The following is a 115,343-nucleotide window of genomic DNA, read 5'->3' as shown; positions in this document are numbered from 1 at the left end:
CTTCTTCACCCATGCCCACAATGCCACCAGAGCATACTTTCATGCCGGCATCACGTACATTGCCAATGGTGTCTAGGCGGTCTTGATATGTGCGAGTTGAAATAATTTGCTCGTAATACTCAGGCGATGTATCAAGGTTATGGTTATAGTAATCAAGCCCAGCGTCGCGCAGTGCGTGTGCTTTATCGTTATCTAGCATGCCAAGTGTCATGCAAGTTTCAAGACCTAGCTCTTTTACTTCTTTTACCATTTGTGAAATGTAAGGCATGTCACGATCTTTAGGATCTGACCATGCAGCGCCCATGCAAAAACGGGTTGCGCCTTTTTCTTTCGCAGCACGAGCTTGCTCAACGACCTTTTCAACCTCTAATAAACGTTCACGCTCTAAGTCTGTTTTATAGTGGCCAGACTGCGGGCAGTATTTACAATCTTCTGGGCAAGCACCGGTTTTGATAGATAGTAACGTAGAAATTTGCACTTCGTTGGGATTAAAATTTTCACGGTGAACAGAGGCGGCTTTGAATAGTAAATCGTTGAACGGCATTTCAAATAATGCTTTTACTTCTTTGTGTGTCCAATCGTGACGAACGGCTGCAAACTCCATAACTCTCTCTTTTTATTTTTTAATGACGGTGGATATTGGTTTAGTCTAAGACTTGGCGTAACATTGTCAACGAAACGCAGCAGATTAAAGTTTACTAATGATTAAAAAACACACAATCGACCTCGATTTTGATCGTCAACACATTTGGCACCCATACACATCAATGACACAGCCGCTTGAGGTCTACCCTGTTACGCATACACAAGGTAATAAAATTTACTTAGCGACGGGTGAATGTTTGATTGATGGCATGGCCTCGTGGTGGAGTGCTATTCATGGTTATGGCCACCTTGCATTAAAAGCTGCTATGCATCAACAAATAGACACTATGAGCCATATTATGTTTGGTGGCATTACCCACCAGCCTGCAATCGAGTTGTGCAAAAAACTCGTGGCTATCACCCCTGAAAGCTTACAAAAAGTATTTTTAGCAGACAGCGGTTCGGTCTCTGTTGAAGTGGCAATAAAAATGGCACTGCAATATTGGTTAAGCCAAGGTATCACCACGAAACAAAAATTAATGACGCCATTAAAGGGCTATCATGGTGATACATTTGCAGCCATGAGTGTTTGCGACCCCGTTAATTCAATGCATTCCTTGTACAGTGGTTTTTTACCTGAACATGTATTCGTTCCTGCCCCTGTCAGTCAGTTTGGCGAGCGGTTTGATACCAACGAAGCCGAACAACTTGAACACTATTTTAAACTACACCATAAACAAGTGGCCGCATTTATCATTGAGCCAATTGTTCAAAATGCCGGAGGTATGAACTTTTACCACCCTGACTACTTAAAGACCGTTAGACGGTTATGTGATGAGTACAATGTTTTACTTATTTGCGACGAAATAGCCACAGGTTTTGGTAGAACAGGTAAAATGTTTGCCGTTGAACACAGTGACATTGAGCCCGATATCATGTGCATCGGTAAGGCACTCACCGGCGGTACAATGACGTTATCAGCCACACTAACCACAGACAAAATTGCTATTGGTATCAGTGAAGGTGAAGCTGGTGTGCTAATGCATGGCCCTACATTTATGGGTAACCCTCTAGCCTGCGCTGTGGCATGTGCAAGTATTGATGTGTTATTTCAGCAAAACTGGTCGGTGCAAATTGCACAACTTAATCAATCATTGGCATCATTAAATAAATGTGCGGATCTTGAACAGGTAAAAGATGTAAGAATACTGGGTGGTATTGGTGTGGTTGAGCTGGCTTGTGAGGTTGACGTTGCGAAAATTCAAGCGTATTTCATCAGCCAAAATGTTTGGATACGCCCTTTTGGCAAATTAATCTATTTAATGCCACCGTACATAAGCACAGCTGAGGATATCAAAATACTCTGTGATGCCATATACAAGGCAATTGCTAATAACCAGTACTAAAAAGCGCTGCTTACATGTTTGATTTTACCATTCAAACATGTAAGCCATTTTACTGATCATCTTTAACGGCACTTTGTGACTATTACGTTTGGCATATAAGTGTTGCATTGATTTATCTTTGACTTCACCAACAATCACTTCTTTTACTTGGTAGCCAAGTGCTATCGCTGCTTGACTATAAGCAATAAATTCCCACTTTTTAATATTGGTGTTATCAACGATTACCAAAGGGATTGATTGTGATAAAGCATTGATGAAGCGAGCTAGATTTAAGTTATGAAACTGCGATAGCTTAAATTTATCAAACTTATATTCACCTTGCTCGTCATAAAAGTAGTCATCCGTTGAGCAAATCAAGTATTGGCTTTGATCACCTGTGACGAGTTCGTCAGCAAGCGTTTGTGCGTAGTATGACTTACCTGAGCCTGGCAGGCCGCGTAAAATAAAGACTTGTTTCATGGAACCTGTAATTGTTAGTTAATTAGTTAAAAATACAAAGTTAAACCTATAATGCCATAAAAGCGGGATTTATCGCACACTTAAGGCAGATTTATTTAAATCGGTGTTTATTATTCACGCGCTTTATTAATAAAAGCCGTAATTGTATAAAAAAAACTATAAAGAAATTGCAAAGAGTTGCATGCACATGTTTTTTTATTTTCCGTTCAAAGGTAAGATACGGGGTTCAAGTGCAACAATGCACACATTTATTAATGTAGGCAACTTATATCATTGGAGTGAAGATGAGCCACTTAGCGATTTCAGAGCTATTAAAAGGCAAGGTTGCGGTAGACAGCCAAGTAACAGTAAAAGGCTGGATCCGTACTCGCCGCGATTCAAAAGCAGGAATTTCATTTTTAGCCGTTCATGACGGTTCATGTTTTGACGCAATTCAAGCGGTAGTGCCTAATTCACTGACCAATTATGAAGAAGTAACGCGTTTAACAGCTAGCTGCTCTGTATCAGTAACAGGTGTTTTGGTTAAATCTGAAGGCAAAGGCCAGTCATTCGAAATCCAAGCGAATAAGGTTGAAGTATTAGGCTGGGTAGAAAATCCAGACTCGTATCCTATGGCAGCTAAGCGCCACAGTATTGAATACTTACGCGAACATGCGCACCTTCGCCCTCGTACAAACATTATTGGTGCAGTAACACGTGTTCGTAACTGCTTAGCGCAAGCGATTCATCGTTTTTATCACGAGCAGGGTTATTATTGGATCAGCACACCGATCATCACTGCAAGTGACTGTGAAGGTGCCGGTGAGATGTTCCGTGTATCTACGCTAGATATGCAAAACTTGCCACGCACAGATAAAGGCGACGTTGATTACAGTGAAGACTTCTTTGGTAAAGAAGCGTTTCTTACTGTATCTGGCCAGTTAAATGGTGAAACATACGCCTCTGCTATGTCAAAAATTTACACCTTTGGCCCGACTTTCCGTGCAGAGAACTCAAATACCTCTCGCCACCTTGCTGAATTTTGGATGGTTGAACCTGAGGTTGCGTTTGCAGATCTTGAAGACATCGCAAAATTGGCTGAGAACATGTTGAAGTATGTATTCAAAGCCGTACTTGAAGAGCGCCGTGATGACATGGAATTTTTTGCACAGCGTGTAGAGAAAACAGCTATCTCGCGGTTAGAAGAATTTGTAGAAAAAGACTTTGCTCAAGTTGATTACACTGACGCTGTTGAAATACTAAAATCATGTGGCAAAAAGTTTGAATACGCAGTTGAATGGGGTGTAGATTTACAATCTGAGCATGAGCGATATCTTGCAGAAGAACACTTTAAAGCACCAGTAGTAATTAAAAACTACCCACGTGATATTAAAGCGTTTTACATGCGCCAAAATGAAGACGGCAAAACCGTTGCTGCAATGGACGTAGTTGCACCAGGTATTGGTGAAATCATTGGTGGTTCACAACGTGAAGAGCGCCTTGACGTTCTTGATGCGCGTTTAGAAGAAATGGGCTTAAACAAAGAAGACTACAGCTGGTACCGCGACCTACGTAAATATGGTTCAGTACCACACTCTGGTTTTGGCTTAGGTTTTGAACGCCTAGTTGCTTACGTAACAGGCATGGGTAATGTACGTGACGTTATTGCCTTCCCACGTACAAAAGGCAGCGCTACATACTAAATATATACCAATTAATTAGTATATTTAGTAATAAAAACCAACCCTAGGGTTGGTTTTTTTGTTCCTGTTTATTGTTCTAAAGAGTTTGAACTATACTTATTAAAAATCTTCTACAAAACGATTTCTATGTTTAAACAACTGATATTATTTATAGTTTTATTGTGTGCACCAGTCATTAACGCCCAAGAAAAACCCACTTTAGAGACATTACTAGTCGCAGGCTCTACGTCTGTCACTCAAATGCTCGGACTTGTCAAAGAGGATTTTAATCAACAAAGCAAAACAGTTATGCAGCTGCGTGGCATGGGGAGTGATAAAGGCATCACTGCTATTGCACAAAACCTTGTAGATATTGGCGCATCATCACGCTACATGACAAAACTCGAACAAGAGAAATGGCCTCACCTTAAACAATTTGTACTTGCCCAAGATGCTTTAGTATTTTTTGCTAATACCGATAATGAAATATCCAACCTTTCTATTGACCAACTAACAGCGATCTATTCTGGTCAAATTAATCAGTGGTCACAGCTGGCAAGCTTTGAGGAAAAAAAATCTAGAAAAGACAACCAAATTGATTTATTTAGCAAAGGAGTTCAACACGGCACATTTGACGTATTTTTAGAGTTCTTATCACTCGATTACATGAAATCACCGCAGTCTGATTCAATAAAACTTAAAAAAGAAGGCAACAGAGGGCTATATTCTAAAAATGATGTACTTCTATACAATGAATTTAATCAAGCACTCGGTATTGTACAACGTATTCCAACTGCTATTGCCTATGACTCTTTTGGCGCTGTTTCACAATTTTCAGAGTTAAAAAGAATAAATAAAATTAGGGTGTTATCTATTGATGGTGTCCAGCCTAGTTTTGAAACGATTAAAAGTGGGGAGTACAGCTTTGTAAGGCCGCTGGTAATTATTATTAACACCCAGTCGGATAAATCAATGAAGAAGGGAAAACAACTATTGCGATTTCTCGAGGCCGAAACCGTTAAAAAGAAACTGTCTGAGTTACATTATGTCATGGTTAATTGATGGCATTAAAAAAAGCTGCGAACCTAAGGAACAACAGCTTTTAACAACCAGAATCGTTTATAATTTACAGTGCTGCTTCAAGCTCTGGTAGTACATCAAATAAATCTGCAACTAAACCATAGTCAGCAACTTGGAAAATTGGTGCATCAGGGTCTTTGTTAATTGCAACGATCACTTTAGAGTCTTTCATACCGGCTAAGTGCTGTATTGCACCGCTAATACCCACAGCAATATATAAGTTAGGCGCAACAATTTTACCCGTCTGCCCTACTTGCATATCATTAGGTACAAACCCGGCATCTACCGCCGCACGTGAAGCGCCAATTGCTGCACCAAGCTTGTCAGCAATACCATTTAGCAGAGCAAAATTTTCACCATTTTGCATTCCACGACCACCAGATATAACCACCTCAGCGGCGGTTAACTCAGGGCGTTCAGATTCTGTTTGCTCAACACTGACAAAACTGCTTAATGCATTTTCTAGGCTTGAGCTAATGGTGGTTATAGGTGCTGCCGTTTGCTCATTTTGTAAATCAAAGCTACTAGCGCGCACTGTAATCACTTTTTTGGTGTCTAATGATTTAACTGTCGCAATCGCGTTACCCGCATAGATTGGACGCTTAAAAGTTTCGGCATCCACTACATCAATGATTTCAGAAACTTGTGCAACATCTAATAATGCTGCCACACGCGGCATAAAGTTCTTACCTGTGGTCGTTGCACTTGCGACTATATGGGAATAATCAGATGCCAACGACAACACTAAATCGGCCGTGTTTTCTGCTAGTTGGTGGGCGTATGCTGCATCATCTGCAACTAACACATTGCTAACCCCGTCAATGAGAGCAACATCATTTGCCATACCGCTAATATCGGCACCTTGAACAAGTACATCAACAGCAAAACCTAATTTAACCGCAGCATTAATAGTTTTAGATGTTTCTGGCTTAAGTTGGCCATTATCATGATCTGCTATTACTAATGTTTTCATTTAAATCACCTTTGCTTCTGTTTTTAGTTTTTCAACTAATTGGGCAACATCTTCAACAACAATACCACCAGTACGCTTTGCTGGCTCATTGACAGATACCAACTGTATACGGGGTGCTAAATCAACGCCTAAGCTGTCTGCTGCAATAACTTCCAATGGCTTACGTTTTGCTTTCATAATATTTGGCAACGAAGCATAACGCGGTTCATTCAAACGTAAATCCGTCGTTACAATAGCAGGTAGTTTTAATTCTACTGTTTGTAAACCACCATCCACTTCACGCGTCACTTTTACGGTACCGCTGTCCACATCAACTTTAGATGCAAACGTACCTTGCCCACGGTTTGTTAGCGCAGCTAGCATTTGACCTGTTTGGTTATTATCTGAATCGATTGACTGTTTACCTAAAATAACAAGTTCAGGTGATTCTTGCTCTACGATTTTAGCCAGCAATTTAGCAACATGAAGCGATTCTAGTTTTTCTTCTGTTTCGATATGAATGGCTTTATCAGCACCAAGTGCAAGTGCTGTACGAAGCTGCTCTTGCGAAGCCTTTGCACCAATCGTCACCGCAACAACTTCGGTTGCAGTGCCCGCTTCTTTTAAACGAATAGCTTCTTCAATCGCTATTTCACAAAATGGATTCATCGCCATTTTTACATTGGTAAGATCAACGTCACTGTTATCAGATTTAACGCGTGCTTTTACGTTGTAATCGATGACTCTTTTTATTGGAACGAGAACTTTCATAGGAACTCCCTGATTATTTAAACCTACAAGCTAACGTGTACGTCAACCTATTTATTTTATGAATTCAGACTACTTCCTGTTGACGTAAACGTCAACCTAAAATAACCTTAAACTATTCACAGCCTGTAACGTTTCATTTGCAAGTATGAAATCCCCTTTGTAAAAGGTGCAGGTCCGTCACACACAAGAGGTTATTATGGTCGAACGCGAAACCATGGAATTTGATGTAGTCATTGTTGGCGCTGGCCCTGCTGGGCTATCAACAGCGATTAGACTAGCGCAGCAAGCACAACAAAAAGAACAAGAATGCATGATCTGTGTTGTTGAGAAAGGCTCTGAGGTGGGCGCTCATATTTTATCTGGCGCTGTATTTGAAACTACCGCATTAGACGAATTGCTCCCTAATTGGCAAGAATTAGGTGCCCCCGTGACTACTAAAGTCACCAATGATGAAATTTATTGGTTCAACAATGAAACAAAAGCAACATCCATCCCTCATTTTGCGACGCCTAAAACGTTTCATAACGAAGGAAACTACATTGTTTCTATGGGTAACGTATGTCGTTGGTTGGCAGAACAAGCTGAAAACCTTGGGGTTGAAATATTTCCAGGCTTCAGTGCTCACTCTGTGATAATAGAAGACGATTCGGTAAAGGGCATTATTACCGGTGACATGGGCCTTGATAAAGAAGGCAACGAAAAAGATGGCTACATGCCAGGTATGGAACTTCGTGCAAAGTACACTGTATTTGCAGAAGGCTGCCGTGGGCATTTAGGTAAACAACTTATAAATCAATTTGCATTAGATAAAGACGCATCACCTCAGCACTATGGTTTGGGTTTTAAAGAGATTTGGCAAATCGACCCAAGTAAACATAAAGAAGGCACGGTTGTACATGGCACAGGTTGGCCATTATCAGGTGACACAAATGGCGGTGCATTTATGTATCACGCTGACAATAGTCAAGTTGTGGTTGGTTTAATTGTTGATTTAAATTACACAAACCCGCACTTAAGTCCGTTTGATGAATTTCAACGCATGAAGCACCACCCTACTTTTAAAGATGTGCTTGATGGTGGTGAACGTATTGCTTATGGCGCACGTGCCATTGCAAAAGGTGGTTTGCATTCTTTACCAAAAATGCATTTCCCGGGCGGTTTACTCGTCGGTTGTGATGCGGGCACGCTTAATTTTGCCAAAATTAAAGGGAATCATACGGCGATGAAGTCAGGCATGATAGCTGCGGATGTTATTTTAGACGCCATTACAAATGGTCAAGCTAATACAGACCTTACGCAATATACCAATGCATTTAAACAAAGCTGGGCTTATAAAGAATTGCATCAATCACGTAATTTTGGTCCTGTTATGCACAAGTTAGGTAAATTCATTGGTGGTGCATACAATACAATTGACCAAAATGTTTTTGCAGGTGCGTTACCATTTACATTCAAAGATAATACGCCAGATCACGAAACCTTAGTTGATAAAAATGCTGCAGATAAAATTAATTACCCAAAACCTGATAGTAAACTGAGTTTTGACAAACTATCGTCAGTGTTTTTATCGAATACTAATCATGAAGAGTCACAGCCTTGTCACTTACAGCTAAAAAATAGTGCAATTCCAATTGATGTGAATCTTGTTAAATTTGATGAACCTGCACAACGTTACTGCCCAGCAGGCGTATATGAAGTTCAGCAGGTAGAAGGCAAAGATGAATTTGTCATAAATTCACAAAATTGTGTTCATTGTAAAACGTGCGACATTAAAGATCCGAGTCAGAACATAACATGGGTGACACCTGAAGGTGCTGGTGGACCAAACTATCCAAATATGTAACAACCTTAATAAATCCTAAATTGCAGGGGGCTTCGGCCCCTTTTTTGCGCTATGCTGAATAATACCGTCAGTAAAATTAAGAGTTTATTTATGCCTTCAGATAATGTGGTGTTTCGTTTTTTAGCAGAGCCGACCGATGTTAACTTTGGCGGCAAAGTCCATGGTGGAATTGTTATGAAGTGGATTGATCAAGCAGGCTATGCATGTGCAGCAGGCTGGAGTGGTCATTATTGCGTTACTGTTTCTGTTGCAGGTGTTAAGTTTAGGCGGCCAATTTTGGTTGGCCAAATAGTTGAAGTAAAAGCTCAAATAGCGCATACGGGAAAAACCAGTATGCAAATTTTTATACAAGTGCGCTGCGGTGATCCTAAAACACAAAACTTAGTTGAAACTAATCACTGTATCATCAGCTTCATTGCGATGGATGAAACGGGTTACCCCGTTCAAGTCCCAACTTACACAGCGGTCACTAATGATGAAAAGCAGCTAGAAAACTATGCAATTAAGATGAAACAAATTGCAATAGAAACGGAGACCTTGTTACATAAAACAACCCCGTAATCATTTATGCGCTCTGTAAAAGTTACATTTAAATTGCAAAATTGTCCTTTGTGAAACTGAATAGGTGACTGAAAACAAAGCAAAACGTGACTTTTTAATATATTAAATAGCCAAATAGAACATTAATTACTCGATAAAACTTTGGCACAATGACTGCACCTATATAAATGGAAAATAACAAAGAGTTATTTATTTTTTATTTTGTAAAGGAGCTATTAAATGATTAAATCACTTTCAATTTCTGCTGTCGCACTAGCGCTATTTGGTTTTAATAATACTGCCCAGGCAGAAGTAACTGATATGGATATGCCGAGCATATATACAGGTATCGGCTATGGACAATATTCTTTTGAGTTTGAAGACTCAGAAAACGATACAGATTTCGATGACGACTCACAAATGCTTAAAGGTTACGTGGGTGCTCAATTCAATAAATACGTTAGTGTCGAACTCGCTTACCAAAACTTTGATGAAGTAAGTGACATCGATAGCTATGCTGAAGTTGATGGTGTGTCTCTTGCTGCACGTCTTTCAGCCCCATTAACAGAACGCTTTTCTGTCTACGCTAAAGGTGGCTGGCTTGAATGGGATGCAGAAGTAACTACAGATATCCCTGCGGTTGGCAGAGTGTCAGCAGACCAAGATGGTGGTGACGTGTTTTATGGTGCAGGTATTGAGTATGCGTTTACTCAAAATGTTCAAATGCGTTTAGAATACGAACGTTATAAGTTAGAAGACGATATTGACCCAGATATGGACGTTGCATCGGTATCTGTGCAATACATGTTTTAATTAGACCGAATGGTTTAATTTAAAAAGGCAGCCTCGGCTGCCTTTTTCTGTTTTTAACGGTTAGAATAGCGCAAAATAAATAACAAGATTGGTTTTATGAGCGACTATCAGTTAACGGCCGTAGGTCATATTGAATCTCCCTATAAACAAAAGTTTGCAATTCCTCGCCAACCTAGATTGGTACCACAAGCTAAAGCTAAACTTGTATTCTGTGCTGATTTCAATCGTGAAGAGTTTGTTCGAGGGCTTGATGAGTTTAGCCATATTTGGCTTTTATTTCGTTTTCATGAAACAGCAGACAAAGGGTACTCAGCGATGGTTAGGCCACCTCGTTTAGGTGGCAATGATCGCAAAGGTGTATTTGCAACCCGAGCCACTTTTAGACCTAACGCCATTGGCATGAGTGCCGTTAAGCTCGAAGGTATTGAATACCGCAATGGCCAATTAAGCCTATTACTATCGGGGATTGATTTACTCGATGGAACGCCTATCTTAGATATTAAACCGTACTTACCCTACTCCGATGCAATGCATGATGCCAGTGCAGGCTTTGCTGATGTGCGGCCACACACCCAAATGAGTGTTGAATTTAGCGAAACCGCTGAGCAATTTATTACGGCTCAAAACCAGTACCCTGAGCTAAAAGACTTTATTGTTAATGTGCTAAAGCAAGACCCTCGCCCTGCTTATAAAAAGCAAAAAGATGGCGAACAAAGTTATGGTATGACTTTATATAACTTTAATATTCGTTGGCAAGTCAATGGTGAACATAACTATGTTAGCCACATAGAAAAACTGTAGAAAACTAAACTTAGCGCTTTAGTGTAAATGCTAGCGCTGTTAAACTTAACGCTGAATAATTTTATAACTATCGGAAAAAACATGCGTACCAGTCAATATATACTCGCAACACTTAAAGAAACGCCAGCAGATGCTGAAATCATCTCACATCAATTAATGTTAAGAGCAGGCATGATCCGCCGCGTTGCGTCGGGTTTATATACTTGGCTACCCTCTGGTTTACGTGTGTTACGCAAAGTTGAAGCAATTGTTCGTGAAGAAATGGATAAAGCAGGCGCGATTGAAATGCTAATGCCTGTTATTCAACCTGCCGATTTATGGCAAGAGTCTGGCCGTTGGGACCAGTTTGGTGATGAGCTTGTACGCTTTAATGATCGCCACAACCGCCCTTTTGCTCTTGGTCCTACCCATGAAGAAGTGATCACCGACTTTGTTCGTAAAGAAATTAACTCATACAAGCAATTACCGTTAACACTGTATCAAGTACAAACAAAAGTACGTGATGAACGCCGTCCACGTTTTGGTGTTATGCGAGCACGTGAGTTCACTATGAAAGATGCGTATTCATTCCATTTAAGTGATGATTGCTTAAACAATACCTACGAAATAATGCACAAAGCCTATTGCAATATTTTTGAACGTTTAAACTTAGATTATCGACCTGTTTTAGCTGACACAGGCTCAATCGGTGGTAGCTTATCTCATGAATTCCACGTGCTTGCTGAGTCAGGTGAAGATGCTATCGCATTTAGCGATGCCAGTGATTACGCAGCGAATATTGAAAAAGCAGAAGCCCTTGCCCCTAACGAAGAGCGTCCTGCTCCAAGTAAGGAATTAAAGGCATTTCCAACACCTGATGCTAAAACAATCAGTGAACTTAAAAAGCATTACGGTGTTAAACCTCATCGTGGTGTTAAAACACTTATTGTATATGGCACTGCAGATGAAAACGGTGAACGAGGTTTAGTTGCCTTAGTAATTCGTGGTGATCATGAGCTAAACGAATTAAAAGCACAGAACCACCCGCTTGTACATTCGCCACTCGAAATGGCTCCTGAATCTGAAATTGTTGCTGCAATTGGCGCAAAGCCTGGCTCTATTGGCCCTGTTGGTTTATCTATGCCAATAATTGTAGACCGTACAGCCAATATAATGGCTGATTTTGTCGCTGGTGCGAACAAAGACGATGAACATTATAGTGGTATCAATTGGGAGCGTGATGTAGCGCAATACCAGGTTTCAGACTTACGCAACATTGTTGAAGGCGATCCAAGCCCATGTGGTCAAGGCACATTACAGATCAAACGAGGTGTTGAAGTTGGTCATATTTTTCAGCTTGGTACTAAATACTCTGAAGCAATGAAAGCAGGCGTACTGAGTGAGTCAGGTAAAAACCAAGTAATGACAATGGGTTGTTATGGTATTGGTGTTTCAAGGATTGTTGCTGCTGCCATCGAACAAAATAACGATCAATATGGTATTAAATGGCCAAAGCCAATTGCACCATTCGATTTAGCTATTGTACCAATGAATATGCACAAGTCTCATCGTATTCCTGATATTGCAAATAATCTTTACGACGGCTTAAAAGCAGCGGGCCTTGATGTGTTATTTGATGACCGTAAAGAACGCCCTGGTGTTATGTTTAACGATATGGAATTATTGGGTGTACCTTATACCCTTGTTATCGGTGAGCGCAACTTAGATGAGAACAAGGTGGAACTGAAAAATCGCCACACCGGTGAAAAACTAATGCTTGATTTGGACACTGCAGTAGAAACTATAAAAGCAGCAGTATCTAGCTAGTAGCTCGTACTAACGAGCAAATAAAAAGCCGCACTATGCGGCTTTTTTCGTGGTCAAGCTTAACTACAAACTTTATCTCTACCTGTATTTTTCGCCTCGTAAAGCTTTTCATCGGCTTGTTTTAAAATAGCGTTCAACTGTATCCCTTTTATGTATTGTGAAACACCTGCACTACTGGTTAAAGAGATTGTTTCCTCAGTGTAGGAGGTTGCTCTGATCAAATCACATAATCCAGTTATAAATGCTTTTGCTTTTGTAATATCATAACCCGGCATTACCACTAGAAACTCTTCTCCACCGAAACGTGCAAACTTACAGTCAGTGTCACTAAGATATTCATTAAGCGTTTGGGTAAAGCCAATTAATGCCTGATCGCCTATGTCATGACCATATTTATCATTTACATGCTTGAAGTGGTCAATATCTAGAATAGCGACGGCAAACAGTTTCTCCCTCTCAAGTAATTTCTTCAAGACAAAGTCAAGAATATACCTGCGGTTTGGTGCACCAGTCAGTACGTCGGTATTGGCCCGGTACTGGCTTTTGCGAAACGCTTTATGTTGGTTAAAGGTAAAAATCGAAATAGAAACAAATGCCAAAAAACCGATAATTAAATACGCAGTTTGCAATTGCGCGTCTTTCTCTAATCGCTCGAGCTCAATTTGCTGATTTTTGAGTTTCTCTTCTGCAAGTTGTAGTTTTATTTCTTGTTGGGTGGATTCAAATTTTGAACGTGCTTCCTGTTCAAGTTTTTGTTGCGTGCTGAGTTTTGCCTCTTCGACTAAATCAATAAAAAGCCAAAGTGACTCATTAGCCGCTACAAAATCTTTTTGTATCTCTTGGCTTTTGGCCTTCAATAACAGTGTATTTCTCTTATATCTGTTATTCAATGGACGCTGGTATTGATTCAATAGTTCTTCAGAGCGAGCCAAATATTCGAGTGCTTGTGCTGGCTGATTTAGTGCTATAAATGATTTAGCAAAATTATTATATAAAGCAACAACATGAGCAGGGTTAATTGCTAAATCGGGCAGATAGCTTTTAGCTAAATATAATAGTTTAAGCGCTGTTGAATAATCTTGCTGTTTAATTGCGACAGATGCTTTTCCAGCTGGGCCCCAAAACAAATAACGAGGCACTTTAACAGTAACTGATAAATCTATCATTTGTTCATAGCATGCATTAGCTAAGTCAAGTTGCTGTGCTCTTTCGTAGGTTGAACATAGAACTGATATAATGGGTAACCCATTTACAACATCACCATTATTTACAACATTATCTTTGGCAAGCTCAGCAAATTTAATTGCTTGGTCAAAAATCGACATCGATGTGTAATACGCTGCAAAGCCTGTATAAACATAATTCATGGTTGAATTAGGTATTTGCGAAGTCTTAGAAGCCAAATATGCAGCTTCTAGCAACTCAATAGATAATTTATAATCTTCTTGCCAAAGCAGTAAAATAGCTTTAGTGGTTCTGGCCCTGATTTGCATTTTTAAATCATTAGATCTAACAAATAAAGCAATAGCTTGATCTATTTGTTTTAACGCTTGGGGAAGTTTGCCTTCTCCTAACGATAAATTACTGCGATATAACATCCAATAACCACGCAACCATGTATCAGTCTCTGGCAGCTGAGGAAAAACTGAGTCAAACGTTAATTTAGCAAGTGTTACGTCACCATGAAATGAATATAAGCGTGCCAATAATACTTTATAGAATAAATTTTTACTTGTTGGGGATTTATCAACTGACTGTTCTGAGGACAAGATAGTAATATACTGTATTGGTTCTACGAGTGCTTGTTGTTCAACACGGATTAATTCTTCATAGAGATCTGTTGATCCATAGGTATACATAGGGTTAAACCAACATACACATATTACTAAGAATTTGATTAACCGCATTATAATGAACTTTAACTAATTATGACCGAAGCTATTATAACGACAGTAAAATATTTTACTAATGAATACCTAAATTATTTATGAAAACAAAAAAGGCTCACTTTAAAAGTGAGCCTTTTTAAGAATAAACAAGCTATTACCAGCCAGTTTTTTCTTTAAGTGCTTTACCGATATCAGCAAGTGAACGTACAGTTTGTACGCCAGCAGCTTCTAATGCAGCAAATTTCTCATCAGCAGTACCTTTACCACCGGCGATAATTGCGCCAGCGTGACCCATACGCTTACCTTCTGGTGCAGTAACACCAGCAATGTAAGAAACAACAGGTTTAGTTACGTTTGCTTTGATGTACTCTGCAGCTTCTTCTTCTGCAGTACCACCGATTTCACCAATCATTACGATTGCTTCAGTTTGTGGATCTTTTTCGAACATTTCTAAAACGTCGATAAAGTTAGTACCAGGAATTGGGTCGCCACCAATACCTACACATGTAGACTGACCAAAACCAGCATCGGTAGTTTGCTTAACCGCTTCGTACGTTAAAGTACCAGAGCGAGAAACAATACCTACTTTACCAGGCTTGTGGATATGACCAGGCATGATACCAATCTTAGTCTCACCCGGAGTGATAACACCTGGGCAGTTAGGACCGATCATACGCGTACCAGTTGCGTCAAGTTTAACTTTAACGTCAACCATATCAAGCGTTGGGATACCTTCAGTGATACAAACAATTAGCTCGATGCCTGCATCGATAGCTTCTAAGATTGCATCTTTACAGAAAGGTGCTGGTACATAGATAACTGAAGCAGTTGCGCCAGTTTCTTGTACTGCATCACGTACTGTATTGAATACTGGAAGACCTAGGTGCGTTTGACCGCCTTTACCTGGGCTAACACCACCAACCATTTGTGTACCATACTCAAGCGCTTGCTCTGAGTGGAAAGTACCTTGGCCACCAGTGAAACCTTGACAGATAACTTTTGTATCTTTATTGATTAATACAGACATTATTTGCCCTCCGCAGCAGCTACAACTTTTTCAGCAGCATCTGTTAGTGATTCAGCAGCGATGATATCAAGACCTGAGTTCTTAAGAACGTCACGACCAAGTTCAGCGTTAGTACCTTCTAAGCGTACAACTACAGGAACGTTTACGCCTACTTCTTTAACTGCGCCAATGATACCTTCGGCAATCATGTCACAACGTACGATACCGCCAAAGATGTTAACTAAAACAGCTTTAACATTGTCGTCAGAAAGAATGATTTTGAATGCTTCAGAAACACGCTCTTTAGTCGCGCCGCCACCAACATCTAGGAAGTTAGCTGGCTTGCCGCCGTGTAGGTTTACGATGTCCATAGTACCCATCGCAAGGCCTGCACCGTTAACCATACAACCTACATTACCATCTAGGGCTACGTAGTTAAGCTCAAAGCTTGCTGCGTGTGCTTCACGTGCATCTTCTTGAGATGGATCGTGGAAATCACGCATTTTAGGCTGACGATAAAGTGCATTACCATCAATACCGATTTTGCCGTCAAGACAGTGAAGGTTACCTTCATCTGTAACTACTAACGGGTTGATTTCTAGAAGTGCGAAATCGAAATCGTTGAACATGTTGCCAAGACCCATGAAGATCTTAACGAACTGCTTCATTTGCGTTGGGTTAAGACCCAATTTGAAGCCTAGTTCACGTGCTTGGTAAGCTTGAGGACCCACTAATGGATCGATCTCAGCTTTGTGGATAAGCTCTGGTGTTTCTTCTGCAACAGTTTCAATTTCAACACCGCCTTCTGTAGACGCCATGAAAACAACTTTGCGAGAAGCACGGTCAACTACTGCACCTAAGTACAATTCGTTGGCGATATCTGTGCAGCTTTCTACTAAAATTTTAGCAACAGGCTGACCATTCTCGTCTGTTTGGTAAGTAACTAAGTTTTTACCTAACCAGTTTGCAGCAAATTCTTTTACTTCGTCGATAGTTTTAACTAGCTTTACACCGCCAGCTTTACCACGTCCACCTGCGTGAACCTGAGTTTTAACAACCCACATATCGCCGCCAATTTTTTCGGCAGCTGCTGCAGCTTCTTCAGGTGTATCGCAAGCGAAACCTTGAGAAACTGGTAAACCATATTCGGCAAAAAGTTGTTTTGCCTGATACTCATGCAAATTCATGATGCTTTATCCAATTTTTTATACTAAAAGAGCTGAATATTTATGCAAATAAACAGCTATCCCAAATTGCGCACTTAGTATAGATCCCAAGGCTTAACATGAAAACCCCAGTTAGACCAAAGGCGCAAAAAAAAAGCTGTGAATGTTCATTCACAGCTTATATTTCATACAACTAGATTAAACATCTAGCAATAAGCGAGTTGGATCTTCAAGTAACTCTTTAATAGTCACTAGGAAGCCAACAGATTCTTTACCATCGATTTGGCGGTGATCATAAGAAAGCGCCAAATACATCATTGGTAGAATTTCAACTTTGCCATTTACAGCCATTGGACGATCTTGGATTTTGTGCATACCCAAAATAGACGACTGCGGTAAGTTGATAATAGGTGTAGATAGTAATGAACCAAACACACCACCGTTAGTAATTGTGAAGTTACCGCCAGTCATATCATCAAGCGAAAGCTTGCCGTCACGACCTTTAAGTGCAAGTTCACGAATACCTTTTTCGATTTCAGCAACAGACAGCTTATCGCAATCTTTAAGTACTGGCGTTACTAAGCCACGTGGCGTAGAAACAGCAATGCTGATATCAAAGTAATTATGGTAGACGATATCATCGCCATCAATTGATGCGTTTACTTCTGGGAAGCGCTTAAGTGCTTCAGTTACCGCTTTAACGTAAAAAGACATGAAACCTAGACGAATACCGTGGCGCTTTTCAAACACTTCTTGGTACTGTTTACGAAGGTCCATAATTGGCTTCATGTTTACTTCGTTAAACGTCGTTAACATAGCCGTTGAATTTTTCGCTTCAAGAAGGCGGTTAGCAATCGTTTTACGTAAGCGTGTCATTGGTACACGTTTTTGTGAACGGTCACCCATTGGCGCTGCTGGTACAGACGCTTCTGCTTTTTTAGCCGCTGGTGCAGGTGCTTTTAAGAAGGTATCAACATCTTCTTTAGTTACACGACCGTTTTTGCCAGTGCCTTTAATTTTAGAGGCGTCTAGGCCTTTTTCAGCGATTAAACGACGAACAGATGGCGTTAATACATCTGAACTGTCGCTAGAGTCTGCAGCAGGTGCTGCTTCTTCTTTTGCTGCAGGTGCAGCTGGTGCGCCGCCGGCTTTAACTTTACCAATAACTTGTTCACCAAGTACTGTATCGCCTTCAGCGTGGATGATATCACCCATAACACCGTCTTCTTGAGCAACAACTTCAAGAACAACTTTGTCAGTTTCAATGTCAACTAAGTTTTGGTCGCGAGAAACCGCGTCACCTGGTTGAACGTGCCAAGTAGCTACTGTTGCGTCTGCAACTGATTCTGGAAGTACAGGTACTTTAATGTCCACTTCTTTACCTTCTGATGCTGGAGCTGATTGCGCCGCAGGCGCGTCTTCTGATTTTGCTGGCGCTGAGTCTTCTTTAGACTCTTCTGTTGGCGCAGCACTGTCAGCGTCGCCAATTAAACCGATTACTTGATCACCAAGAACCGTTGCACCTTCTTCTTGTGAAATTTCAGTGATAACACCATCATTTTGTGCAACCACTTCTAACACTACTTTATCTGTTTCAATATCTACTAAGTTTTGGTCACGGCTTACTTTGTCGCCAACACTTACGTGCCATGTAGCAACGGAAGCATCAGCAACCGACTCAGGAAGAACAGGAACTTTAATTTCTGTGCTCATTGCTTATCCTTTATTTTCTATTGTAAGCGCATCTGCAACGAGCGCTTGTTGTTCTTTAGTATGCACTGACATATAACCACATGCCGGTGAAGCTGATGCCTTACGGCCTGCGTATTTGAGCTTCGCACCTTGAGGTATTGCTTCAACAAAGTGGTGCTGTGAACAATACCATGCGCCTTGGTTTTGTGGCTCTTCTTGACACCAAACAAAATCTTTAACATGTTGATAGCGAGACATAATTGCCTCCATTTCATCATGCGGGAACGGATATAACTGCTCAACACGTACAATAGCTACATTATCTAATTCAAGCTTACGGCGCTCTTGCAGTAGCTCGAAGTATACTTTACCGCTACAAAATACTACGCGTTCAACTTTATCAGCATTAATATCATCGATTTCATCAATCATATTATGGAAAACACCTTCCGATAGCTCTTCTAATGAAGATGTCGCTAATGGGTGGCGCAATAAAGACTTAGGCGTCATTACAATCAATGGACGGCGAAGTGGCCTAACTGATTGACGACGAAGCATTGCATATACTTGCGCTGGTGTAGAAGGCACACACACTTGCATGTTATGGTCAGCACACAATTGTAAAAAACGCTCAAGACGTGCTGAGCTGTGCTCTGGGCCTTGGCCTTCATAACCATGTGGAAGCAAAATTGTTAGGCCACATAAACGGCCCCATTTTTGCTCACCAGAACTTAAGAATTGGTCAAATACTACTTGAGCACCATTCGCAAAATCACCAAACTGTGCTTCCCAAAGTACTAATGACGTAGGCTCTGCTGTTGCATAACCATATTCAAATGCAAGTACTGCTTCTTCTGATAAAACAGAGTCGAATACTTCAAACGTACCTTGCTCTTCACTGATGTGCTGAAGAGGTAAATAAGTGGAACCATCTGCTTGATTATGGACAACCGCATGGCGGTGGAAGAAAGTACCACGGCCAGAATCTTGGCCTGTTAAGCGAATATCAGTGCCTTCATTTGCAATTGTTGCGTAAGCTAAAGTTTCAGCCATACCCCAGTCAAGTGGCTTTTCACCCGCGGCCATCAGCTTACGGTCGTCATAAATCTTTTTAACACGTGACTGCGCTTTATGATCGTCTGGGTAGTTAGCAACAATGTTACCTAACTCTTTTAACTTTTCTACTGAGACAGATGCATCGTATTCGACATTCCAATCATGACCAACATATTTGGCCCAATCAGATGAATGTGATGTTTCTGGCTGAACTTCTTCAACAACACAGTTTCCGTCGTCTAAACCGTTTCTGTATGTGTCAGCTAACGCTTTTACATCAGATTCAGTTAGTGTGCCTTCATCAACTAGTTGATTGGCGTATATTAAACGTGGAACTGGGTGCTTTTTAATTTTTTGGTACATAATTGGCTGAGTTGCATTAGGCTCATCAGCTTCATTGTGACCGTGGCGACGGTAGCAGACTAAGTCGATTACTACATCACGTTTAAATTTATTTCTGAAATCAAGCGCGATTTGCGTAACAAACGCAACTGCTTCAGGGTCATCAGAATTAACGTGGAAAATCGGAGACTGTACCATTTTTGCAATGTCTGTACAGTAATCTGTTGAGCGAACATCGTCTTGTTTGCTTGTTGTAAAACCAACTTGGTTGTTTACAACAATACGGATACTACCACCACAACTAAATGCATTAGTCTGTGACAGGTTAAATGTTTCTTGAACTACGCCCTGTCCTGCAATAGCAGAATCACCATGTATAGTGATCGGAAGTGCTTTTGAACCCGTAGAATCATTTAAACGGTCTAAACGAGCACGTACAGATCCCATTACAACTGGGTTTACAATTTCAAGGTGAGATGGGTTGAATGCAAGTGCCATATGCACTTTGCCACCACTGGTCGCAAAGTCTGACGAATAACCCATGTGATATTTAACATCACCTGAACTGTTTGTGTCTTTATGTTTACCGGCAAATTCATCAAATAATTCAGATGGATTTTTACCAAGCACATTCACTAAGACATTTAAGCGCCCGCGGTGGGCCATGCCTATTACAGCTTCTTTTTGACCACTTTCGCCAGCACGGTGTATTAGCTCTTTAAGCATTGGTACAAGCGCATCACCACCTTCTAGTGAGAAACGTTTAGCACCTGGAAATTTAGCACCTAAGTACTTTTCAAGACCGTCTGCTGCTGTTAGCCCCTTGAGGATGCGTAACTTTTCATCTTTACTGAAATTTGGACGTGATTGCACTGACTCTAAACGTTGTTGTAACCAACGCTTTTCTTCAGTCGATGTGATGTGCATATACTCGGCACCCACAGAGCCACAATACGTAGTCTTAAGAGCCTTATATAATTCACCTAAAGGCATGGTATCGCGGCCAACGGCAAACGATCCCACGTTAAATTCACGGTCAAAATCAGCTTCAGATAAGTCGTGGTATTCTAATTCTAAATCGCGAACGCGCTCGCGTTTCCATATATCTAATGGATCTAGATTAGCATTTTGATGACCACGGAAACGGAAAGCATTTATAAGCTGGAGAACTTTAACCTGTTTAAGGTCACCGCTTCCACCCTCTGCTACCACTACTTCTCTATGCTTGTTTTTAGCAAGCGCCGCAAACTGTGAACGAACTTCTGAATGTTTTACATCAACATCCACACCATCTACTTTTGGTAATTGTTCGAACACTTCTCGCCATTCTTCTGGCACAGAAGTCGCATCGTCTAAATACGCTTCATAAAGCTCTTCAACATAAGCAACGTTACCGCCGTTTAAATGTGAAGATTCTAGCCATGCCTTCATCACACCTTCGTGCATTTATAAGCCCTTTTCTTTAGCGCAGAAATTAATTGTTATATAACAAGGTGGCTAACATTGAGTAGCCACCTTACTTTTTACAACACAATTAAACCGAGCGGTTTAATAACATTGATTTGATTTGTCCAATTGCTTTAGTCGGATTAAGACCCTTAGGACAAACGCTAACACAGTTCATGATACTGTGACAACGGAACACGCTGAACGCATCGTCTAAGTCAGCTAAACGTTCTTCTGTTGCAGTGTCTCGGCTATCAGCCAAGAAACGGTAAGCATGAAGAAGACCAGCAGGACCTATGAACTTGTCTGGATTCCACCAGAACGAAGGACACGATGTTGAACAACATGCACACAAAATACATTCGTAAAGACCATCTAACTTATCACGTTCTTCGATTGACTGAAGACGTTCACCCGCCGCAGGCGTGTCATTAATTAGGTAAGGTTTTACTTTCTCGTATTGAGTGTAGAACTGACTCATGTCAATAACAAGGTCACGTACCACTGGTAAGCCCGGTAATGGACGTACAACAATTTTACCTTTGCCATTTTTTTGTAGCGTAGATAGAGGTGTTATACATGCCAAACCATTTTTACCATTCATGTTGACACCGTCAGAACCACACACACCTTCACGGCATGAACGACGGAAAGATAATGTTGGATCTTGCTCTTTTAACAGTAAAAGTGCATCCAAAACCATCATGTCGTGGCCTTCTTCCGTTTGCAAAGTATACTCTTGCATACGTGGGGCATTATCAACATCTGGATTGTAACGATATACAGAAAATTGTACTTGTGCCATCGTCTCGCTCCTAGTATGTACGTGCTTTAGGTGGAAATGCTTCACGCATCTTAGGCGCATAGTTTACATCACGCTTGCTCATTTCATCCGTAGTTGGATTGAAAATTGAGTGACATAACCAGTTCGTATCATCACGATCTGGGAAGTCAAAGCGAGAGTGTGCACCACGGCTTTCAGTACGGAAGTTTGCAGCTACTGCTGTTGAGTATGCTGTTTCCATTAAGTTGTCTAGCTCTAGACATTCGATACGTGCAGTATTGAAATCTGATGACTTGTCATCAAGACGTGCATGCTGTAAACGTTCACGAATTTCTTTAAGCTCTTGTAGACCTGATGCCATTGAATCACCTTCACGGAAAACCGAGAAATTCAATTGCATACATTGCTGTAGGTCTTTCTTAATTTGTACTGGGTCTTCACCTTGACCAACTGTTGAGTTTTCCCAACGATTAAAGCGTGCAAGTGACGCCTCTAGGTCTGAATCAGAAGCATTCTTAGATACTTCAACATCATTTAGGTAAGTACCAAGGAAGTTACCTGCAGCACGACCAAATACAACTAAATCAAGTAGTGAGTTACCACCTAAGCGGTTTGCACCGTGTACAGATACACACGCAATTTCACCCACTGCAAATAAACCTTCAACTACTTTCTCGTTACCATTGGCATCGATTTGCAGTGCTTGTCCATTTACATTAGTTGGCACGCCACCCATCATGTAGTGACATGTTGGAATTACTGGAATTGGCTCTTTAGCTGGATCAACATGTGCAAATGTTTTAGCTAAGTCACAAACGCCTGGAAGACGTAGATTAAGCGTTTCTTCACCTAAATGGTCAAGTTTTAGCTTGATGTGTGGACCCCAAGGACCATCACAACCACGACCTTCACGAATCTCTGTCATCATTGAACGGGCAACAACATCACGTGACGCTAAATCTTTTGCGTTAGGTGCATAACGTTCCATGAAACGTTCGCCATCTTTATTTAAAAGATAACCACCTTCACCACGACAACCTTCAGTTACAAGTGTACCTGCACCAGCAATACCCGTTGGGTGGAACTGCCACATTTCCATGTCTTGCATAGAAATACCAGCACGAGTAGCCATACCAACACCGTCACCAGTGTTGATGTGTGCATTAGTTGTTGATGCGAAGATACGACCTGCACCACCAGTAGCTAATACAACCGCTTTAGACTTGAAGTAAACAACTTCGCCCGTCTCGATATCGATTGCAGTACAACCAACAACATTACCATCATCATTTTTTACTAAATCTAGCGCATACCACTCAGAGAATACGTTAGTTTTGTTTTTAACATTTTGCTGGTAAAGAAGGTGTAACAATGCATGACCTGTACGGTCAGCAGCAGCTGCTGTACGTGCAGCTTGTTCACCACCAAAGTTTTTCGATTGACCACCGAAAGGACGTTGGTAAACACGGCCATTTTCAAAACGAGAAAATGGTAAACCCATATTTTCAAGTTCAGTAATAGCTTCTGGGCCTGTATTACACATGTATTCGATAGCATCTTGGTCGCCGATAAAATCGGAACCCTTGACAGTATCGTACATGTGCCATTCCCAGTTATCTTCATGTGAGTTACCCAGCGCAACCGTAATACCACCCTGTGCTGACACAGTGTGAGAACGCGTTGGGAAAACTTTAGAGATTAGTGCACAGGTTTTACCTGATTCAGTGATTGCAAGAGCAGCACGCATACCCGCACCACCTGCGCCAATCACTACGGCATCAAATTCACGAACAGAATATTTCACTTAAACACCCCATAAAACGATTAGACCAATAGCTACGTATGCCGCTGCCATAAGGTTTAATACAAACCCTAAAACTGCGCGCAACTTTGCGCATTTAACATAGTCTGTTAGTACTTGCCAAAGGCCAATACGGGTGTGAACCATAATGCAAACAAGGGTAATTAGAGTAAACCCTTTCATTGCTAGGTTTGAAAACAGGCCTTGCCATGCTTCGAAAGTGACTTCAGGCGTCGCTAAGAAATAGCCAATAATAAAAATCGCGTAAGCGGTAATCACTAGTGCCGTGGTACGTAATGATACAAAATCTTGTACACCATCACGTTTAAGAGTTGCTTGATTTAAAACCATATCCACACCCCTGCTAATACAGAAGCCACAACGCCAAGTGCCATCGCAATTTTAGCGCTGAAGTTACCTGATTCAAGTTCTTCCCAATGTCCCATATCCATAATGATATGACGGATACCACCGATAAGGTGATACGCCAATACAGAAATGGTGCCCCAAGCTATAAATTTGGCAATGAATCCGCTAAACAGACCCTTGACGAATTCAAAACCTTCGGCAGAAGAGAGAGACTCAGACCAAGCCCAAATGACAAACGTTAAAGCAAAAAATAATGCAACACCGGTGACGCGGTGAAATATTGATGCTTTAGCCGTTGCCGGCATAGATATAGTTGTTAGATCTAGATTTACAGGTCTTTGCTTTTTCACAGTTACTTGCCCATCTTGCCCACATAGGGGCTCATCTACTTGTTTTTCTAAAACCCACCAAAAAAGAAATTTTTTTGATGGAACTATCTAAGTAAACTTATTGGTTACGAATAAAGTTCACATTAATGCAAAAATTAGATGTAAAAATAATATTTACCTACAGACAATACGGTATAAAACCTTCGATAGTATATATAGCCAAAGGTCTTTTTACAATTCTTGTTTAGTTAGAGACGTTTGCGAATTAGCCAATGGTATAATATTTAATCCTGACAGAATATTTATTATACATTTATGCATAATATTTATAAAAATTGACTTTAACCCCCTCTTTCACGTTAAAATGGAAAGGATGTGCTTAAACAGATTCAGAACATAACAATCAGAGTTGTTATCTTAATAGGAGATAAATAGATGGCGGATAAGAAAGCCACAGTCCATATTGATGGTCTAGATCCAATCGAACTTCCGATTTACCAGGGTACTGCAGGACAAGATGTAATTGACGTACGTACACTTGGCTCTCATGGTCATTTTACTTATGACCCGGGTTTCATGTCGACTGGTTCTTGCGAGTCTTCAATCACATATATTGATGGCGGCAAAGGCATCCTACTTCACCGTGGCTACCCAATCGAACAATTAGCTGAAGGTTCAGATTATGTTGAACTTTGTTACTTATTGTTGAATGGTGAATTACCAACTAAAGAGCAGTACACTGAGTTTGCAGAGCAAGTCACTCGTAGTACCATGCTTGATGAAAAAATCGCTAACTTCTTCCAAGGTTTCCGTTTTGATGCACACCCTATGGCAATGCTATGTGGTGTGGTTGGTGCTTTATCTTCTTTTTACCATGAAGACCTTGATATCACTGATGCAAACCAGCGTAAAACAAGTGCAATCAAGTTAGTAGCAAAGCTACCTACTATTGCAGCTATGGCTTACAAAACAAACATTGGTCAACCATTCGTTTACCCACGTAACGACTTAAGCTACGCAGAAAATTTCTTACACATGATGTTCTCTGTACCTGCCGAAGAGTATAAAGTTAACCCAGTAACAGCTAAAGCAATGGATAAAATCTTTATGCTTCACGCTGACCACGAACAAAATGCTTCAACATCGACTGTTCGACTTGCTGGTTCTTCTGGTGCTAACCCGTATGCTTGTATCGCAGCAGGTATTGCATCTTTATGGGGCCCTGCTCACGGCGGTGCTAACGAAGCATGCTTAAACATGTTAGAAGAAATTGGTTCAGTTGACCGCATCGACGAATACGTAGCTAAAGCAAAAGATAAAGCGGACCCGTTCCGTCTAATGGGCTTTGGTCACCGTGTTTATAAAAACTTCGATCCACGTGCAACAGTAATGCGTCAAACATGTCACGAAGTATTAGAAGAGCTAAACATTCAAGATCCATTGCTTGATATTGCAATGAAGCTTGAGCAAATTGCACTTGAAGACCCATACTTTGTTGAGAAGAAACTTTACCCTAACGTAGATTTCTACTCAGGTATCATCTTAAAAGCAATTGGTATTCCTACAAGCATGTTCACTGTGATCTTCGCAATGGCACGTACTGTAGGTTGGATCACACACTGGGATGAGATGCTTTCTCAACCTGGTCATAAGATCAGCCGTCCACGTCAGCTTTATACTGGTCACACACATCGTGATTACGTATCTACAGACAAGCGTTAATTTTTATTAATGCCAAAAAGGCCGCTTTTGCGGCCTTTTTTGTGTTTAATAGTTGAGAATTATATTAAAGCTATTACAATCCCTGCTACTTTTTATTGTTTGGTTTTTCTATGTTTGCTGTTGAAAAAATTCGTGCTGATTTTCCCATTTTAACGCAGCAGATAAACAATCAACCATTAGTTTATTTAGACTCTGCTGCAACGTCACAAAAGCCCCAGTCAGTTATTGCTGCGACAGAGCTTTTTTACACACAGCAGAATGCAAATGTTCATAGAGGTCGTCATTCACTCAGTGAACAAGCAACAACAGCCTACGAAAAAGCGCGTGATAAAGTTGCCCAATATTTTAATGTGCAAAGCCGTGAAATTGTTTGGACTAAAGGTGCTACTGAGGCATTAAACCTAATTGCTTGTGGATTAACTGAACAACTTGATAAAAATTCAAGTATCGTTATTACCCCACTTGAACATCATGCAAACATCGTCCCTTGGCAACAATTAGCACTTAAAACTGGTGCTAAATTACATATATTACCGCTTGAAGCAGATGCAACATTCAATATGTCAGCCTGTATTGAATTTTTAAAACAAGTAAAACCAACCGTGCTTGCGCTCACTCATGCATCAAATGCATTGGGAAATATAACAAACCTAAGCCCATTGCTTAGTACTGTAAAAGGTTTTAACACAATCACTGTCGTTGATGGTGCTCAAGGCGCGATGCACCTACAGCCTGATTTAAATATACTCGATTGTGACTTTTATGTGTTCTCTGCACACAAAATGCTTGGCCCAACTGGCGTTGGTGGTCTGTATGGTAAGTATGAGCGTTTAAACGCCTTACAGCCTTATCAAACGGGTGGAGAAATGATTGAAACGGTAAGCCTTTTCAACAGCACGTTTCGCGATGCACCTGCAAAGTTTGAAGCAGGCACACCAAATATAGCAGGTGTAATCGGGTTTTCTGCCGCATTAGATTATCTTTTTTCACTTGATAAGAATGCAGCCTACGACTACGAACAAGGGCTATTTAATTATGCGGTTAATAAATTAAATGAAATCGATGGCATCACAATTTACAGTAATTTAGAACATAATATTGGGACCATTTGTTTTAATTACAAAGACGAACATCCATTCGATATTGCGACATTACTTGATGGATTTGGTGTTGCCGTTCGTAGCGGCCACCATTGTACCCAACCTTTAATGACACATCTGGGTATCAACGGCAGTGTACGAGCAAGTTTTTGTTTTTATAATACTCACCAAGATATAGATATTTTCATTAATGCTCTGCACGAATGCATCGCCTTATTAGATTAAAAGTAGATAAGCAATGAATAAAACGTTTAAAGAACTCGCTGACACACTAAATAATTCTCCCGCATGGCAACAAAAATACCGCGAAATCATGCTCCTTGGTAAGCAATTACCGACAATGCCTGACGTTTTAAAAACACCAGTTGCACTTGTACCAGGTTGTGAGAGTAAAGTTTGGTTGTATTTAGAGTTTGACCTGCAAGAAAACTGTTTAGTCATTATTGGGGATTCGGACACACGTATTGTTAAAGGCCTGCTTGCCCTAATTTTATCTTTGTATAATGGTTTAACACCGAGTCAAGTATTAGCTATAAATGCATTTGAGGAATTTGAAAAGCTGGGTTTAATAAGCCACTTAAGCCCTTCTCGAAGTAATGGTATCAAAGCCATTGTCGAACGTATTCAAGCAATGGCTGAACAAAAGTCGCTTTAAGCCTTAGCTAACCGTTGTTTTCTATCTAAATATTTACGAACCGCTTTGGCTGCTACAAAAAAGCCAAAGCTGCCAGTGATCATAGTCACTGAGCCAAAACCATTATTACAATCCATATTCATAGAACCATCTGCGTTTTGTTTTGCATGACACACGCTTCCATCTGAACCCGGGTATACGAGTTGCTCAGTTGAATAAACACAATCGATATTAAATTTACGCTTAGGATTGCTACTAAAGTTGTACTGTTTTCGTAAAATATAGCGAACTTTCGCAAGTAGTGGATCTTGTGTTGATTTTGCGACATCACCAAATGTTATTTGGCTCGGATCAGTTTGACCGCCTGCACCACCCGTTGTAATAATAGGCAGCTTATTGCGCTTACAATGAGCAATAAGTGCTGCTTTTTCTTTTACTGCATCGATACAATCAATGACATAATCAAAACCTTGAATATGCTCACGTATGTTATCTAAAGTAATAAAATCATCGATGACATCAATTTCACACTCTGGATTAATTAGCTGGCACCGCGCTTTCATGGCATCAACTTTAGCCTCACCAACAGTGCCTGTTAGTGCATGAATTTGGCGGTTCACGTTGGTCGCGCATATATCATCAAGGTCAATAAGCGTGAGTTTACCAACACCTGTTCGGGCTAACGCTTCTGCAGTCCAACTACCTACGCCACCGATACCAATAACACAAAAATGTGCACTTTGAAGCCAAGCAAAATGCTCATGACCATATAAGCGCTTTATACCACCAAAACGAATATCTGTTACTGAGTCTGTCATTTACCAATCCAAGTTCCATGGCTGTTGCCATGTGTAAAAGTTATCATGTTTAATTAATTGCTCATAAAGTGCATCGCTATTTGGTTTGCAAATAAACTCAAACCGCTCATTTTGCCAGGTAAAGCACAGGGCATAAGCATGTAAATAGGTACGTTGGCAATCAGTGCCACCATACAGTGCATCACCTAAAATCGGGGCAGCTATGCTTTTTAATGCTACACGCAATTGGTGCGTTTTACCCGAGTACGGTTTTAATATATATCCGCGTAAATTGGCAGCTACACTGAATGAATAAAACCGTGTAATAGCTGGGTTAGTTTGAGTCTTTAAAAGCTTAAAGCTACTTCGACGAGACTTAGTCATGTCTCCTTTTACCCAGCCTTGTTTTTTCTTTGGCTTAGCGTCTGACAAAGCCAAATAAAACTTATCAACCTCATGCGCAGTAAAAAGCCGTGTAAACTGGGCTGCAGATTGGCTGCTTCGCGCTAATATAATTAATCCTGAGGTGACTTTATCTAGCCGATGAACAGAAAATAATTTTTCATTCAATTGTTGCTCAGCTAAAACCACAAAACCAGGGCCCTCTTCACTATGGAAGTTTAGCCCTGCTGGTTTTTCGATGACATAAAAGTCTTTGTGTTCAGCAATAACTGTTAAAGGTAACGGCTTATTCACTCAACGAATTACTTTTTAAATAATGCACTACACGCGCTAAATCTTCAGGGGTATCAACACCTGCATGAGGTGTAACTTGAGCTTGCTCAATCTTTATCTGGTGGCCATGATAAAGCACACGTAACTGCTCTAAAGACTCTAATTGTTCCAGCGGTGAAGGACTAAGTTCAATGTATTGTTTAATAAACCCTGCACGATAAGCATAAATACCCACATGACGTTGGTAGTTTGCTTTATCAACAAACGCGTTATTAGCTGAATTCATCATGTTGGCGCGATCAAATGGAATGCTCGCACGAGAAAAGTAAAGCGCATTTTTATGAACGTCGCTCACGACTTTTACTGCATTTGGATTAAATACTTCCTCAATCTCTTCAATGGCAACACTCAGAGTGGCCATTGGTGCAACTGAATTAGCCAACAGTTCAGCTACTTGACTCACATTTTCGCTAGCAAGTAATGGCTCATCACCTTGCACATTAACAACGATGGTGTCATCACTGAGATTAAGTAAGTCCATTACTTCTGCTAAGCGCTCAGTACCGGACTGATGGTCTTCACGTGTCATTAGTACATCACTTGTAAACGTATTGACCGCCTCGAAGACTTTTTGATGATCGGTTGCAATAACAACCTTACTTGCACCAGAAGCAAGTGCTTTCTCATACACGTGTTGAATCATCGGCTTACCACAAATATCGGCAAGGGGTTTACCTGGCAATCGTGTTGATGCGTAACGCGCAGGAATGACGACTACGAATTCCACTTGTCTACCTCTTCTTGGCTTAACTCTCTCGCTTCGTTTTCAAGTAATACTGGAATGTCATCAACAATCGGGTAAGCTAATTTTGCTGCCGTGCTGATTAGTTCGTTATTATCTTTGTCTAGGCGTAATTTACCCTTACATACTGGGCAAGCGATAATTTCAAGTAGTTTTGTATCAAAGGCCATCGAGGATCCCTTTTTCTTTGAGTAAAAGATTGAGTTTATTGATTACCGCAGTTGATGGTTTAGCATCAACAGGTAAAAAGTACCAATTTGGTTTAGCAAAAGCACGGCATTTTACCGCATCTTTCTCTGTCATAATGACAATGTCATCGTTATATTTTTCAAAATCAGCGGGTGAATAAGCATAATGATCACGATAGTGAGCCGTAGAAAGCAGCTTAACACCACAAGCTTGTAGTGTATTTTCAAACCGTACAGGATTACCAATTGCACTTACTGCATGCGCACTATGTAATTGATCTTTAGTTTTTTCACCAGTAGCCACATTTAATAAAGTAGATGCCTGTAATTGATAACTAAATTTATCAGCACCTCCATTTTCTATGACTAAATCAACTGATTTTAAACGTTTTGTAGTTTCACGTAGTGGCCCCGCTGGCATCAAAAAGCCATTACCAAAGCGCCGCTCGCTGTCGACAATACAACACTCTATGTCACGAGCCATTTTATAATGCTGCATGCCGTCGTCTGAAATAATGATGTCTACATCGTAGTGTGCAATTAATCGCTTTATATTGGCTTTTCTATCAGGGCCTACAACAACAGGACACCCTAATCGGCGCTGAATAAGTACAGGTTCATCCCCTGCTTGCGTTGGTGTGGTTGCACTATCAACAATCAAAGGGTACACATCAGAAGAGCCACCGTAACCGCGGCTAATAACTGCCACGTTTAAATCGTGTTGCTGTAAATATTGCGCAAGCCAAATAACAAACGGTGTTTTACCATTGCCGCCGACACTAATATTACCCACTACAATGACCGGCACTTTGCCTTTAAATTGCTCAAACAGCCCTAATTTGTAACCTACACTACGTAACGTTGAAATAAGCCAAAAAAGCCCGCTCAATGGCAAAAGTAATAAGGTTAAAAAGCTAAAGCTTTTATACCAGCTTTGTTCTATTTTGTTCACCCTTGCTCACCAAACTGCATTTTACATAAAGCAGCATAAGTACCGTTGTTTTCAAGTAGCGCCTTATGGTCTCCACTTTCAATAACTTGGCCATTATCAATCACGTAGATTCGGTCGCTTTTTTCGATTGTTGATAGCCGATGCGCAATAACAATCGATGTTTTTTCTTTCATTAATTGATCGAGTGCTTGCTGGATCAACTTTTCAGATTCAGTATCAAGTGCTGATGTAGCTTCATCTAATATCAAAATAGGGGCGTCTTTCAATATAGCTCGAGCAATAGCAATACGTTGGCGTTGGCCACCTGAGAGCATCACCCCGTTTTCACCCACCATTGTATTTAGACCTGCAGGTAAATCTTTTACAAATTCCCATACATGGGCTTGTTTAGCGACGGCTAACAGCTCATCATCACTCAATGTACGTGTAATGCCATAGCTGATATTATTTGCAATGGTGTCGTTAAATAGCACCACTTGTTGCGACACTAACGCAAACTGTTTTCGTAAATCAGCAAGTTTATAGTCGCTCAGTGCAATGCCGTCTAATAAGATTTCACTAGGTGCTTGTAAGTCATAATAACGAGGTAATAAATTTGAAATAGTGGACTTACCAGAGCCAGAACGGCCCACTAAAGCAATACTTTCTCCGGCTTTAATGGTCAGTGATAAATCACGTAATACAGGCTCTTCTTTTGTTGGGTAATTAAAGGTTACATTTTTAACTTCGATTAACCCTTTTACTTTATCAACGCTTATTGTGCCGGTATCTTTTTCTACTTCTTCATCTAGTACTAAAAAAATACTTTGTGCAGCAGAAATACCGCGTTGTAAATCGCTATTGACGTTAGCAAGTTGCTTTAACGGACGTAACAACATCATCATCGATGAAATAAGTACAACAAAATCACCAGAGCTAATTGTGTCGATCATTGATGGCATCGATACTACAAATAAAATAACTGCCATAGCACTGGCCGCCAATATTTGAATCACTGAAACACTCAGCGCTTTTGTCGCATCCATTTTAATACGTTGCTGACGGTTGTGATTATTAATAGTCGCGAATTGATCAATTTCTTGCTTTTGCCCGCCAAAACCATGAATGACTTTGTGTCCACTGAGCATTTGCTCTGAGCTACGCGTCACTTGACCCATCGCTGACTGAATGTTTTTGGAGATATGACGAAAACGCTTTGACACAATGCTGACAATAACAGCTACTAATGGAATGATGATTAAAAATATTAAAGACAATTTCCAGCTGGTGTAGAACATAACCGTAAGTAAAAACACCACAAAAGCGCCTTCACGTACCACGATGAGCATAGCCTTGGTAATCGCTTGTTGTACTTGCTCAGTATCAAAGGTAATTTTAGATATTAAATCACCTGAGGAGTTTTTATCATGAAAAGAGACTGGTAAATGCAGGATATGCTCGAATAATTGCTGACGTAAAGACCGCACCACTTGCGAGCCGACGTAACTCAAACAATACGATGACATATAATTAAAAAAACCACGACCAAACACAAGTGCAACTACAACAAAGGGTGCGTATTTTAGAACGTCACTATTACGTTCATTAAGGCCCTGATCGATAAAAGGTTTCATCAATTGAATAAACAATGCATCCATGGCTGAATAACCGATCATGCCAATAACAGCTAAAATTGCTATGCTTTTATAATTACCAACGTAAGATAACAAACGCTTGTAAATTTGCGATGTTGTTTGATCCATAACACTCTCTAATTCTAAGTCTTCGGGTATTGTAGCCTCCAGCAACATAAAACTAAACTCAATCTTTTAGAAACCAATCACTTTGTGCCCTCGCAGAGCTTATTTCATAGCCACTTTTGTAAAATTTGACGATGATTTGACCATGCTCGGCTGTTGTGTATTGCTGTGCATTAATAGTGTCATAGCGTTTTAGTACTTCTTCATGTGGCAAATTCCACTGGCCTTTAAAAGCTGTCGAGTGAATAACAACTTCTGGAGAAACCGCTTTAATAAACATATTACTTGATGATGTTTTACTGCCATGGTGCGGACTTACAAGCACAGTGCTCTTTAATAGAGTTTTTTCTGTTATCAATTCTTGCTCACGAAGTTGTGTAATATCTCCCGGTAAGAGTACACTGTTGATGCCATCAGATATGTGAACAATGCACGAGTTATCGTTATCAGAATAATGTTTTCCTACTTTATGACTCATTGTGATGTGTAAATTGTTAAAATTTAATGTTTGTGTAAAACATGAGGAGTCAACACCTTCTGGCTGTGTAGTTTTAAATGTCCGCTCGTAACCAAGTTTTAACCATTCATCCAAGCCACCAGAGTGGTCTTTGTCATCATGACTAATTACTGTATGTATTACTTCAATTTGATTGATTTCTAGGTAAGGTTTTAAGGTAGAGTAAATTCGTGTGAAACGATTAAAGTATATCGGGCCTAGATCATATACAAAGCCTTCATTGTCTTTCGTTACCAAGATCATAGTGCCATGGCCTACATCAAAAACATTTACTTGCCAAATTGCCTTTGGCGTCAGGTAATAATCAATAATAATAATACTAAGTGGCAATAAACTAATAACTTTTCCATAGGGCAACATATAAAATACGATTGCACTTAAATAGGTTGCGAGAATGACTGGTAAAGCAATTGACGGAGCGTTAATCCAACGTACTTCGACTGGAATTAAAAGCAGGCCTTCGAAACAAAACCGGATTAAACTATCTAATAAAGATAATATTAAGGTCATATCAATAGCCGGACTGAGCAGACTAATAAATAGTAAAGTCGGCATAACAATAAAGCTTATGAGCGGGACAGCAATTAGGTTTACTAAAAGGCCAATCAAACTAACCCCATGAAAGAAAAATAGGGTTAATGGAAGTAAACCTACAAAAAGTGCACATTGCAGCACTACTAAGCCTTTAAAGAATGTAAAAAATGTGAATTTGCCAAATGGCCTTCGATCAACTAAAACAAAAATCACACCCACAGCAACAAATGACAGATACAGCCCTGGGTTTAGTAAACTGAATGGGTCAATAGCTAAAATTAGGACGAGTGCAAACAATAAGGCGCGCCACCTAAGTGCCTGCTTAGATGAATAATAGACTATCAAAATACAGGCTAACATGATTAACGCCCGACTTGCAGAAACTAAAAAGTCACTTAGATAGACATAACAAAACGCTAAGCAAAAACCTGCAGCACTGTAGTAAATTGATAAATTGACAGTCTGTTTGATAGTGCGAATAAAAAACCAAAGGGCATACTTAAAAGCAAAATAACCAATGCTAAACACAAGCCCTATGTGTAAGCCAGAAATAGCTAATAAGTGACTAATTCCAAAAGCTTGAAGTGTTTGTTTATGATCATAGGACATTAAGCTTTTATCACCCGTCATAAGGGCATAATATAGCCAGCTCATATGAGTACCATCATAAATATTTTGAATATTTCGCCGATATTTATTAATTAAATTTGGTGCTACAGCATTTGATATTTGTATTGCTGTACTTACTTGTTTTGCTTTAAACAAGATACGATGACTAAATGCAGCACGCTCTTTATCAAACCCAGCAACATTTTTTTGACTGCGGTATTTGGTTAACTTTAGCCAAGTTGTGACGGTACTACCTACCTTTATTGGATACTCAGTTTTTAAAGTAACTAATACTTTAGGAGATTTAATTCGTGTAAGGTTTTTAGGATAAGTGATAGCTGCTTTTAAATACGTACTATCCCGTTGAGAAATGATCTCTTGCACGACAAACGTCACAAGTTCTGGTTGATTTACACTCAATTTTTGTGAAGAGATAGAATAAAAACATAAAAAATGTAACCAAACAGCTAAAATCCCGCAAATAAAACCTAACATTACGGGTAAAAACGGCTTAAAATAGGCACTTGCTATCACAATTAATAATGTGAAAAGAGTAAATACAAGGGTCTGATAATAAAATACGGTTATAACACAACCAATAACAAACCCAATGCTTAACCACACTGATGTAAATGGTTGCTTTAAATGGCTAAAAAAACGATCCAACGGTTTTTACCCGATCACAATACGATTAAACAGCATAAATTTTTACAAATTTTTGGCCGTTTACTCCATGATGCAAATTTATGGCATCTAAATCGCCGTTCAGCACGGGGGGCTTTTTCTGTTGGTTTGTTCTTTGCCTTCATCCCTGTTCCATTCCAAATGGTTTTGGCCGCCGCATTAGCCATTCCGTTACGAGTTAATTTACCTATCTCTGTCGCTGTAGTTTGGATAACAAATCCTTTAACTATGCCACCTATTTTTTATTGCTCATATATTGTAGGCACTATTGCACTTGGCCAATCAGAGCAGCACTTTGCTTTTGAGCCAAGTTGGCAATGGTTCATCGAAAGCCTAACTACAATTGGCCCCGCGTTTTTACTAGGTTCTTTGATATGTGCAACAGCTGCTTCACTGATAGGCTACTTTGGGATCGACTTACTTTGGCGCCGTTCAGTCCGAAAGGCGTGGCTTAACCGTCACACAAAAGACTAGGTTACATAACTATAGTCAAACAAGTCATTTGTACCAAATATAGAACGCGATCAAAAAAGCCAGCTAATTTAGCTGGCTTTTTAGTGCACTCTTTAATGTAAAGGGTATTAACGTACTTTAGCGTCTATCTCGACTAAATCAGTTAAATGACACACTTCACCACTATGAGTTTTAATTCCATGCTCACCAAAATAGTCGCGTTGGGCTTGGACTAAATGACCATTACTTGGTGTTGTGAGCGTTGCAAAATAGGTCTGTGTTGAACTTAACACTGGAAATGCTAAGCCTGTCATCATTGCTTGACCTGTGATCTTACGTAATGAAATAGCTTCTTTTCCTAGCGTGTCAATAAACTCAACACCTTGAGCAATATTATCTAAGTAATCGGCACGAATAATACAGCCAGCACGCCATGTTTGTAGCGTTTTAGACAAATCAACTTTCCACTGATGCGCTCGTGATGCCCCTTTGATTAATGCAAGACCTTGACGATAAGCAAGTAAACTAGCAAGTAAAAATGCTTCTTTAAGCTCTTCTAAATCAAGTTCAACTTCAGTGGTAGATTTTGCCGCATAAGTCATTTCCTTTGCAGCGTGAGTATCGCATGTATTTGTTAAATGGCGAGCTTGTACAGCCGCAACTAACGATGGAACTGCAATACCAAGCTCTAAAGCATTTTGTGCTGTCCAAAGACCAGTGCCTTTGGCGCCTACTTTGTTGTCAATTAAATCAACTAATGACTCATCACTATCCGTTTCTAAAGATAAGATATGGCTAGAAATAGATAATAAGTAGCTGTTTAAGTCACCTTCTGACCACTGTTCAAAAATAGCGGCTACTTCTTTTGGTGAACGCTTTGTTCCTAAACGAAGTAACTGATACATCTCGGCAATAAGTTGCATCAAGGCATATTCAATACCATTATGAACCATTTTTACAAAGTGACCGCTTGCTGATTGACCCACTCGGGCGAAACATGAATCACCTTTGTAGCTTGCTGCAACCTTTTCAAACCACGGCTCGACACGCTCCCAACCGCCCTCTGAACCACTCGCCATCATTGCTGGCCCGTGACGTGCACCTTCAGCACCGCCAGAAATACCCATGGTGGCAAACTCAAACTTGTTTTGATACTTTAATTTGCGAGTAATACCATCTTTGTAATTACTGTTACCACAATCAACAATAATATCGTCACATTCAACGCCAGCTTCTACTAGTTCAGTACACACTTTATCAACCAGTTCACCAGCAGGGACTAACAGTAAAATTGAACGAGGTGCTGTTAACCTTTTAACCATGTCATTTAAATCAGACACAATATGCAGACGATCCGCCATGCCTTGGGATTTAGCACAACTTAATAATTCTTCGCCCGCATCGGGGTTTTTATCATAAGCTACGAGTGTCAGCCCTTTTTCTATCAGGTTTAGAGCCAGATTTTTACCCATAACGCCTAACCCTACTAATGCAACTTGCATTTAGTGTCCTCCTCGGTAACAACTATTGGTTAGTAAATGAAAATAATACCGCGCGCATTATACCCAAGCCACTTAAAATTGCGAGCTTGAGTTGAAGCAACTGCCTTTATGCACGTTCGTTTATTATATCAAACAACGAGCACCACAGGGATTATTTAACATCAATTAGGACATTGACTGAGGCTGACACCGGTGTCATAATGTCGTAATATTAATTTTGTATAAATATTGGCAGCAATAAAATAACACTTTGTTTATATAATGTGTTCTCACTGCCTTAAAGTCTATATTTGTGTATAAACATAAATATGTAAAAACGAATATAACCGTCAACCTGCTTACTCAGTAAGCCCACAGGAGAATTTGATGCTTAGACGCACAAAAATAGTCGCTACCCTTGGACCTGCAACCGATCGTGATAACAACCTAGAAAAAATCATCCGTGCTGGTGCAAACGTAGTGCGTTTGAACTTCTCACATGGCGTAGCACAAGACCATAAAGACCGCGCACAAGCTGTTCGTGATATCGCAAATAACTTAGGCAAGCACGTTGCTATCTTGGCTGATTTGCAAGGACCTAAAATTCGTGTTTCTACATTTAAAGAAGGCAAAGTAACTTTAGAAGTTGGCGCTAATTTTATACTTGATGCACAAATGGAAAAAGGCGAAGGCGACATTAATGCGGTAGGTATTGATTATAAAGAATTACCACAAGATGTTTCTCCTGGTGACCTACTTTTATTAAATGATGGCTTAATTCAATTAACAGTACAAAGTGTTGAGGGTCATCTTGTTCATACTACCGTTACAGTAGGTGGTGTTCTATCGAATAATAAAGGGATTAACCGTTTAGGTGGTGGTTTAACAGCCCCAGCATTCACAGAAAAAGATAAAGAAGATTTAATCACAGCTGCTGAAATCGATGTTGATTATATTGCTGTATCATTCCCGCGTAGTGGCGATGACATGCGCTATGTGCGCTCACTTGCAGAAGCTGCAGGTTCTAAGGCGCAATTACTCGCTAAAATTGAACGTGCTGAAGCCGTTGAAACTGTTGAGGCAATTGATGACATCGTGCTTGCATCAGATTCAGTTATGGTTGCCCGTGGTGATTTAGGTGTTGAAATAGGTGATGCAGCTTTAATGGGAAAACAAAAACTCATTATAAGCCGTGCCCGCTCTCTTAATCGTACTGTTGTTACCGCTACACAAATGATGGAATCGATGATCGATAACCCTATGCCAACGCGAGCAGAAGTTATGGATGTTGCAAATGCTGTTCTAGATGGTACAGATGCTGTGATGTTGTCAGCAGAAACTGCTGCGGGTGATTACCCTGAAGAAACCGTTGCTACAATGGCGCGTGTTTGTCTTGGGGCAGAATCACAAAAAGAAACCCATGTTTCTAAGCACCGCTTAGATAGCCGCTTTTCTTCAAACGCTGAATCAATTGCCTTGTCTGCAATGTATGCAGCGAATCACTTAGATTCAATCAAAGCCATCGTAACGCTTACTGAATCAGGCAGTACTGCTAAGCTAATGTCACGTATTAGCTCAGGCTTACCTATTTTCTCTCTTTCACGTCATGCAAGTACTCTAGGTCAAACAGCGCTTTATCGCGGTGTTTACCCTGTTTTCTTTGACTCAACACAATGTGAAAAAGACAATATGGTTAAAGATGCACTTGGTACGCTTGTTGCTGCCGGTTCACTCAGTTCAGGCGATACTGTAATCATTACTCACGGTGATGCAATGGAAACTATCGGCGCAACCAACACAATGAAAATTGTAACTGTTGCCTAATAATATTGCTAAACTTAAAACGCGAGCATAATGGTTCGCGTTTTTAATTGGTAGCTTGTTATATGCCCTACATTTGACTTAACTCGCCAGTGCAGCTTTGACTTTATCTCGATAGCTACGGCTTACCTTTAGTTCTTGACCATTGTCTAGAACAAGTAAATATTCACCACTGACTTGTGTTACAAGCTTACTTATTTGTTTTGTATTCACAATCGCACTTCTGTGTACCCTGACAAATAATTTAGGGTCTAATTCTTGCTCGAGCTCTTTCATTGTTTTACGTAAAATATGAGTTTGGCCATCTTGGCAATGCAAACACATATAATCACCAGCGGCATCAACCCACTGAATTGTCGCAACAGGCACTCTGATAATTTCACCCTGCTCTTTTACCGCTAGAGATTCTGGGTAACGTTTATCTGATAATGTATCGCCAGTGGCTAACTTCTTTAAAATCTCTTCACAATTATTTCCTGTAATACCTGCTACAAAACTAGCTAATTTCTTTTTATGGGCGTTGTCTTGTTGAGTTTTTAAATAAGTATGCACTTTTTCTACCGCCTGTTTTAGTCTGTTGTCATCGACTGGTTTAAGAATATAATCTAAAGCATGTATTTCAAACGCTTTGACCGCGAACTGATCAAACGCCGTTACGAATACAATAGCGGGTAATGCTCTAACACTTTCACTTAGTGCACGTGCCACCTCAAAACCGTTCATTCCTGGCATTTGAATATCTAAAAAAACTAAATCTATCTGCTCTGCATGACAAGCATCTATAGCCTCTTGACCTGAATTACACAGTTTTATAACCTCAATCTCATCGAACTCTTCCAACCTTACTGCTAAGCCTCTACGTGCTAAAGGTTCGTCATCGACAATTAGGGTTTTAATCTTGCTCATTTTTTCATAGCCTTCTCAAATGGAACGCGCAAATTAACTTTTAATCCACTTGGCGTATTATGTGACAATACAAACGAATAGTTGTTCTCATACAAAGTTTTTAAACGATCTTTAGTATTCGCAATACCTACACCTTGTGCATTGACTAGTTGACCATTGAGTAACTCAGTACCCGGGCCATTATCACCTACTTCCAATAATAGTTCATTAGCAAATACTTGTGCTTTTATGTCAATCTGGCCACCTTCTGCTAGATGAGCAATTGCGTATTTAATCGCATTTTCAATGATGGGTTGTAAGATTAAACTCGGTACCAGTGCATTTTTTGCTTCATCACTAACCTCAACATTTACTTTCAAACGTTCATCAAATCGCACTCGTTCAATTTCTAGGTATAACATCAACGCGTGTAGTTCTTGCTCTAATGGCACTTTTTTTATTGGATCAGTATTAAGCGTATACCTTAGAAAGTCACTTAGTTTTGACACCATCAAATTAGCATCTTTGTTTTCTTTAACTAAAACTAAGGTCGAAATTGCATTAAGCGTATTAAATAAAAAGTGAGGGTTGAGCTGGTAGCGCAGCATTTTAAGCTGTGCTTCATGAGCCATTGTGGTGGCTTTTAGTGCTTTTTGGCGTTCGCTTTGAAGTAGCTGGTAATACTTAATACCAAAATACAGGCCGCTCCAACATAAAATTATATATACCGAATCAAGCCCTTGCTGAAAGTAATAAAACCATTCATTAGGTCTATAACCATGGCGGTATATTTCCCACAAGTTAAACTTTTGCACCACAGCCCATAATGTTCCGGTAACATACGAAGCACTAAAAACCACTAACATAAGAATCCAAGGAGATGCATTCCATGCTTTTCGATACATATAACGAAGTGGCACCGTCATTAAACATCCGGCATAAGCGTTAAGCACAATGACAAATACGTAAATATCACGCATTTCAAAGACTTTTGAGCCAATGTAATTTACGAGAGCGTAACCTATCCAACCTGCAACTTGTAGGACCCAGAAGAAGCGTTGGCGGTCATCGACTAGAGATTGCCAATTCAAAATATATTTTTACCTCATTTATTTGTAATTATTATATCGGCTTAGTAGAAGTTAAATCACTACTTCCTATCTTGCTTTTTAAGAGGCTTACCGCAAAATTTTATTTTTTCCACAAAAAAAGGAGCCTAAGGCTCCTTTTCAATACTTATATGTAAAAGCTTAAGCTGCCGCTAGGCCTTCTTTTGCTTTTTCAACAAGCGCTGCGAATGCAACTTGGTCATAAACAGCGATATCTGCAAGGATCTTACGATCGATTTCTACAGATGTCTTTTTAAGACCATTGATAAAACGGCTGTAAGACAGACCATTTTGACGTGATGCAGCATTGATACGTGCAATCCATAATTGACGGAATGTACGTTTCTTAGCACGACGGTCACGGTAAGCGTATTGACCCGCTTTAGTAACAGCCTGGAAAGCTACGCGGTAAACACGTGAACGTGCTCCGTAGTAACCTTTTGCTTGTTTTAAAACTTTTTTGTGACGTGCACGTGCGACAACGCCGCGTTTAACTCTTGCCATTTCTAAAAACCCCTATTAAGCGAATGGTAACATACGTGAAACTAGACCATGGTCATTCTTATGAACCATCATCTTAGGACGTAGGTGTAACTTACGCTTAGAAGTTTTCTTAGTCAGAATGTGACGAAGATGCGCTTGTTTACGCTTGAAACCGCCAGAAGCAGTTTTCTTGAAACGCTTAGCTGCGCCTCTGTGACTTTTTAGCTTATAAGCCATTGCAATAACTCCAAATGTATTGCTTTAAAATTAGTAAGCAGGCGTGAGATATATTGCTATAGCTCCACTTTTAGGCCTAACTTACTGCCATATTCCGGTGAAAACTCAACATAAATGCTGCAGTTTTACTTTAAAACCGGTTAACTCAGGTGAATATTCGCATATTACTTGCAGACCTGAGCTAAATTCGGTGCGTATTCTAGCTCGTTTATTACTTTTTAGCAATAGGAGACATCATCATAACCATCTGACGTCCCTCAACACGATTTGGGAAAGACTCAACTTGTGCAAGTTCTTCTAAATCAGCTTTAATACGGTTTAGTAGTTCAATACCAATTTCTTGGTGCGCCATTTCACGGCCACGGAAACGAATAGTGATTTTAGCTTTATCACCCGCTTCTAAGAACTTACGTAAGTTACGAAGCTTAACCTGATAATCACCTTCATCCGTACCTGGACGGAATTTGATTTCTTTTATCTGGATTTGCTTTTGCTTCTTCTTCTGCTCTTTTAGTTCTTTGCTTTTTTCAAAGATGAACTTACCGTAGTCCATGACCTTACACACAGGCGGCTCAGCATTTGGGCTGATCTCTACTAGATCAACACCTGCTTCATCAGCCATAGCTTGCGCATCTCTTAATGTTTGAATGCCAGCTTGCTCGCCTTCAATGTCGATTAAACGAACTTCTTTAGCTGTAATTTCATCGTTGATACGATTTTTTTGAGCTGTTTGTTGCCCTTTCTTGCCGCCTCTAATGGTACGTTCCTCCAAGAATATCAAATAATAAGTGTGCAGTTAGCAGTTGTGTTAATGCCCTGCACACCAGATTTTTATTGTCGATTTTTAATTTCTTCGCTAATTTTAGCGACGAAGTCATCAACACTAAATTTGCCCAAGTCTTCACCTGTGCGAGTACGTACTGCCACTTCCTGTTGCTCAACTTCTTTGTCGCCAACAACAAGTAAGTAAGGAATACGTTTTAATGTATGTTCTCGGATTTTAAAGCCAATCTTCTCATTTCTCAAGTCAGCAGCGGCTCTAATTCCAAGTTTATTTAATTTTTGTACAATTTCGTGCACATAATCCGCTTGTTTATCGGTGATATTCATAATCACCACTTGCTTAGGCGCAAGCCACGTCGGGAATAAACCTGCATACTCTTCGGTCAAAATACCGATAAAACGTTCTATTGAACCAAGTATAGCACGGTGAATCATTACTGGTGTACGACGCTCGTTGTTTTCAGCAACATACGTAGCACCTAAACGACCCGGTAAAGCAAAATCTAGTTGCACTGTACCACACTGCCACGCTCTGTCTAAGCAATCGTACAAAGTAAATTCAATTTTAGGACCGTAGAAGGCACCTTCACCCGGTAAATAATCAAATTCGATGTTATTTGCTTTAAGTGCGTCGGCCAATGCTTGCTCGGCTTTATCCCAAACATCGTCTTCGCCGATACGCTTTTCAGGGCGTGTAGAAAGCTTTACAACTATTTTTTCAAAACCGAACGTCTCGTATGTGTCGTAAACCATTTTAATACATGATGATACTTCATCCATCACTTGGTCTTCTGTACAGAAAACGTGAGCATCATCTTGGGTAAACCCACGAACACGCATTAGTCCGTGTAAAGCACCTGAAGGTTCATTACGGTGACAACAGCCAAACTCTGCCATACGAAGTGGTAAGTCGCGGTAAGATTTTAAACCTTGATTAAAAATCTGCACGTGACCTGGGCAATTCATTGGCTTGATTGCATACTCACGCTTTTCAGACTCAGTGGTAAACATTGCATCTGAATATTTATCCCAGTGACCCGATTTTTCCCATAACGAACGGTCCATCATCATTGGACCTTTTACTTCTTCGTATTGGTACTCACGTAGTTTTTCACGAACAAACTCTTCAAGTTCACGGTAAATGCTCCAACCATCGTTGTGCCAAAATACCATGCCTGGCGCTTCTTCTTGCCAGTGCCATAAATCAAGCGCTTTACCAATACGGCGATGGTCGCGTTTTTCAGCTTCCTCTAAGCGTTTTAAGTACGCTTTAAGTTGCTTTTTATCGCCCCAAGCGGTGCCATAAATACGCTGCAGCATTTTGTTTTCTGAATCACCACGCCAATAAGCACCCGCTACTTTCATAATTTTGAAGTGTTGGCAGAACTTCATATTTGGTACGTGAGGACCACGGCACATATCAACGTATTCTTCATGATGATACAGACCTGGACGGTCATCTTTAGCGATGTTCTCGTCTAAGATTTCAATCTTGTATGATTCGCCACGCGCTTCAAATGCATCGCGCGCTTCTTGCCAGCTGACGGTTTTTTTCACTACGTCGTAGTTTGTTTTTGCAAGTTGTAACATACGCTTTTCAATGGCATCTAAGTCTTCTTGACTCAGTGAATGTTCCATATCGATATCGTAATAAAATCCGTTATCAATAGTTGGACCTATAGCCATTTTTGCTTCAGGGAACAACTGTTTAACAGCATGACCGATTAAGTGAGCACATGAGTGACGAATGATCTCTAACCCATCATCATCTTTCGCGGTGATAATTTCTAAGCGTGAATCTTCAGAAATTAAATCGCATGCATCAACACGGTCTCCATTAACACGACCAGCGATGGTCGCTTTTGCAAGACCAGGGCCGATATCGTTGGCTACATCAAGAGTACTAACTGGGTTTTCAAAACTACGCTGACTGCCGTCAGGGAGGGTAATAACTGGCATTATAAATCCTTTGTACAGTGGTGACGCCTACAATGCATCACATGTATTTAATAAATTAAAAAAATAACTCCACAACGCTTTTACGAATAAGCATTGTTATGGTTAACCATTTACGGTTAATGCACCTGTTGAGTCTTGCTAAGTGCGGCTATATTGTCGCGCCTGAAACAGTGAAATACAAGTATTTACAACCACAAATTGACAAATAAGCGCTTCATTTCATACTTAAGCTAATTTCAGCTGTGAGAAACAATTATGTCCGTGAGTAAATCATTCAGATTCGCCAGCCTAAACTTACTTAATTACGCAGCTCCACCTTTTTCATTTTATCAATTACATGAGCGTTATAACGCGACACAATGGCAGAAAAAACAAACATTCATTGAAGACTTTTTAATCCAAAGCCGTGCTGACGTTGTTGCCTTTCAAGAAGTGTTTAGCATCAAATCATTGCAAACTCTCTGTAAGGAACAAGGCTATGACTACTTTGAAACTGTGACAACACCAAAAAGTGACAATCTTTACCCACAAGTATTATTTAACCCAGTCGTTGCTATTGCCTCAAAAATACCGATTCATGATGCGCAAGCACTTAGTCCATGCCCAGAATTATTAGAGTACCTAAATAACCAAAATGAGTTTAAGTTTAATCGCACACCTATAAAATGTCGTTTGGAACTGGATGGTTTGGGGGCAGTATATTTTTACGTAGTCCATTTTAAATCTCAACGTGTACACTCAATGTCGCACATGCTTAATATTCATAACCAAGAAGATCCATTACTAGTATTACTACAACAGACCGTTGGCATGATGCAATCTCAAATTTCACGCTCGTTGGAAGCATCCATTGTTTATTACGATGCTTTAAAAACACAACGTGAAAACAATTGTGCAACAGTCGTGATGGGTGACTTTAATGATAATCTCCAAAGCCCAGCACTGGCATTTATGACGCAAGGGTTTCACCCTACCCGCTGTGAACCGTGTAAAGAATTTTCACAGCCTGTTGTGGGATTAAGTGATGCTTTTTCACTTAGCACACAATATCAAAAAGGAATAAGCAAACCTGCTAGTCACTACTATAAAGGGCGTGCGAATGTATTAGATTACATTTTAGTGTCAGGTCACTTTAATGCTGACTGTGAACTTGGCAAAATTAAATCTCTAGACTACCTAAACTTTAATGCTCACTTAAATGCTGAACAACATGATGAAGACATCTGTAGCAGCGATCATGGTGGAATTGGAATCGAAATCGGTTTTTAAAATCCACTGCTTTTAATATTATTAATTGATATACTGTCAATAAATTAGCAAGTAAGAGAGTTAGCAATGAGAACGTGCGGTGTTGAAATTACAGGTAGTGATGTATTACTGTGTATTTTAAGCAAAGATAATGATGTATTTGATATACGTGATGTACGCCAAACTCGGTTCACACTGGGTAATGGTAACGACACTGAAGTAATGCGTAAATTTCAATTTGATTTTGCAAAATTAATGCAAGATTACCAAATTGATTCCGTTGCTATCCGTGAGCGCCAACCAAAAGGAAAATTCGCTGGTAGTGCTAAAGGGTTTAAAATGGAAACAGCCATCCAGCTAATTGAAAATTTAGATGTTCAAGTACTAAGCCCTACACTAATTAAAGAGCAATTAAAGCGTAACCCTGTTCCTATCGATTTTGAAGAAACGGGTCTAAAAAAGTATCAAGAAACCGCTTTTATTAACGCATATGTATACATAATGCGAAAAACCTACCGCCACGACGAGGCGTAATTAACGATAGCAACTGCTATTTTATTAATTAGTTAAAAACGCGAGAGCAACTCACTTTAAGTGTTACATGTTCCTCGCGTTTTTTATTTTCCGCTAAATTAAATTAAGACATTGGTCTTACCTTACTTTCTTTTGTCGACAATTTGTGCTTTTCTAACATTGTATACTCTCACAACAATGACACGGAGCACATATATGCAAGCTACTCACTACGCTAGTCAAACAGATAAAATACATGGCAATAAAATTCCTCTTGAGAAAAGCTATTTTAAAGGCGCTACATCTTGCTCTTTAATCAACCAGACAATTGGTAGTTATTTTGACGCTATTGTCGACAATAACCCGGATCACCCCGCTATTGTCGTTAGTCATCAAAATATTCGCCTCACGTATAAACAATATCAGCAACAAATTAATCAATTGGCTATGGGATTACTTGCGTTAGGTGTAAAACCTGGGGATAGAGTTGGGATTTGGTCGCCGAATAACCTTGAGTGGTCTTTAACTCAATTTGCAACCGCAAAAATTGGTGCCATTATGGTATGTATAAATCCTGCATTTAGACCTAGCGAATTACAATATGCACTTAATACAGTCGAGTGCTCAACACTTATTACTGCGTCCAACTTTAAAGCAAGCAATTACCTTGCAATGCTTAACGAATTAATCCCAGAACTTGCAACCACAGAGTCTGGAAACATTTGCAGTGAGAAGCTACCCCATTTAAAAAACATAATACGCATTGGTAACGAGTCAAGCCCTGGCATGTTCAGCTTTAGCGATGTAATAGCGATGCCTACAGAGAAACACCAAAGCAAACTCGCTGAGATAGCCGCAACCTTAAATGCAGACCAAGATATCAATATACAATTTACCTCTGGCACTACAGGCAACCCTAAAGGCGCAACACTTACTCATAAAAACATTCTTAACAATGGTTTTTTAATGGCTCAAGCAATGAAGCTAACCAAAGACGACAAACTTTGTATCCCAGTCCCCTTATATCATTGCTTTGGGATGGTGCTAGGTAATTTAGTATGTATTAGTCAAGGCGCGACGGCCGTTTTTCCGAGTGACTCGTTTGACCCCAAAATAACTCTGGATATAGTTGAAAAAGAGCGTTGTACCGCCCTACATGGTGTGCCGACCATGTTTATCGCAGAGCTTGAACATAAAGATTTTGCTAAATATGACCTATCTAGTTTACGTACTGGCGTTATGGCTGGCTCTACATGTCCTGAACAAGTCATGCGTAAAGTGCACACATTAATGCATATGAAAGAAGTAGTGATTGGTTACGGTCAAACAGAGTGCAGCCCAATTAATAATGTAACAGAAACGGACTCCCCGATAGAAAAACAAGTCAGTACTGTTGGCCGTGCCTTAGCGCATACTGAAGTTAAAATTATTGATGAAGTCGGTAATCTACAAAAAATCGGCCTTCCCGGTGAAGTGTGCAGCCGAGGTGCAGGCATAATGCGCTGCTATTGGAATGATCCTGAAAAAACAGCTGCCACTATTGATAATGACGGTTGGCTTCATTCGGGTGACTTAGGTGTTATGGATAATGAGGGATTTGTATCCATTGTTGGCCGTATTAAAGACATGATCATCCGTGGCGGTGAAAATATTTCTCCACGAGAAATCGAAGAAGTGTTGTATACCTACCCTGGTGTTCAAGATGCTGCCATCTTTGGCATAACAGATGAAAAGTATGGAGAAGAAGTGTGTGCTTGGATACAGCCAAGTGAAGGTGCTGTACTTAATGAAGATGCAATTAGGTTGTTTTTAAAAGACCAACTTGCCTACTTCAAAATCCCCAAACATATTCGTTTTGTTGATGAGTATCCAATGACGGTCACTGGGAAGCTACAAAAATTTAAAATGCGCGAGCAAATGCAAGATGAAATTAAAGAAACGGCATTTGCCTAGTTAGCGCAAAGCCTCAAATCTCCCGAAGGTTAGATTTGAGGCTACAACCTTGCTATCGAGTGGCACTAAAAGCAAATCACATTGTCCCAGCTTATTATCTACACCTTTTGTAGTGATTTTGGCTAACACCATTGGTAAAAGTTTTTGCTTCAATACAACGAAAGTCTAATGAACTGGCTAAAGCGCCAAATAAAGAGAGCCCACCACCTAATAAAATGGGGATAGTGGTAATGACCATTTCATCAATTAGATCTTCATTTAGAAAACTTTGGATTGTTAACCCCCCATCGATATAAAGGTTTTTATACCCTTGTTTATTTATCGCTTGTTCAATACTTTTGATGTCGTCATTAACTAAAAAAACTTTGCCGCTCAGTTTTTTCGGTAGCGCCTTAAGCGTACGACTTAAAACAAATACAGGTTTATCGTATGGCCAATCTATATCCATTGCGGCTATAAGTTCCATGGTATTTTTCCCCATCACTAATGCATCTATACTATCAACATGAGCTTGGTAACCCATATCCATACTTTCAGGTGCTGGGTCGACTTCTAACCAATCTAGTTCGTTATTTTTTCCCGCAATGTAACCATCAAGACTTGTCGCTATAAACACTTTATTAGTCATATTTTTCCCTGAAACTGACTTTGCTGCATAAAGATAAAACTACCTAAAATTAACGATGATGTTTAATATAAATAACAACAGGCAGCTCAATAAGTTTAATTTAATTCCTAAAATGTACTTATTCAGACTCCCTTTTGCCGTACGCGATCTCACTCTGCGAATATAACTTTGACGGTCACCCAATACTAACAACAATCCCCCTAATGTAAGCGCGTAAAAAATCCCCCCATATACTAAAGGGGCACCCTTGAATACCTTGGCCATAGGAGTAATTAACGTATAGTCGTATATTAAAATGATAAACAAAACTTGAATAAACAACACCATTATCAATAAGGTGCTCGCTTTAAAACTTGTAGCTTGGTTCTTTTTATCTACCTTTTTCATCCATTGAGCACAAGAAAAATGCACTGCACAAATAAAAGCACGCATCACAATCCTTTATAATTAATTTCAAGTGTTAGGGGATAGCCCACCTCCCTTAAAACCTAAAAAGTTACAGGCGCAACTGGTTATCTCACAAAATAAATACAGCAGTTATAGTAAACTAAATCCCAAACATGATTTGCTTCTTGTTGTAACAGTTTAAAACAACTAGGTAATACTCTTGCGTTGTATTTCTGCAAACTTGGTTTACACGTGTTATACAACGCCTTGAGCAATCATTGCCGCTGCCACACGTTTAAACCCCGCGATATTAGCACCTGTGGCTAAATCATTTTCACAGCCATATTCATTGGCAGTATCACTGACTGTGGTAAATATATGCGTCATTACGTTTTGCAGCTTTTCATCAACGTCGGACTTAGGCCAGCTTTGCATACTCGCGTTTTGTGCCATTTCGAATTGACTTACCGCCACCCCACCTGCATTCGCAGCCTTGCCTGGGCCAAAATACGTGTTGCTTTGTTTAAAGTGGCTGATTGCATCGGCAGAGCAAGGCATGTTGGCGCCTTCACAAACTAACATACAGCCATTATTGGTTAAAGCTTGGGCATCAGCGTGGGATAATTCATTTTGAGTTGCACATGGTACTGCAATATCGCACTCGTAGCGCCATACAGCGTGTCCATCTGCTGGGTAATCATCAACCGAAGTAAATGACGCTCCTGAAAATGCATCAAGATAACTATAAAGCGACTTACCTTGAGCCTTAAGAGATTCAATATAACCAACATCTAGACCCTCGGAAGCATAAATACAGCCTTTAGAATCACTGCAACTAAGTACTTTAGCGCCCATGGTATCGAGCTTTTTCATTAAATGAATTGCCACATTGCCAGCCCCCGACACCAGCACGCATTTGTCTTTAACAGTGTCATTTTTAGCTTGGAGCATGTTTTCAATAAAATAAGCGATACCCATGCCTGTTGACTCATTACGTAACTCAGAGCCGTTCATTGTTAAGCTTTTGCCAGTAATAACTCCTTCAAAGCGATTAGTTAATCGTTTATATTGGCCAAAAAGATAGCCTATTTCTTTTGCACCAACCCCAATATCACCCGCAGGTACATCTGTAGTTGGGCCTAAATGACGACTCATTTCAGTCATAAACGATTGGCAAAAGCGCATAATCTCACTATCACTTTTTCCTTTAGGATCAAAATCAGCGCCCCCTTTGGCCCCACCTAACGGCAAACCTGTTAAAGCATTTTTAAGTGTTTGTTCAAACCCTAAAAACTTAACTACGCTGGCGTTTACAGTGGGGTGAAATCTCAAACCTCCTTTAAAAGGCCCCAAGGCTGAGTTAAATTCAATACGATACCCACGATTAACATGAACTTGACCATTATCATCCTGCCAAGGTACCCGAAACATGATTTGCCTCTGCGGTTCGAGTAAATTTTCCATCACAGCGTGCTGCTGATATGCCTTATCTTCATTGAAAACCGATGTTAAAGATACAAGCACTTCTTCTACTGCTTGAATGAACTCATCCTCGCCTGAGTTTTTATCTTTTAATTTAGTTAATATCCGATCCAGATACTGCATCGTAAATCCTAATTTAATAAATACTTATATAATTTATAGTGCAAAAAACAATAATCGATCACCTATACAGTGGGTCTTTGGTTTTTCATACCACTGTAAAGTATTACTCAATCGCAGTTTTCATATCGTAAAAAATGGGACACACAAAAAGAAATAAAAGGAAAGAAATAAAAGGGACAGGCACATATTTTCTTTTGTCTGGTGCATTTATATCTTTATAAATGACAAAATCAACGAAACCATCTTCATCGAAGGAGACAATCCAGCGCTCTGAAAATGTTTCAACTTCAACATCAACGCACCCGATATGTTCACGATAATCTATGCGAAGTGGAAATTTTTCTTTTCTCATTTGAGCTAAGAACTCGAAAAGTTTCATCGAAATCCTAAAGGCTATCGCTTTGCTAAGCGGCAATAAAATAGCTGGCTAAAATAAGCGAGGGACGAGCAAAAGCCAGCTGTTTTTTGTCCGTTTAAGCAACTTGTTAGAGCACCATTACGCTGCATTTTCAGCAGCAGCTTCTTCTTCAATATTATCTTTTGCTACGCTCTCATAGTATTTCTTCGTTAATTCAGATTGTAAAAAATCGTCGTTTAATAGTTTAAGAAATAAGTTTTGAGACTTTTTAGTTTTTAAATCGAATTGCGAGCCATCGGTACTATATTTAAACTTACCTTTTAATGCTGGATGAGTATTTGTAAAGGATAGTATTTCACGATTAGGTATTACTGATAAAACAGGTGATTGGCTAGCCGATTTAACTAACTTTCTTGAAAAGGTTATATCATCAAGACGAGATTCAAACACACCACAATCCATTACTAAATCAGATGATTTAATATTCTCTACACCCTGTGTAGCAATGTTTTTAATGGCATCATGGAAACCGAAAAACCTCTCTAATGCTTTAATATCGAGAATATAATATTTACCATTCAATTTAATAAACTGAAACTTAGGATCAATTTTAAGAATATCTTGATCTAGTTTCTGAAACCTATTTGAGCCTCGCATTTTAGTAAGGCTAAAGCCACTATCTTTTTGTAATAAAGTTATTGGGTAGTGATGTTTATAAATGGCAAGTTGAACGTCTTGGTTACCAATTAGAATAAGCACACCTTCAAGTTGCTTTAATGAGTCATCACTAAATGAGAAAGGATCAAATTTTTCACTTTCAATTATTTTTTTTAAGTTCGAAAGTTCATCTGGGATATCATCTAAATCATATTCGTATAAAGCATTTTTTCGATCATCTGCACTTGATATTGGAATAAGTGACAGATCATCATTAAGGAGAATATTACTACTCAATGACTCCGTAAACATTTCTGCCAATTTTGTCTGATCTGCTTCATTAATATCAACAGATTTAACACACATGCCTTCATCGCCATCTAAAAGAAAGAAAAATTCAGCAGAACATCCTTTCGCTGTTATAACCGATGAAATTTCTTCCTTTAAGTTTTCAATAGTCATTCGACTTTCCTCGCAAAATATACTTTGTCATCTAAATCTAGGGTTTTTAATTGATCAAGTTCACTCAACCTGTCTTTTGTTATTACAACAATATTTTCTTTTATACCGGTTCTTGTTTTAATCGTAACTTTGTATAACCTAAACCCTAAAACAGCAAGAGTCGGGTTGGCATAAAACTTATCAGTTTTTACATAAATAATACCGATGACAATTAACAAAAACGCTAAAGCTATCAAATATCTTGTACTTGTCAGGTTAAAGCAGATTAAAGGGATTATATAAGTGGTTAGAAATGTAAGGTGCTCGTAATTCAGATCTTCTATATCTGTAATTTCAACAGGTAATTTCTTACTACCTGAAACCCTGTAATCAAAGCGGTAATAAAAAATAACCCCAAATAAAACCAACAGCAAAGAAATAGCAGGAACTATGTTCTTTTTAATAACGCCCCAAAACCCTACGAATTGGCAATTATCACCAAAGCACATAGGAATATCGACTGTGATCACAATGATTAAGAAAAAAAGAAACCAAAGTGACATTATGTATAATTCGAATTTGTCCCAAATCTCACCAAACTTCATATCTTCATCCATGCTTGATTACTGGTGCTCTAACAGCGTTTTACCAAGAATACCGATAAACACTCGCGAGTGTTTATCCTATTCTACGTAGATACACTTTAAAATTTATAATAATATTATTAACTTACTAACTTATGAGGAAGATGGCAATAAAAACTAGCCACTACAATAGCGAGAACTTACTTAATCGAGAATCAACATTTTTATTATACGAGAACAACCAAATTAAACATGATTAAAGTCAATTACTTAACTTTAATAAAAAAATAAAGCGAGAATTCACATCGGGTATTTACCGAGAATTTTAGCTGCAATATCTTTGCAATGATTTATAACTGTATAAATAAGGCGCTGATTCATTTCTGTTGGTTTGCTATACTAAGTAAATCAAATCATGTAAGGAGCGTCTATGAATAATACTCAGTTTGCCAATCTTCAAACTACATTAGAAGAGCTAACTTTTGTTCAGTTGAAACGTCTCCGACAACACATCGAAGATATGATTTCTTCGAACCATGTTGGTAAAGCCATTGCTGTGCATGAGGAAGGCGTAGCTGAGTGTGCTCACTGTGGTAGTCACGGGTTCACAAAGTACGGAACAACTGCACGAGGTCAACAGCGATACAAATGCAAAGCCTGCACTCGGACGTTTAACTCACTTACAGGTACGCCATTATCTGGCATGAAAAAACAAGATAAATGGCATCAATATTCAGAAGGCATGTGGTTTACAGCCAAGATCAGAGAAGCAGCAAGTGAACTAGGTATTAATGTCAAAACGGCTTGGCGTTGGCGACATCAGTTATTATCTAAACCAAGACAAAGAAAGCCTTCAGAGCTTCATGGGATCATTGAAGCCGATGAAACCTTTATCAACGAGTCATTTAAAGGCAAACGCCAGTTAGATAGACCAGCACGTAAACGTGGGGTTAAGAGCCATGACATACCTAAAGTACCCGTTATGCTTGCATTAGATCGCAATGGTGCTGTCACTCACTGCGTTTTACAAAGAAACACTAGAGAAGAGCTAGAGAAATCACTAGCACCTGTATTAACGCCTGAGAGTGTATTATGTACAGATGGTAATTTGTCGTATCAAACAATCGTCAAGAATCTACCTTTTGAACTCGATCATAAACGCCTTATAGCTATTGATAATCAAAGAGTTATAGATGGCATCTACCACATACAAACACTAAACAATTGGATGATGCGCTGGAAGCAATGGCTTAGTCAGTTTAATGGTGTTGGAACTGCCTACCTTGATAATTACATTGCTTGGTTTAGGCAAATGGATCAGTCACAAGAAGACGATAGTTGGGTCGTTCTGGCGCTATAAATATTTGGAATTTTAATGAAGATACTTAAGATAATTACCACTGTTTTTATTACGTTTTTTATAGCTTCATTTGGATACTTTAAAAAAGATGCCATTACTTGCGAACTGATAGAAATATCGCACTTCAATGAAGTGTCACCAGATTTTTATGTTGACCAAAGTATCGACAGCCCGAAGCAAGTTGAGCTATCACACTCTGTACAAGCCGCTATTAAAAGGGTTTCGGATATCTATGGCACTCCAACTTCTAACCCTAGAATCATTGCAACAGCCGAAACTAAATATGCAAAGTTCGGATTTAACCCTACAGGTATGCAAAATTCTGGTTTATTTAGAGAATGTATATTTTTAGGTCCCAAAGGACTAAACACTGACGTAATTGCTCATGAACTTGTTCATGCAGAAGTTAGACACAGAACAAACCTGTTTGTTGAACTAACTCAATTACCAGCTTGGTTCATTGAAGGGACAGGGATAAAAGCAGATTACCGCAAGCCCTTTTTATTAGAAAACATTGATGTAACAAGTGATGACGTAGCTGAGATCAAATCGGTTTTTTACCTCAGTGACTTTCCAAACACCAATGTTAAATATTATCAAGCATCTCTAGTCGCTGTAGAGCCAATGAACCCAAAGAATATGTATAGAGGCTTAGAAAGATTGAACAATGGTGAACAATTTGAAGACGTTTTTAATGAACTCTTTTAATTATTGATTAATCTTACAATTTTATTCTATCAACACAAAAATGGATCACAGCCATAAATAAACAGCTATAATTCATTATCGCTGCCCCTCTTCTATTATGCTTAAAACAGCATAGCGTTAGCGCAAGAGAGCCTTGCGCTACGCATAGTTAATTATTTTATGTCCTGCTCAAATGCTCCTACATCACCAGGAAAAACAACAGGTGATTCAATGCCGCTTTTGTTGACAGCTGCTACACCAAAATAATAGTTATCAATAACTACATTTTTAAGCGTTGCTTCGCTTACATCACCAACATAACGGCTAAATTGCCATTGTGGTTCACTGGTGTAACGCCAATAAATACGATACCCAGCGGTAGCTTTATCCATGTTTTTTTGCCATTTCAATGTTGTACTTGGTTTGACTGCACCTGAGATTTCTACCCTCTTTGGTGGAGCAGGTGCCCATGCCATTGATGCAAGACTCACAGCATTAAGCGATGTCAGCTTAGCTGCATAATCAAAATCGACACCATCGATGGTATCACCATAAACAATACCATTTTCTGTACGTAAATCTTGGTGTTGGTGGTTATAATTTTCATTGGTTTCCATAACTCGAACCGCAGCATAACCCATATCATTAAAGGGACGATGATGGCCGCCGCGGCCAAAACGGTCCAGCCGATAAACTAACATGGTGTCTAAATTTGGAATATAACGGTCTGCGACGGTGTCAATATACCGAGCAAGGTTACGGCTAGCGGAGTCAACTTCACCACCTGTAAAACGACGTTTGTGAGCCTGCTCTTTGGTTTCAAGCACGCGCGTACCTTCAGAGAATATACGTGCAGTTGTATTATCGGTAACACCGTTAATACCTGTGATGTTGCCTATCATGTCGTTGTTTAATACGCCATGAATTTGCCAACCTTGCTGTTGGGCATGTTTTGCTAATATTTTGCCCCCAAATAACCCCTGCTCTTCACCTGATAGCGCCGCATAAACGATTGAGCCATTAAATTTATAATTAGATAACACCCTAGCAGACTCTATAACGCCAGCAACACCCGATGCATTATCATTAGCGCCTGGTGAATCACTAGTAAAATCCATCACATCACTAACTCGCGAATCAATATCGCCTGACATCATCACCATACGGTTTGGCTCATCAGTTCCTCGTTGAATAGCAATAATATTTACAACTTCAACTGGGTTTGGGATCCGCTTTTCACCAGAAATAGTATCTTTCACTTCGAGTATCTCAAGGCAACCACCACATTGCTTTGAAATAGCTTCGAACTCAGCTTTTATCCAGCGCCTCGCTGCACCAATTCCTCGGGTATTGGATTGTGTCTCAGACAATGTATGTCGTGTACCAAAGTCGACAAGTGTTTGGATGTCATTTTTGATTCTAGCTGCAGAAACAGCGTGTGCAATATCATGTAATTTTTGCTGTTCTTGATACGAAGGTTCTGCGGCCAAAGTAGGCATTGCCAAAAACAAGCCACTTATCAAAAGTGCTGAATGTATACGCGTCATTTTATTATTACCTGTAGTAAACATAGTTGATGCTCTTTTTTATTAGGTATCAACACAGTACGATAGCTAATATAATGTTAAAACTATTTTGAGATAAACCTCCAAATTATTCGCTAAAACGCAATGTTTTATGGCTTTTAAAGCGTAGACATAAAAAAACCAGCCTTAGCTGGTTTCTTTAATAATGCTAGCTCATAGCCATCATCATTTTAGCTGGCTCTTCAAGGTAAGATTTCCACAAGTTATTAAAGCGAGCAATAGTGCCACCATCTATGACTCGGTGATCACCAGACCAACTTACTTGCATAATCGCTTTACTAACCACGTTTCCTTTTGAGTCAAAACGCGGCAAGTGCTGCAATTTGCCCAGCGCAACGATTGCAACCTCAGGCTTATTAATAATAGGCGTGGCGATAGTACCGCCAATAGCACCTATATTGGAGATACTGATAGTACCCCCTTTTAAGTCATCTGGACTAACTCGACCTTCTCTTGCCGCCTCGGTTAAACGCGTTACCGCATTAGCCACATCAACAATGCTTTTAGATTGGCACTGTTTAATATTAGGCACTAAAAGACCAATCTTAGAATCAACCGCCATACCAATATTGTGATCTTCAAAATACGTAAGCTCAGTGCACTCATCATTTACCTTAGTATTGAGTACTGGAAACTCTTTCAGTGCAAGTGATAGTGCTTTAATGAAAAACGGCATCATTGTAAGCTTTACACCTTGCTGCTTATATTGCTCTTTTAAAGAACTACGTAGTGCAATTAACTCCGTCAAATCTATTTCGTCGCAAAAAGTAAAATGAGGGATAGTGCTCACAGAAGCAACCATTTGCTTAGCCATCGCAGCTTTAATGCCTTTTATTGACTCAACACGGGTTCCACCTGATGACGGTGTATTAACACTTTGCTCGGTTGTGTCTGACTTAAGTGGCGATGTATCAATGGTATTGGGTACTTGGCCATTAACAAATTGTTCAATATCTTCTTTATATATTCGTCCATTCTTGCCACTTCCTGGCACACATGTCAGGTCAACATCCATCTCACGTGCTTTACGACGAACCGCAGGAGATGCAACCGCTTTTGCGTTAACAACTTTAGCGCTGTTATTTTTTTCAACCGTCGCTTTTGGTTCAACCGCGTTGGTCTGCGCTTTTACAACGGCTTTGTTCACATCAACATTGACTTGCTGCGTTCCCGCGATGCTCATTTGAAACAAAGGGCTGTGAACCTGCGCAACTTCGCCTTTTGCGTAATAAAGTTTATGAACGGTGCCGGTGTGCTTCGCTGGTATTTGCACCAAGGCTTTATCTGTCATCACATCACAAACAGCTTGATCTTCTTCAATCTGTTCGCCTTCTGCAACTAACCATTCAACGATTTCACACTCAACAATACCTTCACCAATATCGGGTAAAATAAAATCTTCGAGTTGTTCAGAAGAGCTATTGCTTTGAGTGCTCGCGCTTGGTTTTTCAATCTCTGGTGTTTTAGTCTCTTCACCTGCAACGTCCATTGCAAATAACGGCGCATGAACAGCAGCAATATCACCTTTTTGATAATATAATTTTGAAATCACACCATCATGCACAGCTGGTATTTGTACCAATGCTTTATCTGTCATTACATCGCAAATAGGTTGATCTTCAGCAACAGTATCACCTTCAGATACGAGCCACTCAACGACTTCACACTCAACAATGCCTTCACCAATATCCGGTAAAATAAAATCTTTAGCCATGATAACTCCTAAAATTCGACCGATTGCTTAATGGCAGCAAGTACTTTTAATGCATCTGGCACGTATTCTTTCTCAAGAGCCAGTGGGTAAGGTGTATCAAGTCCACATACACGTAAAATTGGAGACTCTAAATGTAAAAAGCATTCTTGCTGAATCGTTGCAGCAATCTCACTACCAAAACCGTTTGTGATAGGTGCCTCATGGCTTATTACTAAACGCCCAGTTTTCGTCACCGACTTAGCAATGGTTTCAACATCCCAAGGTAATATGCTACGTAAATCAATTACTTCACAGCTAATACCTTGCTCAGCCGCTTGTTTTGCTGCATCCTCAATAATTTCCATTTGTGCGCCCCAAGCAAGTAATGTTACGTCACTTCCTTGCTCAACAACTTCAGCTTTACCAAGTTCAATGGTGTAATCCTCTTCAGGCACTTCACCAGTAGAAGCACGATATAAACGTTTAGGCTCGAAGAATATAACCGGGTTGTCATCTTTAATAGATGCACGTAAAAGACCTTTTGCTTGGTATGGATTACGTGGTACTACAATTTTAAGCCCTGGCGTATGTGCAAAGTACGCTTCTGGAGATTGTGAATGGTACAAACCACCTGCAATACCACCGCCGTAAGGTGTACGAATGGTCAAATTACCAACATTAAACTCATTTCCACTGCGATAACGGAATTTCGCTGATTCATTCACTATTTGGTCAAATGCAGGGAAAATATAATCTGCAAACTGGATTTCAGCCAGTGCTGGCGCACCAAACGCTGCAAGACCATTAGCAAAGCCCATTATGCCTTGCTCAGTTAGTGGTGTATTAAACACGCGATGTTGGCCATACTTTTCTTGTAAACCCGATGTCGCACGAAAAACACCGCCAAAATAACCAACATCTTCACCAAAAATACAAGCTTGAGGGTGTTCTGCCATAGTAATATCAAGGGCTGAATTAATTGCATGTAACATATTCATTTTAGCCATTACTTAATTCTCCCTGCAGTAACTGGGTATGCGTCTGGATGCTGTTTAATATGTGATTTGAGCTGCTCATATTGACGTTGCAATGATGGAATTGGTGTATCGTAAACATCCGAGATTAACTCTTCCAGTGCTGGTTTTTCGACAACTTCAGCACGTTTCAATGCAGCTAAAATATCTTCACGAATTTGCTCTTTCGCTTTTACATCGTCTTCATCGTTAAGCCAATCTTTTTTGATTAACCACTTACGGAAACGTTCTATTGGGCAAGCTTGATAATTTGCTTCTTCAGCTTTTGAGCGATAGCCACTTGGATCATCCGATGTCGAATGTGCACCCAATCGATAAGCAATGGATTCAATTAATACAGGCTCACCTGTTGTTGAAGCAATTTCACGTGCTTTTTGCGTTGCGGCGAAGACTGCTAAGGCATCCGCACCATCCACTCGAATTGTCTTAATTCCGTAGCCGACACCACGCGATGCAATACCATCACCTTTAAATTGCTCATCTGCAGGTGTTGAAATAGCGTAGCCGTTGTTACGCGCAAAAAATATAACAGGTGACTTGTGAACTGCCGCCATATTTAAACCGGCATGAAAATCACCTTCAGATGCAGCTCCTTCGCCAAAATAACATATAGTTACGTTGTCTATTTTGCTGCTTAACTCACCCGTTTTAGCGTCAATGTGTTTTATTTTTTGACCGTATGCGTAACCTGTTGCCTGTGGAATTTGCGTTCCTAATGGTGAGGAAATAGTCATGTAATTAAGTTCAGCACTGCCATAGTGTATTGGCATCTGGCGACCTTTCCCTAAATCAAGTTCATTAGAAAACATCTGATTCATAAATTGGTCAAGGGTAAAACCACGGTAATGTAAGGCTGCTTGTTCACGATATTGAGCCATAATCATATCATCTTGATCAAGCGCAGCGGCTGATGCAGTGACCGCAGCCTCTTCACCTAAACATTGCATATAAAAGCTCACGCGACCCTGACGCTGTGCAGCTTGCATTCGTTCATCTAAAGCACGAATAAAGCGCATTGTCTCGTATAAGCGAATAGCCGTTTCTTTCGTGATATCTGGTGCTGTTGCACCGCTAAGAATATCGCCATCCTCGTTTAAAATGCTCAAGGTTGGAATATTTAAGGCATGACCATCTATAAAAGCAAGTTCATGACTAATATTCTGCGATACGTTATTTGGGTTGCTCATAACCTACCTTCTTTTGTTGTCGAATTCACAGTGCCAATTAGGTTAACCATTAAAGGTTAGTTATTATTATTGGTGATTTTTGCTAGGTTAAAGTTTGCAAAAACTGCACTGTAATTAAATTAAAGCTGCCATCACTTTACGTTAACGTAAAGTGTTATTCAACTAATCATAGACAAATGCGCAGTAAATGGCGAGATAAAGACTGGAAAGTTAACTATACAATATAAACTGTTATTTTAAATCATATAGTTAACTATAAATGGTGTGATGTTTTTAAATGAAATTGTCATTAATTTCAAGAGGTACAACCGTTAATAGAGCACGCTGCCCAAGTGCTACATCGGCGTTAGGAAAGATGATTGCTTCCCCATCAACGTCAGCGTAATAACAGGTCTGACCATCCGTTGCGAGTAATTCGCCTTTAGCAAAGCCAGTAAAATTAACGGCATCATCAGAAAATGGAAATGAAAAGGCTTCTTCTGTTCGATTGATAGAACGATGAACTGAAAACAGCTCAAAGTCAGCTGCATCAAAATCCTTATATTCAACCCTTTCTTGACTAATTAATGCAGTTAACGTTTGCTTGGTTTGTAAGAATCGACTCATGTCGTTTTCACCAAATGGCTTTACCTGACCAAGTTCAACAGTAAATGAGTCTGCACCATGAACATACGACGAATAGTAACTAAATGTCGTTGCCGCTGACTTCATCATTAATACCGTATTGACACCGCAGCTTAGAAGAAATTGCAGCTGTGACTTTTTCCAAGGTTTACCATGAAGGTAAGGATAAACTGCAAATTTATCATTTTTTGAACCACGAATTGCCGTGTGCAAATCGTAATGACAACGCGAGCGATCTTCACCACCTCTAGCGTAAAAATCACTAACATATTGCTCAAGCTTCGCTGCACGAACACGTTCGTTATTCATTGGTGTATTGTCGGTTGTATGGTGCCCATTAAAAAGTCGATTTAAATTCTCTTCAACAAACCGCTTACCAATATTAATTGACTGAGGGTTACCGTATATAAACAACACTCTTTGTGCTAAAACTAACTCTTCACTGATGATGAGTTTAATTAATTCATCGCATATTTCTATTGGTGCAGTTTCGTTTCCGTGAACCGCACTAGAAAGTACGATATCTTTGGTACTTGCGCACAAAGGTTGAAATTCAATCACCCCTGTATCATGCACATTAACTTTCGTACCGTTTTTTAAAGTAAATTCGCCTGCATCTAAGTGCCATTCATTTTTACGGCTAAGAGTGAGGAAATCCCCAGAGTTTTTTAATTCTTCTATATAATTTGATGTGGCTGACATGTTCATCGCCTTTTGTGTGGAGTAAATACAAAAACGGCTGATCAAGTCAGCCGTTTATACAACAATATTTCAAGTTAGCTAATAACAGAATCAACTAACTTTTTGGCTTCTTTTTCAAGTAAAGCGAGATGCTCTTCCCCTTTAAAAGATTCCAAATAAATTTTATAAATATCTTCAGTACCTGATGGACGTGCCGCAAACCAACCATTTTCAGTAACGACCTTTAACCCGCCAATGGCTGCATTATTACCTGGTGCATGCGTTAGCTTTTGCAAAATTGGCTCGCCTGCAAGAGTATCAGCAGTGACATCCTGCGCACTTAATCCTTTTAATCGTTGCTTTTGTTGTGACGTAGCAGGTGCATCAATACGCTTATATAATGGTGCACCAAATTCTTGTTCGAGTTCTTTATATAATACCGACGGTGTTTTACCCGTTACTGCTAGAATTTCTGCAGCAAGTAATCCCATGATAAAACCATCTTTGTCTGTATTCCAAACTGTACCATCAAAACGAAGGAACGAAGCGCCTGCGCTTTCTTCACCACCAAATGCCAGCGAGCCTTCATTTAGTCCTTCTACAAACCATTTAAAACCAACAGGGACTTCTTTAACTTCATGCTTATTGCGTGAAACAACTCGGTCGATCATGGCACTAGAAACCAGTGTTTTACCTATTACAACATCTTTAGACCAATCTCGGTGGTTGAGTAAGTAATCTATAGCCACTGCTAAAAAGTGATTCGGATTCATTAATCCATCTGGCGTGACGATACCGTGGCGGTCATAATCTGGGTCATTACCGATACCAATGTCGAAATCATCTTTTAATGCGATTAAATTTGTCATTGCGTAAGGCGATGAGCAATCCATGCGGATTTTGCCATCTTTATCTAAAGGCATAAAACCAAAACGTGGATCGACACTTTCATTAACAACTGTAAGGTCTAAATTAAACTTTTCAGCAATGATTGGCCAAAAATTAATACCTGAGCCACCTAATGGATCAATTCCCACTTTGATTTTTGCCTTAGCTATGGCCTGAACATCAACTACATTGGTTAAATCATCAATGTAGGGTGTCATTAAATCTTGATATTTGATAAAGCCAGAACGTGATGCTTTTGCAAATGGAAACAACTCTACCTCAACTAAATCTTCAAGTAACAGTTGGTTCGCACGGTCTTCAACCCATTTTGTTACATCAGTATCAGCTGGGCCGCCATTAGGTGGGTTGTATTTAAAACCACCGTCTTCAGGCGGATTGTGCGAAGGCGTTACCACAATACCGTCGGCGAGTTCATGTGGATTCGCTTTGTTATGGCAAACAACAGCATGGCTGATCACAGGTGTGGGTGTGAAATCATCGTTTTGCTGGGTTATTACTTGAACCTCATTAGCCACAAGTACCTCGATTGCCGAGTTATAAGCAGCTTCACTTAGTGCATGCGTGTCTTTGCCCAGAAAAAGCGGGCCAAATATGTTGTTTTGCTTACGATAGTCGCAAATAGCTTGAGTAATGGCGAGTATGTGTGATTCGTTGAATTTAACATCATATGAGCACCCTCGATGGCCAGATGTGCCAAAGGCAACGCATTGCTCAGGGTTCTGCTCTAAATCAGGCTCATTTAAATAATAAGCCGACACTAGTTTTGGTACATTAACTAAATCTGATTGCGTTGCAGGTTTACCTGCACCTGGGTGAATCGCCATTACATTTCCTTATATTTATAAGTAGTCTCTAATTTTTTCTGCTTGTTCGGCACTGTAACCTAGACCCAGCGCCACCTCATGTAACATCATTTTTTTGCGTGTCGTATTAGAATTCGTCATCACCCAATATTCACTATCAGTGATATTTTTTGGATTCATACTACTACCACTATTAACAAGATCTTCTTTACTTGTTGCAAAATAAACCCGGTCACGACCTTGTATATCAAGCACAGAAGAAAAAGCGTCTTTATGGGTCCGGTGTAGTGCTGAGAGTATAAACAAAAAGCGTCCCACTACCCCTTTTTGCATGGCAAGTTCTTCTTTATTTAATACATTAAAGACACTAGCGCTTTTTTGCTGCATTTTCGTGACCGACGATTCATCAGTTCGCTCTTTATTAACTGTTTTAGTCGTTTTTTCGTTGAGCTGCTCAGACACGTCCAGCTTTTCTTTTGAATCGTTTGTTAAATGATTATCTGACGTTGTTTGTTCAATATCGCCGCTGAGGTTTAATAAACGACGCAAAATAGTTGATGCACTTTCGCCAATACTTTGCGTGTTACTCGCAATGTATTGATACAGCTCGTCGTCTATGTCAATTTTTTTCATGTGATTCCTGTCATTACGGGTCATATTATTTCTTTATCAATTTGATTATACCCAAACAAAATCTAATTCTCTATGCTTTGCAATTTGTTATTTCACTAGGCAAACTAAGCACACTTTTACTGGAGAGCTAAATGCGACTTAATTATAAACAAACTGGCCAAGGTGAACCTGTAATTCTTATTCATGGTTTGTTTGGCTCACTTGAAAACCTCAATGTCATTGCCAATGCATTGAGTGACCATTTTTTGGTAACCAATATTGATTTACGCAATCATGGCCGCTCACCTCATGCCGCGACCATGGATTATCCTAGCATGGCAAAAGATGTTATAGATTTAATGGATAACTTAAACATCAAACAAGCTCATATTGTAGGCCACTCTATGGGAGGTAAAGTCGCCATGCAATTGGCTCATTTATTCGAAGACAGAGTCAATCGTTTGGTTGTACTTGATATTGCTCCTGTTGCTTATCAGGCACGACACACAGAAATTTTTAAAGCTTTAAAAAACGTTGCAAGCCAAAATGTTACAGACCGTAAACACGCTGATAAGTTGATGCAAGTGCATATAGAAGAAATAGGCGTGCGACAATTTTTACTAAAAAGTTTAGCCAAAAATGAGCACGGTGATTTTCAATGGCGGTTTAACTTAGCCGCACTAGATGAAAAATATGAAAATATTTTAGCCGATATTAAAGCAAATGATTCTTGTTTATGCGATACTTTGTTTATCAAGGGTAATGAATCTGATTATATTTTGCCTACGTATAGGGATGTGATTATGTCTCGCTTTACGAACGCCAAGGCAAAAATAATTCACGGCGCTGGGCATTGGTTACATGCTCAAAAGCCTGATGCGGTTAATAAATCAATACTTGATTTTTTGCGCGCTACTAAGGCTTAAATTTTATCGTGTGTTTTTATACAAGCACACTAAATTATTATTATTTAGTGTGCTATAGTACGCGCCGTTTAATTTAAAGGTTATACGTTGATGGTCAGTCAGTTAATTAACGAATTTGATACCCTTGGGTTGTATTTTGGCTTAGCCGGTGTGTTCTTTTTTATCGGTATGGCTATTCAAGACGTACTCAAACGTGGCAGCGTTCCTAAATATGGTCGCTACATAGTATGGCTTGTACTTTTTTTAGGCTGTTCTGGGTTTATTGCAAAAGGACTTATTCAAGTTTTTTGGCAAGGTGCGGGTGTAGGGTAATCTACCATGGCTAAATCTGAAACAGACAGAACAACGCTCGATCTATTTGAATACGAAAAGCGCCCAGGCCGCCCTAAAACTAATCCTCTGCCTAGAGATATTCAGTTAAAGGTAAACAAACGTAATCAAATAAAAAGAGATAAAGCACGTGGTTTAAAACGTGTTGAATTTAAAGTTTCATCGCAGTTATATCAAGCGTTAAGCGATATGGCCGATGCACAGAATATTAGCCGTAGTGCACTGATTGAAACAATTTTACAAGAAAGATTGGCTATTGATAGATAGAAGGTTTTAAGTTCATGGCAAGTGTAGGTATTTTTTTCGGAAGCGATACAGGTAACACAGAACACGTAGCTAAAATGATCCAAAAAGAATTGGGTAAAAAGCTAGTGGCTGTTCATGATATTGCTAAAAGCTCTAAAGAAGAGATTGCAGAATTCGATTTAATCTTATTTGGTATTCCTACTTGGTACTATGGTGAAGCACAATGTGACTGGGATGACTTCTTCCCTGAACTTGAAGAAATTGATTTTGAAGGTAAGCTTGTCGCTATTTTTGGTTGTGGTGACCAAGAAGACTACGCTGAATACTTTTTAGATGCCATGGGTATGATCAATGATATCGTCACTGAGCGTGGTGCAATTATTGTTGGCCACTGGTCAACTGAAGGTTATGACTTTGAAGCTTCAAAAGGCATGGCTGACGACAATCATTTTGTTGGTTTAGGCATTGATGAAGATCGTCAACCAGAACTAACTGAACAGCGCGTAAAAGCTTGGTCTGCACAGGTATACGATGAAATGTGTTTAAGCGAACTCGCTGATTAATCAATTGCTTTTTAAATACACTTAGCTGGCTAGCTTTTGAGCTTTCAGACTGATTATTTAAATAGACCTTTGCACTTGATCGTTTTGCACGTTATTCTAGTTATTGCTAATGTGTCGTGCACACCTTTTATAGGTGTACCAGAGTAACCAATAAAAAATTGAGACAGATTTAATGACTGATCACAACTTGGAATTAAAAAAAGCCGGTTTAAAAGTAACATTACCGCGTATTAAAATTTTAGAGATTTTACAATCTCCAGATAACCAACACATCAGCGCTGAAGATGTTTACAAAATTCTGTTGGATTTAGGCGAAGAAATTGGCCTTGCAACTGTTTATCGCGTGCTTAACCAGTTCGATGATGCAGGTATTGTTTCTCGCCATCACTTTGAAGGTGGAAAATCAGTATTTGAATTATCTGGTAGCACTCACCACGATCACCTTGTGTGTTTAAAATGTGGCAAAGTTATTGAGTTTGAAGACGAATTAATTGAGCGTCGCCAGGTTGAAATTTCTGAAGCGAATGGAATTAAATTAACTAACCATTCTCTATATCTATACGGCGAGTGTACTGATACGCAAGCGTGTAAAGCTTTCTCTGATAACCAATAATTAGGTTATTAATAGGTAATAAAAAACCTGCATAATGCAGGTTTTTTTGTATCAAGTGTTTATTGAGCAGAATTACTTCTGCTCAATTTTAGCCCATGAATCACGAAGACCGACGGTCTGATTAAACACTAACTCTTCAGATTTAGTATCACGACTAAAGTAACCTGTTCGTTCAAACTGGAAACCTTGAGCTGGAGCCGCTTTTGCAAGTGAAGGCTCAACCTTGGCATTAGTTAAAACAACTAATGATTCAGGGTTTAGTGTAGTGGCAAAATCTTCAGCCGCAGCTGGATTTGGTACACTAAACAAACGGTCATATAAACGTACTTCAGCTGTCACTGATTCAGTTGCACTTACCCAATGAATTACACCTTTAACTTTACGTCCGTCACTTGGGTTTTTACCAAGTGTTTCAGGATCATAAGTACAGTATATAGTTGTAATTTCACCCGTTTCATCTTTTTCTACGCGATTCGCTTTTATCACATAAGCACCACGTAAGCGTACTTCTTTATCAAGTACTAAACGTTTAAACTTATTATTAGCCTCTTCACGGAAGTCTTCGCGTTCAATGTAAAGCTCACGAGTGAAAGGAACATCGCGACGCCCCATTTCTTCCTGATTAGGGTGATTAGCAACAGACAATGTTTCAACTTCATCCGAAAAGTTTTCAATTACAACTTTAACAGGATCAAGCACAGCCATTGCTCGCGGTGCATTTTCGTTTAAATCTTCACGGATACATGCTTCAAGCATGCCCATTTCAACCATATTTTCTTGCTTAGTAACACCAATGCGTAAACAGAACTCACGAATAGAAGCAGGTGTATAACCACGACGACGAAGGCCAGCAATTGTCGGCATACGTGGATCGTCCCACCCTTCTACGTGCCCATTTACCACTAAGTCATTTAACTTACGCTTGGACATTATTGTATATTCAAGGTTTAAGCGTGAAAACTCAATTTGCTGCGGATGACATTCTAGGCTGATATTATCAAGTACCCAATCGTATAAACGTCGGTTATCTTGGAACTCTAGTGTACACAAAGAGTGGGTAATACCTTCAAGCGCATCAGAGATACAGTGCGTAAAATCGTACATTGGGTAAATGCACCACTTATCAGCAGTTTGATGATGATGAGCAAAGCGTACGCGATAAATAATTGGATCACGAAGCACCATAAATGAGCTCGCCATATCAATTTTAGCACGTAATACACACTCACCTTCTTTAAACTCACCATTACGCATTTTTTCAAATAAGGCGAGGTTCTCTTGTGGAGAAGTATCACGAGTTGGGCTATTTTTACCCGGCTCTTTTAATGTACCACGGTACTCACGAGCTTGATCAGCTGTCAAAAAGCATACATAAGCAAGGCCTTTTTCAATAAGCTCAACAGCATAGCCATATAAGGCATCAAAATAGTTAGATGAATAATTAATTTCACCATCCCACTTAAATCCTAACCACTGCACATCTTCTTTTATAGAATTTACATAGTTGATGTCTTCTTTTTCTGGGTTAGTATCATCAAAACGTAAATTACAAAGACCGCTATAATCTTGGGCGATTCCAAAATTTAAACAGATAGATTTTGCATGGCCAATATGTAAGAAACCATTAGGCTCTGGAGGAAAACGTGTATGCGTAGTCGCATGTTTCCCAGATGCTAAATCTTCATCAATACGGGTTCTAATAAAATTACTTGGGCGATTCTCAATTTCCGCCATAGGAGTACAATCCTCACATAAGTGCATGGTGATAAAACTAATGTATTATTACAAAAACAAACCTTAACATACAGCAATAGATTTAGGTTTCTTGCATATTATTGAAACTATGGGGTAGCTGTAATTATTGATTATTCAATTGTAAGCTAGGAATGAAGATAATTTGTTCTAGCGCAATAAAAGAGTCATTGAAACACGTTAAAGTAGCGCCATTATCGAAACATAATTAGGGACAAATAATGGCTTCACTATCACAGCACCGTGTTTATATTCCGACCACCGCACGCGCAAACCAGTACATTCTTGCTGAATTTAACCCAAGCAATGAGTTCTATGCAAATTTTACAGATCCTCAACAATGTTATGAACGCTTATCACGTCAGCTTTTTGCATTATGTGACGAGTATGAACTGCATAATGTACATTTAATTGCGAATGATAAACTGCCCGTTGTCAGGTTTCATGAAGAGTCATATAACCTACAGACAGCTAAACAGATTTTATTTTTTTATAACCCACGCTATCACGAAGCGCACAAATGCTTTTATAACGATGGTCAGAAAAGTAAAAAAATTAGATTACTTTTTTTAGCAACAGGTGATGATCTACGTGCCAATAGTGCAATCTTCCACGCTAAAGTCGTGAAGGTACTTTCAGCACTACAAAATAGCATCCTTGAAGGGGAAGAACAGTTCAAAGTACGTGACCATCAGCATCTAACATATGATCTATTTGCTAAAGCAAAGGGCTGTAAAGAAAGCTACGGGTATAAATTACGCGGCTTATATCAACGTTATCAAAGCAGGCATTGTTCCTTACCTAAAGAACATAACGAGATGACATATGTGACATTTAGAATTCCAGTGACACGTATGCTCAAAACACAATTCCAACATTTAATGAATAAACCAAATTACGTTGATTTTTATAATCACTTTTACACGTTACTTGTTCAACAGTGTGAGTCTAAGCAGCTAAACTTAGCTGCTATGGTTGCAAATGGTTGCATGCCTATCATACGTAACAGTCAAATTGATAAAAATGATAGCAATAGTGAACTGCAAAAACTGAGCTTTTCTACTACAGAAAATGTGCCGCAATACAGTCAACATTGGTTGGATGACAAACTTGTTGAAACGATGCACTTTGTAATTGTTGCAAGCGATAATGATGAGCAAGGAGTTGGCCATGGCCGGTTTATGAATAAGGTGGAAAGTGTGATCCGCGAAATGGTTGAACCTTTGGCTATAAACAAAGAGCGTCAAGACCTCACTGTCAGATTTTTTCAGCACATTAGTTATTTCGAGTAAACAGGCAATAAAAAACCCCATAAAACTGGGGTTTTTTTATTAACAATACAAAGAGCTGTTACTGTTTACGTTGCGCTTCTTTTTGCGCTTTCTTTGCTTCTTTGCGTTGTTGCAAAACTGCTTGAGCTTCGTTACCAATGTGGCCTTCACCACGTGCTTGCGCTAATTCAATTTGCTTTTGACGCTCAGCAAAGCGAGCACGTTGCTCATCGGTTACATCATCAATACAATGATGACATGACACCCCTTCCATATATTCAGGCTTTTGCTTTTCGTCTTCGGTAATTGGCATACGACATGCGTGACACTGATCGTAAGAGCCCTTTTGTAAGTCATGATTTACCGCAACTCGGTTATCAAATACAAAGCACTCGCCTTCCCACATGGTGTCTTCTTTTGGTACTTCTTCTAAATACTTTAATATGCCGCCTTCAAGGTGGTATACCTCATCAAAACCCTGCTCTTTCATATAAGCTGTTGATTTTTCGCATCGAATACCACCAGTACAAAACATAGCTACTTTTTTATGCTTTTCTGGATCAAGGTTTTCTTTTGCCCATTGTGGGAATTCACGGAATGTTTTAGTATTTGGATCAACGGCGTTTTCAAACGTACCAATTTCAATTTCATAATCGTTACGCGTATCAACTAATATCACTTCAGGGTCTGAAATCAGTGCATTCCAATCTTGCGGTTTTACATAACTACCAACCACCTTTAAAGGGTCAATACCTTCAACACCCATAGTGACAATTTCTTTTTTAAGCTTTACTTTAGTACGGTAAAACGGGCATTCGTCATCATATGATTCTTTAGTAACAATGTTGTCTAAATTTGGTTGAGAATCTAACCACGCCAATAAATTATCTATCCCATCGCGTTTTGCCGCGACAGTACCGTTGATGCCTTCAGCGGCAATTAGCAAAGTGCCTCGCACGTCGTTTTGCTCCATTACATTAAGTAAAGGTTCGCGAAGTGCCTCAAAATCAGGTAGAGAAACAAATTTATACAGTGCGCACACAACAAAGTGATCGCTGGTTACATTATCTTTATGGATAGCAGTCATGGTTTTCCTATTTTGCTTTTAAAACCCGCTAGGGGGCGTTTACCGAATCGTAAATCCGGCGCATTGGGGCGCATATTTTACGCTTTTTCTTTTTAAATGCAAAAAAACCTATGATTGTCTGGTTTTTACTGTCAGCGATGCATAGGACTAAGCTATAATAGCGTTCAGATTTATGAAGATTTAAATTACTCATTTGGAGATAGACACTTTGCACTTTACTGATCTTGGCATTGATAACCGCCTTGAAACTCAACTTGCGCATCAAGGCATTACTCAGCCAACTGATATTCAGGCACACGCTGTGCCTACAGCTTTGGCTGGCCATGATATTTTTGCTCAATCTAAAACTGGCTCAGGTAAAACATTGGCGTTTTTATTACCAGCCGTACAACGTGTAATGAAGCAAAAAGCGCTCAGTAAACGTGACCCGCGCGTTTTAATTGTTGCTCCAACCAGGGAGCTCGCTACGCAAGTATTCACTCAACTTAGATTACTTATCGCAGGAACAAATATTAAAGCGCTAAAAATACTCGGTGGTGAAAACTTTAATGATCAGATAAAAGCGCTGAGAAATGACCCGCATTTTGTTGTAGCTACGCCAGGTAGACTAGCTGATCACCTTACCCAACGCTCACTGCAACTGAGTGGTTTAGAGTTACTAATCTTTGATGAAGCTGACCGAATCCTTGATCTTGGTTTTACAGAACAACTAAAAATGATCAATGAATTAGCTAATCACCGTTTACGCCAAACATTATTGTTTTCAGCAACGCTTGATCACGCACAAGTTGATGCGCTATCGCGTAATTTACTTAAAAAGCCTAAGCAAATTATGCTCAGCGCCGCAAACGAGCAGCATTCGGATATCAAGCAAAGTCTTTATTTAGCTGATCACCTAGATCACAAAGAAGCACTCTTAGAGCACTTTGTTAAACAAGATGACGTTGGCCAATGTATTATTTTTACTGCAACGCGCGCAGATACCGCACGATTGAGTGAACTTTTAAATAGTAAAGGGCTAAAAGCACAGGCCCTTGCTGGTGATTTAACGCAAAGTAAGCGTTTGGATATCATGGATGCCTTCAGCCGAGAAAACTTCAAAGTGCTTATTACCACAGATGTTGCTTCTCGCGGCTTAGACTTGTTAAGTGTCACCCATGTTATTAACTTTGACTTGCCAAAACATGCAGAAGAATACGTACATCGTATTGGACGCACAGGTCGCGCAGGATTTAAAGGAACAGCTATCTCATTGGTCGGACCAAAAGATTGGCCAAGTTATAAAGCTATAAAGTCATTTTTAAATGATGAGTTAGCATTTCATACTGTTGAAGGGCTAACGGGTAAATTTAAAGGCCTGCGAGATAAAAAGCCGCAAGTACAGAATATAGCTAATGATAAAGTAAAGCCAAAAGCTAAAGCTGCACCGAAGCGCAAAGCTAAGCCTAAAAAACCTCAAGCACCAATAAAAGCACCCTTAAATATTGATGGTGATGCGCCTATGCGTCGTCGTAAAAAGCCAGAGCAGGAATAATTATGAGTTACCTTGGTACAACCCAAACCTTATTTGTCAATGAAGTTAGTAATGAAGGTGCTTACCTTGATGGCCACGATTTAGGCGAAGTTTTTCTTCCTAGCCATGAAATTAAACATGAGCTTGAAGCCGGTGACAGCATCAGTGTTTTTATCTTTTTAGATAATGCAAATTTACCGACGGCCACAACCAAAAAGCCACACGCACAAGTAGGTGAATACGCCCTACTGCGAGTTAAAGAAATTAATAGCATCGGTGCTTTCTTAGATTGGGGATTAGATAAAGATGTACTTGCCCCGTTCAATGAACAAAAGCCTCGTATGCAAGAAGGCCACTCCTACTTAGTACGCCTTTACTTAGACAACGCAAGTTCACGTATTTGTGCATCTAGCAACTTTAATCGTTTTCTATCTAAAGAAGAACCGCAATATACTCACTTACAAGAAGTTAATTTAATTGTTGCAGGCAAAACTGACATTGGTTACAAAGTATTAGTAGAAGAATCACATTTTGGTGTGGTTTTTTATAATATGGTATTTAAAAACCTGTTTGTAGGGCAAAAACTGACAGGTTTTATCCAAAAAGTCCGTGATGACGGCAAAATAGACGTCATTCTTGAAAAACCAGGCATGGGTAAAGTCAGTGAGCTTGGTGAGAAGATCATGGATAAACTAAAAGATGAAGGTGGCGTATTAGCCATTGGTGATAAATCAGATCCTGAACTTATCAAAAAAGTGTTCTCAACCAGTAAAGCAAACTACAAAAAAGCCATTGGTGGTTTGTTTAAGCAAGGTCTAATTGATATTGAAGCTAAGTTAATTAAGTTGAAATGATACTGAGCTAGTAATAGTTAGTGTTATAAAAAGAGTAAAGCCAAAGCTTTACTCTTTTTATATGAATACCAGTTACAATTATAAGTTGGCTAAACGCGACGAATGCTCACAATGTAGAAGAAAGCGTTAATCAGGTTCGAACTGCATAAAGAAAGTAGCTAGAATTATACTGTATGCTCTATATAAGCTGTTTTTTGTGTCGAACAAAGTCTGTTAATGCTCATTAATATATTAGTTAGTGTAAGCTTGCTACAAGCGTAAATTTTTAAACATTCTTTGTATGTTAGGGCTTATTTTTTGCCTTAAGTGCCGACTTTCTTATTTACTCACCGTTCTTTTTCTAAAAATATTAGGCTGCCAGCCAAAATGTAAAGCGCCAAGTCTTAAAAACACAGTAACCAAAAGTGATCCTACAATACACCATATGTAGTTTACTTCGAGTAAAAACAGTGCAGCGTAAGTAAGCCCACCACAGAAACAGGTAGTGGAATATAGTTCATCACGCATTACAAGCGGCAATTCACGACAAATAACATCTCGCATCAGGCCACCAAAGATACCTGTCGTCATGCCCATAGTGATAGCGACCATCATAGTCGTTCCTTCTATTAAAGCCTTTTCAATACCGACTATATTAAATATAGCCATACCGATTGCATCAACCAACAACATATAATAATTTGATACATCAGGGAGGTAGCGAATAAACATAACAGCCACAAATATAGAACCATAAGTTGCATATAAATAACTAGGTTCTGAAATCCAAAAAACGGGTTGATTCAGTAATATATCCCGTAAAGTACCGCCGCCCAGTGCTGTAACAGTTCCAACTACTACCACACCAAACCCGCCAATATCTTTATCGTGCCCAAGCAGAGCGCCAGAAATAGCAAAAAATGCGACACCAATTAAACTTAAAATATTAAAATATTCAGCTGTCATATAGGTTTCCTTACCGAATTAATCATTAGCATTTTAGTTTAGAGATAGTTTATTTACGCTGAATATAGCCGAATTTATTAAATCAAATAGTGAAGAAAAATACGATAAGCGAGCTATATGTGCATTTTTACAGTATGGCAGCAGAATGAACGCCGGCTATAGAACGCCGAGTTTAACAATAGAATTTATCGAAAGTCTTAAACATATTATTGATAAGTTACGTGGATGCTTTTTAGGTAACTTATTCAGTTATGAATATGAGTCGTATGGGAATATCGAAGGAGATGTTATCAGTTCAAGACTAATTTCGAATTGCAATCAAAGTATGATGGATAGCTATTAGCCAGATCTAACACTTAATCTTTAACAGGTGGTATTGCTCAATTAAAACACTTTATTTTTATTGCGTTCAGCTTGTAACCTAAAAAAAAAGCAAAGTAAAAACTTTGCTCTTTTCTCTTAGAATAAGTACCCGCTAATATAATGTTTGTTTATTTTAACGAGTCATTAATTTCATTAAGAATCGCAACAGGGTCTGCTGCTTGTGTTATTGGGCGGCCAACAACTAGGTAGTCACTGCCATCATCAATGGCTTGTTTTGGTGTCATAATACGCTTTTGGTCGCCAGCATCACTGCCAGCTGGGCGAATACCTGGGGTTACAAGTTTAAACTCTTCACCTAGCGCTGCTTTTAATTGCTTGGCTTCTTGTGCTGAGCACACTACCCCGTCAAGGCCTGACTCTTTTGCAAGTTTAGCCAAATAAATAACTTGTTCAGCAGGCGTTTTATCCACTCCTAATCGTGTAAGCTCTGCCGCATCCATACTGGTTAACACGGTTACAGCGATTAAAAGAGGTGCATCATCACCAAACTGCTCCAAAGCTTGTTTGGCTTTAGTCATCATTTCAACACCGCCACTGGCATGAACGTTCACCATCCATACACCCATTTTAGCAGCGGCTGTTACCGCTTTCGCTACTGTGTTTGGAATATCATGGAATTTTAAATCAAGAAAAACATCAAAACCTAGCTCAATGAGCTCTTTAACAAATGCAGGACCAAAATAAGTAAACATTTCTTTGCCTACTTTCAAACGGCACGTATCAGGAGAAAGCTGTTTAACAAAATTTAACGCTGTTTGTTGATCATCATAATCAAGGGCAATAAGAACTTTTTTTGATTGGTCGAGTAACATAACTTTCCTAAAAAATAGAAGTAATACTAAAATTAAAAACCGTCTAAGCCGCGGCTTGGTACTATGGTTTCCCAATGCTTGCAAGATGGGCAAACCCAATAAATAGTATGGCTTGTAAATCCACAATGCTGACATTGAAAAGCAGGCTTTGTGGCAATGTAAGATGTAACTAGATTATCAATCTGATCGAGAACATCTTTAATGTTGTGATTTTGCTTTGCTAATAATTGCAGTAAAAAACTAAAACCGCGAATAGTAGGCTGGCGCTTGAGACTATCAGTAAGAAACTTGATTGCTTGTTCTGTATGCCCCTGCTCTATAAGCGCTTGGCAATGCTTTATTTTTATTAACACACCGCCTTTATCTATTAATTGTAAAAGCAACTCATGGAATTGGTGTGTTAAGTTTAATTGATGATAGCTGTGGGCCAAGTCTTCAATAAACAATGGCGCAAAAAAAGTAAAGTTACAGATTAATTCACGCCAATAATATATAGCCTTAACATAATCTTCTTTTGCGAATGCTGACTGACCAAGCTCAAATAATGGTCTAATTGTTTTATGGTTTAAGCTGATTGCTTTTCGCATGATTTGGGGATCGTTTTCAAGCAAAGCGGCTTCGCAATAAAAGTTTGCTATAGCTTTAAAATGTTGAGGCTTTGAAAATAAGTCGCCGTGTGCTTCAAACATGTTAATACCCTTCTCCCACTCCCTTGTTTGAGCGTATAAGGTAAGAAGCGGATCAATGGCTTGTTCATGATTTGCTTTTACTAACCAGACTAAATGTTCTTCAGCGCCATCAAGCATACCTGCCATAATATAATCTTCGGCAAGTTCTAAACGGCTTGCAGCAGCTTGCTGCTCATTCAAACTTGGGTGTTTTAAAAGTAGTTCATGAATTTTTATAGCGCGGTCGAGTTCGCCTCGACGACGAAACATGGTGGCGAGCGTTGAGTAATGCTCAACAGAATCAGCGGCAACTTCAAGTAGATTAATAAGGTGTTCTAAACCTTGATCTTCCTCTCTATCAAGTAAGAACTTCAACCCTTTACTGTATTCAGAGGTAATTTGGCGGTTTAATTGATGAGCTTGGTTTTTCGCACTGTTTTTACCCATAATCCAGCCGTAACCAGCCGCAACAGGCAACAGCAAAAACAAAAGCTCAATCATAATTAAGTGTCTTTATTAGCAACAAACTTAGTGTTGTTTTTTTCAGGTGCTAACTTTTTCTTCAAGCGATAATTTTGCCATTTTAATTGTGAAAATAGTTTAAAACTAATAAAACAACCAACGACAACACCTAAAGCAAAGCAGATACTTATAATCATAGCTAGAGGCAGTGTATTACTGGCAATAATATAATTAATTTGTACTAACTGCGGATTCTGAGAACCAAGCACAAATGCAAATATCAAGCATATTGCTACGAGGATAATTTTTAATACTCGAAACAAGTAACTACTCCTGCTGGTGACTAAGCAATACTCGCATTTACACGATCTCTTAGCTCTTTACCAGGCTTAAAATGAGGTACATGTTTACCATCTAACTCAACCGTATCGCCTGTTTTAGGGTTACGACCAGTACGTGGTGAACGAAAGTGAAGTGAGAAACTACCAAAACCACGGATCTCAATTCGATCTGAGTTTGCTAATGAGCCGGCCATTTGTTCAAGAATTTCTTTAACGGCGTTTTCAACATCTTTCACAGGTACCTGAGCATGTTGTTCGGCTAGTTGTTCTATCAATTCTGACTTAGTCATAACGTTTCCTTAAAAAGAGATAAAGGAAGGGCAGCACTGCCCTTCCAATGAAGACTAATTATTAGTCTTTTTGTGCATTTGCAAATGCAGCAGCCATTGCGTTTTCGAACACTGGCTCTTCTTTCTTAAGCTTCTCTAATGCTTCTTTCTCTTCTGCTTCGAAAAGAGCTTTAACAGATAAGCTTAAAGTGCGGTTCTTACGATCAACACCAACATATTTCACTTCGATTTCGTCGCCTACAGAAACAACAGAAGTTGCATCTTCAACGCGCTCTTGAGCGATATCAGCTACACGGATGTAACCTTCAACGCCTTCGATAAGTTCAACAGTTGCGCCTTTCGCATCAACTTCAGTCACTTTACCTTTAACAATAGCACCTTTTTTGTTTGCATCAAGGTAGTTATTGAATGGGTCAGCTTCGATTTGCTTAACACCTAGAGAGATACGTTCGCGCTCTGGGTCAACTTGCAATACGATAGCAGTGATTTCGTCGCCTTTCTTGAATTCACGTACAGCGTCTTCGCCAGGTGTATTCCAAGAAATGTCTGAAAGGTGTACAAGACCATCAATACCACCGTCAAGACCGATAAAGATACCGAAGTCAGTGATTGATTTGATCTTACCAGTAACTTGGTCGCCTTTGTTTTGTAGACGAGCAAATTCCTGCCAAGGATTAGCAATACATTGCTTAAGACCAAGAGAAATACGACGACGTTCTTCGTCGATTTCAAGAACCATAACTTCAACAGTGTCACCTAGTGAAACAACTTTTGAAGGATGGATGTTCTTGTTAGTCCAATCCATTTCAGAAACGTGTACTAGACCTTCAACGCCTTCTTCGATTTCTACGAAGCAACCGTAATCAGTAAGGTTAGTTACACGACCAGAAAGTTTAGAACCTTCTGGGTAACGACCAGCGATAGCTGCCCATGGATCTTCGCCAAGCTGTTTAAGGCCTAGAGATACACGAGTTTTATCTTTGTCGAATTTAAGAACTTTAACTGCGATTTCGTCGCCAACATTAACGATTTCTGAAGGGTGCTTAACACGCTTCCACGCCATATCAGTGATGTGTAGTAGACCATCAACACCGCCAAGGTCAACGAATGCACCGTAGTCAGTAAGGTTTTTAACGATACCTTTAACTTCTTGGCCTTCAACAAGGTTAGCAAGAAGCTCTTCACGTTCTTGTGAGTTCTCTGATTCGATAACTGCACGACGTGAAACAACAACGTTGTTACGTTTTTGGTCAAGCTTGATTACTTTAAATTCAAGCTCTTTGCCTTCAAGGTGAGTTGTGTCACGTACTGGACGAACATCAACAAGTGAACCAGGTAGGAAAGCACGGATTGAATCAACTTCAACTGTGAAACCGCCTTTAACTTTACCGTTGATAACACCAGTAACAGTCTCTTGCTCTTCACATGCTTTCTCAAGACGGATCCACGCTTCGTGACGCTTCGCTTTCTCACGAGAAAGGATAGTTTCACCGAAACCGTCTTCGATTGCATCTAGTGCAACATCTACTTCGTCGCCAACAGCAACTTCTAGTTCACCAGCAGCATTTTTGAATTGCTCTGCAGGGATAGCACTTTCTGATTTAAGACCAGCATCTACAAGTACAATGTTGTTCTCGATTGAGATTACTGTACCTTTAACGATAGAGCCTTGCTCTGCTTCAAAACCCTTTAGGCTTTCTTCAAATAACTGCGCAAAATTTTCTGACATACGAATATACGTCTCATATATTTAATACCAATAAGCAACCATGCTGCATGGGGTTGTTAAAATAGCACTGGCATCCTGCTGGTGCATGTAAAATGTGTTTAACTTCTTTTCGGAAGTTTACCCTCAGAAATAGCAGAATCTAACAAAGTCATAACTTTATCAAATACTTGCTGAGCATTGAGCTCACTAGTATCAAGCTCAATAGCATCATCTGCGGGCACAAGCGGCGCAACTTCACGATTCATATCGCGATCATCACGTGCTTGAATGTCCTCTAATAGACCACTTAGTGTAACATCAAGACCACGTTCATTCAACTCAACATAACGTCTGCGAGCTCGTTCTTGTGCACTAGCGGTTAAATATATTTTTAACGGCGCGTCTGGAAACACCACAGTGCCCATATCACGGCCATCCGCAATCAAGCCATTTTCTGTGCGAAACGCACGTTGGCGACGAAGTAGCGCTTCTCTCACGCGAGGTAAAGCAGCCACTTTTGATGCCGCGGCACCGACTTCTTCATTACGAATTGTGGTTGATACATCTTCGCCTTCAAGAATAACCTTTCCAGCATTTGTTTGACTATCAACTAAAAACTGCACATCCAGATTGGCAGCTAAAGGCACCAATGCCTCTTCATTGTCCAATGCAATTTGATGATGAAGTGCGGCCAGTGATAACACACGATAAATCGCGCCACTGTCTAAGACATCCCATCCTAATTTATCGGCTAACAAGCGACAAACAGTTCCTTTACCTGAACCACTTGGGCCATCAACGGTGATTACGGGCATTAATAACGCCTGCATTTAAACCTCCTGCAATGCACACCAAAATAAAACCGCCGTATTATACGCCAGATATTAAAATAGATCCGCTTTTTGTATGTAAGTTTTTATGTTTATTGATTTGAATCTATTCACTAACGCTTTCTAATACCTTGAAAAAGGTAGGAAACGTTTTATATGTGCACTTAGGATCATTAATGGTTATAGCTTTGCCGCCTACCGCAACCATTGCAAAACACATCGCAATTCGATGGTCGTCATAGGTGTCTACTGCTACATCATTAAAATGTTCAGGCGGAGTAATTTCAATAAAATCGTCGCCTTCAACTACATCAGCACCTACTTTACGAAGCTCTGTGGCCATGGCATGTAATCTATCTGTTTCTTTAACGCGCCAATTGTAAATATTGCGAATGGCCGTTGGTCCCTTTGCGAATAAAGCTACCGTCGCAAGGGTCATTGCAGCATCTGGAATTGCGTTAGCATCGATATCAACCCCATTTAGCTGTCCTTTACGAACAACTAAGCGCTCGTCATACCAATCAATTTTAGCACCTACCTGCTCCATCACTTTGGCAAAACCAATATCTCCTTGAACAGACTTAGCACCGACACCTTTTATTTCAATTTCACCGCCCGCTATTGCAGCGGCTGCAACAAAATAAGAAGCAGATGACGCATCTCCCTCTACCATAATACGTTCTAAAGCTTGATACTGCTGTGAACCTTTTACTTTGAATGTCTGATAATCATCATGGCTAACCTGTACACCAAAACGTGCCATAACATCTAATGTAATATCGATATAAGGCTTTGATACAAGAGTCCCTTTTATAGAGATTGTGGTATCCCCGTTAAACAAGGGTGCTGCCATTAAAAGTGCAGTTAAAAATTGGCTCGAGATACTGCCATCAATTTCAACTTGGCCGCCAGCTATTTCACCACCACAAATTTTCAGTGGTGGATAATCTTTGCTTTTTAAATAATTAACATTGCCGCCTAGCGATTGTAATGCATCAACTAAATGACCAATTGGGCGCTCTTCCATACGCGGCTCGCCAATTAACTCATACTCGCCCTTTACCGCTGCAAGTACTGCAGTTAAAGGTCTATATGCTGTTCCTGCGTTGCCTAAAAACAAAGGCTTTGACGGCGTTAAAAACGCCCCTCCAACACCATGTACCGTTGCCACTGTTTTATCTTCATTGAGTTCTACATCAACGCCTAATAGCTTTAGAGCGCCAAGCATGTGGCGAATGTCATCACTATCAAGTAAGTTTTCAACAACGGTAGTCCCTTTGGCAAGGGCAGCTAATAAAAGTATTCTATTAGATAAGCTTTTTGACCCTGGTAATGTAACACTGCCATTAACACATGAAATAGGCTCTAGACGAAGTTGTTCCATTAACTGTTCTCCTTCGCAAATTTAGCCATAAAGTCCACTAAGGCTTGAACCCCAGCAAGCGGCATTGCATTATAAATACTTGCACGCATCCCACCTACAATTCGGTGACCTTCAAGCGCAACTAAGCCAGCTGCTTTAGCCTGACTTAAAAACTGCTCATTTAAGCTTTCGTCATTTAGCCAAAACGGTACGTTCATACGAGAACGACAATGTTTAGCGACTTTATTAGTGTAAAAGGGTGACTCATCAATAAATCCATATAGCAGCTCTGCTTTTGCAATATTTTGCTGCTCCATCGCTTTCACCCCACCGTTTTGCTCAAGCCATTCAAATACTTCAGCGGCTAAGTACCATGCAAATGTTGGTGGCGTGTTGTACATGCTGCCTTGTTTAACTTCAAGGGCATAATCAAATACACCTGGCTTAGGGAGTCCTTGGCGTTCAAGTAGAGTTTTGCGAACTATAACAATGGCAAGCCCTGAAGGACCTATATTCTTTTGTGCACCGGCATAAATTAAATCAAACTGGTTAACATCAAATTCGCGAGACAATATAGTTGATGACATATCAGCAACAATAGGCGCGGTTGGATGACTTGGCACATCAAAGACTTCAATACCGTCAATCGTTTCATTAGGACAATAATGTATATAAGAAGGATCCGTTGGAAAGACCCACTCACTGACCGGTTTTATTGAAAACTGCTCGCTTGTATCATTACGTACATCAAGTTCACTAACTTGGGTAAATTTTACAGCTTCCGCTACAGCCCCTTTGGACCACACACCGTTTTCACAATAAATAGCGGCTTTGTCATCTAAGTGTAAGTTTAAAGGGACAGCGGCAAATTGACCTCGACCACCACCGTGCATAAATAGCACTTCAAACTCGTCGCTTATATTCATTAATCGGCGAAGGCTTGCTTCACATTTTTCAGTTAGTGCTAAAAATTCTTTACTTCGGTGACTTATTTCCATCACCGACACACCTAGATTTTGCCAATCAACAAATTCTTTTTGTGCTTTTTCCATCACAGCTGGCGGTAGCATTGCTGGACCCGCACAAAAATTATATATACTCATTACCTTTCCTCATTCCAGTAATTACTTTTTTATTTTCAATACAGCCATAAAAAAAGCGGCCAAAGCCGCTTTTTAAAAGTTAAAATTATTCTTCTGGTGGGTTATCACCAGCGTCATCATTAACTGTTTCGACAACTTCTTCGCTCTCGCCCTCGATAGCTATAAGCTCATCGATTTCGATCTCCTCGATACGTTGTAAACCAACTACTTGCTCTTCGTCAATAGTTCTTATCAAAATAACACCTTGGGTATTACGCCCAACGGTAGAAACTTCGTTTACACGTGTTCGAACAAGCGTACCACGATTAGAGATAATCATGATTTCGTCATTGTCATCAACTTGCACAGCACCGACAACTGCACCATTACGTTCGCTCACCTTAATCGATACAACACCTTGTGTTGCACGGCTCTTAGATGGGTAATCTTCAAGCTGGGTACGCTTGCCGTAACCGTTTTCAGTCACAGTTAAGATAGCACCATCCGTTTTTGGTACGATTAATGATACAACACGTTGTTCGTCAGCCATCTTAATACCACGAACACCTGTTGCGGTACGACCCATTGGACGCACACCTTTAAAGCGGATTTCTGGGTTACCATTTTCGTCAAGTACAGGGTTACCGTTTTCATCAACAACAGCTGATTCTTCAGCTTCTTTAAAGCGAACAACTTTACCAGCATCAGTGAAGAGCATGATCTCATTGCTACCATCTGTGATATCTACCCCAATGAGGCTATCGCCTTCATTTAGGTTTACAGCGATGATACCGCTTGCACGCTGACGACTGTATGCCGTAAGCGGAGTCTTCTTAACTGTACCAAATGCTGTCGCCATGAAGATGTATTTATCTTCTTCATACTCTCGTACCGGCAAGATAGCGGTAATACGCTCATCAGCTTCAAGTGGCAGTAAGTTAACAATTGGCTTACCACGTGCCGCACGACTCGCTAGCGGTAATTGATACACTTTAAGCCAGTATAAACGCCCTGCCGTTGAGAAGCACAAAATAGTATCGTGAGTATTCGCAACCAATAAACGTTCAATGAAATCTTCATCTTTCATCTTCGTCGCAGATTTACCCTTACCACCACGTCGCTGTGCTTCGTAATCTGATAATGGTTGATACTTCACATACCCTTCGTGCGACAAGGTTACTACAACATCTTCTTCGTTGATCAAGTCTTCAAGGCTAATATCGTGTGCTGCAGCGTTAATTTCTGTACGACGCTCATCACCGTATTGGTCTTTAATTTCAACCAACTCATCACGAATAACTTCCATTAAACGCTCAGGCGATGCCAAGATATGTAATAACTCAGCAATTAAATCTAATAACGTTTGGTATTCGTTTAAGATTTTTTCATGTTCAAGACCCGTTAGCTTGTGTAAGCGTAGATCTAGAATTGCTTGAGCTTGCTGCTCAGAAATATAATATTGGCCATCACGAATACCTAAATCGTCTGCTAACCAATCAGGGCGTGCAACATTCGCTTCACCTGCTTTTTCAAGCATCGACTTAACGTTACCCAATTCCCAAGGACGGGCTGTTAACGCCGCTTTCGCTTCAGCTGGTGTTGGTGATTTACGAATAAGCTCAATGATTGGGTCAATATTGGCAAGCGCGATAGCTAAACCTTCAAGCGTATGTGCGCGATCACGTGCTTTACGTAAATCAAACACGGTACGGCGAGTTACGACTTCACGACGGTGAATGATAAACGCTTCAAGCATTTCTTTTAGGTTGAAGCATTTAGGTTGGTTGTTAATCAAAGCAACCATATTCATACCAAACACAGTTTGTAATTGTGTTTGGGCATAAAGGTTATTCAGAATAACTTCGCCAACATCACCACGTTTGATCTCAATAACGATACGCATACCGTCTTTATCAGATTCATCACGTAATGCACTGATACCTTCGATTTTCTTATCTTTTACAAGTTCAGCGATTTTTTCAATCAAACGCGCTTTGTTTACTTGATAAGGAATCTCATGAACGATGATGGTCTCACGACCTGATTTTTCGTCCACTTCAATTTCAGCGCGGGCACGGATATACACTTTACCACGGCCAGTTAAATAAGCTTGTTCAATGCCTTTTTTACCGTTAATGATTGCCGCAGTTGGGAAATCAGGGCCAGGAATGTATTCAATGAGCTCATGAATAGTTAAATCTGGGTTTTGGATTAAAGCTAAACAGCCATTAACTACCTCAGATAAATTATGTGGCGGTATGTTTGTTGCCATACCAACCGCAATACCTGACGAGCCATTCACCAAAAGGTTAGGAACTTTTGTCGGTAACACGTCTGGGATTTGCTCAGTACCATCATAGTTAGGTACAAAATCAACCGTCTCTTTTTCAAGATCGGCTAATAATTCATGCGACATTTTTGCCATACGTACTTCGGTATAACGCATTGCAGCCGCAGAGTCACCATCAACAGAACCAAAGTTACCTTGGCCGTCTACTAACATGTAACGTAAAGAGAATGGCTGGGCCATACGGACTATGGTGTCATAAACCGCACTGTCGCCATGGGGATGGTATTTACCAATTACGTCACCGACAACACGTGCCGATTTTTTATATGGTTTATTCCAATCATTACTAAGCTCGTTCATTGCAAACAAAACGCGGCGGTGAACTGGTTTTAAACCATCACGCACGTCTGGCAATGCACGTCCAACAATTACGCTCATCGCGTAATCTAGGTAGGACGTTTTTAACTCGTCTTCAATATTGACTGGCAGAATTTCATTGGCGAGATCAGTCATTTGATATCACATTCCTTCAGTATTAACTCTTAACGTACCATTTTAATGGTCTTCAGAGTATTTGTTGTTATTAAACGTATTCTAATAGACCATGCTATCACAATTAATTTAGATTTACAGGCGCTAAATCTTTGCGATTTATTAATTTAGCCCTATATAATGGCCTCAGATTGACGAGGAAGTATTTTATGACCGAACATCAAAATGTAGATAGTGCAGAAATTGCAAAGTTTGAAGCCATTGCCGAAAGGTGGTGGGATTTAGAGGGTGAATTTAAGCCTCTTCACGAGATAAATCCATTAAGATTAGATTTTATCACCAACAAAACACAAGGCTTATTTGATAAGGAAGTGCTTGATGTGGGCTGTGGCGGCGGTATTTTAACCGAAAGTATGGCTCGAATGGGTGCCAAAGCAACAGGCATTGATATGGGCCAAGAGCCTCTTACAGTGGCAAAACTTCATAGTTTAGAAACGGGTGTGGATGTAGATTACATAAAAGTACCTGCAGAAGAGTATGCCCAAGCTAACCCTGCTCGCTTTGACGTAATTACCTGTATGGAAATGTTAGAACACGTACCCGACCCTGCTTCTATTATTCATGCGGTAGCTGCGCTTGCAAAACCTGGCGCAGACGTGTTTTTCTCGACCTTAAATAAAACCCCAAAAGCGTATTTATTTGCCATTATAGGCGCTGAAAAACTTCTAAAAATGGTACCTGAAGGCACGCATGATCATAAAAAGTTTATTAAACCGGCGCAACTGATTGCTTGGGCTGAACAAGCAGGTTTAAAAGTAAGAGCCAGTACTGGTCTTAACTATAATCCGTTATCTAAACAATACACACTCAATACAGACGTTAGTGTTAATTATATTCTCCATTTTGAGAAGCTCGCATAATGAGCAGTTCAAACAGTTTGATTCACGATATGGATTATGACGCCTTTATTTTTGACTTAGATGGTACGTTACTCGATACCGCCGACGATTTAGGCGCAGCACTAAACACCGTGTTAGTGTCGCATAACTTACCAACAGTAAGTGCTGATATATACCGCCCTGCCGCTTCTAACGGCGCAGTTGCGTTATTGCAAGCTGGCTTTGGTGATCTTTGGCTTAATCAAGAAGACCAAAACGCGCTTCGCCAACAACTACTCACCGCTTACAGTGATAACATCGCTGTTCATAGCCGCTGTTTTGATGGTGTTGCGCAACTATTATTGGCACTTGAAAAGAAAAACATAAAATGGGGGATAATGACTAACAAGCCCAGCTTCTTAACGATCCCACTGATCTCGCAGATCAAAACGCTACACAATGCACAAGCTGTTGTCAGTGGTGACACCCTTGAGGTAGCAAAACCCTCACCTTTACCTTTATTACACACAGCCGAATTATTAGCAGTAGATCCAAGGCGTTGTTTATATATAGGTGATGCCGAGCGTGATATTCAAGCTGCAAAGGCCGCAGGTATGCGCAGCGCGACAGCACTGTGGGGCTATGTACCTAGTGAGTCAGACGCATTAGATTGGAATGCTGATTTTAATTGGCAAAGTCCAATTGATGGATTTAACCACATATAGTGTATTATTTATATTAAAACACTATATATTGTGATTAGGCTAATTTTAACTCAAACTATGATGATAAAAAAAGCAGCCTAAATTTATTTTTAAAATGACTAAATTTAGTCGATCTTGAGTTGCTTTTTATAAATTTCATTTTAATCAAAAGGTCAAAGGTTAATGGCTACTAACACAATCGCGTTATCCCAAACTTATCCACAAAGGGGCCCGTTTATGCCCCTTGCAAATGATCGCAGACCACACTATCTTGTGATCTAGAATTTGAAGAGCACCAGATATTGTGGCTAAATGTTATTCAATTAAATTCGATTTTAACCCTAATAAATAGAATAATAATTTTCTAAGACTATATTTCCCAAGGAATACAGGCAAAACTATGAACCAACAGCTATCTGTAAGCAAACGTGACGGCCGTAAAGAGTCACTTGATTTAGATAAGATCCATCGCGTCATTGCTTGGGCCGCCGAAGGTCTGAATAATGTGTCTGTCTCGCAAGTTGAATTGAAATCTCACATTCAATTTTATGATGGTATTCGTACTGAAGACATTCACGAAACAATCATCAAAGCAGCTGCAGACCAAATTTCAAAAGACAGTCCTGATTATCAATACTTAGCGGCTCGTTTAGCTGTATTCCACCTACGTAAAAAAGCGTATGGTCAATTTGAGCCCCCTCGCCTTTATGACCAAATAACAAAACTAGTAGAAGATAAACGTTACGATGCACATCTGCTAGTCGACTACACGGAACAAGAAATTGATGAGCTTGATAACTACCTTGATCATAGCCGAGACCTAAACTTCAGTTATGCTGCTGTAAAACAGCTTGAAGGTAAGTATTTAGTTCAAAACCGTGTAACTGGTGAAATCTACGAAAGTGCACAGTTTTTATATATCCTTGTGGCTGCAAGCTTGTTCTCAGATTACCCTAAAGAAACGCGTTTAGATTACGTTAAACGCTTTTATGACGCCGTATCGCAATTTAAAATTTCTTTGCCTACACCTATTATGGCAGGTGTGCGTACACCAACACGTCAGTTTAGCTCGTGCGTGTTAATTGAGTGTGGCGATAGCCTTGATTCAATCAATGCAACATCTTCTGCCATTGTTAAGTACGTTTCTCAACGTGCTGGTATTGGTATTAATGCCGGTCGTATCCGCGCATTGGGAAGCCCTATTCGCAATGGCGAAGCGTATCACACAGGATGTATCCCATTTTATAAACACTTCCAAACAGCTGTTAAAAGTTGTTCACAAGGCGGTGTTCGTGGTGGCGCAGCAACGTTATTCTACCCACTATGGCATTTAGAAGTTGAAAACTTACTCGTGCTTAAAAATAACCGTGGTGTTGATGACAACCGTGTTCGTCACTTAGATTATGGTGTGCAATTTAATAAGTTAATGTATTCGCGTTTAATAAAAGACGACTACATTACATTATTTAGCCCATCAGATGTACCAGGTCTATACGATGCTTTCTTTGAAGATCAAGATGAATTTGATAAATTATATGTTCAGTATGAGCAAGACGAATCAATTCGTAAAAAGCGTATTAAAGCAATTGAGCTGTTTTCTATGTTTGCACAAGAGCGTGCAAGCACAGGCCGCATTTATTTACAAAATGTAGATCACTGTAATACTCACAGCCCGTTTATTTCAAAAGTTGCACCAATCCGTCAATCTAACTTATGTTTAGAAATTGCATTGCCAACTAAGCCATTGAATAACGTAAATGATGAAGAAGGCGAAATCGCTTTATGTACATTATCAGCGTTTAACTTAGGGGCAATTAAGTCACTTGATGAGTTAGAAGAGCTTGCTGAGCTAGCCGTACGTGCACTTGATAACTTACTTGATTTCCAAGACTACCCAGTTCCAGCAGCTAAAAATGCAACCATGGGACGTCGAACGCTTGGTATAGGTGTTATCAACTACGCATACTACCTAGCTAAAAATGGTAAGCGTTATTCTGATGGCAGCGCAAATGCACTGACCCACAAGACATTTGAAGCAATTCAGTATTACCTTATGAAGGCATCAAATGAATTAGCAAAAGAACGCGGTGCTTGCCCTAAGTTCAATGAAACAACATATTCTCAAGGCATAATGCCAACAGATACATACAAAACTGACCTTGATAAGATTTGTGATGAACCACTTCACTTGGATTGGGATACATTGCGTGCAAGCATTAAAGAGCACGGTATGCGTAACTCAACATTATCAGCATTGATGCCATCAGAGACATCATCGCAGATTTCAAATGCAACAAACGGTATTGAACCACCTCGTGGCCACATCAGCGTTAAAGCCAGTAAAGATGGTATCTTGAAACAGGTTGTTCCTGAGTATGACCGTCTTAAAGACAGCTATGAGTTGTTATGGGATATCCCATCGAACCAAGGTTATTTGCAATTAGTGGGTATTATGCAAAAGTTTGTTGATCAAACGATCTCTGCTAACACTAATTATGATCCAAACAAGTTCGAAGGCGGTAAAGTACCTATGAAGGTGTTACTGCAAGACTTACTTGCAGCTTATAAGCTGGGTGTTAAAACCTTGTATTACCATAATACTCGCGATGGCGCGTCAGATTCACAAGATGATACAGCTGTTCAGCCGGAAGATGATGATTGCGCAGGCGGCGCATGTAAAATTTAAGCACTGTTTTTAAAATATATTCATAGCGGGCTTTGTGCCCGCTTTGCCCTGTTAGTTTTTTGAGTGATCCTATGTCTTATACTACTTTTAGCCGAAACCATAATAACCAATTACAAGAACCGATGTTTTTCGGCCAAACAGTGAACGTTTCTCGTTATGACCAACAAAAATACCCGATTTTTGAAAAATTAATCGAAAAACAATTGTCTTTCTTTTGGCGCCCGGAAGAAGTCGATGTTAGTAAAGACCGCCTAGATTTCCAAGCACTGCCAGAGCATGAAAAACATATATTTTTGAGCAATCTTAAGTACCAAACACTGCTTGATAGTGTTCAGGGTCGCTCACCAAATGTTGCTTTGCTTCCAATTGTCTCAATCCCAGAGCTTGAAACGTGGATTGAAACGTGGGCATTCAGTGAAACTATTCACAGTCGCTCATACACACACATTATCCGTAATGTTACTCAGTCACCAGAACTGATTTTTGATGATATTGTAAGTAACGACAAAATCAGTGAACGAGCTGATGCCGTGACTAAATATTACGATGAGCTGATCAATAAAGTAGCCATCTACAATTTATATGGTGAAGGTAAACATGAGCTTAACGGTGAGACCGTTAATATTAGCTTGTTTGAATTAAAAAAATTACTTTATCTGGCCATGATGTCTGTAAATATCCTAGAAGCAATTCGCTTTTATGTTAGTTTCGCATGTTCTTTTGCATTTGCAGAGCGTGAGCTTATGGAAGGCAACGCAAAAATCATTAAACTCATTGCCCGTGATGAAGCACTTCACTTATCAGGTACTCAGCATATTTTAAATATTATGCAAGATGGCAAAGATGACCCAGAGATGGCTATTGTTGCAGCGCAGTGTAAAGACGAAGCGATTAAAATGTTCGTTGATGCTGCAGAGCAAGAAAAAGAATGGGCAGAATATTTATTCAAAGATGGTTCAATGATTGGCCTAAATAAAGATATTCTTTGTCAATATGTTGAATACATTACAAATGCACGTATGAGTGCAGTAGGACTTCCTACCCAGTTTGAAAATAATAGTAACCCAATTCCATGGATAAGCTCTTGGTTGGTATCAGATAACGTACAAGTAGCCCCGCAAGAAGCTGAGATTAGCTCATACCTTGTGGGCCAAATTGACTCGCAAGTTGATGCCTCTGACTTTGGTGATTTTGATCTGTAATGTCTGATAGTAAAACTGTAAGGATCACCCTTACAGATAGTGGCCAGGATCTAAACTTTGATTCTGGCTGCCCTTCTCTTTTGGCTTGTCTTGAACACAACAAACTAACGGTTTCATATCAATGTCGTGAAGGATATTGTGGTGCGTGTAGAGTCAAGTTAACCAAAGGCAGCATCATATATAATCAAGAGCCTCTGGCGTTCGTTCGAGAAGGCGAAGTACTGCTGTGTTGTTGTAAACCTGATGGTGACGTGTCTATAACTTTAGATTAGTCACTAGATGGCAAAAACCTGCACGTTACACACCACATACTTTATTTTTACCACTGGTCTTTGCTAAATAGAGGTTTTCATCAGCCTGTTTTATTGCTGAATCAATGCTGTCACTGTGACTTATTTCACTCACACCAACGCTAACAAATAAAGTAAAGCTCTGCTCATTTATATGAACGGGATGTCTTAATAAGTCTTGCTGAATTTGCTTTGCTAACACAATTGCATCATCAGCTTTTGTTTGCGGTAATACACATAAAAACTCTTCACCCCCCCAGCGGCAAAAAATGTCGTTTTCTGTAGAAAAACGCCTGAAGGTATCTGCTAAATGAATGAGCGCACAATCGCCTACTTGATGGCCAAATTGATCATTAATTTTTTTAAAGTCATCTACATCAATAATCATAATAGACAGTGATGTATTTGATTTATCACTCAACGATTTTTCATCGTATAAACGTTCAACGGTATATCGTCTATTCGGTAAATTAGTTAACGGATCGGTTGTGGCTAATATTTCATTGTTCTTGGCTAATTGAATTAATTTTTGGCTATAGCTTTCACGAAAATATTCATAGAAGCCACTTAACAATGCAACAATAATAAACGATAAAACAATGCGTAATAGCAAATGCTCTGAGTCATAGACATGGCCATCGAAGTACTCCGCGAAAACAAACGTAATAATAACAGCAAAAATAAAAAGCGAAATATCGACAATGCCTTTGCGTAAACCACGAATGAAGAATGTAACAGGTGAGACAATATAGATCCAAATAGGCCCCGTGCCGTGACTGCCTCCTGTAAAAACCAAAAACAACATTAATGCATAAAGTGTATATAAAACAACCCAACCCCCAACATAATCTTGGCGCTTAATAAAACAAGGTGAGATAAACAACATTGAAGATGTTAATAAGGCAATGAATAACAGCGTGTCATTATCGGCAAAAGCGAAGCAAGCCATAATAAGTGTGGTAATTGAGCCAATAAATGCGAACGAGCGAACTATCAGCTTTCGTTCATTTTTGTCTGAATAATTTATCATTTATTAATTTTGCTATCCTCAGAATCACGCCTTCAAGTTTTAATATTATTTCTTGTGTAAACTATAGACAATTAATTACCATCAATGACGATTTAATGCCAGTTAAATTGCTTGGTGTAGTAGTAATTAGCTTGATCACTAATGCTGACACTATGGTGGTCAATAGTGATATCCCACTCTAGGTTACGTGTTAAATGCTGTTTGATTTGATCAATAAACTGACTATCAATTTCAATCAAGTGATTATTTGGCAAGCGTGATAACTGTGGCCTTGCCTGATCTAACCATTGACTGTGTGCCTTCGTTAAAATAATAAATTCATCAACAAGTTTTGCGACCTTAAGTAGGCGTTTTAAATCAGGCTCATCCACACTTAACCATTTAGTGTAGTGTTCATCAAAGGCTTTGATAGACACATCAGGCAAATTTTTGTCCGTGTTTAGTTGCGCTGAACTGTCGTATGACAAAAAACTGTAACCCAATAGCTTTAGAATAAAATGATCAAGCGTTTCGTTTTTTGTCAGTGATGTGGTAAACACTTCTTTGTGGTTACGTTGCTGGCGTAGATCAGCAATGGTAAAACGAGCTTTAAAAATTCGGCTTTTGTCAGTCATTTTCATGACTCCGGCGATAAACGAATAATAAGTATAGTTGAGAATATATAAACTGGCACATTAAAGTTATGGTATAACATTATTGAAAACTGCATGCGATGATGTTACATTATATCACAACATATAAATCAACTGATGTAGTCATTATGAACCGTTATTCACTGCTTTCTGGCGCAATTATTACTGCGCTGAGCTCTTATTCTTCACATGCTGCTATTATAAATGGTCACGTTGTTGACACTAATAATCAACCAATTGCCAACGCTGATGTTCATATTCATGGCAAAGCACAATCAATAAAAACTGATTCAAATGGTAAGTTTAGTATCGATATTGATGCAAAAAGCCAGTTACACATAAGTAAAAATAATTTTATTGATGCACGCCTTGCTGTCGATGAAGATAGTCAAAAAATCAATGTTACGTTAACCCCTACCTCAGTAGAAACGGTTGTTGTGTATGCTTCTGCTCTTCACAAAAATAGCCTTGAAATGATTTCACCTGTGAATGTTTTAGCCGGTGATGAACTAAAAAACAAAGCAAAGCCGACTTTAGGCGAAACACTCAAAGGCTTACCTGGTGTTAATGCAAGCTACTTTGGACCTGTTTCATCAAGCCCAATTATTCGTGGTTTAGATGGACCGCGCGTTAAAATTACACAAAATGGTTTAGACAGCAGCGATGCTTCTCGTATCGGCCCAGATCACGCTACATCAAACGATAGCCTGTCGGCAGAACAAATCGAAGTACTTAGAGGACCGGCTACCCTTTTATATGGCTCAGGCGCAATAGGTGGTGTCGTGAATGTGGTCGATAATAGGATCCCTACAGATAACATCGATCAATTTACAGGTGCTGTGCAATACAACCATGACTCTGTTTCGAATGCTAATACATATGCAGCAAAGTTAGAAACTGGTCATGAAAACTTTAACTTTCACTTTGATGGCACAAAAAGAATGGGGGATGATTACCAAACACCTCGATTTGAGCTACCAGAAGAAGGCCATGAAGAGCATCATGAGCATGAAGAACATGAAGAACATGAAGAACATGCTCATGAAACAGCAACATCTGTTGAAAATACTTTTATTGATAGTCAAACCGTTAACTTTGGTACTAGCTATGTAGGTGAGCATTTCACTGTGGGTATGTCATATGGTCGAATTGAAACAGATTATGGTATACCAGCACATGAGCATCATGGCCATGAGCATGAACATGAACATGAAAATGAGGAAAGTGAAGAAGAATCAGTTTACGCGCGCGTTGAACAAGATCGCTGGCAAGGCCTAATGAGTTATGCACTTCATAATAACTGGATTGAAACCATAAACCTTCGTTTAGGCTACACAGATTATAGCCATGCCGAAATCGAAGATGGTACGATTGGTACCATCTTTAGTAATGAAACCACTGAAGCACGCTTTAATATTGAACATAAGCTTGGCAACTGGCACGGTATAGCTGGCTACCACTTTAGTGAGTCTGACTATGATGCCAATGGTGAAGAAGCTTTCACCCCTGCAAGTAAAACAACTACCAATGCCCTATTTATTCTTGAAGAACAAATGATTGGTGATGTCACTGTAGAATTAGGCGCTCGTGTAGAAGATTATAATATTGATAGTAATATTACATCTCATGACCACGACCACGATGAAGGTGAAGGTGAAGAACACCATGATGAAATGGAAGAAGATCATGATGAAGTAACTGCCTATAGCAAAAGCTTTACTAACTTAAGTGCCTCTGCTGGTGCTATTTGGCAATACACACCGGGCCAAAGTGTTTCCTTAAGTATTTCACATTCACAGCGAGCACCACTTTCGGCTGAGTTACTTTCTAATGGGCTTCACATTGCAACTGGCACCTACGAGCTTGGCTTAGGCTATGTAATAGAGGATGGCGAAGCACATTTTGAGCCTGAAGATATTAAGCAAGAAACAGCCAACAATTTTGATTTGAGCTTTAGGCAATTCAGTGGTGACTTTGGTTATACCGTTAACTTTTTTTACAATGATATTAAAAACTTTTACTATCAAAAAAATACAGGTTTAACCTTCGACGAAGAACATGGCTTTGAAGAAGCCCAAACAGATCACGAGCACGAAGATGCACTTGCTGTTTATCAATTTGTTAGTCAAGATGCTGAACTTTATGGTGTTGAGTTTGACGCCCATTATCAAGTTAACAGCAATGCCATGGTAAAGGTATTTGGTGATTCAACAACCGCTAAGCTCAAAGATGAGAATTTACCTCGTATACCTGCAAATAAGCTTGGCTCTGAGTTGCAATATACACTTAATGATTGGCAGTTCACACTAACAGGCACTCATTACTTTGAACAAAATGATATTACTCAGTATGAGACTAAAACACATAGCTACTCGCTCTTTGATGCACAAGCTAACTACCAACTGAGTGTTGGGCAAATAGATACACAGCTTTATATTAACGTTGATAACATCACCGATGAACTTGGCTTTGTGCACAGTTCATTTATTAAAGAAAAAGCGCCGTTACCAGGTCGTAACTTTAGTATTGGTGTACGCGGTTACTTTTAACCCACTTTACGATTAACTCAGTTTTGGGTTAATCAAAAATTAAGCATAAAAAAACCACTCTTAAATAATTAAGAGTGGTTTTTTATTATGAGCATTAAACGCTCATAAAAAAGCTATTAAAGAATAGCGTGTAACTCAACATCAAATACAAGAGTTGAGAAAGGTGCGATTGCAGCACCAGCACCACGTTCACCATAAGCAAGCTCATGAGGAACATAGATACGCCATTTAGTGCCAACAGGCATCATTTGCAACGCTTCAGTCCAACCTTTGATAACACCGCCAACTGGGAATTCAGCAGGTTGACCGCGCTCGTATGAGCTGTCAAAAACTGTACCATTGATAAGTGTACCATGGTAATCAACACGTACTGTAGATTCAGCTGTTGGCTTTTCGCCTTCACCCGTTGCTAGTACTTCATATTGAAGACCAGACTCAGTGACAGTGATTTCTGGGCGCTTTGCATTTTCTTCTAAGAATGCGATACCTTCAGCAGAAAGTACTTTTGATTCTTCTTCACGACGAGCTTGAATTTCAGCATTGATTTTTTCGAATGCAGCTTGGATCTCAGGGATCTCAACTTGGAATTCACCGCCTGCATAAGCATCTTTCATGCCTTCAAATACTGAATTTAAGTTTAGGCCTTCAAAAGGGTTCGCTTTAAGTTGCTCACCCATTTGTAAGCCAATACCGTAACTTGCTTTTTCAGCATCTGTAGTAAAATTATCTGACATAATGTGTTTCACGTTTTTATGTACCAGCTTAGTGTGCACTGATACCAGTTAAAAGACGCGTCTATGCTAACATAAATAAAAACGATTTTGGGGCTAGTTTTTATTGAGTTTTCGCTTAATTAGGGTCATTACAAAGGTAAAGACTGGCAAGCTGATTAATATTCCCGCAAGCAGTTCTTGGCTTAATAAAGCGTGCGTACCGACGAACAAAATAGGCACTACAATCAACCCAACAACACCGATTATTAAAGCACCAATAACAGGCCAATAGGTATCATATTTTGTAATTAAGTGGGCACTTAATACATTAAATCCCAAGCAATAAAGTAAAGACGTAATCAAAGGCTGATCTGGCTGAGCGTCCAAAGCCATTTTGACCAGTAAATTAATTGCGCTGTGATAGCAATATGCAAACACAACCCACAATAAACTATGTTTTAAGATCCGTTGAAATGTATTTAATTGACGAGGCTCTGACATACTAAACTCCAGATAGCAAAAAGCCGCCCAAAAGGCGGCTTTTCAAATATGGTGGAGAGATAGGGATTTGAACCCTAGAGGGGCTACAAACCCCTGCCGGTTTTCAAGACCGGTGCATTCGACCACTCTGCCATCTCTCCGTACGGCGCGAATAATAGGCCTAAGCAGAACAGTTGTAAACCCCTAAAAGTAAAATAAATAGTAATTAAACAGGTTAAGGATAAAATTCAATCAATAATATTGTTTAGGCCGTTTAGCTATCCATGAACACAATAAACACACTAATAGACTCAGTGTTGCAAAACTTAAACATTGAAATATTAAATCGAAACGGCTTAAGTTATCGCTAGGCATTATAACAAGTACAAACGCAGGCAAAATACTTAACATCAAAACGTAGCAACACACTTTAAAAGCGCGTCCAAAATCAAAGCGTTTGCTGCGCTGCATCCACCAAGTCAGAACCACAAGAATTGATATAGACGCAATCGCGACTAAGTGAGGTGTTTGCGTATTAAATGCAGTATATAAAGTGAGCACTGCGCCCACTACACCCCAAAGGGACCACGTTAGCCATTGTTCTTTTTCACGTAAAAATAAATTTCCCATTGTTCTCGTCTTCTTTGTTGTTTTTGTTAAGACGCTCCATACAGTAGCAAATAACAACAGATTAAAAAACAGACTGTGAAGAAAAATACTTTCTGTGTCCTTACATTTCTTACAGTGAGCAGTAGTAAGTAGCTTAATAACTGCGACCTTAATCTAATCTGACTAAGCAAAGAAGGTAAAGTTCAATTTGTCTATTATAAATATGTAAAAAACTGTTCTGGCTTATGTTTAGCTGATTTCTTACACTCTACAGCGGGCGTACCTAAATATAAATACCCGACTATTTCGTCTTGCTCTGTTAGCTCTAACGCCTCTTTCACGCCTTCACTTTGTGCAAAATACCCTGTGCGCCACACTCCTCCAAGGCCTTGAGCAAAAGCAGCTTGTTGCATAGCAAGCACTGCACATCCTGCACTTTGAACTTGCTCAATACGCGGAACTTTAGGGTGCTGTTTATATTTTGCGATAGCGATAATTAACATTGGCGCTCTAAAAGGTAACTCTATTGCTCTGTTAATTACTTTCTCTTCTTGTTGCTCAGAAATAGCACTTTGATAATAGATTTCGCCTAAACGGTTTCGTCCTTCTCCAGTCACAACAATGAACTGCCACGGAGCGATACATCCATGATCAGGTACTCTTAATGCCGCTTGCTTAATAATTTCAAGCTGCTCATCAGTAGGCGCAGGTTCAACTAAACGAGGATCAGATTGCCTCGTTAATAAAAGCTCTATAGCATCCATAATTTTTCTCGTCTAAAAGAATACAGCATATCATCTATTGCTAATGCCTAGAAAGGGTGTTGTATTTTAATAACCTAGACCTTTGACTAATCCCATCTTGTTCACGCTTGCTTTACTCTAAGGGTTCAATATTTAGTGCTTTATAAAAAGCCGTATTTAAGTTTGAACAAGCGCAATGTTCATGTTGCCGGAGAAGTTATGACAACATCACAGCAAGATACTATTCCACAAAAAGAAAACCTTGGAGACACACACAATAACGTGTCTGCTAGCTACGAAAGCTTACATAAACCCAGTTCACAATTTACTACTCGCGACGAGTACCTAGAACACGAATTACAAATAATGCAGCCCAAGCGTTGGCGGCCTAATCTTCCATTTAGAGATTACCGTTTTGAATTTGAGGACACCATCCCAGCAATGGCAGGCACTATTGGTAAAGTCGTCATGGTAGGCGCTATTGCCGCTACATTTGCTGCACCACTGGGTTTAAGCGATGCATTTGTTCTTGAAAATGTCCGCTATGAATTGTTAATTGTCGCCCTATTTATTATTTTATTTTCTGGCTTTATATTGCCTACAGCCAACTTGGCCGGTACGCATGGCCCATTAATTCCACTTATTCCGATTGTAGTTGCTGCGGGTGGCCACCCAATGGCATTTGGACTATTAATAGGTGCTTTTGGTTTTATCCTTGCTATCAGTAAAGGTGGTAGTTTACTCGCACGTTTAACCAGTAAAGGCGTATGTGGCGGCCTGCTGCTTTATCTTGGTTTTATCGGCACATTATCCCAAGTCAAAAAGTTATTTGCATGGGCTGAAAGCATTAACATGAGCCATATTGCATTTATTGTTATTCTTACCACCATATTACTTTATGCACTTTTAGAACATTTTAAAAAGCGTTGGTTAGCAGTGCCATTGAGTTGCATTATTGGCGGAGTCACTGCATTTGCCCTAGGTGCGCCATTTGAATTTAAAACTGCACCAGGCTTACCGAATATGAACCCAATGTATTGGTGGGGCGAAAACACAGGTTGGATGCTCGGTTTACCGACACTGGAAAGTTTTGTAGTTGTGCTACCGTTTGCAATTTTAGCTGTAGCAATGTGGTCACCGGATTTTTTAGGACACCAAGTTTTTCAAAAAATAAGCTACCCTCAACGCACTGAAAAAGTACAAATGAATATTGATGATACAATGCTCAGTGCTTCCGTCAGGCAAACATTTGGTTCTATTTTAGGCGGCTCTAACTTTACCTCATCATGGGGTACTTATATTGTTCCTGCCGCTATTGCTAAACGACCCATTCCCGCTGGCGCAATTTTAACAGCTCTATTTTGTATTATAGCTGGCGTATGGGGTTATCCGATGGATTTAGCAATTTGGCAACCCGTATTGTGCGTTGCTTTAATTGTCGGCGTATTTATTCCACTGCTCGAGGCTGGAATGGAAATGACCCGAGAAGGTAAGACAACCCAATCAGCAGCTATTGTGGTATTTGCATCTTCTTTAGTAAACCCTGCTTTTGGTTGGTCGCTCACTATGTTACTTGATAATTTAGGCCTTATAGGGTGCAAAGAGCGAAGTGCAGATTTAACACCTATGAGCCGCTGGAAAATTCCATTATTTATGTTTGTACTTTTAACGAGTGTGATGGCCATGGTAGGCATGCTACCTGGTATTCCTGCTCTTTTAAGTGATTTTAGACACTAAATACAAAAAGCAGCAAGGTAAACTTGCTGCTTTTTGTCTGCATTAGTAAGCGATTAAACGCAACCCTATTAGTACCAACATAACAAAATTAGCGACCACACCTACTAAAAAAAAGTAACTTCGTGGACTTGGGTTCTTTTCTGTAGCAATCACATAATAAAGCGTCATATGAATCAAGCGTGAGATTACATAAACCCACATACACATAGCAAATATTCCACTGTGATAACCCATTGTGAAAGCAAACAATACACTGCCTAAAAACAAGGCACTATTTTCGAGTGTATTATGGAACGTTCTGTGCGCTCTAAAAACAAAGCTTTCATGGCTTAAATCAGCATCAAGTTTACCAGGCACTGCGTTCTCTTGGCTTGCCTTACTAAAAGTAGCAACAGCCCACTGTACGAAAACCATAATCAAATAGATGTAAAGTGCAAAATATGCAGATAAAGCAAGTTCAGTCATTGTCGTTCCTATTATTTTTGAGGTAAACAATATGAGCAAAAAACAAGCCAAGCATAACCCATTGAATAATAACAACTTTAAAATGAAAGAGTTTTTTCAGTGTAAATAGTTACCTTCAACCTATAAAATCTACATGAGGTTAAACCCTATTTAATCACTGAAAGTTGCACCTCTAAACTGATAATATTCATGCAAAGCTTTGGGGACAGATACGTAAGGGTTTTCATTGTGACCAGCGCCCTCACTATAACTAAACTTCCACGTTATAGTGTGCTCTTTATTTTGCTCTAGTGCGGCTAACAAGCCTTTAAATGACCCTGTGATGATTGGGTTTTCATCTGCACCTAGACTTAAATATAAAAAGATTTCTGACTGATTGAGTGCTGATAGACTTTTAGCAAACTCATTTACCACAACACTATCGTCGTACCACGCCGCCGGGCTAAAGGCAAAATAACCATCGAACAGCGTGGGTTTTGTGCTCAATGTGTACAACACAAAACTACCGCCTGCTGAAAACCCAGTTAAAATACGATTATCATTTAAGCTGTAATTAGCCTCTAAATAAGGCAGTAACTCTTTTTCAATAAATGATAGAAATACATCGGCTCGACCAAATATCGCAGGGTCATTTTCAAACGCTGGTCGAGCTCCAATACTAACCTCTTTACGGGCATATGGCGGAACCAAATCGCGATTACGGGTATCTGTCCAAAATTGATTTGGCAATGCAACTAAGATTGACTCCTCTACTATGCCTTGCTCAGCATATATAGTTAACGTGTTATGCCAACGGCTAAGGTTGAAGTTACCGTCCATTTTTATAATTAATGGGTAAGTTTTACTAGGATCATAATTGGCTGGTAGTCGAATGAAAAACTTTCTGTGTTCATCTAGCAGCTCAGAATATAAGGTATGATCTTCAAACTCAGATGCGCTATTTTTTAAATAAGCACGGGTGGTTAGACCCAATGCAATCACAACGATGCACCCAAGGGTTATAAAAAATACTTTGTGTTTACGCGCCATGTTGAGTTCCATTTTAAATGTAATAATTACTAGGGTTTGTTGACCTTTCAAAGTTAAATTTGCAGCAGTCTGTTTGGTATTTAGGCAATGCAGCGCCTATGTGTTGTGGTTATTAGGCGAAAACGCAGCATCAATGCCAAACAGGCGCTGCCCTTCGGGTTCTGCCTTGGGCCGATTTATTCTTTGTTGCCTACATGGATGGTGGTAAGGGGCGTGAGCAGGATGGGCAAGCTTTGCTCGGTTTTGACTTAGCCCATTAGGTTACAAGCCTCGCGCCGTGATTAAATCACTCCTAGTTTGAACAAATTTCAATCCGCAAAGGTCAACAGACCCTAAGTTAAAACATTAACTTAATCATGTGAATAGCAGTGTTTTATAAAAGTGTAAGCAAACATGTACTTACGCCTGAAGGAGAAAAAACAATGAAGCCCGCTGCTTCATTGTTTTGTTTTTACCCAAACTACCTCAAGATGCAAAATTCAGCGTTTCAGGGGCTTAATATCAAGGCTTACTTTGCAAGCCCCCTTTTTAAGAAGGAACAGCGATGAGAGTAATTCCCTGTGAAGCGCCCAATGGGTTGGTTTAAAAGCGACTTATACTGCGTTATTGATTTTAACAATAGAACCACTATTATTTGCAATCAATGCCTTGCCTAAATCGCTTTTTATTCCAACTGACACTCGCATCTTGAGGTGGCTTGGATGTAGTGCTTTATCAGTTTAAAAAAGTGATGCATTCAACCATAAATGTAAAGCGATACTTGCAGCGTAACCTAGTGCAATAACTGGAGCCCACTTTAAATGGCCAAAGAAGGTATAATAACCACGAGCTTGCCCCATTAATGCAACACCCGCAGCTGAGCCTATAGATAATAAACTGCCGCCTACACCCGCAGTTAAAGTTATTAATAACCACTGCCCGTGAGACATTTCAGGCTGCATAGATAGCACCGCAAACATAACAGGAATATTGTCTATTACAGCTGAAATCACCCCCAAAAAGATGTTTGCAGAAGTCGCTGACCAATTACCATATAGCATCTCAGACATAAGGTTTAAATAACCTAAAAAGCCGAGCCCACCAACACACATTACAATTCCGTAGAAAAACAATAAGGTGTCCCACTCAGCACGTGAAACTTTACTAAATACGTCAAACGGTACAACACTGCCCAGTTTAGCTAAGCGATCATTATCACCAATTTGTTCAGCATGTGCCTTTTTGCGTGCTAATGAACCAGGTAAAGTCATTCTTAAAAAATAACCAAAAAATTGTAAATAACCTAACCCCATCATCATGCCAAGTACTGGCGGTAGGTGTAAAAAACTATGACAAGCAACAGCTGTTGCTATGGTTAATAAGAATAAAGTTAAAATGCGAAGTGCCCCACGTTTTAGCTCTATTTCTTCGTACTGCGCCGAAGGCTGCTTATCGGCAACATAAAAACTCATAATTGCAGCGGGAACAAGGTAGTTTGCTAATGAAGGGATAAATAACACTAGAAATTCATTAAAATGAACAAGGCCTGCTTGCCAAACCATTAATGTAGTAATATCGCCAAATGGACTAAATGCACCACCAGCATTGGCAGCAATAACGATATTAATACAACTTAAATTAATAAATGGTTTATCCCCTTGCGCCACTTTCATCACCACCGCACACATCAACAGTGCCGTGGTTAAGTTATCGGCAATCGGCGAAATGAAGAAAGCTAAAAACCCAGTGATCCAAAACAGGTTTTTATAATTGAACCCTTTTTGAATCATCCAAGAACGTAAAGCATCAAACACCCGTCGCTCTTCTAATGCATTAATGTAGGTCATAGCCACTAACAGAAATAACATCAGCTCTGCAAACTCTAACAAATTATGCCTAAATGCAGATTCGGTGATAGCGGGTATATCATTGTTTACATAATATGCGCCAATTAAAATCCAAATAAGACCCGCGGCAACGAGCACTGGCTTTGATTTCCGTAAGTGGAGTTTTTCTTCAAGCATGACAACTGCATAAGCAATACAAAATATAAAAATGCACAGCATGCCGATAGTTGAGCTGGTAAGATCTAATTGGCCCTCACTCGCCCACGTTGGGGAGCAAAATAAAAGTAACACTAAGCTAAATAAATTAAAGCCTCGTAGTAAGTTTTTCACACGGTACGTCCTGTTTTAATTTCAAAAACGGTATTTTTATAACGATTTTTATTATTAATTCTTATGAATAGGGGCGTTGTTATAAAAAAGTTGCTGTAAGTTACCATGATTTAACATTAAGGCTATTATACTCAAGTCTAAATATTCATTGTTAACAGTTATGTTTGTGATAAAAACTATGAATATTCCCAAACCAGCTTATTGCACTTTTAAGAACGATGAGAGTAAGTGCCTGTAAAACGCCCAACGGGTTGGTTTAAAAGCGATTTATACTGCGTTATTGATTTTAATAATAGAACCACAATTACTTGCAAACAACGCCTTGCCTAAATCGCTTTTTAATTCCAACGACGCTCGCACCTTGAGGTGGTATGGGTATATATGTATGCTCTGATGGTAAATTCAGTAAAAATAACAACTTTAAGGTATTGTATGCGATTCGGACCAGGCCTCTTAGTCACTGCCGCTTTTATAGGACCAGGCACAATTACTAGCGCAAGTATTGCAGGTGCAAATTTTGGTTTTACTTTGGCATGGACATTATTATTTTCAGTAATAGTTACCATCTCATTGCAATCAATGGCGGCACGATTAGGTGTAGCAACAGGACAAGACTTAGCACAAGCATTACGTGCTCATATTCACACACCTATATTTAAAGTAGTCGCAGCTATATTAGTGATCAGTGCCATTGGTGTAGGAAGTGCGGCTTATGAAGCCGGCAACCTAAGCGGTGCAAGTTTAGGTTTAATAGGTATTTTCCCAGAGGTTAACTCACACGTTTGGACACCCTTGATTGCCATTTTTAGCGCTTTGCTTCTTTATAGTGGGAAACATAAAGTGGTGGAATCTGCACTTATAATACTAGTCCTTTTGATGAGCTTAGTGTTTATCTCAACATTGATAATTGCAGCCCCCCCAATTGAACACTTACTGAAAGGGTTTATACCCAGTATTCCTGAAGGCTCAATGACCACAGTACTTGCCTTAATAGGGACTACCATTGTCCCTTATAACTTATTTTTGCATTCTGGCATTCTGGCTGCAAAACACGACAAAAACAGCAATACCGACAAAGTCATTAAACAAACCAATCTCGATACTGGTATATCGATTACCTTAGGTGGGGTGATCACGCTAGCTATATTATCTACAGCGTCGGTTGCTTTTTATGGGACCGATGCGGGTAAAATTAGTGCTGCAAATATGGCTTCACAATTAGAGCCATTACTTGGTAATGCTGCGCAGTACTTTTTTGCAGTTGGTTTATTTGCCGCAGGTTTAACTAGCGCAATAACAGCACCATTAGCGGGTGCATATGCCGTGTGTGGTATGCTCGGATGGTCAAATGATATGAAGAGCCGTCAGTTTAAATGGGTGGCACTGGTTATTTTAGTATTTGGGGCAACAGTTGCTTCTCTTCGCTTAGATCCTATTGCAGTCATCATATTTGCTCAAGCCGCTAATGGCTTGCTTTTACCTATTGTTACTTTTTACCTCGTTTGGCTGGTAAACCAAAAGGCGGTAATGGGAAAATACACCAACTCACTACTTGTTAACCTACTAACATTGCCAATGTTATTGCTTATACTGGGGTTAAGTAGCTACAAACTTATCAACATGATTGTTTAACAATAGTAGATTACTCCCTGAAACGTGCCGCTCTTATTTAGCTTTATGGACTCATTAAACTTGGCTACACACTACTGGTTATAAATAGTCAGCGCTTTTTATTTAAAGGGCGCTGAGTTAACACTGAAAAAACAGAGCCGCCCACAGCACCTGCTAACAGTTGAGTATAAAATCCCCACCCTCTTGCGCCAGCAATAATATGTATATTCATAATTGATTCTATAACAATGAGGACGGTTGCAAACGCGACTATACCTGCCACTATAAATAATGGAAATCTTAAATTAGTATGCTTTTTCGCAAGCCATTGAGCCACAGTAAACGCTATAGCTAATGCAATGGCAATAATTGCCCCATAAGTAGGTAATAACCCTAACCAATCAGAAAGGGTTAAGCTAACACGATCACTTAAAGCAATTTCAACATCTACATTAACTAATTGATTGACAACGTATTGACTATGAAACAAGCTAGCAAGCGTGAATGTAAGTAACCAGGAAGCTAAAAATGAAGGCAACAAACGAGTTAAAAATGGCATGGTTTTCTCAACTTAAAATAAATCATCTCATTCACATTAGCAAAGGCTTAAACACTAAACAATGTATCAGTTTTTTATTGCTCTTTGGCCTCTTTACAAACTACGTAAACGCAGCTGCTATATTACCCACCGATGAGTACAACATTACAACAATTGCAGGTGAGTTAAAGTCTCCTTGGAGTATGGTAAAACTCCCTGATGGCACGTGGTTAATTACTCAGCGCGACGGCCATGTTGTTGTCGTCAAAGAAGACCAACAGTCTAGTATCAAATTAGACTTGCCAGGGCTATATGTTGGCGGACAAGGCGGCTTACTTGATGTAGTGCTAGCACCGGACTATATACGCTCTAAAGAAATTATATTTACTTATGCTCAAGGTAAACTTGATGCAAACCGCTTAGTTGTTGCTAAAGCTATATTTGATGGTATCCAATTTTCAAAGCCAGATATTATTTATAAAGTCGCGACAGATAAAAATACACCGCAACACTACGCTGGCCGTGCACTTGTTTTACCCGATGATACATTATTAATTTCAAGTGGTGACGGCTTTGACTTTCGCGAACAAGCACAAGTCAAAACAAGTCAACTTGGCAAAGTATTACGCATTCATTTAGATGGCACTATACCTAAAGATAACGCGTTCATTAATCATGAAAATCGCCGTGCTCACGCTGTTTTTTCACTTGGCCATAGAAATACACAAGGGCTTATTTACGACTACGACGCTAATCACATCATTAGCCATGAACACGGACCTGCAGGTGGAGATGAACTAAATTACTTAACCGCAGGCACTAATTATGGTTGGCCAGTTATAACCTATGGCAAAGATTACTCACAAGCACGCATATCTCCTTTTCAAGACTATCCTGGTATGAAAAAACCATTAGTCGACTGGACACCTTCAATTGCGCCTTCAGGTATGGCTTATTATGGCTCAAAACATTCAGCATTCCCTTCATTACACAAGCATGCACTGATCACCACATTAGTCGATAAAAAACTCTACGCCGTTGATTTAACGACAGGCCAGTTTGAACAATCGGCAGTTTTTCCTGAAGTTTCTGGGCGTTTGAGAGATGTTTATATCACCCCACAAGGCAACATAGCCATACTCACAGACGGAAAAAGCGCCAAATTATTACTCATAAAACCTGAATAATTTAATTATAAATATACACTGAGGTGATTAAGCAAGTACTGTGTTTTTAAATTCTAATCAACGTAAAAGGTATCGATAAAAGATAACGCCTTGCTTATTTATTTGCTGTTGCGAAAATCCGCATTTCTCTAGTAGTTTTATCGAACCATTATTACCCTGGTCAACGCCTGCGATAAGCGATGACCATGTTTTTATAACCTTTGCTTCAGCGATAAAGCCATTTAATAGTTCACTAGCAAAGCCGACTCCCCACTCCTCTTTGGCAAGTAAGCAACCAATATGCGCACTCTGTTCAGTACCTGTAGAAATAAATAAAAAACCAATTATATGTTCAGGTGCTGTCCTGACGACCAACAAACGGCTTTGCGAGAGCATGTTTTTCAACCAGACATTAGCAGAATCAACACAATTAACACTTTGAAAATGTGGAGGTAAACATTCTACGACAGCGGGGGTTAAAATATGGGGTACGCGCTCTAGCAACTCATTGCACTTTAACAATGGTTGGTCGTGATCAATTTCTGTAACAATCAATCTGCTTGTATTAAACTCGATAGCCATACTCATTTCTCTTTTTATAACCAAACTAGCAAAAGATTGTCTATGTTAAAAACCTGAATTGGGTTGTTTCAAAAATTCGATTTCCTCAGCTGTAGAACTTCGCTTTAATATGTTGTTCCGATGCGGATAGCGGCCAAATTTATCAATAATTGCTTTATGTTTATATTCAAAGTCAATATTACTTTGAATACCAAGACGATTAAATAACTTAACGGCTTCTTGATGTATTGCCATTGATTCGCTGTGCATGAATGGCATATACAAAAATACGCGGTGTTGCGCAGAAAGTTGCGTGTCAAACCCTTTTTCAATGGCGCATTGAGCCAATGCAAGTGCCAGTGAATCTGAAGCAAAAGATGTGGGAGTATCGCGGTAAATGTTACGTGAAAACTGATCCAACACAATAATTTCAGCCAAACTACCTAGCTCAGTTTCACGCCAATGTGCCAACTCACACGCAATCGCTTGATTATGTAGTTTACCAAATCGGGATTTAATCATTTGATCAAACTCAGTGTCTTTTTGCCACCATTGTTTAGGCTCAAGTTCAGTAAACCAAAAATCAATAATTTCTTTATACATAATAATGCCTCATACACTAAAGAGCCGAGCCTCAGCTCAGGTTTTATAAATATTGCAATTCGATACTAACTTCGCCGCCAACCTGAAAAAGCGAGTACAAGTAAATAAGTATTGCTTGTTCTGGTTTTATGCATTTACGCTAAACGCTCATACAAACCTGATGCGCGGCTGACTGATTTATTCATCGCCATAAGTAATACTTTTTTATCGGCCACCAGCTCAAAGGTTTTCTTCGCACGGGTGATACCGGTGTAGACCAATTGGCGATTTATGCCTGCAGTTGCTTGATTTGCAGGGGGTAAAACCATGGCGGTGTAAGCAAACTCTGAGCCTTGTGATTTATGTATGGTCATTACATACACTTTATCGTGTGAAGGGAGTCGTGCGGGTGAAAATGCCCGTTCATTGCCCTGCTCGTCAATAAATACCGCCTTTAGCTGCGCGTTTTCATCATGCAGTAGAATACCAATATCGCCGTTGAACAGTTTTAATTGGTAGTCGTTTTGCGCAATCATAATAGGTAAACCTAAATAATGGCGGTTGTTTGCATGAGTATTGATTAAGCCAAGGCTATGTAATTGCTTTTCAATACGAAGGTTTAAGCTGTTTACGCCGTAATCACCTTCACGCACGGCGGCGAGTAATTGGTATTGTGTAAACGCATGATGAATGTCTGTACTCGGCGCACCTTGCTTAATGAGGTTTAAATACTCACTGTAATGACTAGCAGCGCTTTGTACCAGTTTTTCAATTGGCTTAGTGACAATATCGTAATCTAAAACAACATCGTTAAATTTGCCTGAATAGATTTCCTGCTCAACATAATTGAGCTTACCTGAGTTGTTGGTGTTAACCGCAAAAGCCAGCTCGCCAATACCACTTTTAACATCAAAGCGATAACTATGTTGTAAGAACGCGATGCAATCGGCCAATGCAAATGGGCTTTGCTGTGATTGTAGTTTTTTCTCGCCATTAAAACACAACTGATTAAGTTCGTTGCAGCGCGCATCAGAATAACTCGGCGTTTGCCCAAGAGATAATCCTTGGCATAAGTCGCTCATGACACTGCCGGTATCTACCGACGCCAATTGATCTTTATCACCGAGTAATATTAACCTTGCATGAGCAGGTAATGCCTCGATTAATTTAGCCATCAGTGATAAATCAACCATCGACGCTTCATCGATGATCAATACATCAACGTGTAATGGGTTACTGCTGTTATGTTTGAATTTATTGGTAAAGGGTTTAACCCCAAGTAAACGGTGAATAGTTTGCGCAGTTTGCGGTATATGCGGCTCAACATTGTCTGGAATATCTGCTTTTAATTGCTGCTTAGCCCCTAAAATAGATTCACTTAACCGCGCGGCGGCTTTACCCGTTGGGGCCACCAGCTTAATGCTTAGCGGCGCACTTTGGTACAATGATTGTAAAATGGCTAATAGCTTGGTGACCGTGGTGGTTTTACCTGTGCCTGGGCCGCCGGTAATAACACTAAAGCCTTTTGTGGCCGCCATAGCACAGGCTACTTTTTGCCAATCGAGCCCTTCTTTGGGGGCTTTATCTTCAGGGAAATAATCATTGAGTAACTTAGCAAGCGCTGCATTGTCTATTTTTATTTCGCGCTTACTCATGCCTAATAACCGCGAAGCGAGCGTTTGTTCGTACCCTGCAAGGCGGGCAAAGTAGAGCCTAGTACCAAATAAACACAGTGGTTGTTGCTCACCTACACTTGGGTGCGACTCTAAACAACGAACCGCTTGATTAATATCAAACTCATCACTAAATGGGCTGATTGTATCGGGTGATGAGCCTTGTGCTTTATTAAAGTCAGACTTTCGTAAGTTAAAAGGATTTTGCCAATTTACATCATCTAAATTTAAACAGCTGTGCTGGCTTTGCCCTGCTAAGCACAGCAACAAAATTAAGTTAAATACATCGCTATTGTCAGCACTGCTCGCTGCATGTTCGGTTAAAAGCTCAGCAAGTTTCACATCAACCACTCGCAGGCGCCCTTCACTCACTAAAAAGTCAATTAACGGCACGGTATCTACCGAATAATCAGCCTCAGCGGCCATTAATGGTAATTCATTTATTGCATCAACTTCACTCATGATGCCTCTCCTTTTTTAACCGCGGGTTGAGTAAATAAGCCATCTAAAATAGCTACTTGCTCTGTGGTGAGTTTATTAAAGAAAATGCCTTTCCCTTCACCCATCCCCCGTAAAAAGGTGTAGTAAACGCCGCCTAAGTGTTGCTCTGGGCTATAATTTGCAATGCGCTGTTTTAACAAACGATGAAGCGCCACTGTGTAAATTAAATACTGTAAATGGTATTGATGGCTGCTCATGGCTTGCTCAAGGGAGTCTTGTTCGTAGTCGCTTGGCTTGTTCCCTAAGTAATTCGATTTATAGTCCAAAATATAATATTGGCCTTCAAAGCAAAATATTAAATCAACAAAGCCTTTTAATAACCCTTTAACATCAAAAAACTCAAGGTTACTTTGGTTAAAACCAAAGTGTTTTATAAGTACCGCATTAAGCTGTTTGGCGTTTAAGCTCTCAAGAGGTAAATTAAACTCCATTTCCACTAAGCAATCACTCGGCGGCAATACACTTAAACTGAGCCCGTCGTCATTCAGAGGGCATTGCAGGGCGCTGAGTATCCACTGCTCTGCGGTTTCTTGCCAGCTGCTATCTATGTGGTATTTTTTTAAGCTTTTTTCTACAACACACGCGAGATTTTGTTCATCGTTGCTTGGGTGCGTTATGGGGCTGGTGAAATCAATCTGCTCAAAAATTTCATGTAAGCTGCTACCGGGTTTTGCGCCCTTAGGGAAGCTGTATGGCGATTTAACATCTTCTTGCTCTGCGGCAAACTCGTCTTTTTCGTGATCTTCATCACTGCGCCCAGGTTGTATGTGATCAGTGTGTTTTTTAAAGCTCAAGGCACTAAAGCTGGTGGCACGCCAATCTTTTTCAATGTCTACGGTGACATTGTTAACGCTGAGATTGTGACTTGAGCTTTGCGTTGAAGTCAATTGCAAGGTGCCCTGCTCTAGCAACTCATCACTGGTAAATTCAGTGTATTGCATTGCTTTGTTCTCATCACAAAATTCTTTTAAGTGGCTACGCCATACTTCGCTGCTGGTAATATCAAGCCCTGCGAAGAGTACATGGCCCAACGAGCTACTTTGAATTGCCAGTCGCTTACTTTGTCCTTGCCCTAAGTTATACATGCCAATGGCGCAAAAATGAATCGCTCGTGTGAGTGCCACGTACAATAAGCGTAAATCTTCTGCTAGGCGTTCTTGCTCCGCTTTTTGTAGGGCATCATCCGCTTTACTTAAATCGTAAATAAGTTGCCCATCTTTATGATACAAAGCCTCTTTAGTTTCACGGTAACCACTGGCAAATGGCATAAACACCAGCGGGAACTCAAGCCCTTTTGAAGCGTGCATGGTCACAATGCGTACTAGGTTTGCGTCACTTTCAAGGCGAACTTGCACCGCCTCACCATCTTGTTGGCTAACCTTTTGTGCAAACCAACGTAATAGCCTTAATGTGCCCTCAAGCTCAATTTGCTTTTGTTGCAGTATTTCACTTAAATGGCGGTAATCGGTGAGCCAGCGCTCTACGTTATGCCCTAAACCCTGCCACTTCGCGCTTAATTGATTGTGGCTCAACAGGTGCTCTAGCATCACCATGGCACCTTGTTTGTGCCACAGCGCCGTTAAGTAAGCAAAAAAGTTAAGGTGCGATTGCCACTGCTCTTCATCGTCAGCCAGCGCGTAAATCTCGTTATAACTTAAACAAAATAGCGGCCCTGCCAATACACCACGCAGTAATGATTCATTGTATTGACCATGCAGTGCGGTTAAAAAGTTAAGTAAATGATGGCTAAGCTCTTGGCTAAATACGCTATCGCGAGATAAATACACACTGGCAATTTTAGCGTCGCTCAGCGCTTTTTTAATAATTTGCGCTTCTAACCGGTCGCGTACCAAAATACAAATATCGGCAGCAGTTACCGGTGCCTCACCAATGCAGGCACGGCCCTCTTGTGCTTGGCATAGCAAAGTGACTACTTTATTGGCAAAATGGCTTGCTAAATGATGCTGCCCAACCCCTTTGTTGGTGGGTTTTTTACTGTCATCGGCGGCGGTGTCGGTAAATACACAAAACTCAAACGCCTTGGCGGGTTTGCCGTCTATTAAAAAGGATTCTTTCTCTTTTTTACCTTTGGCTGCAACCGGATTAAATGGAATGGCCTCATTATAAATAAAGCTGTTGTCGTGCTTGGCAAATAGCTTATTTACACTGCTTACTACATCACTACTTGAGCGAAAATTAGTGCCTAAGGTAAATTGTTGCTCCTTCGCAACCGCATGCTTTGCGCCAATATAGGTAAAAATATCCGCGCCCCTAAAGCCGTAAATTGCTTGTTTAGGGTCGCCAATCATCGCAAGTGTGGTATTTTCTTGGCCATAAATTTTACTAAAAATACCGTATTGAATGGGGTCGGTATCTTGAAATTCATCAATCATCGCCACGGGGAATAACTGGGCTATTTTTTGCGAAAGTGTATCGCCTTGCTCACTGTTAAGCGCACTGTGTAAATTACTTAATAAATCATCAGGGGTGATCACACTTTGCTCTGTTTTACGTTTAACGATGGCTGTTTTAACCCAGCTTGCTGCGTGTTGAGCAATGGCTATACCAAGCCCTTCGTTAATAGTACCGCTTAGCTTTGCTAGCTCATCAAATTGAAGCAGTAATTCATGGCTAAATAAAGGCTGATTCTTTTTATAGTTAGCCGAGTCACTTAAGTTATCAGTGCTCCAAACCTCAAACGAATACTTACTTGTGCCAAATTTAAAAAATAATTCATCGCCACGGCAAAAATCCTCAAGCGCTTGTAAGCTGCCTTTACGTCGAGGCGTTTTAGAACCACTGAGCCCAGAGGCTTTAATTGCAGCAATAAACTCGCTGTCTAAACACGCTTTTTTAAAGCTGGGGATTTTAGCTAAATACGCTTCACGTGCTCGCCATACATCATCAAGGTTAATCGTAGGAGTAATGAGCGCATTGCCTTTATTTAGCAGGCTCGATACTTGACTAAACAGTGATTCAGGGGCTGGGAACACATCTAAAATAGCGTCGGTTTTTTCTTTATTTAACGGGTAGACAAAAGTACGCCAAAAATCTTTAATGGTCTCAAGTAGAATTTCGCGCTCGTCGAGTATAAATTCTAAATTAAACGCCACGCCAGACTCAAACGCATGTTGTTTTAGCATGCGCTGACAAAAACCATGAATAGTAAAAATGGCCGCTTCATCCATCGATTTTGCCGCAGCATCAAGTAAATCAAAGGCGCGATGTTTATCTTCGATGTGTGCAATGAGCTCGCTTACCAACTCATCTTTGGTTTTAAGCCCGAGTAATGCATCGCGCGCGGCGATTATACGAGCACGTACTCTGTCTTTAATTTCTTGCGTGGCGGCCTCAGTAAAGGTTACAACCAAAATTTGTTCAACACTCAGTGGCTTATTTACCTCACAATGCGGATCATCCGCTATTTGCATACCGAGTAAGTAACGTAAATACAAGCCAGTAATAGTATACGTTTTACCGGTGCCAGCACTGGCCTCAATTAAACTTTGCCCCGTAAGAGGCATGTTGAGCGGGTTAAGCGCTTGCATAATCGCTCTCCTTAGCGTTATCAATTAGTGGCGTAAGGAGTGTATTGCTCCAATGAGTAAATTCTTCTTGGCAATCTAATAGCGATTGCGTAGTTAAACGAATGTACGGGTTTTCTCCCTCGCCGCGGCCTATGTATTGCGGGCTAAATTTATTAATCGCTTTATTAATATCGCCCTCAGTTTTTACGTATTCATAACTACTGGCCGGAAAAAACGCCACTGGCGATTGTCTAAGCGCCGCGTATAAACTAAACCATTGGTTTAATTGTTGTTGCGCATACTCTGTATCCATCGGCGTAAAAGCGATTTGTTTATCTAAACCTAAAATTAAGGTTTCCACAGGGTGACCCATCACTTGAGCCGTTAAATGATAAATAAAGCCTTTAATTAGGTCTTTGGCTTTAATACTGGCACTTCTGTAAAACACTTGTTTTTGCATGTAAATATGATTGAGCCAGCCTTCAAGTTGGCTGCTTTGCGTTTTGCCATCAGCATGCTCACAGTTGAGTGTTAAAGACACTTCAACAGGTTCATTTTTGCCAGTCGCAATATGGGCTTTTACTTGCCCTGCAAGCGCGTCAACCCGGTGCTCCATACTTTCAAAAATCAAGTCACCGACATTCGCTTGGGGCAGTTCCCCTCGTTGCAGTATTTGCTCACGACTCAGGGGCCTATCGAAAATGGCCGCTTCAAGTATTTCATCTAAATAAAAATAGCGTTTCAGCGCATCAACACTAAAAGGTTCTTCATCTTTCGCCACATCGTTAAACTCAGGTAAGCGCAGGCCCAACGTTTGCTGATAAAAGCTTTCATGGGGGTTACAAACACTGCGAATAAACACATCAAGGTCAAGACTCTCAGGCATTGCCACATCAAGTTTGCTAAGTGGCTCAGGGGTTATTGCCTCTGCCGGCAACCATACTGGGTTATAGCTGTGCTCATTAACCGCCAATTGCGTTGGTGTTTGCTCGCTTGGCATATAGTAATGGTGATTAAATGGTTGAAGGCGCTGCGCTTTAACTAAACAGTCTGGCAGGGTTCGCTCGCTTTGCTCAGTTAAGGTAAAGCTTCGGCCAATGTACTCTAATAACTCACTTACTAGTGTTGATGGCATACGTGGTTGGTTGTCAAAACACGAACGGCCAATGTAGCTCATATATAAATTATCTCGGGCGCTCAGGAGCGCTTCTAAAAATAGATAACGGTCATCAAGTTTTCGTGATCGGTCACCTTTTTGCTTTTTAGAATACGGCACTAAATCAAAACCAATGGGTTGCACAGTACGCGGGTAGTCCGCATCGTTTAGCCCTAGCATACACACTACTTTGAATGGTACGGCGCGCATCGGCATCAGCGTACAAAAGTTAACTTGGCCGACTAAAAATCGCTGGCCAACGCCCTTTTCTTGAATGCCTTGTTTGATTAAATAGCTGACAATACGCTGCGACACCGCTTGCGTATAATCACCGTTTTCATGGTGTTTTTTCAGCTCATCGAGCACTTTTTTAAGTACTAAAAGATCCCAGCTGTCATCGCTTTCACTTTCATAAATGGCTTCAAGCAGCTCATCTAAAGTATCCGCTTTATTCGTAAGGGTGTCATCTGGGCTTAAGCGTTCTTTAAATGTTTGCAGTACGTCAATAAAATGCACCAATTTATTGAGCGTATCGAGCGCCATGCCTTCAACTTCATCGGCGCTGTAAATGCCCGCAAATGGGATTTGCTCATCGCGCTGTGCGATACCGAGCAATAAACGGTTTAAGCCATGTTGCCAAGTGTTTAAATCTATTGTTGGTAAGTCAAAGCCACTTTTATGCTCGGCATTAATGCCCCACTTTACCCCTACTCGCTCCAGCCAGTATTGAATTTGCTCGTACTCATGAGGCTCTAAACTAAACTTTTCGGCAATTTGTGTTACTTGTAATAAGTCTAAAATATCAGACACACCAAAGCGCGAAAACGGTAGGTTGGCTAAACTGGCAAACGAGCTAAGTACAGGTTTTTCTTGCTCGATGGCTAAATCGGCTAACGCATACGGAATATGGCGTTTACCATGCGCACCACCAAATACCGCCTCAATATACGGGCTATAAGTGCCTACATCTGGCATCATCACAATAATATCTT

Annotated in this window: 101 protein-coding genes and 1 tRNA gene (2 of these 102 running past the window's edge); 35 read left to right on the top strand and 67 right to left on the bottom strand. The window is 39.9% G+C overall.

Translation table 11 applies throughout. The annotated features are described in order from the left end of the window. A protein-coding gene (gene bioB / locus C7Y70_RS13865) for a biotin synthase BioB (RefSeq protein WP_099293674.1) crosses the window boundary here: on the bottom strand, positions 1–604 show its 5' portion. It extends 437 nt beyond the left edge of the window; 604 of the gene's 1,041 nt are visible here — the first part of the coding sequence; the start codon lies at positions 602–604; its stop codon lies off the left edge, out of view. A 97-nt stretch (positions 605–701) separates the two neighbouring features. Here bioB and bioA point away from each other — a divergent pair, with 97 nt between their 5' ends. Beyond that, positions 702–1,991, top strand: a complete 1,290-nt coding sequence (gene bioA, locus C7Y70_RS13860; RefSeq protein ID WP_135475326.1) for an adenosylmethionine--8-amino-7-oxononanoate transaminase — start codon at positions 702–704, stop codon at positions 1,989–1,991. Between the two features lie 24 nt (positions 1,992–2,015). On the opposite strand, the gene C7Y70_RS13855 is transcribed toward bioA, so the two are convergent. After that, complete coding sequence (locus C7Y70_RS13855; protein WP_135475325.1) at positions 2,016–2,450, bottom strand: AAA family ATPase; 435 nt, start codon at positions 2,448–2,450, stop codon at positions 2,016–2,018. Positions 2,451–2,734: 284 nt separating this feature from the next. Between C7Y70_RS13855 and asnS the strand changes: the two genes are divergently transcribed. Then, entirely contained in the window at positions 2,735–4,132 is a 1,398-nt protein-coding gene (asnS, locus tag C7Y70_RS13850; protein WP_135475324.1) for an asparagine--tRNA ligase, read from the top strand. A 126-nt stretch (positions 4,133–4,258) separates the two neighbouring features. Beyond that, positions 4,259–5,173, top strand: coding sequence for a substrate-binding domain-containing protein (locus C7Y70_RS13845; protein WP_135475323.1), 915 nt, complete (start codon positions 4,259–4,261; stop codon positions 5,171–5,173). A gap of 64 nt (positions 5,174–5,237) precedes the next feature. Here the strand turns inward: C7Y70_RS13845 and C7Y70_RS13840 are convergent, their stop codons facing one another. Together C7Y70_RS13840 and C7Y70_RS13835 are read right to left on the bottom strand one after the other, a co-directional pair. Continuing rightward, positions 5,238–6,164: an FAD-binding protein gene (locus tag C7Y70_RS13840; RefSeq protein WP_135475322.1), complete on the bottom strand. Its 927-nt coding sequence runs from the start codon at positions 6,162–6,164 to the stop codon at positions 5,238–5,240. Then, positions 6,165–6,914, bottom strand: a complete 750-nt coding sequence (locus C7Y70_RS13835; protein WP_099293655.1) for an electron transfer flavoprotein subunit beta/FixA family protein — start codon at positions 6,912–6,914, stop codon at positions 6,165–6,167. It lies immediately after the preceding gene. Between the two features lie 196 nt (positions 6,915–7,110). Between C7Y70_RS13835 and C7Y70_RS13830 the strand changes: the two genes are divergently transcribed. The 5 genes from C7Y70_RS13830 (at position 7,111) to C7Y70_RS13810 (ending at position 12,717) form a co-directional block, all read left to right on the top strand. Further along, positions 7,111–8,757 carry an electron transfer flavoprotein-ubiquinone oxidoreductase gene (locus tag C7Y70_RS13830; RefSeq protein ID WP_135475321.1) on the top strand — a complete coding sequence of 549 codons (1,647 nt, stop codon included), beginning with the start codon at positions 7,111–7,113 and terminating at the stop codon, positions 8,755–8,757. Between the two features lie 90 nt (positions 8,758–8,847). Further along, complete coding sequence (locus C7Y70_RS13825) at positions 8,848–9,318, top strand: acyl-CoA thioesterase (protein WP_099293651.1); 471 nt, start codon at positions 8,848–8,850, stop codon at positions 9,316–9,318. Positions 9,319–9,537: 219 nt separating this feature from the next. Then, the gene (locus C7Y70_RS13820) at positions 9,538–10,110 is read left to right on the top strand and encodes an outer membrane beta-barrel protein (protein WP_135475320.1); all 573 of its coding nucleotides are present in this window, start codon (positions 9,538–9,540) and stop codon (positions 10,108–10,110) included. A 96-nt stretch (positions 10,111–10,206) separates the two neighbouring features. Then, entirely contained in the window at positions 10,207–10,911 is a 705-nt protein-coding gene (gene tsaA, locus C7Y70_RS13815; protein ID WP_135475319.1) for a tRNA (N6-threonylcarbamoyladenosine(37)-N6)-methyltransferase TrmO, read from the top strand. A gap of 81 nt (positions 10,912–10,992) precedes the next feature. Then, positions 10,993–12,717, top strand: a complete 1,725-nt coding sequence (locus C7Y70_RS13810; RefSeq protein ID WP_099294351.1) for a proline--tRNA ligase — start codon at positions 10,993–10,995, stop codon at positions 12,715–12,717. A gap of 59 nt (positions 12,718–12,776) precedes the next feature. On the opposite strand, the gene C7Y70_RS13805 is transcribed toward C7Y70_RS13810, so the two are convergent. From C7Y70_RS13805 to sdhC, 9 genes are all read right to left on the bottom strand, one after another. After that, positions 12,777–14,576, bottom strand: a complete 1,800-nt coding sequence (locus C7Y70_RS13805; RefSeq protein WP_167850829.1) for a GGDEF domain-containing protein — start codon at positions 14,574–14,576, stop codon at positions 12,777–12,779. Between the two features lie 184 nt (positions 14,577–14,760). Further along, complete coding sequence (gene sucD / locus C7Y70_RS13800) at positions 14,761–15,633, bottom strand: succinate--CoA ligase subunit alpha (protein WP_087534150.1); 873 nt, start codon at positions 15,631–15,633, stop codon at positions 14,761–14,763. Next, positions 15,633–16,799, bottom strand: a complete 1,167-nt coding sequence (gene sucC, locus C7Y70_RS13795) for an ADP-forming succinate--CoA ligase subunit beta (protein WP_099293640.1) — start codon at positions 16,797–16,799, stop codon at positions 15,633–15,635. Before sucC ends, sucD begins: the two co-directional genes overlap by 1 nt. Before the next feature lie 177 nt (positions 16,800–16,976). Then, on the bottom strand, positions 16,977–18,491 hold the full coding sequence (gene odhB, locus C7Y70_RS13790; RefSeq protein ID WP_099293638.1) for a 2-oxoglutarate dehydrogenase complex dihydrolipoyllysine-residue succinyltransferase: 1,515 nt from the start codon (positions 18,489–18,491) through the stop codon (positions 16,977–16,979). Positions 18,492–18,494: 3 nt separating this feature from the next. Beyond that, positions 18,495–21,314, bottom strand: a complete 2,820-nt coding sequence (gene sucA / locus C7Y70_RS13785) for a 2-oxoglutarate dehydrogenase E1 component (RefSeq protein ID WP_099293636.1) — start codon at positions 21,312–21,314, stop codon at positions 18,495–18,497. Between the two features lie 88 nt (positions 21,315–21,402). Further along, positions 21,403–22,119: a succinate dehydrogenase iron-sulfur subunit gene (locus tag C7Y70_RS13780; RefSeq protein ID WP_058558735.1), complete on the bottom strand. Its 717-nt coding sequence runs from the start codon at positions 22,117–22,119 to the stop codon at positions 21,403–21,405. Positions 22,120–22,129: 10 nt separating this feature from the next. Continuing rightward, entirely contained in the window at positions 22,130–23,902 is a 1,773-nt protein-coding gene (gene sdhA / locus C7Y70_RS13775; protein ID WP_099293634.1) for a succinate dehydrogenase flavoprotein subunit, read from the bottom strand. Further along, the gene (gene sdhD, locus C7Y70_RS13770; RefSeq protein WP_099293633.1) at positions 23,903–24,250 is read right to left on the bottom strand and encodes a succinate dehydrogenase, hydrophobic membrane anchor protein; all 348 of its coding nucleotides are present in this window, start codon (positions 24,248–24,250) and stop codon (positions 23,903–23,905) included. Next, complete coding sequence (sdhC, locus tag C7Y70_RS13765) at positions 24,241–24,618, bottom strand: succinate dehydrogenase, cytochrome b556 subunit (protein ID WP_087534157.1); 378 nt, start codon at positions 24,616–24,618, stop codon at positions 24,241–24,243. Before sdhC ends, sdhD begins: the two co-directional genes overlap by 10 nt. Before the next feature lie 414 nt (positions 24,619–25,032). Here sdhC and C7Y70_RS13760 point away from each other — a divergent pair, with 414 nt between their 5' ends. From C7Y70_RS13760 to C7Y70_RS13750, 3 genes are all read left to right on the top strand, one after another. Beyond that, positions 25,033–26,319: a citrate synthase gene (locus tag C7Y70_RS13760; RefSeq protein ID WP_099293629.1), complete on the top strand. Its 1,287-nt coding sequence runs from the start codon at positions 25,033–25,035 to the stop codon at positions 26,317–26,319. Between the two features lie 110 nt (positions 26,320–26,429). Continuing rightward, positions 26,430–27,644 carry a SufS family cysteine desulfurase gene (locus C7Y70_RS13755; RefSeq protein WP_135475317.1) on the top strand — a complete coding sequence of 405 codons (1,215 nt, stop codon included), beginning with the start codon at positions 26,430–26,432 and terminating at the stop codon, positions 27,642–27,644. A gap of 13 nt (positions 27,645–27,657) precedes the next feature. After that, on the top strand, positions 27,658–28,074 hold the full coding sequence (locus C7Y70_RS13750) for a SufE family protein (protein ID WP_135475316.1): 417 nt from the start codon (positions 27,658–27,660) through the stop codon (positions 28,072–28,074). Here C7Y70_RS13750 and tcdA read toward each other — a convergent pair. Genes tcdA through C7Y70_RS13715 form a run of 7 tightly spaced genes read right to left on the bottom strand, consistent with a single transcriptional unit; the run spans position 28,071 to position 35,532 of the window. Next, the gene (tcdA, locus tag C7Y70_RS13745; RefSeq protein ID WP_099293624.1) at positions 28,071–28,871 is read right to left on the bottom strand and encodes a tRNA cyclic N6-threonylcarbamoyladenosine(37) synthase TcdA; all 801 of its coding nucleotides are present in this window, start codon (positions 28,869–28,871) and stop codon (positions 28,071–28,073) included. The two genes, C7Y70_RS13750 and tcdA, sit on opposite strands and share 4 nt — an antisense overlap. Next, on the bottom strand, positions 28,872–29,546 hold the full coding sequence (locus tag C7Y70_RS13740; protein ID WP_099293623.1) for a TIGR01621 family pseudouridine synthase: 675 nt from the start codon (positions 29,544–29,546) through the stop codon (positions 28,872–28,874). It lies immediately after the preceding gene. Then, complete coding sequence (kdsB, locus tag C7Y70_RS13735; protein WP_135475315.1) at positions 29,539–30,312, bottom strand: 3-deoxy-manno-octulosonate cytidylyltransferase; 774 nt, start codon at positions 30,310–30,312, stop codon at positions 29,539–29,541. Before kdsB ends, C7Y70_RS13740 begins: the two co-directional genes overlap by 8 nt. Beyond that, complete coding sequence (locus C7Y70_RS13730; RefSeq protein WP_099293621.1) at positions 30,300–30,497, bottom strand: Trm112 family protein; 198 nt, start codon at positions 30,495–30,497, stop codon at positions 30,300–30,302. Before C7Y70_RS13730 ends, kdsB begins: the two co-directional genes overlap by 13 nt. Beyond that, complete coding sequence (lpxK, locus tag C7Y70_RS13725; RefSeq protein WP_099293620.1) at positions 30,487–31,467, bottom strand: tetraacyldisaccharide 4'-kinase; 981 nt, start codon at positions 31,465–31,467, stop codon at positions 30,487–30,489. The genes C7Y70_RS13730 and lpxK overlap by 11 nt, the downstream gene beginning before the upstream one ends. Next, positions 31,464–33,209, bottom strand: a complete 1,746-nt coding sequence (gene msbA, locus C7Y70_RS13720) for a lipid A export permease/ATP-binding protein MsbA (protein WP_135475314.1) — start codon at positions 33,207–33,209, stop codon at positions 31,464–31,466. Before msbA ends, lpxK begins: the two co-directional genes overlap by 4 nt. 58 nt (positions 33,210–33,267) lie before the next feature. Beyond that, positions 33,268–35,532, bottom strand: a complete 2,265-nt coding sequence (locus C7Y70_RS13715) for a DNA internalization-related competence protein ComEC/Rec2 (RefSeq protein WP_135475313.1) — start codon at positions 35,530–35,532, stop codon at positions 33,268–33,270. Here C7Y70_RS13715 and C7Y70_RS13710 point away from each other — a divergent pair. After that, entirely contained in the window at positions 35,512–36,024 is a 513-nt protein-coding gene (locus C7Y70_RS13710; RefSeq protein ID WP_099293618.1) for a DUF2062 domain-containing protein, read from the top strand. The two genes, C7Y70_RS13715 and C7Y70_RS13710, sit on opposite strands and share 21 nt — an antisense overlap. A gap of 107 nt (positions 36,025–36,131) precedes the next feature. On the opposite strand, the gene gndA is transcribed toward C7Y70_RS13710, so the two are convergent. Beyond that, positions 36,132–37,505, bottom strand: coding sequence for an NADP-dependent phosphogluconate dehydrogenase (gene gndA / locus C7Y70_RS13705; RefSeq protein WP_099293617.1), 1,374 nt, complete (start codon positions 37,503–37,505; stop codon positions 36,132–36,134). Positions 37,506–37,871: 366 nt separating this feature from the next. On the opposite strand from gndA, the gene pyk reads away from it, so the two are divergent. Beyond that, positions 37,872–39,308: a pyruvate kinase gene (gene pyk / locus C7Y70_RS13700; RefSeq protein WP_135475312.1), complete on the top strand. Its 1,437-nt coding sequence runs from the start codon at positions 37,872–37,874 to the stop codon at positions 39,306–39,308. A gap of 78 nt (positions 39,309–39,386) precedes the next feature. Here pyk and C7Y70_RS13695 read toward each other — a convergent pair whose 3' ends face one another. The 6 genes from C7Y70_RS13695 to thrS all read right to left on the bottom strand — a co-directional run bounded on the left by C7Y70_RS13695 (position 39,387) and on the right by thrS (position 44,761). Beyond that, positions 39,387–40,211, bottom strand: a complete 825-nt coding sequence (locus C7Y70_RS13695; protein ID WP_099293615.1) for a LytTR family DNA-binding domain-containing protein — start codon at positions 40,209–40,211, stop codon at positions 39,387–39,389. After that, the gene (locus C7Y70_RS13690; protein ID WP_099293614.1) at positions 40,208–41,281 is read right to left on the bottom strand and encodes a histidine kinase; all 1,074 of its coding nucleotides are present in this window, start codon (positions 41,279–41,281) and stop codon (positions 40,208–40,210) included. The genes C7Y70_RS13695 and C7Y70_RS13690 overlap by 4 nt, the downstream gene beginning before the upstream one ends. 159 nt (positions 41,282–41,440) lie before the next feature. Beyond that, positions 41,441–41,803 carry a 50S ribosomal protein L20 gene (gene rplT, locus C7Y70_RS13685; RefSeq protein ID WP_004587841.1) on the bottom strand — a complete coding sequence of 121 codons (363 nt, stop codon included), beginning with the start codon at positions 41,801–41,803 and terminating at the stop codon, positions 41,441–41,443. Between the two features lie 15 nt (positions 41,804–41,818). Then, on the bottom strand, positions 41,819–42,019 hold the full coding sequence (rpmI, locus tag C7Y70_RS13680; RefSeq protein ID WP_004587840.1) for a 50S ribosomal protein L35: 201 nt from the start codon (positions 42,017–42,019) through the stop codon (positions 41,819–41,821). Positions 42,020–42,230: 211 nt separating this feature from the next. Next, positions 42,231–42,791, bottom strand: coding sequence for a translation initiation factor IF-3 (gene infC / locus C7Y70_RS13675; protein ID WP_082665370.1), 561 nt, complete (start codon positions 42,789–42,791; stop codon positions 42,231–42,233). A 59-nt stretch (positions 42,792–42,850) separates the two neighbouring features. Continuing rightward, entirely contained in the window at positions 42,851–44,761 is a 1,911-nt protein-coding gene (gene thrS / locus C7Y70_RS13670; RefSeq protein WP_135475311.1) for a threonine--tRNA ligase, read from the bottom strand. 255 nt (positions 44,762–45,016) lie between these two features. On the opposite strand from thrS, the gene C7Y70_RS13665 reads away from it, so the two are divergent. From C7Y70_RS13665 to C7Y70_RS13655, 3 genes are all read left to right on the top strand, one after another. Then, positions 45,017–46,030 carry an endonuclease/exonuclease/phosphatase family protein gene (locus C7Y70_RS13665; RefSeq protein ID WP_135475310.1) on the top strand — a complete coding sequence of 338 codons (1,014 nt, stop codon included), beginning with the start codon at positions 45,017–45,019 and terminating at the stop codon, positions 46,028–46,030. Positions 46,031–46,096: 66 nt separating this feature from the next. After that, positions 46,097–46,543, top strand: coding sequence for a DUF3010 family protein (locus C7Y70_RS13660; protein WP_135475309.1), 447 nt, complete (start codon positions 46,097–46,099; stop codon positions 46,541–46,543). A 195-nt stretch (positions 46,544–46,738) separates the two neighbouring features. Then, a complete protein-coding gene (locus tag C7Y70_RS13655; protein WP_135475308.1) occupies positions 46,739–48,475 on the top strand; it encodes an AMP-binding protein in 1,737 nt (578 codons plus the stop codon). 94 nt (positions 48,476–48,569) lie between these two features. Here the strand turns inward: C7Y70_RS13655 and C7Y70_RS13650 are convergent, their stop codons facing one another. The 5 genes from C7Y70_RS13650 to kwaA all read right to left on the bottom strand — a co-directional run bounded on the left by C7Y70_RS13650 (position 48,570) and on the right by kwaA (position 53,168). Further along, positions 48,570–49,103 carry a dihydrofolate reductase family protein gene (locus C7Y70_RS13650; RefSeq protein ID WP_099293594.1) on the bottom strand — a complete coding sequence of 178 codons (534 nt, stop codon included), beginning with the start codon at positions 49,101–49,103 and terminating at the stop codon, positions 48,570–48,572. A gap of 642 nt (positions 49,104–49,745) precedes the next feature. After that, on the bottom strand, positions 49,746–51,095 hold the full coding sequence (gene gdhA / locus C7Y70_RS13645) for an NADP-specific glutamate dehydrogenase (protein WP_135475307.1): 1,350 nt from the start codon (positions 51,093–51,095) through the stop codon (positions 49,746–49,748). Positions 51,096–51,198: 103 nt separating this feature from the next. Next, entirely contained in the window at positions 51,199–51,474 is a 276-nt protein-coding gene (locus tag C7Y70_RS13640; RefSeq protein ID WP_210114670.1) for a hypothetical protein, read from the bottom strand. Positions 51,475–51,591: 117 nt separating this feature from the next. Beyond that, the gene (gene kwaB, locus C7Y70_RS13635; protein WP_135475306.1) at positions 51,592–52,572 is read right to left on the bottom strand and encodes an anti-phage protein KwaB; all 981 of its coding nucleotides are present in this window, start codon (positions 52,570–52,572) and stop codon (positions 51,592–51,594) included. Further along, a complete protein-coding gene (gene kwaA / locus C7Y70_RS13630) occupies positions 52,569–53,168 on the bottom strand; it encodes an anti-phage protein KwaA (protein WP_245321512.1) in 600 nt (199 codons plus the stop codon). The genes kwaB and kwaA overlap by 4 nt, the downstream gene beginning before the upstream one ends. 397 nt (positions 53,169–53,565) lie before the next feature. Here kwaA and C7Y70_RS13625 point away from each other — a divergent pair, with 397 nt between their 5' ends. Both C7Y70_RS13625 and C7Y70_RS13620 read left to right on the top strand, forming a co-directional pair. Continuing rightward, entirely contained in the window at positions 53,566–54,495 is a 930-nt protein-coding gene (locus C7Y70_RS13625) for an IS1595 family transposase (RefSeq protein WP_135475305.1), read from the top strand. A 15-nt stretch (positions 54,496–54,510) separates the two neighbouring features. Continuing rightward, positions 54,511–55,203, top strand: coding sequence for a hypothetical protein (locus C7Y70_RS13620; RefSeq protein WP_135475304.1), 693 nt, complete (start codon positions 54,511–54,513; stop codon positions 55,201–55,203). 152 nt (positions 55,204–55,355) lie between these two features. Here the strand turns inward: C7Y70_RS13620 and C7Y70_RS13615 are convergent, their stop codons facing one another. From C7Y70_RS13615 to seqA, 7 genes are all read right to left on the bottom strand, one after another. Then, a complete protein-coding gene (locus C7Y70_RS13615; RefSeq protein ID WP_245321517.1) occupies positions 55,356–56,681 on the bottom strand; it encodes a M28 family metallopeptidase in 1,326 nt (441 codons plus the stop codon). Between the two features lie 235 nt (positions 56,682–56,916). Next, positions 56,917–58,482, bottom strand: coding sequence for a dihydrolipoyllysine-residue acetyltransferase (locus C7Y70_RS13610; RefSeq protein ID WP_135475303.1), 1,566 nt, complete (start codon positions 58,480–58,482; stop codon positions 56,917–56,919). Between the two features lie 8 nt (positions 58,483–58,490). Further along, the gene (locus C7Y70_RS13605) at positions 58,491–59,468 is read right to left on the bottom strand and encodes an alpha-ketoacid dehydrogenase subunit beta (protein ID WP_099295920.1); all 978 of its coding nucleotides are present in this window, start codon (positions 59,466–59,468) and stop codon (positions 58,491–58,493) included. Next, entirely contained in the window at positions 59,468–60,682 is a 1,215-nt protein-coding gene (locus tag C7Y70_RS13600; protein ID WP_099295921.1) for a thiamine pyrophosphate-dependent dehydrogenase E1 component subunit alpha, read from the bottom strand. The genes C7Y70_RS13605 and C7Y70_RS13600 overlap by 1 nt, the downstream gene beginning before the upstream one ends. Before the next feature lie 273 nt (positions 60,683–60,955). Next, positions 60,956–62,008 carry a succinylglutamate desuccinylase gene (gene astE / locus C7Y70_RS13595; RefSeq protein WP_135475302.1) on the bottom strand — a complete coding sequence of 351 codons (1,053 nt, stop codon included), beginning with the start codon at positions 62,006–62,008 and terminating at the stop codon, positions 60,956–60,958. A 74-nt stretch (positions 62,009–62,082) separates the two neighbouring features. Next, positions 62,083–63,720 carry a phosphoglucomutase (alpha-D-glucose-1,6-bisphosphate-dependent) gene (gene pgm / locus C7Y70_RS13590; protein ID WP_099295923.1) on the bottom strand — a complete coding sequence of 546 codons (1,638 nt, stop codon included), beginning with the start codon at positions 63,718–63,720 and terminating at the stop codon, positions 62,083–62,085. 15 nt (positions 63,721–63,735) lie between these two features. Next, positions 63,736–64,332: a replication initiation negative regulator SeqA gene (gene seqA, locus C7Y70_RS13585; RefSeq protein WP_099295924.1), complete on the bottom strand. Its 597-nt coding sequence runs from the start codon at positions 64,330–64,332 to the stop codon at positions 63,736–63,738. 131 nt (positions 64,333–64,463) lie between these two features. Between seqA and C7Y70_RS13580 the strand changes: the two genes are divergently transcribed. The 5 genes from C7Y70_RS13580 (at position 64,464) to fur (ending at position 66,989) form a co-directional block, all read left to right on the top strand. Then, positions 64,464–65,237: an alpha/beta fold hydrolase gene (locus C7Y70_RS13580; RefSeq protein WP_135475301.1), complete on the top strand. Its 774-nt coding sequence runs from the start codon at positions 64,464–64,466 to the stop codon at positions 65,235–65,237. Positions 65,238–65,327: 90 nt separating this feature from the next. Beyond that, positions 65,328–65,549: a DUF2788 domain-containing protein gene (locus tag C7Y70_RS13575; RefSeq protein WP_058558704.1), complete on the top strand. Its 222-nt coding sequence runs from the start codon at positions 65,328–65,330 to the stop codon at positions 65,547–65,549. A gap of 6 nt (positions 65,550–65,555) precedes the next feature. Further along, positions 65,556–65,834, top strand: a complete 279-nt coding sequence (gene ybfE, locus C7Y70_RS13570; protein WP_058558703.1) for a LexA regulated protein — start codon at positions 65,556–65,558, stop codon at positions 65,832–65,834. A 14-nt stretch (positions 65,835–65,848) separates the two neighbouring features. Then, a complete protein-coding gene (fldA, locus tag C7Y70_RS13565) occupies positions 65,849–66,376 on the top strand; it encodes a flavodoxin FldA (protein WP_099295926.1) in 528 nt (175 codons plus the stop codon). A gap of 172 nt (positions 66,377–66,548) precedes the next feature. Further along, the gene (fur, locus tag C7Y70_RS13560) at positions 66,549–66,989 is read left to right on the top strand and encodes a ferric iron uptake transcriptional regulator (protein WP_058558701.1); all 441 of its coding nucleotides are present in this window, start codon (positions 66,549–66,551) and stop codon (positions 66,987–66,989) included. A 72-nt stretch (positions 66,990–67,061) separates the two neighbouring features. Here fur and glnS read toward each other — a convergent pair whose 3' ends face one another. Continuing rightward, positions 67,062–68,723 (bottom strand): glutamine--tRNA ligase, encoded by a 1,662-nt coding sequence (glnS, locus tag C7Y70_RS13555; RefSeq protein ID WP_099295927.1) that lies wholly within the window; start codon positions 68,721–68,723, stop codon positions 67,062–67,064. A gap of 239 nt (positions 68,724–68,962) precedes the next feature. Between glnS and C7Y70_RS13550 the strand changes: the two genes are divergently transcribed. After that, on the top strand, positions 68,963–70,033 hold the full coding sequence (locus C7Y70_RS13550) for a DUF3083 family protein (protein WP_135475300.1): 1,071 nt from the start codon (positions 68,963–68,965) through the stop codon (positions 70,031–70,033). 58 nt (positions 70,034–70,091) lie between these two features. Here the strand turns inward: C7Y70_RS13550 and C7Y70_RS13545 are convergent, their stop codons facing one another. Continuing rightward, positions 70,092–71,099, bottom strand: coding sequence for a rhodanese-related sulfurtransferase (locus C7Y70_RS13545; protein WP_135475299.1), 1,008 nt, complete (start codon positions 71,097–71,099; stop codon positions 70,092–70,094). Positions 71,100–71,307: 208 nt separating this feature from the next. Between C7Y70_RS13545 and C7Y70_RS13540 the strand changes: the two genes are divergently transcribed. Both C7Y70_RS13540 and C7Y70_RS13535 read left to right on the top strand, forming a co-directional pair. Continuing rightward, positions 71,308–72,633: a DEAD/DEAH box helicase gene (locus C7Y70_RS13540; protein ID WP_135475298.1), complete on the top strand. Its 1,326-nt coding sequence runs from the start codon at positions 71,308–71,310 to the stop codon at positions 72,631–72,633. A 2-nt stretch (positions 72,634–72,635) separates the two neighbouring features. Further along, a complete protein-coding gene (locus C7Y70_RS13535; RefSeq protein WP_135475297.1) occupies positions 72,636–73,466 on the top strand; it encodes a S1-like domain-containing RNA-binding protein in 831 nt (276 codons plus the stop codon). Between the two features lie 318 nt (positions 73,467–73,784). On the opposite strand, the gene C7Y70_RS13530 is transcribed toward C7Y70_RS13535, so the two are convergent. From C7Y70_RS13530 to gyrA, 10 genes are all read right to left on the bottom strand, one after another. Further along, positions 73,785–74,411: a trimeric intracellular cation channel family protein gene (locus C7Y70_RS13530; protein ID WP_099295932.1), complete on the bottom strand. Its 627-nt coding sequence runs from the start codon at positions 74,409–74,411 to the stop codon at positions 73,785–73,787. A 491-nt stretch (positions 74,412–74,902) separates the two neighbouring features. Next, positions 74,903–75,607, bottom strand: a complete 705-nt coding sequence (gene pyrF, locus C7Y70_RS13525; RefSeq protein WP_135475296.1) for an orotidine-5'-phosphate decarboxylase — start codon at positions 75,605–75,607, stop codon at positions 74,903–74,905. 32 nt (positions 75,608–75,639) lie between these two features. Further along, a complete protein-coding gene (gene lapB, locus C7Y70_RS13520; protein ID WP_135475295.1) occupies positions 75,640–76,776 on the bottom strand; it encodes a lipopolysaccharide assembly protein LapB in 1,137 nt (378 codons plus the stop codon). A 2-nt stretch (positions 76,777–76,778) separates the two neighbouring features. Then, entirely contained in the window at positions 76,779–77,060 is a 282-nt protein-coding gene (locus C7Y70_RS13515; RefSeq protein ID WP_099295935.1) for a LapA family protein, read from the bottom strand. A gap of 20 nt (positions 77,061–77,080) precedes the next feature. Next, a complete protein-coding gene (ihfB, locus tag C7Y70_RS13510) occupies positions 77,081–77,368 on the bottom strand; it encodes an integration host factor subunit beta (RefSeq protein WP_099295936.1) in 288 nt (95 codons plus the stop codon). Positions 77,369–77,429: 61 nt separating this feature from the next. Beyond that, positions 77,430–79,097, bottom strand: a complete 1,668-nt coding sequence (gene rpsA / locus C7Y70_RS13505) for a 30S ribosomal protein S1 (protein WP_058558687.1) — start codon at positions 79,095–79,097, stop codon at positions 77,430–77,432. A gap of 98 nt (positions 79,098–79,195) precedes the next feature. Further along, positions 79,196–79,906 carry a (d)CMP kinase gene (gene cmk / locus C7Y70_RS13500; RefSeq protein WP_099295937.1) on the bottom strand — a complete coding sequence of 237 codons (711 nt, stop codon included), beginning with the start codon at positions 79,904–79,906 and terminating at the stop codon, positions 79,196–79,198. A gap of 106 nt (positions 79,907–80,012) precedes the next feature. Continuing rightward, positions 80,013–81,290 (bottom strand): 3-phosphoshikimate 1-carboxyvinyltransferase, encoded by a 1,278-nt coding sequence (aroA, locus tag C7Y70_RS13495; RefSeq protein WP_135475294.1) that lies wholly within the window; start codon positions 81,288–81,290, stop codon positions 80,013–80,015. Further along, entirely contained in the window at positions 81,290–82,372 is a 1,083-nt protein-coding gene (gene serC / locus C7Y70_RS13490) for a 3-phosphoserine/phosphohydroxythreonine transaminase (protein ID WP_135475293.1), read from the bottom strand. Before serC ends, aroA begins: the two co-directional genes overlap by 1 nt. Positions 82,373–82,457: 85 nt before the next feature. After that, on the bottom strand, positions 82,458–85,154 hold the full coding sequence (gene gyrA, locus C7Y70_RS13485) for a DNA topoisomerase (ATP-hydrolyzing) subunit A (RefSeq protein WP_135475292.1): 2,697 nt from the start codon (positions 85,152–85,154) through the stop codon (positions 82,458–82,460). 188 nt (positions 85,155–85,342) lie between these two features. On the opposite strand from gyrA, the gene ubiG reads away from it, so the two are divergent. The 5 genes from ubiG (at position 85,343) to yfaE (ending at position 90,875) form a co-directional block, all read left to right on the top strand. Next, positions 85,343–86,053, top strand: a complete 711-nt coding sequence (gene ubiG, locus C7Y70_RS13480) for a bifunctional 2-polyprenyl-6-hydroxyphenol methylase/3-demethylubiquinol 3-O-methyltransferase UbiG (RefSeq protein ID WP_135475291.1) — start codon at positions 85,343–85,345, stop codon at positions 86,051–86,053. Then, on the top strand, positions 86,053–86,736 hold the full coding sequence (locus C7Y70_RS13475; RefSeq protein ID WP_135475290.1) for an HAD-IA family hydrolase: 684 nt from the start codon (positions 86,053–86,055) through the stop codon (positions 86,734–86,736). The genes ubiG and C7Y70_RS13475 overlap by 1 nt, the downstream gene beginning before the upstream one ends. Before the next feature lie 379 nt (positions 86,737–87,115). After that, positions 87,116–89,401 carry a class 1a ribonucleoside-diphosphate reductase subunit alpha gene (gene nrdA, locus C7Y70_RS13470; protein WP_099295943.1) on the top strand — a complete coding sequence of 762 codons (2,286 nt, stop codon included), beginning with the start codon at positions 87,116–87,118 and terminating at the stop codon, positions 89,399–89,401. Positions 89,402–89,472: 71 nt separating this feature from the next. Then, positions 89,473–90,603: a class Ia ribonucleoside-diphosphate reductase subunit beta gene (gene nrdB / locus C7Y70_RS13465; protein ID WP_099295944.1), complete on the top strand. Its 1,131-nt coding sequence runs from the start codon at positions 89,473–89,475 to the stop codon at positions 90,601–90,603. Beyond that, on the top strand, positions 90,603–90,875 hold the full coding sequence (gene yfaE / locus C7Y70_RS13460; RefSeq protein ID WP_135475289.1) for a class I ribonucleotide reductase maintenance protein YfaE: 273 nt from the start codon (positions 90,603–90,605) through the stop codon (positions 90,873–90,875). Before nrdB ends, yfaE begins: the two co-directional genes overlap by 1 nt. Before the next feature lie 25 nt (positions 90,876–90,900). Here yfaE and C7Y70_RS13455 read toward each other — a convergent pair whose 3' ends face one another. After that, the gene (locus tag C7Y70_RS13455; RefSeq protein WP_135475288.1) at positions 90,901–91,923 is read right to left on the bottom strand and encodes a GGDEF domain-containing protein; all 1,023 of its coding nucleotides are present in this window, start codon (positions 91,921–91,923) and stop codon (positions 90,901–90,903) included. Between the two features lie 92 nt (positions 91,924–92,015). Further along, on the bottom strand, positions 92,016–92,537 hold the full coding sequence (locus tag C7Y70_RS13450; RefSeq protein WP_167850828.1) for a YaeQ family protein: 522 nt from the start codon (positions 92,535–92,537) through the stop codon (positions 92,016–92,018). A gap of 146 nt (positions 92,538–92,683) precedes the next feature. Between C7Y70_RS13450 and C7Y70_RS13445 the strand changes: the two genes are divergently transcribed. After that, positions 92,684–95,104 carry a TonB-dependent receptor gene (locus tag C7Y70_RS13445; protein WP_135475287.1) on the top strand — a complete coding sequence of 807 codons (2,421 nt, stop codon included), beginning with the start codon at positions 92,684–92,686 and terminating at the stop codon, positions 95,102–95,104. Positions 95,105–95,220: 116 nt separating this feature from the next. Here C7Y70_RS13445 and C7Y70_RS13440 read toward each other — a convergent pair whose 3' ends face one another. The 5 genes from C7Y70_RS13440 to C7Y70_RS13420 form a co-directional block, all read right to left on the bottom strand. Further along, a complete protein-coding gene (locus tag C7Y70_RS13440) occupies positions 95,221–95,838 on the bottom strand; it encodes an FKBP-type peptidyl-prolyl cis-trans isomerase (RefSeq protein ID WP_099295949.1) in 618 nt (205 codons plus the stop codon). A 93-nt stretch (positions 95,839–95,931) separates the two neighbouring features. Further along, a complete protein-coding gene (locus C7Y70_RS13435; RefSeq protein WP_180270421.1) occupies positions 95,932–96,318 on the bottom strand; it encodes a hypothetical protein in 387 nt (128 codons plus the stop codon). A 49-nt stretch (positions 96,319–96,367) separates the two neighbouring features. Then, positions 96,368–96,458, bottom strand: a tRNA-Ser gene (locus C7Y70_RS13430). A 91-nt stretch (positions 96,459–96,549) separates the two neighbouring features. Next, on the bottom strand, positions 96,550–96,927 hold the full coding sequence (locus C7Y70_RS13425) for a hypothetical protein (protein ID WP_099295950.1): 378 nt from the start codon (positions 96,925–96,927) through the stop codon (positions 96,550–96,552). Between the two features lie 194 nt (positions 96,928–97,121). Further along, positions 97,122–97,670: an NAD(P)H nitroreductase gene (locus C7Y70_RS13420; protein WP_135475286.1), complete on the bottom strand. Its 549-nt coding sequence runs from the start codon at positions 97,668–97,670 to the stop codon at positions 97,122–97,124. A 198-nt stretch (positions 97,671–97,868) separates the two neighbouring features. Here C7Y70_RS13420 and C7Y70_RS13415 point away from each other — a divergent pair, with 198 nt between their 5' ends. Further along, positions 97,869–99,386 (top strand): DUF3360 family protein, encoded by a 1,518-nt coding sequence (locus C7Y70_RS13415; protein ID WP_210114669.1) that lies wholly within the window; start codon positions 97,869–97,871, stop codon positions 99,384–99,386. Between the two features lie 42 nt (positions 99,387–99,428). Here the strand turns inward: C7Y70_RS13415 and C7Y70_RS13410 are convergent, their stop codons facing one another. From C7Y70_RS13410 to nhaD, 3 genes are all read right to left on the bottom strand, one after another. Beyond that, positions 99,429–99,851: an MAPEG family protein gene (locus tag C7Y70_RS13410; protein WP_099295952.1), complete on the bottom strand. Its 423-nt coding sequence runs from the start codon at positions 99,849–99,851 to the stop codon at positions 99,429–99,431. Between the two features lie 150 nt (positions 99,852–100,001). Next, positions 100,002–100,880: an alpha/beta hydrolase-fold protein gene (locus tag C7Y70_RS13405; RefSeq protein ID WP_210114668.1), complete on the bottom strand. Its 879-nt coding sequence runs from the start codon at positions 100,878–100,880 to the stop codon at positions 100,002–100,004. Between the two features lie 719 nt (positions 100,881–101,599). Next, positions 101,600–102,997: a sodium:proton antiporter NhaD gene (gene nhaD, locus C7Y70_RS13400; protein ID WP_135475345.1), complete on the bottom strand. Its 1,398-nt coding sequence runs from the start codon at positions 102,995–102,997 to the stop codon at positions 101,600–101,602. Positions 102,998–103,468: 471 nt separating this feature from the next. On the opposite strand from nhaD, the gene C7Y70_RS13395 reads away from it, so the two are divergent. Further along, positions 103,469–104,668, top strand: coding sequence for an Nramp family divalent metal transporter (locus C7Y70_RS13395; RefSeq protein WP_135475284.1), 1,200 nt, complete (start codon positions 103,469–103,471; stop codon positions 104,666–104,668). An 88-nt stretch (positions 104,669–104,756) separates the two neighbouring features. Here the strand turns inward: C7Y70_RS13395 and C7Y70_RS13390 are convergent, their stop codons facing one another. Then, on the bottom strand, positions 104,757–105,206 hold the full coding sequence (locus C7Y70_RS13390) for a hypothetical protein (RefSeq protein WP_135475283.1): 450 nt from the start codon (positions 105,204–105,206) through the stop codon (positions 104,757–104,759). Here C7Y70_RS13390 and C7Y70_RS13385 point away from each other — a divergent pair. Continuing rightward, a complete protein-coding gene (locus tag C7Y70_RS13385; protein WP_135475282.1) occupies positions 105,176–106,372 on the top strand; it encodes a PQQ-dependent sugar dehydrogenase in 1,197 nt (398 codons plus the stop codon). The two genes, C7Y70_RS13390 and C7Y70_RS13385, sit on opposite strands and share 31 nt — an antisense overlap. A 57-nt stretch (positions 106,373–106,429) precedes the next feature. Here C7Y70_RS13385 and C7Y70_RS13380 read toward each other — a convergent pair whose 3' ends face one another. From C7Y70_RS13380 to recC, 5 genes are all read right to left on the bottom strand, one after another. Then, entirely contained in the window at positions 106,430–106,933 is a 504-nt protein-coding gene (locus C7Y70_RS13380; RefSeq protein WP_135475281.1) for a GNAT family N-acetyltransferase, read from the bottom strand. Positions 106,934–106,978: 45 nt separating this feature from the next. Next, on the bottom strand, positions 106,979–107,515 hold the full coding sequence (locus C7Y70_RS13375; protein ID WP_135475280.1) for a DUF924 family protein: 537 nt from the start codon (positions 107,513–107,515) through the stop codon (positions 106,979–106,981). 134 nt (positions 107,516–107,649) lie between these two features. Beyond that, positions 107,650–109,593 (bottom strand): exodeoxyribonuclease V subunit alpha, encoded by a 1,944-nt coding sequence (gene recD / locus C7Y70_RS13370; RefSeq protein ID WP_245321516.1) that lies wholly within the window; start codon positions 109,591–109,593, stop codon positions 107,650–107,652. A gap of 32 nt (positions 109,594–109,625) precedes the next feature. After that, positions 109,626–113,216, bottom strand: coding sequence for an exodeoxyribonuclease V subunit beta (gene recB, locus C7Y70_RS13365; RefSeq protein WP_135475278.1), 3,591 nt, complete (start codon positions 113,214–113,216; stop codon positions 109,626–109,628). Then, positions 113,203–115,343, bottom strand: partial view of an exodeoxyribonuclease V subunit gamma gene (gene recC, locus C7Y70_RS13360; protein WP_135475277.1) — the 3' portion only. The gene runs 1,192 nt beyond the window's last position; 2,141 of the gene's 3,333 nt are visible here — the last part of the coding sequence; the start codon falls outside the window, past its right edge; the stop codon is at positions 113,203–113,205. Before recC ends, recB begins: the two co-directional genes overlap by 14 nt.

The sequence above is a fragment of the Pseudoalteromonas sp. KS88 genome (genome assembly GCF_004766475.1).
GTDB lineage: Bacteria > Pseudomonadota > Gammaproteobacteria > Enterobacterales > Alteromonadaceae > Pseudoalteromonas.
The sequence above is the reverse complement of the archived record's forward strand: the minus strand, read 5'-3'. Positions and strand labels throughout refer to the sequence as shown.

Bases quoted from the DNA above. Each gene is read 5' to 3' on its own strand.
- C7Y70_RS13380 (WP_135475281.1), bottom strand. From the start codon at position 106,933: ATGGCTATCGAGTTTAATACAAGCAGATTGATTGTTACAGAAATTGAT.
- C7Y70_RS13855 (WP_135475325.1), bottom strand. From the start codon at position 2,450: ATGAAACAAGTCTTTATTTTACGCGGCCTGCCAGGCTCAGGTAAGTCA.
- ybfE (WP_058558703.1), top strand. From the start codon at position 65,556: ATGGCTAAATCTGAAACAGACAGAACAACGCTCGATCTATTTGAATAC.
- C7Y70_RS13405 (WP_210114668.1), bottom strand. From the start codon at position 100,880: ATGGCGCGTAAACACAAAGTATTTTTTATAACCCTTGGGTGCATCGTT.
- fldA (WP_099295926.1), top strand. From the start codon at position 65,849: ATGGCAAGTGTAGGTATTTTTTTCGGAAGCGATACAGGTAACACAGAA.
- gdhA (WP_135475307.1), bottom strand. From the start codon at position 51,095: ATGCAGTATCTGGATCGGATATTAACTAAATTAAAAGATAAAAACTCA.
- ihfB (WP_099295936.1), bottom strand. From the start codon at position 77,368: ATGACTAAGTCAGAATTGATAGAACAACTAGCCGAACAACATGCTCAG.
- C7Y70_RS13615 (WP_245321517.1), bottom strand. From the start codon at position 56,681: ATGCCTACTTTGGCCGCAGAACCTTCGTATCAAGAACAGCAAAAATTA.
- pgm (WP_099295923.1), bottom strand. From the start codon at position 63,720: ATGGCGATTCACCCAGGTGCAGGTAAACCTGCAACGCAATCAGATTTA.
- C7Y70_RS13755 (WP_135475317.1), top strand. From the start codon at position 26,430: ATGTTTGCTGTTGAAAAAATTCGTGCTGATTTTCCCATTTTAACGCAG.
- C7Y70_RS13845 (WP_135475323.1), top strand. From the start codon at position 4,259: ATGTTTAAACAACTGATATTATTTATAGTTTTATTGTGTGCACCAGTC.
- C7Y70_RS13805 (WP_167850829.1), bottom strand. From the start codon at position 14,576: ATGTATACCTATGGATCAACAGATCTCTATGAAGAATTAATCCGTGTT.
- fur (WP_058558701.1), top strand. From the start codon at position 66,549: ATGACTGATCACAACTTGGAATTAAAAAAAGCCGGTTTAAAAGTAACA.
- C7Y70_RS13435 (WP_180270421.1), bottom strand. From the start codon at position 96,318: ATGTCAGAGCCTCGTCAATTAAATACATTTCAACGGATCTTAAAACAT.
- C7Y70_RS13625 (WP_135475305.1), top strand. From the start codon at position 53,566: ATGAATAATACTCAGTTTGCCAATCTTCAAACTACATTAGAAGAGCTA.
- serC (WP_135475293.1), bottom strand. From the start codon at position 82,372: ATGAGTATATATAATTTTTGTGCGGGTCCAGCAATGCTACCGCCAGCT.
- C7Y70_RS13620 (WP_135475304.1), top strand. From the start codon at position 54,511: ATGAAGATACTTAAGATAATTACCACTGTTTTTATTACGTTTTTTATA.
- yfaE (WP_135475289.1), top strand. From the start codon at position 90,603: ATGTCTGATAGTAAAACTGTAAGGATCACCCTTACAGATAGTGGCCAG.
- C7Y70_RS13375 (WP_135475280.1), bottom strand. From the start codon at position 107,515: ATGTATAAAGAAATTATTGATTTTTGGTTTACTGAACTTGAGCCTAAA.
- lapB (WP_135475295.1), bottom strand. From the start codon at position 76,776: ATGATTGAGCTTTTGTTTTTGCTGTTGCCTGTTGCGGCTGGTTACGGC.
- C7Y70_RS13455 (WP_135475288.1), bottom strand. From the start codon at position 91,923: ATGATAAATTATTCAGACAAAAATGAACGAAAGCTGATAGTTCGCTCG.
- bioA (WP_135475326.1), top strand. From the start codon at position 702: ATGATTAAAAAACACACAATCGACCTCGATTTTGATCGTCAACACATT.
- C7Y70_RS13390 (WP_135475283.1), bottom strand. From the start codon at position 105,206: ATGCCATTTTTAACTCGTTTGTTGCCTTCATTTTTAGCTTCCTGGTTA.
- msbA (WP_135475314.1), bottom strand. From the start codon at position 33,209: ATGGATCAAACAACATCGCAAATTTACAAGCGTTTGTTATCTTACGTT.
- C7Y70_RS13600 (WP_099295921.1), bottom strand. From the start codon at position 60,682: ATGAGCAACCCAAATAACGTATCGCAGAATATTAGTCATGAACTTGCT.
- C7Y70_RS13475 (WP_135475290.1), top strand. From the start codon at position 86,053: ATGAGCAGTTCAAACAGTTTGATTCACGATATGGATTATGACGCCTTT.
- sucA (WP_099293636.1), bottom strand. From the start codon at position 21,314: ATGCACGAAGGTGTGATGAAGGCATGGCTAGAATCTTCACATTTAAAC.
- C7Y70_RS13820 (WP_135475320.1), top strand. From the start codon at position 9,538: ATGATTAAATCACTTTCAATTTCTGCTGTCGCACTAGCGCTATTTGGT.
- nrdB (WP_099295944.1), top strand. From the start codon at position 89,473: ATGTCTTATACTACTTTTAGCCGAAACCATAATAACCAATTACAAGAA.
- C7Y70_RS13750 (WP_135475316.1), top strand. From the start codon at position 27,658: ATGAATAAAACGTTTAAAGAACTCGCTGACACACTAAATAATTCTCCC.
- kwaA (WP_245321512.1), bottom strand. From the start codon at position 53,168: ATGGATGAAGATATGAAGTTTGGTGAGATTTGGGACAAATTCGAATTA.
- rplT (WP_004587841.1), bottom strand. From the start codon at position 41,803: ATGGCAAGAGTTAAACGCGGCGTTGTCGCACGTGCACGTCACAAAAAA.
- C7Y70_RS13550 (WP_135475300.1), top strand. From the start codon at position 68,963: ATGGCTTCACTATCACAGCACCGTGTTTATATTCCGACCACCGCACGC.
- sdhD (WP_099293633.1), bottom strand. From the start codon at position 24,250: ATGGTTTTAAATCAAGCAACTCTTAAACGTGATGGTGTACAAGATTTT.
- C7Y70_RS13640 (WP_210114670.1), bottom strand. From the start codon at position 51,474: ATGAAACTTTTCGAGTTCTTAGCTCAAATGAGAAAAGAAAAATTTCCA.
- gyrA (WP_135475292.1), bottom strand. From the start codon at position 85,154: ATGACTGATCTCGCCAATGAAATTCTGCCAGTCAATATTGAAGACGAG.
- C7Y70_RS13610 (WP_135475303.1), bottom strand. From the start codon at position 58,482: ATGGCTAAAGATTTTATTTTACCGGATATTGGTGAAGGCATTGTTGAG.
- astE (WP_135475302.1), bottom strand. From the start codon at position 62,008: ATGTCAGCCACATCAAATTATATAGAAGAATTAAAAAACTCTGGGGAT.
- gndA (WP_099293617.1), bottom strand. From the start codon at position 37,505: ATGCAAGTTGCATTAGTAGGGTTAGGCGTTATGGGTAAAAATCTGGCT.
- tsaA (WP_135475319.1), top strand. From the start codon at position 10,207: ATGAGCGACTATCAGTTAACGGCCGTAGGTCATATTGAATCTCCCTAT.
- recB (WP_135475278.1), bottom strand. From the start codon at position 113,216: ATGCAAGCGCTTAACCCGCTCAACATGCCTCTTACGGGGCAAAGTTTA.
- aroA (WP_135475294.1), bottom strand. From the start codon at position 81,290: ATGGAACAACTTCGTCTAGAGCCTATTTCATGTGTTAATGGCAGTGTT.
- C7Y70_RS13710 (WP_099293618.1), top strand. From the start codon at position 35,512: ATGGCTAAAAAAACGATCCAACGGTTTTTACCCGATCACAATACGATT.
- C7Y70_RS13535 (WP_135475297.1), top strand. From the start codon at position 72,636: ATGAGTTACCTTGGTACAACCCAAACCTTATTTGTCAATGAAGTTAGT.
- thrS (WP_135475311.1), bottom strand. From the start codon at position 44,761: ATGCCAGTTATTACCCTCCCTGACGGCAGTCAGCGTAGTTTTGAAAAC.
- rpsA (WP_058558687.1), bottom strand. From the start codon at position 79,097: ATGTCAGAAAATTTTGCGCAGTTATTTGAAGAAAGCCTAAAGGGTTTT.
- nrdA (WP_099295943.1), top strand. From the start codon at position 87,116: ATGAACCAACAGCTATCTGTAAGCAAACGTGACGGCCGTAAAGAGTCA.
- C7Y70_RS13545 (WP_135475299.1), bottom strand. From the start codon at position 71,099: ATGACTGCTATCCATAAAGATAATGTAACCAGCGATCACTTTGTTGTG.
- C7Y70_RS13450 (WP_167850828.1), bottom strand. From the start codon at position 92,537: ATGACTGACAAAAGCCGAATTTTTAAAGCTCGTTTTACCATTGCTGAT.
- C7Y70_RS13835 (WP_099293655.1), bottom strand. From the start codon at position 6,914: ATGAAAGTTCTCGTTCCAATAAAAAGAGTCATCGATTACAACGTAAAA.
- C7Y70_RS13605 (WP_099295920.1), bottom strand. From the start codon at position 59,468: ATGGCTAAAATGAATATGTTACATGCAATTAATTCAGCCCTTGATATT.
- C7Y70_RS13530 (WP_099295932.1), bottom strand. From the start codon at position 74,411: ATGACAGCTGAATATTTTAATATTTTAAGTTTAATTGGTGTCGCATTT.
- pyrF (WP_135475296.1), bottom strand. From the start codon at position 75,607: ATGTTACTCGACCAATCAAAAAAAGTTCTTATTGCCCTTGATTATGAT.
- rpmI (WP_004587840.1), bottom strand. From the start codon at position 42,019: ATGGCTTATAAGCTAAAAAGTCACAGAGGCGCAGCTAAGCGTTTCAAG.
- C7Y70_RS13665 (WP_135475310.1), top strand. From the start codon at position 45,017: ATGTCCGTGAGTAAATCATTCAGATTCGCCAGCCTAAACTTACTTAAT.
- C7Y70_RS13395 (WP_135475284.1), top strand. From the start codon at position 103,469: ATGCGATTCGGACCAGGCCTCTTAGTCACTGCCGCTTTTATAGGACCA.
- C7Y70_RS13830 (WP_135475321.1), top strand. From the start codon at position 7,111: ATGGTCGAACGCGAAACCATGGAATTTGATGTAGTCATTGTTGGCGCT.
- C7Y70_RS13650 (WP_099293594.1), bottom strand. From the start codon at position 49,103: ATGACTAATAAAGTGTTTATAGCGACAAGTCTTGATGGTTACATTGCG.
- C7Y70_RS13385 (WP_135475282.1), top strand. From the start codon at position 105,176: ATGAAGGCAACAAACGAGTTAAAAATGGCATGGTTTTCTCAACTTAAA.
- C7Y70_RS13415 (WP_210114669.1), top strand. From the start codon at position 97,869: ATGACAACATCACAGCAAGATACTATTCCACAAAAAGAAAACCTTGGA.
- C7Y70_RS13730 (WP_099293621.1), bottom strand. From the start codon at position 30,497: ATGGCCTTTGATACAAAACTACTTGAAATTATCGCTTGCCCAGTATGT.
- kwaB (WP_135475306.1), bottom strand. From the start codon at position 52,572: ATGACTATTGAAAACTTAAAGGAAGAAATTTCATCGGTTATAACAGCG.
- C7Y70_RS13445 (WP_135475287.1), top strand. From the start codon at position 92,684: ATGAACCGTTATTCACTGCTTTCTGGCGCAATTATTACTGCGCTGAGC.
- C7Y70_RS13655 (WP_135475308.1), top strand. From the start codon at position 46,739: ATGCAAGCTACTCACTACGCTAGTCAAACAGATAAAATACATGGCAAT.
- C7Y70_RS13825 (WP_099293651.1), top strand. From the start codon at position 8,848: ATGCCTTCAGATAATGTGGTGTTTCGTTTTTTAGCAGAGCCGACCGAT.
- asnS (WP_135475324.1), top strand. From the start codon at position 2,735: ATGAGCCACTTAGCGATTTCAGAGCTATTAAAAGGCAAGGTTGCGGTA.
- glnS (WP_099295927.1), bottom strand. From the start codon at position 68,723: ATGGCGGAAATTGAGAATCGCCCAAGTAATTTTATTAGAACCCGTATT.
- C7Y70_RS13425 (WP_099295950.1), bottom strand. From the start codon at position 96,927: ATGGGAAATTTATTTTTACGTGAAAAAGAACAATGGCTAACGTGGTCC.
- sucD (WP_087534150.1), bottom strand. From the start codon at position 15,633: ATGTCTGTATTAATCAATAAAGATACAAAAGTTATCTGTCAAGGTTTC.
- C7Y70_RS13840 (WP_135475322.1), bottom strand. From the start codon at position 6,164: ATGAAAACATTAGTAATAGCAGATCATGATAATGGCCAACTTAAGCCA.
- C7Y70_RS13760 (WP_099293629.1), top strand. From the start codon at position 25,033: ATGGCGGATAAGAAAGCCACAGTCCATATTGATGGTCTAGATCCAATC.
- C7Y70_RS13580 (WP_135475301.1), top strand. From the start codon at position 64,464: ATGCGACTTAATTATAAACAAACTGGCCAAGGTGAACCTGTAATTCTT.
- C7Y70_RS13420 (WP_135475286.1), bottom strand. From the start codon at position 97,670: ATGGATGCTATAGAGCTTTTATTAACGAGGCAATCTGATCCTCGTTTA.
- sucC (WP_099293640.1), bottom strand. From the start codon at position 16,799: ATGAATTTGCATGAGTATCAGGCAAAACAACTTTTTGCCGAATATGGT.
- seqA (WP_099295924.1), bottom strand. From the start codon at position 64,332: ATGAAAAAAATTGACATAGACGACGAGCTGTATCAATACATTGCGAGT.
- pyk (WP_135475312.1), top strand. From the start codon at position 37,872: ATGCTTAGACGCACAAAAATAGTCGCTACCCTTGGACCTGCAACCGAT.
- C7Y70_RS13575 (WP_058558704.1), top strand. From the start codon at position 65,328: ATGGTCAGTCAGTTAATTAACGAATTTGATACCCTTGGGTTGTATTTT.
- cmk (WP_099295937.1), bottom strand. From the start codon at position 79,906: ATGCAGGCGTTATTAATGCCCGTAATCACCGTTGATGGCCCAAGTGGT.
- C7Y70_RS13780 (WP_058558735.1), bottom strand. From the start codon at position 22,119: ATGGCACAAGTACAATTTTCTGTATATCGTTACAATCCAGATGTTGAT.
- C7Y70_RS13410 (WP_099295952.1), bottom strand. From the start codon at position 99,851: ATGACTGAACTTGCTTTATCTGCATATTTTGCACTTTACATCTATTTG.
- tcdA (WP_099293624.1), bottom strand. From the start codon at position 28,871: ATGACAGACTCAGTAACAGATATTCGTTTTGGTGGTATAAAGCGCTTA.
- C7Y70_RS13660 (WP_135475309.1), top strand. From the start codon at position 46,097: ATGAGAACGTGCGGTGTTGAAATTACAGGTAGTGATGTATTACTGTGT.
- recD (WP_245321516.1), bottom strand. From the start codon at position 109,593: ATGGCCGCTGAGGCTGATTATTCGGTAGATACCGTGCCGTTAATTGAC.
- ubiG (WP_135475291.1), top strand. From the start codon at position 85,343: ATGACCGAACATCAAAATGTAGATAGTGCAGAAATTGCAAAGTTTGAA.
- C7Y70_RS13440 (WP_099295949.1), bottom strand. From the start codon at position 95,838: ATGTCAGATAATTTTACTACAGATGCTGAAAAAGCAAGTTACGGTATT.
- C7Y70_RS13810 (WP_099294351.1), top strand. From the start codon at position 10,993: ATGCGTACCAGTCAATATATACTCGCAACACTTAAAGAAACGCCAGCA.
- C7Y70_RS13695 (WP_099293615.1), bottom strand. From the start codon at position 40,211: ATGAGCAAGATTAAAACCCTAATTGTCGATGACGAACCTTTAGCACGT.
- odhB (WP_099293638.1), bottom strand. From the start codon at position 18,491: ATGAGCACAGAAATTAAAGTTCCTGTTCTTCCTGAGTCGGTTGCTGAT.